Raw genomic sequence first — 84072 nt, 5'->3', positions numbered from 1 at the left:
TTTTGCCGGGTGGCGGCTGCGCCTGACCCGGCCTACGGATTGTGCGTTTCGCCGGGTGGCGGCTACGCCTGACCCGGCCTACGGATTGTGCGTTTCGCCGGGTGGCGGCTGCGGAATTGGGTTTTGTAGGCCCGGTAAGCGCAGCGCCACCGGGCGATCTTACAGAGGCAGGCGCATGGCGCAGCGGGAACCATACGCTAAACCGTGCGCCGTCTCTTCCTCGCGTTTCTGGCGCAGTTCTGGCGTCAGCGTCGTCATCATTTCAAACCCTAATCGCCTGTAGAAGGGCGCATTCCACGGGACATCACGAAACGTCGTTAACGTCAGCGAGTTCAGCCCCAGACTGCGGGCATGCGCGGCGGCACGGGCGATTAACTGGCGTCCAAGACCTCGTCCCTGCCAGTCCAGGTGAACCGACAGTTCCACAATAAACAGCGACGATGGATGAGCTTCGGCGAGAATAAAACCCACGGGCCTGTCGTCAGCCAGCGCCAGCCAGCTTAATCCGCGTCCGGCGTAACCGAGGTGATCTTCAACAGAAATAACCTCATTGTCTGCCAGCCAGGCCAGCTCAGGAACGTCGCGAAACCGCTGCCCCGCCGCGCGTTCAATGGCGGGCAGGGCAGCGACGTTGTCGAGGCGCGTCGGGCGAAGAGTGAACGCCGTCATCAGCCAGCGCTGCTCACAATTTTAATCTCCACCATGCCGATCCCCAGCTTGCGCGGAGCGTGACCGAGAATATTCCCTTCGTTAGTGGACTGCGGATCGGGTGGCACAATGACCAGCGTATTGCTGCGCGTTGGGTTATCGAAGTGCAGCGTGCTGGTGGTGACGTCATTGCTCAGCGTCAGCGTCTGTTCTTCATCACCGACGCGCACCGGTATAGGACGGTTTGCGTTGGGACCAAATGCCCTGGCGGTGATCACCAGATCGAATTTCTCCGGTAGAGGATGGGTATACTCAATTTTCACCTCATCGCCCAACTGCGCGTTAGACCAGCGCCCCCAGGATTCCGGCCGTGAAATACCGCTGAACTGCTTCACCTCTTCCGGCGCGCCGGCAACATTAAAGATGAAGCTGTCTGCTTTATAACGAATGTCGTTGTCGACGATTTTCAGCAGGTCTACGTTGCGCTGATAGCGTGCGGTATCAATAACCGTATCTTTAAACGCGGTTTTTCCCTGCCACTGCGGTTTGTCAACGTGTTGCACGGTCTGCTCGCCGCCGAGTTGCCCCTGAGAGACGCACCAGTCGGTGGACAGCGACAGCTGTTGCGACCAGAGCTGGCCCATTTTGTAGCATTTGTCGACCCAGACGAAATTATCGCGCGGGGCAAATTCCGCCAGCTGGAAGCGCAGTGGCGCGGAGTATTCGCTTTCCGGCAGCGGCTCGACGCGGTTATCCGACACGCGCAGCAGCAGCGGCAGGCGGAAATGGCTGCCGGAGAACGCGATCATTTTTTTATCCTGATCGATGGTGAAGTCTTTCATCTCTTTCGGGAAGTTCCACAGACGAATGATATCCGGCTTCCAGGCGAGGATTTTTTCCTTCATGTTGAGGAAGATTTCCGACAGGGACTGGCCCGACAGCGTACTGCGGCCCAGGCCAATGAAGTTATCGCCACCCAGAATATCCAGCACGGTAGCGCCGTTATCCATCGAGTTACGTTTAGCGGCAATGATCTCCTGCTGCGGTTTATCGCCGCGCAGCACAAAGAACAGGTTGCTGCGATCCAGCTTATTCAGTTCATCCCAGGCGCTGTTTTTCATCGCCAGATGGTCAGATGAGACGACGATGACCGTATTTTTGAAATACGGCGACGCTTTGATTTTCTCGATTAACGCCGCGATATGCTCCTGGCTACAGGTCACGGCGCTGAACGACTTGTTGTTTTTACCGTCAATGTCATAGCCCTGACGTTTACAGGTGCGTGAGACGAAACCATCCGGATGATGCGTGTCAACGGTCAACGCAAACAGCGAGAAGCGTTTACCGGCGCGGGAAAGCTCCTCGAATTTCTTCCAGGTTTCATCCAGAACGGTATCGTCGTAAAAGCCCCAGTCGTTGCGGTAGGCCGGATCGGCCACCGTGGTTTTCAGCTCTTCGGAACCATACAAGTGATCGAAACCGTGGGATTTCAGGAACACATCTTTCCCGGCAAAGCGCAGGTTAGCGCCCTGCATAAAGTAGTTTTCATAGCCCGAGTTTTTCAGGATATCGCCGAGGCAAATGTTCTGCGGGAAGAAGCTCGACATCGAGGCGGAGGCGTTGCCTTCAAACGGGGCAAACAGCGGAATGCCGCACTGGGAGGCCACCATCCCTGCGATGGTGTAATCCGTGCCAGGGAGCTGCATGGTGTGGCTGAAGTCGAGGCCCTGGTTTTTCAGCGCGCCAAGCTCTGGCGTCAGGTTCGGGAAAGCATCGTTATCAAAATAGGTGCGTTCCAGACTTTCGCCGTAGATATAGACCAGGTTGAGTCTGGGATTGTCGATCTTCTTCGAGGGTTCTTTGTAATAGGCCGCAAAGTCCGGATCGCCATCGCGCGATTGGGATTTTACCAGCTCGGTAATTTGATGGAATGCCGGGCTGGCATCCACGGAGGCCAGCGCCAGGCACAGCGCCAGCAGGCTGTAGCCATGATGATGCGGACGGTGACGGCGACGGCGCAGAACCCAGGCCAGCGCGGCGAAGATGCCCACCAGGGCGACCACCAGCCCCAGACCCGGAAGGATGTACTTACCCACACCAGCGCCGGTCAGGCTGTTGGTCAACGTGTAGAGCACCGCGTCGTTAATACCGTCGCCGGTAAAGTAATCGCTGGCATATAACGTAATGTTTAAAACAATAAAAATGCCGAGCACCACCAGGGTGGCCACAAACCACCAGGTGTGACGACCGGCTTTCCAGGCATAAACGCCGATGGAAGCCAGGAAAAGGACAAGGGACATTAACTCTGACAACAGCAGATCCTCATCATGCCGGACGATTAGCCGGCTAATTGCTTATTTTTTGGGTAATACAATGTAATTGCGATGTCGCTTAGCTGCAATTTTAGTGTCACGAAAGTGTGCTGTTGTTAGGATTTGGTTTATAAAATCGGATTTTTGAATACAGTCGCATCGTGGCACACGGAGGCTGAGGTGGTGGCAGGGGGTAAAAAAACGCACTTCACGCCGCGGTGTAAGACTAACGTAATAAACCCGGCGTGTTGTGGCAGAAAATGGGAGGCGATCAGGAGAGGAAATTAACGCCTTGTTTCAGCACCAGATCGCAGGCTTTCGTTTTCACCTGTTTCGCCAGAGATGAATTTCCAAGGGTGCTGAGGTTCAGCTGCTGGCCATTTTGCGCGTTCAGCAGACCCTGAATACCGTCCATATAGTTGGTGTCCGCTTTCTGCTCCTGGGTGTCCAGACCCAGTTTACCAAGCACCTGGTTTTTGATGTTTTCGGTATCGGTAACGGAAGCCAGTTTCTGCTTCGCGCAGTATTCCAGAATGCCCGCCGCGTTGTTCATCGTTCCGGCGCTCAGGCTTTGGGAGCTGTTACTCAGCAGGCCGGTGAGGGACGAGGCTGACAGCCCGCCCTGGGAAGTGCCGCTCTCTTTGGTTAACTCACTTGCTGCGCTGGAGAGCGACTCCTGCCATGATGCGGCCTGCGCTGCGCCAGTCACCAGCAGGGCGCCAGTAAGGATGCTGATAAGAAACTGTTTTTTCATAATGATTTACTCAACAAGGTCCGTTTTGGGCCAAAAGTGGGTTCAGTATATACCTCTGCTCTTCCGGTGCTCCCTGGAAATATCTTAATACTCTTTGCCGGTGACGCGGCTGCGATAGCTGTCCCAGTCGAAGATGACGTACAGGCTGTTACCCAGCTTCATGCGATCCATCACCCGCTCGCCAAGAAGTCGGGTCATCTCGTCGATATTGTGGTTCGTCAGCATACCGGTCGGGCGTTTTGACGACGAACGGCGATCGACAATCTGATTGATGATCACTTTTTCGTAGCGGGACTCCGTCTGGACGCCGATCTCGTCGATGACCAGCAAATCCACGTTACTCAAATCATTCAGCAGCTGTTCTTCGCTGGTTTCGCGGTTACTGAAGGTGTCCTTCATGGCGGACATAATATCGGCCACGGTGATAATCAGCACTGACTTCCCGCGCAGCAGCAGCTCGTTGCAGATAGCGGCCGCAAGGTGATTTTTCCCCGTGCCGGGTTTTCCGCTAAAGATGAAGCTGGCAATGTTGCCGTCAAATTCATCCACGTACTGGCGCGCCTGGTTGAGGGCGTTCATCTGCCCCTGTGACTCGACCTTATAATTCTCGAAGGAACAGTTCTGGTGCAGAGGGCGAATGCCCGAGCGGTTAAAGGTGCGCTGCATTTTCATCGCGCGGTTTTCGCGGGCGAGGGCAGCCGCGCGAATTTTACCTTGCTCTTTTTGCCATGCCAGCAGCTCTTCACCGGTGGTGAAGGCGGGCTTCACGTTGGCGGGCATCATCTTCTGCAAACGTTTCATCAGGTCGCCGACGTTTTTCATTTCGCACCTCGGAATCCATCAGGGATTTTTTTGTCCGGTTCTGAAAAGGCATTGATATCACGTTTTGGCTGGCCATTGTTGCTGGCGCGGTTGATTTGCAGACTGCGCGCGAACTTTTGCTGCCACTGAACATGGTGGAAGACTTTTCCTTCAGCCTGCCAGTAAGCGGTAAAGGCCGCCAGCTCTTCTGGCGTCGCGGGCTGCGCGAGGGCTATTCCCCATAAGGCCGCCTGCCGCTGAAAATCGGCGTCCGGCTGCCAACCGGCGTACATGGGAAATTTCCCCATTGGAACGGCCACCGGGGCGCTGGCGGGTTCGTCAAAAAACTGATTATCCAGCATGACATCGCTCGCCGGACGCGACAGCTTCGCTTCAATTTCCAGAAGCTGCGCCAGACGTTCCGGCGTGACCGCATAAAACGCCGGGGCGTTGTCGGCAAATACCGCGAGCGTGCCGCCTTCGGCGTGCGTCAACACACCGCGAGGATCGCGCATAAAGGCATCAATGCCAGCAATGCTGGTAGTCAGGATTCTGGAGGACATAACACTTTCTCAACTGATTACTACGGACGTGATTGAGGGTTATGGTAGCACAGAGAGAGGGGGAGGAAAGGAGAGGATTTCCCCGGCGGCGTTACGCTTACCGGGGCTAAAATCACAGGCGGCAGTTTACGCGATGATGTTCAGCGTCACGTCGATATTGCCGCGCGTCGCGTTAGAGTACGGACAGACGATATGCGCTGCATCCACCAGTTTTTTGGCTTCCGCTGCGTCCATCCCTTCAACGTGGATGTTCAGCTTCGCTTCGATACCAAAACCGGTTGGCAGCGGGCCAATCCCCACTTCGCCTTCAATAAAGGCGTCTTTTGGCAGAGCGAATTTGTCGCGTGCCGCAACGAACTTCATTGCGCCCAGGAAGCAGGCGGAGTAGCCCGCAGCGAACAGCTGTTCAGGGTTGGTTACTTCACCCCCCATGCCGCCCATCTCTTTTGGCACACCCAGTTTGACATCCAGAACGCCATCGGAAGACGTTGCGCGGCCATCACGGCCTCCGGTTGCTTTGGCTTTGGCAGTGTAGACAACTTTTTCTAAAGACATGGCAGGTTCCTCATCTTACGTTTATATGCACTATTAAATAGCGCGCGATGTATTAAGTTAGAATCAGACGCGTAAAGTATAGCCTTACGCGCGATGAAGCTGTTGGCGCAAAAGTTCGAGCTGTTGCTTGAGCGCCAGCATGGTGTCGGTATCACACTGCGCTGCACAGCCCACGGCGTGGGGTATCGTCACGGCCTGCTGTTGCAGCGCCCGACCCGCGTCGCTCAGGGTGACGGCGACCTGACGCTCATCCTGACGGGAACGCTGGCGGAAGATTAATCCTGCGCTTTCCAGGCGTTTCAGCAGGGGAGTCAGCGTGGCGGAATCCAGGAACAGCCGCTCGCCAATGTCTGACACCGTGATATCATCCTGCTCCCACAGCACCAGCATCACAAGGTATTGCGGGTAGGTCAGGTTAAGCGGCGCCAGCAGTTGCCGGTACAGCTTGTTAAGCGCCAGATTTGCCGAATAGAGGGCAAAACAGAGCTGGTTATCCAGCAGAAGCGCGTTGGTGGTGTCGTTCGTTTTTGCGTCCATGAAATGAATATAGATAGCGCACGATACAATTGCAAGCGATTTTATTATACGCGTGGACGTTTGCGGTAAAGCCATAATCCGGGGATCGACAGGCCGATGGAGAGCGCGCCCACAATCGACGAGGCTTTAAGGAAATTGCTCAGAAGCAGGATCATCTGCGGTTCGCTGTAGCCAAAGTGGCTGATTTTGACGGCGGAGATCATCGCCGTATAGGCTGAAATGCCCGGGAACATAGGAATGACTGCCGCCACGGTGAACACTTTCGGGTGCGCCAGATACCAGCGGGACCACTGAATACCGATGCTGCCGACCAGCATGGAGGCGATAAACGTCGACCATTCGATATTAAAGCCCGAGGTCATCATGATCATACGTGAGCCGTGGCCAATGGCACCCAGCAGCGCACACCAGGGTAATGCACGCTGTGGGACGTTAAACACCATCGCAAAGCCAACGGCGGGAAGGGCTGCCAGGAGCATGTCCTGCGCCAGTGCGAGCAGAAAATCCATCACGCCCATCCGCGTAACCCCCAGAGTGTCATGGCCATTACCACTCCGATACAGGTCGCCAGCGTCAGCAGGCTGGCTATCGCCCAGCGCGCCAGACCGGTGTTGATGTGGCCTTTGAACATATCAGCGACGGCATTGATTAAGGGAAAACCCGGCACCAGCAGCAATACGCTGGCGGCCATCGCAACAGTAGGCGTGCTGGCGAAGTAAGGCTGGCGCAAAAGAAGGCCGGATACGGTTGTCGCCACGAACGCCGTGATGCAGAAGTTAATTTGCGGATGCAGTTGCCTGTGCGTCAACAGCTGGCGGACATACATCGCGATGCTGCTGGCAAAGAAGGTCACGACAGCGCCGTCCCAGCCGCCCGCGTTGAGTTTGCAGAAGCAGGCGCAGGAGAGTCCCACCATCAGCACAACCAGCCAGCGTGGATACCGGAGAGGTTTGATCTGGTTGAAGCGTTTCTCTATCTCCCTCAGATCGAGCAGCTTGTGTTCAGCAAGGATCACGATGTGCTGCACTTCCGTCACGACGTGCATGTTAATGCCGCGGTCATGATTTTTACGGGTGGAGGTCAGGCACTGTCCGTCTTTAATGGTGGTCAGCACAATGGCATTTGACGAGATGGAGCTCTCAACGCTGTCCATCCCCAGCGCCAGCCCAAGGCGTGTGGAAAGTTCTTCCACGAGGGCGCTTTCTGCCCCGTGTTGTAAGAGAAAAAGCCCGCACTGAATACATAGCCGCGTGGTAGCACGTTGCGTAGACCGATCTGCCTGCATGAAACGCCCTGAAGAGAAGAGAGATTGCTTACTTTTAACACAAAGGGCAGGGCCCTTTGCGCTGGGCCAGATCAACATTTGTGCAATCAGTCGCGTGAGCAGGGGGAGAAAACCGCACTTTCTATTTATTTAATGAATATAAAAATATAGATTTATAAAGACAATATATTAAGTATTTCTAATTTCATATTTTCAATCTTTTCACGCAATCTTAATTAAAGTTTTGTGGTCTTTATGCGATATTAAGCCAGTATTGGGCGTTTCTTAACCCATGTGACATTTCTTCTGATTTGCGAGTATTAAGCCGTTTTGTACTGAGGGATGCAAGCGTGTTTAAACTCGTAGGGTTAGTTCGTTCTTAAATAATGAATTCATGACAGGGAGGGTCTATGTTGCCATTGAATGGTAAACACGGAGTGGTGATTAGTAGAGTGCCGGTTATGCAAAATGGGCTAGGTGGCGTCATGACGCGTCATTTTCCTGATTTTGAAATAACGTACTGCCGTTCGATGCAGGAGTTGACGCTACTACAATTGCGTCGCGCTGGGGTCGTTATTGCCGATATTTCAGGTGAGTATCGTAATCCTCGCGGCACGCTTGAGCAGTATTATGGATTAATGAATCAGTATCGGGACATTCACTGGATATTCCTTGTCTCGCGTCCCCTTTATCCACTTGCAGTAGAGCTTCTTATGCGTCCGGAAAGCACGCTGCTTTCGGATATGGAACCGATTGAAGGCGTTATTAACGCTATTCGCGCGGGCAGTGAACGTGCCGAGCGAATAAGCCAGACGTTATTAATACCGGAAACGTCCGATATTGAAGAAGAGAGTGAGCAAATGATTGCGCTCACCCACTCTGAACGCAAGGTGTTGCGTTTATTAGGTAAAGGTTGGGGAATCAACCAAATAGCCACGCTGCTGAATAAAAGTAATAAAACGATCAGTGCACAAAAAAACAGTGCAATGCGCCGCTTATCACTTCGCAGTAATGCCGATATGTACGCGTGGATAAGCAGTACCCAGGGAATGCGAGAACTCAGTTTAATGTCGGCTTATGGAGAGTTTGAGGAATGGAAAAGACCACTGCAACAAGACATATCGCCGTCATCGAAAGCTGCTCAATGAGCGCTGTAGGGCTGAAGCATCTCTTTGCGATGTCCGCCCTGAGCCATTACCATGTGCACCTGTTTAGCAGATTCGCCAGCTTTAAAGCGGCGCTCTCGGATATCTCATTCTATGCGGTTATCTTTTCACTGTCTGATGAGCGTGAAGAGCGGAGAAACTGTCTGGCCTGTTTACGGGATCTCACCTTCACCCACAGCGACGTCCAGCGTATCGTGCTGGCCTCTGACGAAATGGAGGCGAGGCTGGTCAGCCATCTTTCGCCTTCTCGCTTGCATGGGATAATCAGTAAATCGGTTCCGCTAAAGCAGCTAATGGAGGGGCTGGAGACATTACTCAGCGAAACGCATCAGGTGAATGACAACATGTACAATCACTGGTGTGTGAGCCAGAATCGTATGTTAAGCCCAACCGAAAGGGCAATACTGCGTTATATGTCATCGGGTTTTTCAATCCCTGAAATTGCGGCGCAGCTTGAACGCAATATTAAAACCATCCGGGCGCATAAGTTTAACGCAATGGTAAAGCTGGGCGTCAATTCTGACGTGGGATTACTGGATGCGGCGGATATCCTGGCGCATCTCCCTGCCCGGGAAGTGCGTCGTTCAGCTCTCACCGTTCCTTCATTCTCTCAGCGTTAAGTGGTGCGCCAGAGTTCTTCTGGCGCAACGTTTAAATGCAGACATCGACCCATTTTGCTGCGGTCAGCTCCGCCATTCTGTCGGGCGATATACGCACCGCACTGTGGATGGCACCCGCTGCGGGTAACACTTCCGCGTACTGTTTTAATGTGATGTCACAGTAAACAGAGAGCGGATTTTCCAGTCCGAAAGGGCAGACGCCGCCAACAGGATGACCCGTCAGGGTGACTACCTCATCGCTGCTGAGCATGCGGGCTTTTGCGCCGAATGTCTCTTTAAGCTTTTTGTTATCCAGACGCGCATCGCCTTTTGCAACCACCAGAATCACGTCATTTTTAATTTTCAGTGACAGCGTTTTGGCAATTTGGCCGGGTTCAACGTTGTGCGCGGCAGCAGCAAGGGCAACAGTCGCTGTGCTTTGGTTAAGCTCAATGATCTCTATATCCGGAGCGTGTTCGGCAAAAAACTGTTGTACAGACTGCAAACTCATTGATTCCTCCTGACAAATATCCTGCGTAATCTGTCATAAGAATTTAGTCGCTGTAAATATCCCTTAAGTAACAAATATCCGTCAGGGGCGATTTCTGGATCGCCTTCACATTCACAGAAACCGGTTACAGTAACCGGTTGCAGAGCGTGATGCAGAGATTAATACTAAGTGTGTAACTTCCCCTGTATCTAATAATAAGAGCTAATTATGAAACCATTCCGTTTGAGCAGTACCGCAGGTACACGATCCGGCAAGGTTGTGACGCTGATGTATGGAACAACGTGTGACGTGAGAGCGTCCAAAACGAACGTCTGACAGGAGATCTGCTATGTCTGCCAACCACGCTGCATTTAATCTGATTTTCCGCTTCGTTGAAAATTATGTCAGCCCTATTGCCGGGCGCATCTCTTCCCAGCGTCACGTTATGGCTATTCGTGACGGGTTTATCTCAGCGATGCCGTTTATGATTGTAGGCTCGTTTTTATTAGTGTTCGCTTACCCGCCTTTTTCGCCTGATACCACCTGGGGTTTTGCTCGCGCCTGGCTGGATATGGCGAAGCAGTTTGAAGGTCAAATTCTGACGCCGTTTGATATGACAATGGGGGTGATGTCCCTTTATATCTGTGCGGCTATTGCCTACAACCTGGGCAAACATTACGTTAAAACGCATCAGCTGGATCCGTTCATGTGCGCGATGCTGTCGCTGATGGCTTTCCTGCTGGTCGCCGCCCCTAAAACCAAAGGCGCTTTACCGGTGGATAGCCTGGGAGGGACCGGTATTTTCACCGCGATTCTGGTGGCGATCTATTGCGTTGAGATGATGCGTTTCCTGAAAGCACACAATATCGGGATCCGCCTGCCAGACCAGGTTCCACCGATGATCAAAAACTCGTTTGACCTGCTGATCCCGGTGCTGGTGGTGGTGCTCACGCTATACCCGCTGAGCCTGCTGATCCAGTCGCAGTTCGGTATGCTGATCCCACAGGCCATCATGTCGATATTCAAACCGCTGGTCTCTGCGGCTGACTCGCTGCCTGCGATCCTGCTGGCGGTGCTGATTGGCCACCTGCTGTGGTTTGCCGGGATCCACGGCGCGGCGATTGTCTCCGGGATGCTGCAAATGTTCTGGCTGACAAACCTGGGGGCGAACCAGACCGCGCTGGCGGCGAGCCAGCCTTTGCCACACATCTTTATGGAAGCCTTCTGGACGTTCTTTATCGTTATCGGCGGATCGGGGGCGACGATGGGGCTGGTGTTATGCTATCTGCGTAGCCGCTCCGCGCACCTGCGCTCCATTGGACGTCTGAGCGTGGTACCAAGCATTTTCAATATCAATGAACCGGTGATTTTCGGTACGCCGATTGTGATGAACCCGGTGTTCTTTATTCCTTTCCTGCTGGCGCCGATGGTTAATGCCGTGCTGGCATGGGCAGCGATGAAGTTTGATCTGATTGGCCGCGTGATTTCCGTTGTGCCGTGGACGGCACCGGCTCCGGTTGGTGCCGCCTGGGCGCTGGGCTGGGATTTCCGTGCAGCCATTCTGGTGCTGGTTTTGGCCTGCGTTTCCGCCATTATCTATTTCCCGTTCTTCAAGGTGTACGAGAAACAGTTGCTTCAGCAGGAAGCGGAAGAAGCACAGCGTAATGGAGAAGAGGAAAATCAGCAGGTCGCTTAGGTAAAAGCAAAACGGCAACGCAGGTTGCCGTTTTTAATGTTTGTTCCCTCTCTCTGCGGGTTTCAGGCCGGGCCAGACTACTTAAGCGTGCAATCGCCACACTGCTGCACGTCCGGCAGACGGTAGCGCTGACAGCAGGTACGACGTACCAGAAGTCCCTCACGCGGAACCACGGTGCGGTAAAGAGGGTTGTCCCGTCCATCCGACAGCTGTCTGGCAAAGAAACAGCTCTGACGCAGTGCATCCACTTTCTCGTCGCCGAGCAGCGGCTTCATCTCCGTTAAATACCAGTGGATAAGATACCCGGTATTACTCCAGATCAGTTTGCCGTTAATCTCTCCCGTCGCTTCCAGCGCATCAATGACCGGAACCAGCGCTCTTGTGATCAGCCGTTCCATACGCGCCTGCGCTGACAGGTGTCTCGCGCTCGGATCTTCGTGTACATCAATCCAGAAACAGGCAGCGCGCCCGGTTTCATGAAACTCAACATGGAAATGTTCCGACGAGAGATCGAGCATCGTTTCCTGGGTCAACAGGGCCAGCATGACAGGCGGCACCATCAGCCCGATATACCACTGTGCCCAGAGGGATAACAGCGGTTTGTTTTCCCGCGTCAGGGTAGGTTGGTTACGATAAATATGGTCGGAATAGGTTGCCAGCAGTGACCGCAGCTCCGCAGGGCGTTGCCACTCAGTCAGCGTCAGAGCATGATGCGGCGGTGCTTCATCCAGTTTGATGAAATCCAGCAGATGGGCGCGCGTTACGGCAATTTTTTCCCGAATGGCATCCGCAAGCGTCGTTTCCCCGGCGGAGAGTGGAGCTCGCCAGAGCAGGGGCTCAACGATGTGTGCGGTACGAGTCGCCATAGTGTGGATTACAAATCTAAATGATAATGATTGCCAATCCTAACTATAGATAAAACCGAGCGCAAGCGTTTTATCCTGGCGCTGTGAAGGCGGTTTCAGGCGGTATGAAGCTCTTCGCTCAGCAGAATGCTGTTACGTCCCATATGCTTGGCTTCATAGAGGGCTTTATCGGCTTTCGCCAGCGCGCCCTCAACGTCGTCACCTTCGAACATGGCGATGCCGATGCTGATGGTCACGTTAGTGGCGACGCTTTCGTTAAACATATGGGGGATTTTAAGATCGTAAACCTTCTGACGTATGCGTTCAGCCGTCTGTCGCGCTTGCTCCAGCGGGATGTTACTCAACAGCACCATAAATTCTTCCCCGCCAAACCGGGCGACAACATCGCGTGAGCGCACGGCGTCGCGTATCGCAGCCGAGACCCTGATCAAGGCCTGATCGCCCATCATATGGCCATAATGGTCGTTGTAGGCTTTGAAGTGGTCGATATCCATCAGCAGCACGAAGTGCTCGCCAGCGTCAGGCCTGGGAAGATTCTCCAGCCGGCTTTGCAGCCCGCGACGGTTATATAGGCCGGTGAGCGGGTCCATCATGCTGAGATCGGTCAGGGTTTCGCGCTCCTCCAGCAGTTCGGAAAGCAGCTCCTGGGCGAAACGGTCATTGCGCCGCTGAAGAACATGATGGATACCAATGGCGACCACCGGCAGCGCGAAAAAATAGGCCATTCTCAGCCAGTTTTCGGACGGACTAAGCCACAGGCAGGATATAAAAGCGGGAAATGAATGTAACGTAAAGGCTTTAATATTACTTGCGAACGCCAGAGACCCTATAAAAAGCACTGTTAATAGCGCCATCATTAAATAGGTCGCGTGATCGTGCGTGATTAACAGAAATTTAGAGACGATCTGCCAGGCCCATAAAAGACCAAAAATAGCTGAAACAACAGGGATATTTATTTTTCGCGTGCTGTTTTTCCAGTGCCAGATAAGTAAGCCTGTGCTGATAGTCAGTACGGCAAAGAGCGGGACTGATAACACACGCACGGAATAGAGAGGGTTTGTTACCGAGAACAATGCTGATGCGGCGTTCAGAAATAAAAACAAACGTAAAGATAGCTGATATTTCTTGTTGACTAAAGACAGCCAGGATTGTGATGTCATATGCGTGCGTTTTTATTAAAACTCAATTAAAACAATGAGCAAGGTGTTGTTGTGTAATATTGGGCGCTAAAAAATTGAATTTTTATTATCAGAAAAACTTTATCGGAAGTTAACAGGTGGGCAATTTATCACCTTACACATTCTCTGTCATTATGGGAAAGCAATTGCTGGCGCAATTTCTTACGTCGCATGCTGACAAGTGATAATTACTATCATATGATATTGGTTATCATTATCAGTGCGAGAGGTGAAACCATGTTGAGCAAAGCGCTGGGAAGTGGGTGGGGAATATTACTGCCTGGTTCCATTATCGGTGGGCTAATGTTTGCCGATCTCCCCATTGATGTCTGGAAAGCAATGATTGTTTCAGGCTTGCTGGTGACATCCGCAATGATCTGGCACAAACAGTTACGGCATTACGTGCTGCTGCCATCATGCGTTGCGCTAATCAGTGGACTGCTGGTGATTCTGATGAGTTTGAAATAAAAGGGAAAAACAGGAGGCACTGCTGAGGGGATGTAAGATAATTGGTGCGAGGGGGGGGACTTGAACCCCCACGTCCGTAAGGACACTAACACCTGAAGCTAGCGCGTCTACCAATTCCGCCACCTTCGCACAGTCATCTTACTGGTTTGATATCGCCTCGTTGGTGCGAGGGGGGGGACTCGAACCCCCACATCCTAAGGACACTAACACCTGAAGCTAGCGCGTCTACCAATTCCGCCACCTTCGCCCAGTGCGAGCAATATCAACGTGATTTATGGTGCGAGGGGGGGGACTTGAACCCCCACGTCCGTAAGGACACTAACACCTGAAGCTAGCGCGTCTACCAATTCCGCCACCTTCGCATACCATCGACACTGTAAAAGTATCGTAACCACGGAGGCGCATTCTAGATGTTTTCAGCTTTACGTCAACAGAAAATTGCGCACGTTGTTTTGATTGCTGCAAAAATGGGCGATGGCAGCGTCAGCCATCGCCGGACCGGGGGGTTACTTTTTCGCCTGGCGCGTCATCACGGTGCGATAGACCTTAAAGCGGCCCGTCTGGGCGATCACTTCGTGGAAGCCAAAGGTTTCATCCAGCACTTTCGGGTACGCGAGGAAGGCGTTCGCTACGATACGCAGCTCACCGCCGCTGTTGAGGTGACGGGTTGCGCCACGGATCAGCGTTTGCGCCGCTTCAAGGCTGGTCTCCATTCCGTCGTGGAACGGCGGGTTAGAGATGATCATGTCAAAGCGACCGGTCACGTCGGAGAAAACGTTGCTGGCAAACACGTCACCTTCTATGCCATTCGCAGCAAGCGTGGCGCGGCTGGCTTCTACTGCCGGGGCGCTCACGTCACACAGGGTTAAACGCACTTTTGGTGAGTGGCTGGCGAGAACCGTTGACAGCACGCCCGCACCACAGCCGACGTCCAGCACCTTGCCCTTGGTATGAGGCGTCAGGGTGGACAGCAGCAGCTTGCTGCCCGTATCGAGCGCATCACGACTGAACACGCCCGGCAGGGTTTTAATGGTCAGGCCGTCAAGCTGGTACTCGTCCCAGAAGGCGTCGGCATCGAAGGTGGTCTGTTTTTCCAGACGACCATGGTACAGTCCGCAGCGACGGGCGCTGTCGATTTTCGTCAGCGGCGCCCAGGCTTCGAGCATCTGCTCTGCGCTACGCACCCCGCTGCGGTTCTCACCGACAACAAAAATATCGCAGCCGACCGGCAGCAGAGAAAGCAGGTTCATCAGCTGGAACTGGGCTTCCGGCTTGTTTTTCGGCCAGTAGTAAATGAGCGTATCGCAGTCAGCAATATCGCTCTGCTCCGCCGCCAGGCTAAAGCGCGCGCGCTCGCCCATCTGGCGGCTCAGCACCTGCCAGTGGTGATAGTACTGGGTGTGGGCACGGCTTTCAGCACAGTCGAAACGTGCGGGCAGGTCATCCTGCATATCTCCGGCAAACAGAATACGGCTTTCTTCGAAATCATCACTGTGACGCAGCAAGACTTCACTTGCCGGGGTAAATGCAGACATGAATTGTTCCTCAATAAACTCAGGCGGGGATTATAGTAGGTAGATGGCGCAGTTTCGACACATTTGCTATATTTGCGCGCCTGAGAGACAGGAGTTTTCGCTATGACATCCCGACGAGACTGGCAGTTGCAGCAGCTGGGCATTACCCAGTGGGCTTTGCGTCGCCCGACGGCGTTGCGGGGCGAAATAGCCATCTCCATACCTGCGCATGTCCGCCTGGTGATGGTGGCAGAAGCGCCGCCTGCCCTGAACGAGCCCCTGATTGAGGATGTCCTTCGCACCCTGAAGGTGACCCGCGATCAGGTATTACAGCTGGCGCCTGAAAGCGTCGCGATGCTTCCCCCTGACAGCCGCTGTAACAGCTGGCGAATCGGGGCGGTGGACGAGCTACCTCTTGAAGGAAGCCAGATCAGTTCGCCAGCGCTGGACGAACTGAAAGCCAACCCAAAAGCGCGTAGCGCGCTATGGCAACAAATTTGCGAATATGAACACGATTTCTTCCCTCACGACGGCTGACCTGACCACCGCGTTCGCGATTGAAACCCGCGCCCATGCCTTTCCGTGGAGCGAAAAGACGTTTGCCAGCAATCAGGGCGAACGCTATTTAAATCTCCGCCTGGACGTTGACGGTGCGATGGCTGCGTTCGCCATCACGCAGGTCGTTCTGGACGAGGCGACGCTGTTTAATATTGCGGTCGATCCCGCTTACCAGCGCCGCGGGCTGGGCAGGGAACTGCTTGAGCACCTCATTCGTGAGCTGGAAACCCGTGACGTTTTCACCCTGTGGCTGGAGGTGCGCGCGTCCAATGTCGCCGCCATCGCGCTCTATGAAAGCTTAGGCTTCAACGAGGCGACTATCCGCCGTAACTACTACCCCACCGCAGAGGGACGTGAAGACGCCATTATCATGGCTCTGCCGATTGGATAACGAAAATAAGGTTGTAACGATGAAATGGGACTGGATTTTCTTTGATGCCGACGAAACGCTGTTTACGTTTGACTCGTTCGGCGGCCTACAGCGGATGTTTCTCGACTATAGCGTGACGTTCACCGCGGAAGATTTTCAGGACTATCAGGCGGTGAACAAACCGCTGTGGGTGGATTACCAGAACGGAGCCATCACCGCGTTACAGCTTCAGCATCAGCGTTTTGACGTGTGGGCTGAACGGTTAAACGTCAGTCCTGGGGCGCTGAACGAGGCCTTCCTGAATGCGATGGCGGATATCTGCGCGCCGCTGCCCGGCGCCGTTTCTCTGCTGGATTCGCTGAAAGGGAAGGTGAAGCTTGGGATCATTACCAACGGCTTTACCGCGCTTCAGCAGATCCGCCTTGAACGCACCGGCCTGCGCGATCATTTCGACGCGCTGGTGATCTCCGAAGAGGTGGGCGTACCGAAGCCGGATCCGCGTATTTTCGATTATGCGCTGGCGCAAGCGGGCAATCCTGACCGCGATCGCGTGCTGATGGTGGGGGATACGGCAGAATCTGATATTCTGGGAGGTATGAGATCGGGCCTGTCGACCGTCTGGCTGAATGCGCATGGTCGCACGCTGCCGGAAGGCATCGAGCCGACCTGGACCGTTACGTCATTGAACGAACTGGAGCAGCTCCTGTGTAAACAATGATTGCCTGCCCCCTGTTGATGGGTAAAATAGCCGCATTTTTCGTATTCCATGATGCGCGGCCTGCTGCCGCGCTTACCTAAGAAGAATTGATTATGACGTTGTCTCCTTATCTGCAAGAGGTGGCCAAACGCCGCACTTTTGCCATTATCTCGCACCCGGATGCCGGTAAAACGACCATCACCGAGAAGGTGTTGCTGTTCGGACAGGCGATCCAGACCGCGGGTACCGTTAAAGGCCGTGGCTCCAGCCAGCATGCTAAATCCGACTGGATGGAGATGGAAAAGCAGCGTGGTATTTCGATTACCACCTCCGTGATGCAGTTCCCGTATCACGACTGCCTGGTGAACCTGCTGGACACCCCGGGGCACGAAGACTTCTCCGAAGATACCTACCGTACGCTGACGGCGGTGGACTGCTGCCTGATGGTGATCGACGCCGCGAAAGGTGTTGAAGATCGTACCCGCAAGCTGATGGAAGTCACCCGTCTGCGCGATACGCCGATCCTCACCTTCATGAACAAACTCGACCGTGACATCCGTGATCCGATGGAACTGATGGATGAAGTGGAAAACGAGCTGAAGATTGCCTGCGCGCCAATCACCTGGCCGATTGGCTGCGGCAAGCTGTTCAAAGGGGTTTACCACCTCTATAAAGACGAAACCTACCTGTACCAGACCGGTAAGGGCCACACCATTCAGGAAGTCCGCATTGTGAAAGGTCTGGACAACCCGGAGCTGGACGCCGCTGTCGGTGAAGAGCTGGCCGCCCAGCTGCGCGATGAGCTGGAGCTGGTTAAAGGCGCGTCGCATGAGTTCGACAGAGAGCTGTTCCTGAGCGGTGAAATTACCCCGGTCTTCTTCGGTACCGCACTCGGCAACTTCGGCGTTGACCATATGCTCGACGGTCTGGTTGAGTGGGCCCCGCAGCCGATGCCGCGTAAAACCGACACCCGCGAAGTAGAAGCGAAGGAAGAGAAGTTCTCCGGCTTCGTCTTTAAAATTCAGGCCAACATGGACCCGAAACACCGCGACCGCGTCGCCTTTATGCGCGTGGTTTCCGGTAAGTACGAAAAGGGCATGAAGCTGCGTCAGGTCCGTATCGGTAAAGACGTAGTGATCTCCGACGCGCTGACCTTCATGGCGGGTGACCGTTCGCATGTAGAAGAAGCCTATCCGGGTGACATCATTGGTTTACACAACCACGGTACCATTCAGATTGGCGATACCTTCACGCAAGGCGAAATGATGAAGTTCACCGGTATCCCTAACTTCGCGCCAGAACTGTTCCGCCGCATTCGCCTGCGCGATCCGCTGAAGCAGAAGCAGCTGCTGAAAGGCCTGGTCCAGCTTTCCGAAGAGGGCGCGGTACAGGTGTTCCGCCCAATCGCCAACAACGATCTGATCGTGGGCGCGGTGGGTGTGCTCCAGTTCGACGTGGTGGTTGCCCGTCTTAAGAGCGAGTACAACGTGGAAGCGATTTACGAATCGGTGAACGTGGCGACGGCGCGCTGGGTTGAGTGTTCTGACGTGAAGAAATTCGAAGAATTTAAACGTAAGAACGAAGTTCAGCTGGCGCTGGACGGTGGCGATAACCTGACCTATATCGCCCCAACCATGGTAAACCTGAACCTGACGCAGGAACGTTATCCTGATGTTCAGTTCCGCAAAACCCGCGAGCATTAATTTCCTTTCAGAGCACGGCAGCCGCCGTGCTCTTCTTTAATTCCTGTGTTATTAAACCCTTGCGGAATGTTCTTAATTCACCGCAATTTTTCGCTATTCGTTCGTTTTTTCCCCAATTCTGAATGCACCCCTCTGATTGTGATCTATATTTAACTCAGTGTTTAGCACCGGGCGTGGATGAATTAACTGTTCAATGCATGTCCATTGGTTCTCCATTTTGCCCCGGTGTTAATTCGCAATATATAAAACCAAGATTAGGGAAGTATGTCGCCCAAATAATGGGCAAAACACAGGAATAAATCGATGAATATGACAAGACTGAAGATTTCTAAAACTCTGCTGGCCGTAACGTTGGGTAGTGTCCTGGTAAGCGGTTCTGCTCTGGCGGAAACCAGCACCATGGATAAAGCGCAAAATTCCGCCAATACCGCAGGGGAAAAAATCGATAGCTCTATGAATAAAGTCGGTAATTTCATGGATGACAGCTCAATCACAGCAAAAGTGAAAGCCGCACTGGTGGATCACGAATCCATCAAGAGCACCGATATTTCTGTTAAAACCGACAACAAGGTTGTCACCCTGAGCGGTTTCGTTGAAAGCCAGACCCAGGCCGAAGAAGCCGTTAAAGTGGCAAAAGGCGTTGAGGGCGTAAGCTCCGTCAGCGACAAATTGCACGTACGTGACAGCAAAGAATCGTCGGTGAAGGGCTATGCCGGAGATGCAGCAACTACCAGCGAAATCAAAGCTAAACTGTTAGCTGACGACATCGTGCCATCCCGTATGGTGAAAGTTGAAACCACCGATGGTGTGGTCCAGCTGTCCGGTACGGTTGAGAATCAGGCACAAAGCGATCGTGCCGAGTCAATTGCGAAAGCTATTGATGGTGTGAAAAGCGTCAAAAACGATCTGAAAACGAAGTAAAGCAGTACCATTCGCCCGCAGGCTGAAAACCGCGGGCGAAATAAAAACGATTCTGGAAAAGCCGGTGAGTGACCTGAGCGCTCACGTTTAGCGGCCGACATTAACTATGGTAAAGGAGAGGCTTATGTTTCGTTGGGGCATTATATTTCTGGTTATCGCGTTAATTGCCGCCGCATTGGGCTTTGGTGGACTGGCGGGTACCGCGGCATGGGCAGCGAAAATTGTCTTCGTCGTCGGTATTATTCTGTTCCTGGTCAGCCTGTTTACGGGTCGACGTCGCCCGTAGCAAACGCAATATTTATTAAACAAACTCAAGCCAGTCCTCGTGACTGGCTTTTTCTCGTTTGAGAACCACCGGGGAAGTGCGTTACTGTGTCTCATCAAAATAATGAAAACAGGAAGGCAGAGGTGGGGCAACGAATTCCCGTTACGCTCGGCAATATTGCGCCGCTGACGTTAAAACCGTTTCATGCAGGCCAGCTTGCGCTGGTCTGTGAAGGGGGAGGGCAGCGCGGTATCTTTACCGCCGGCGTGCTTGACGAATTTATGCGCGCACAATTCAACCCGTTCGATCTCTATTTCGGCACCTCTGCCGGGGCGCAGAACCTCTCCGCCTATGTCTGCAACCAGCCCGGCTATGCGCGCAAAGTGATTATGCGCTACACCACCTCCAAAGAATTCTTCAATCCGGTACGCTTCGTACGCGGCGGGAACCTGATCGATCTCGACTGGTTACTGGATGCTACCTCCAGCCAGATGCCGCTGGCCATGGATACCGCGTCACGTCTGTTCGATACCGGCAAAGAGTTCTGGATGTGCGCCAGCCGTGGCGATGACTATTCGCCGGGTTACTTTTCGCCACAGAAAGAGAACTGGCTGGATATCATCCGCGCGTCCAGCGCGATCCCGGGATTCTACCGCACCGGCGCCCTGCTGGAGGGGATAAGCTATCTTGACGGCGGTATCAGCGACGCGGTGCCGGTACAGGAGGCGGCGCGGCGCGGGGCAAAAACCATTGTGGTGATCCGCACGGTGCCTTCGCAGATGTATTACACCCCACAGTGGTTTAAGCGGATGGAACGCTGGCTGGGCGACAGCAGCCTGCAACCGCTGGTGAATATCGCGAAGCAGCATGAAACCACCTACGGCGCGATGCAGCGTTTTATTGAAAAACCACCGGGCAAGCTGCGCATCTTTGAAATTTATCCGCCTAAACCGCTGTTGAGCATGGCGCTGGGCAGTCGGCTGCCTGCGTTGCGTATGGATTACAAAACGGGGCGGCTGTGCGGGCGTTACTTCCTGGCGACCGTCGGGAAAATGCTGGCGGAGCAACCGCCTCTTCATCGGCATAAAAGCATCATTTTGCCGCCTGCCGTTGTGGCCAATGACGCGGTGGCGATGCCGCTGGTGGACGCGCCGCAGGCCAACGATGGCTTACTCGATAACGAGGATCTGGCGTGACGCACTGCTTTATCGATACCCATTGCCACTTTGATTTCCCGCCGTTTAGCGGGGAGGAAACATCAAGTATTGCGCGCGCGGCTGAGGCCGGTGTGAGAGCCATTATTGTGCCCGCTATTGAAGCGGCGAGATTCGACAAAGTTCTGGCGCTTGCCCGGGAGCACGATGCGCTGTATGCCGCGCTGGGTCTGCATCCGATCGTTATTGAGCACCATCTTGATGACCATCTCGACAGGCTGGATGCCACGCTGCAAAATGCGGATACGAAGCTGGTTGCCATCGGTGAGATCGGCCTCGATCTCTATCGTGAAGATCCGCAGTTTGAGCGCCAGCAGACGATCCTGGATGCGCAGCTCCGGCTGGCAAAGCGCCACGATCTGCCGGTGATCCTCCACTCCAGACGTACCCATGACAAACTGGCGATGCACCTGAAGCGTATCGACGTGCCGCGCAGGGGCGTGGTCCATGGTTTCGCTGGAAGCCTTCAGCAGGCGCAGCGTTTTATTGAGCTGGGCTATAAGATTGGCGTTGGTGGCACCATTACCTATCCGCGTGCCAGCAAAACCCGTGATGTGATGGCGCAGCTCCCGCTGACCTCGCTCCTGCTGGAAACGGATGCGCCTGACATGCCGCTGAATGGTTTTCAGGGCCAGCCCAACCGCCCGGAGCAGGCGGCGCGCGTTTTTGATGTGCTGTGTGAGCTGCGTCAGGAGCCTGAAGATGTGATTGCCAGCGCGCTGCTGGAAAACACCCGCGCGGTCTTCGGCATCACGCTATAAATAAAGGGCCGGGCGGATCACCGTGATCTGCTGCCGTTCCAGGGCCTGCGCCAGCGGCTCGATGTCCTCCGGCGTGGCGCTCCGCCATCGCGCCGCCTCCCCGTAAACCCCATGAGCATGAAACGCGTTGATCCGCACAGGAACGTTCCCCAACGCGTGGATAAAAGCGGTCAGCGATGGCAGATGGTGCAGATAATCACACCGAGCGGGGATCACCAGCAGGCGCAGCTCCGTCAGGCGATGACGATCGGCCAGCCAGCGGATGCTCTGCTTGATCTGCGTGTTTTCGCGCCCGGTCAGAAAACGGTGATGTTCATTGCCCCAGGCTTTCAGATCCACCATCGCGCCGTCAAACACCGGTAACAGCTTTTGCCAGCCGGTTTCGCTTAACAGGCCGTTGCTGTCCACCAGGCACGTCAGATGGCGCAGGGACGGATCGGCTTTGATCGCGGTGAACAGCGCAACCAAAAACGGCAGCTGCGTGGTGGCCTCACCCCCGCTGACGGTCACGCCCTCAATAAACGGCGCGGACGTGCGAACCCGGGAGAGGATCTCCTCGACGCTATAGCGCTGCGCCATCGGCGTCGCCTGCTGCTGACACAGGTGCAGACAGGTGTCGCACTGCTGACAGTGACTCTCCTGCCACCAGACGCGCCCGGCCTGAATTGCCAGCGCATCATGAGGACAGTGGGGAACACAGTCTCCGCAGTCGTTGCAGCGCCCTATCGTCCACGGGTTGTGGCAGGTTTTGCAGCGCAGGTTACAGCCCTGGAGGAACAACGCCAGGCGGCTGCCCGGCCCGTCCACGCAGGAGAAGGGTATGACCTGACTAACTAAAGCGCATCTGCTGTTCATGACTTATCACGCGCGGCTGACGTTCCAGAATACGGGTATTGCGCGCGGCCTCCTCGCCGAGCCAGGTGGTGTTGGTGCGCGAGCCGGCCTCCCGGTATTTCTCCAGATCGGAGAGCCGCACCATATACCCGGTGACGCGCACCAGGTCGTTTCCGGCTACATTCGCGGTGAACTCACGCATACCGGCGTTGAACGCCCCCAGGCACAGCTGCACCACAGCCTGAGGATTGCGTTTAACCGTTTCCTCCAGGGTGAGAATATCGCTGATCCCCGAATGATAGTGTTTATGGTGCGGCGCCACGGCCAGCAGGTGGCTGACTGGGTCCGGTTCGTCGCCGTACGGCAGACGTGCGCCCGGCGTGGTGCCAGAATCGGAACTGATCCCAGACTGGGCATGCAGCATCGCGCGGTGCTGCCAGCCGTGTTTCACCGGCGTGTTTTCAACAAATGCCGCAAGCTGTTCACTGATGCGGTAGCCCAGCGCATTGGCCTGTTCGTTCTTACCGTAACGTCCCGTAATGCCTGCTTTCTCGCACAGCACATTCACCGCTTCGGCCAGACCGTACATGCCAAACATCGGCACAAAGCGATCGGCATCAATCAGCCCCTCTTTCACCAGGAAGCTATTCTCAAAGAAACCGGATTGTTCATATAGAAAATCGCAGCGCGCATTGATGATCGCGATTTGTTGCTGGCAGTAGTGGGTAAGGGTACGGGTGAAAAAGTCTTCCGGTGAGCGGCTGTGTTCCGCGATCGCTTTCAGGTTAAGGCGCACCAGCGTGCTGCCGCCGCCCGCCAGCGGCAGGGAGTTGTAACAGCTCACCACGCCATAGCGACCTTTTGTGAAAATTTTATCATTCACCGGGCCATTAGAAATATGCGGTTTACTACATTCACAAATGTTTTCCGCCACGCTCAGCAGCAGATCGCCGGGGGTTACATCCGGGTCGTAGATAAAGGTCAGGTTCGGCGCAACCTGCTTCAGTTCGGCTTCCGCGCGAAGGATGGCTCGGGTGACAGGCGTATCCGCCGGGCCGATATTGGCATGCATAAACGCATCGGGCAGGGTTCTGTCCAGGTAACGCCAGAAACGTTTTATTCGGCTATCGATTTCATCCTGTGTTAGAATTTTAACATATGGGCTGAGTATTTCATCGAGCTGGCCCAGATAGACCGGCATCGATGTGACGGACGGAACATGGTGATAAAGGATAGTGAGCAGCGAGAGGGCATCATCCAGATCTTTCGCCCCTTCCAGCTCCAGCCATTCTGATCCGTTAGCCAGAAATTTAGCGTAGTCCGGCAGCACGTAGCGCGGTTTGTAAGGCGCATGGCCTTCGAACATGTCGCAGATGAATCCCTCGTCCAGCGCGGCGCGGGCCGCCTCTGGCAGAGCGGGATAGGGCAGATTGTTCTCCGCTTCCAGCGCCAGAAAATGACGTTTTTGTTCCGGGGTTAACACCGGGCTGGTCACAATGTGCTGGCAACGTTGTTGCAGGGTGTCGGGCATGTTCACTTCCTTGGTTGTTCTGCGGATGGTGAACGAATTGTAGGAAGCCAGCCTGGTGGCGCTTTTGATCAGAACGGGGATATCGCCGATTTAGTCAGCAATTAACGCACTAAAATTTGAAGAAGATCTCATTACAGTAATGCAAATTTGCACACAGTTTTCATTAACTGTGATGAATGTCGAAGTGTGGATGCGGGTGAATGTTAGAATACTCACAGACCCGCAAGGTAAAATTTATACGGCACTGCCGTTGGAGAATGTTATGACCGATTTAACTGCAAGCAGCCTGCGCGCGTTGAAACTGATGGACCTGACCACCCTGAACGATGACGACACCAATGAAAAAGTCATCGCCCTGTGCCATCAGGCGAAAACGCCAGTGGGTAACACCGCCGCCGTCTGTATCTATCCGCGCTTTATCCCGATTGCCCGCAAAACGCTGAAAGAGCAGGGCACGCCGGATGTGCGCATTGCCACCGTAACTAACTTCCCGCACGGCAATGACGATATCGAGATCGCGCTGGCAGAAACCCGCGCGGCGATTGCGTACGGCGCGGACGAAGTTGACGTGGTATTCCCGTACCGCGCGCTGATCGCCGGCAACGAGCAGGTCGGTTTTGACCTGGTGAAAGCCTGTAAAGACGCGTGTGCGGCGGCAAACGTGCTGCTTAAAGTGATCATCGAAACCGGCGAGCTGAAAGAAGAGGCGTTGATTCGTAAGGCGTCTGAAATCTCCATCAAAGCGGGCGCGGATTTCATTAAAACCTCTACCGGTAAAGTGCCGGTCAACGCTACTCCGGAAAGCGCACGCATCATGATGGAAGTCATCCGTGATATGGGCGTGTCCAAAACCGTTGGCTTCAAACCGGCGGGCGGCGTGCGTACCGCGGAAGACGCGCAGCAGTTCCTGGCGATTGCCGACGAGCTGTTCGGCGCCGACTGGGCTGATTCCCGCCACTACCGCTTCGGCGCGTCCAGCCTGCTGGCCAGCCTGCTGAAAGCGCTGGGTCACGGTGACGGTAAGAGCGCAAGCAGCTACTAAGTTGAATTGCCGGGTGGCGCTACGCTAACCCGGCCTACAGGATCGTAGGGCGGGTCAACATATCCGCCGCCATTCACCCGATTCCGCATGGAGGTTACCGTGTTTCTCGCACAAGAAATTATTCGTAAAAAACGTGATGGTCATGCATTAAGCGACGAAGAAATCCGCTTTTTTATCAATGGCATTCGTGATAACACCATCTCTGAAGGGCAGATTGCGGCTCTGGCGATGACCATTTTCTTCCACGATATGTCGATGCCTGAGCGCGTGTCGCTGACCATGGCGATGCGAGATTCAGGAACCGTTCTGGACTGGAAAAGCCTCAACCTCAACGGCCCGATTGTGGACAAACACTCCACCGGCGGCGTGGGCGACGTGACCTCCCTGATGCTTGGCCCGATGGTGGCAGCCTGTGGCGGTTACATCCCGATGATTTCCGGGCGCGGCCTGGGTCATACCGGCGGTACGCTCGACAAACTGGAAGCCATTCCGGGCTTCGATATCTTCCCGGATGACAACCGCTTCCGCGACATTATTAAAGACGTTGGCGTGGCGATTATCGGCCAGACCAGCTCTCTTGCTCCGGCTGACAAGCGTTTCTACGCGACGCGTGACATTACCGCGACCGTAGACTCCATCCCGCTGATCACCGCCTCTATCCTTGCCAAAAAACTGGCGGAAGGTCTGGATGCGCTGGTGATGGATGTGAAAGTGGGCAGCGGCGCGTTTATGCCAACCTATGAACTCTCTGAGGCGCTGGCCGAAGCGATCGTTGGCGTCTCCAACGGCGCGGGTGTGCGCACCACTGCACTGCTGACGGACATGAACCAGGTGCTAGCCTCCAGCGCCGGTAACGCGGTTGAAGTCCGTGAGGCCGTGCAGTTCCTCACAGGCGAATACCGTAACCCGCGCCTGTTCGATGTCACCATGGCGCTGTGCGTTGAGATGTTAATCTCCGGCAAGTTGGCCAAAGACGACGCGGAAGCCCGCGCGAAGCTTCAGGCGGTGCTGGACAACGGCAAAGCGGCGGAGATCTTTGGTCGGATGGTGGCGGCGCAGAAAGGCCCGACCGACTTCGTGGAAAACTACGCGAAATACCTGCCCACCGCGATACTCAGCAAAGCGGTCTATGCGGACAGCGAAGGCTTTGTCTCGGCTATGGATACCCGCGCGCTCGGCATGGCTGTTGTGTCTATGGGCGGCGGTCGTCGTCAGGCATCGGACACCATTGATTACAGCGTCGGCTTTACCGATATGGCCCGTCTGGGCGACAGCGTTGACGGCCAACGTCCGCTGGCGGTGATCCACGCGAAAGATGAAGCCAGCTGGCAGGACGCGGCGAAAGCGGTGAAGGCGGCAATATCTCTTGACGATAAAGCACCGGAAACCACACCGACGGTCTATCGTCGTATCACTGAATAGCGGTATACTGATCTGATCGCATTTTTATGAAGCACTAAGTACGGAGAACAATTATGAAACGTGCATTTATTATGGTGCTGGACTCATTCGGCATCGGCGCAACCGAAGATGCAGAACGATTTGGTGACGTGGGTTCCGATACCCTGGGTCACATCGCGGAAGCCTGTGCAAAAGGCGAAGCGGACAACGGTCGTAAAGGCCCTCTGAACCTGCCAAACCTGACCCGTCTGGGGCTGGTAAAAGCGCATGAAGGCTCTACCGGTAAGATCGCAGCCGGTATGGACGGTAACGCGGAAGTGGTGGGCGCCTACGCGTGGGCGCACGAGCTCTCTTCCGGGAAAGATACTCCGTCCGGCCACTGGGAAATCGCCGGCGTGCCGGTGCTGTTTGACTGGGGCTACTTCTCCGATCACGAGAACAGCTTCCCGCAGGAGCTGCTCGATAAGCTGGTGAAGCGCGCCAACCTGCCGGGCTACCTCGGCAACTGCCACTCCTCCGGTACCGTGATTCTGGATCAGCTCGGCGAAGAGCATATGAAAACCGGCAAGCCGATTTTCTATACCTCTGCTGACTCCGTGTTCCAGATCGCCTGCCATGAAGAGACGTTTGGCCTGGATAAACTGTACGAGCTGTGCGAGATCGCCCGTGAAGAGCTGACCGAAGGCGGCTACAACATTGGCCGCGTTATCGCGCGTCCGTTTATCGGCGACAAAGCGGGTAACTTCCAGCGTACCGGCAACCGTCACGATCTGGCCGTGGAGCCACCGGCGCCGACCGTGCTGCAAAAACTCGTCGACGAGAAAGACGGCCACGTGGTTTCCGTGGGTAAAATCGCGGACATTTACGCCAACTGCGGCATTACCAAAAAGGTCAAAGCGACCGGTCTGGATGCGCTGTTCGACGCCACCATCAAAGAGATGAAAGAAGCGGGCGATAAGACCATTGTCTTCACCAACTTCGTGGACTTCGACTCCTCCTGGGGCCACCGTCGCGACGTCGCCGGGTATGCTGCGGGTCTGGAGCTGTTTGACCGCCGTCTGCCAGAGCTGATGGAGCTGGTGGGGGAAGATGACATTCTGATCCTGACCGCTGACCATGGCTGTGACCCGACCTGGACCGGTACCGACCACACCCGTGAGCATATTCCGGTGCTGGTGTACGGCCCGAAAGTCAAACCGGGCTCGCTGGGTCACCGTGAAACCTTCGCGGACATCGGCCAGACGATTGCGAAATACTTTGGTACGTCTGACATGGAATATGGCAAGGCTATGTTCTAAGCGGATTGGGTGCGGCCTGATGCCCTCACCCCGGCCCTCTCCCACCGGGAGAGGGAGAACAGAATGTAGGCCGGGTAAGGCGTAGCCGCCACCCGGCAAAAACAACAATGTAAAAGGAACTGAAGATGGCAACTCCTCACATTAATGCAGAAATGGGTGATTTCGCTGACGTCGTATTGATGCCGGGCGACCCGCTGCGCGCGAAGCACATTGCAGAAACCTTCCTCGAAGACGTGCGTGAAGTGAACAACGTGCGCGGCATGCTGGGCTTCACCGGCACCTATAAAGGCCGCAAAATCTCCGTGATGGGTCACGGCATGGGTATCCCATCCTGCTCCATCTACACCAAAGAGCTGATCACCGATTTCGGCGTGAAGAAAATCATCCGTGTCGGCTCCTGCGGCGCAGTGCGCATGGACGTTAAGCTGCGTGACGTGGTGATCGGCATGGGCGCGTGCACCGACTCTAAAGTCAACCGCATTCGCTTTAAAGATCATGACTTTGCGGCCATCGCTGACTTTGACATGGTGCGTAACGCAGTTGACGCGGCAAAAGCGCTGGGCGTTGACGCGCGCGTGGGCAACCTGTTCTCTGCCGATCTGTTCTACTCGCCAGAAGGCGACATGTTCGACGTGATGGAAAAATACGGCATTCTGGGCGTGGAAATGGAAGCGGCCGGTATCTACGGCGTGGCGGCTGAATTCGGTGCGAAAGCGCTGACCATCTGCACCGTGTCTGACCACATCCGTACCCACGAGCAGACTACCGCTGCCGAGCGTCAGACCACCTTCAACGACATGATCAAAATCGCGCTGGAATCCGTTCTGCTCGGCGATAAAGAGTAATACCTGTTGTGCCGGGTGGCGGCTTCGCCTGACCCGGCCAGCGGTTTTCCAGGCCCGCTAAGCAGAGCGCCAGCGGGCTTTTTTATTAGCGTACTGCCTGCGCAATCCACGCCGATAACTCCCGCAACTCTTGTTCCTGTTCCGGAAAATCAACACGTAACGCGTCACACTCCTGTTGCAGTATATCTGCCCGATAGAGACAGCCCTGCAAACGTGCAGCCAGCGCTTCTAACGGTGCCGGATTAAGACTATCCGTAAATACCTGGGTACGAGAGATATGGCCTTTCTCGACGTCAAAGTGCAGCTCAACGCCGCCCCAGGTAAATCGCTCATCCAGCAGGTGTGAAAACGCCGGTGCCTGACCGAAATTCCACTCCCAGCTGCTCTGGCGGGCGAAGGTTTCCGCGAAGTTTGGCAGATCCGGGGTTTTATCCGGAGAAATCACCTCGGCTTCTACGCGTTCACCGTAATGCCTGAAAAAGGCCTCGCGGATCGCATCGCAAATGTGTTCATGGGTAATCCCCGGCAGGAGCTCCACCAGATTCGCCACGCGACCGCGCACGGAGGTAATGCCTTTGGCCTGGAGCTTTTTCTTGTCCGGATTCAGATAGTTTGCCAGACGGCTCAGATCGGCATTCAGCAATAATGTGCCGTGGTGGAATCCGCGATCCATCGTTTCGCGGTAGGCTGAGCCTGACACTTTCCGGTCGCCTTCAGGCGTTTTCACGACCAGATCGTTACGTCCCGAGGCTTCAGCCGTCACGCCGAGTGAATTGAGCGCGTTAAGCACAATGGAGGTCGAGATGGTTTTGTCGTATTCCGGCTTGCCCGCCATAAAGGTAAAGCAGGTGTTGCCCAGATCGTGAAACACCGCACCGCCGCCGCTGCTGCGGCGCGCCAGGCGGACGTTGTCCTCTTCCATACGGCGGGTGTTACACTCTTTCCACGGATTTTGCGCGCGACCAATAACGACCGTATCGGCGTTGCGCCAGAGAAACAGGACGCGCTGGGTGGCAGGCATCTGGCGGAAGATGCACTCTTCCACCGCCAGGTTAAACCAGGGATCGTAAGAGTCAGAGATTAGCAGGCGTAACGTCGACATGGCAGATTTCCTTTTCCGAATCATCCGCCTACTTTATCATTATTCTTTCTTCTCGCTCTCTTCCTCTTCGGGAACCGACTTGCTGGCGGTTAACAGGAACGGCGACTGCTGCCAGCGGGTGCGTTTGCCCTGGAGCAGCGTGCGCGCCAGTACCACGCCAATCGCCAGCGAGAGCAGCAGCATCAGGCGCAAAATATTGGTGGTGTTATCCACCTGTTTGGCTTCGGTTGGCAGGGTGTGGGTGTCGAGTGTCAGACGTAAATAGCCGAGCGGACCATTCTTGCCCTGAATGGGTTCGACGATTTGTTGGTTGAAATAACCCCCGGCTTTTTTGCCATCCAGCGCCAGCCTGTCACGCACGTCGACATGCTCACCCGCGCGGGCAATCAGGTCGCCCTGTTCATCGTACACGCCTGCATCCAGAATGCGGCTGTTTTCCGTAAGCTGGCGCAATACCTGGGCTATTCGCTTATCATCCGGCGTTTCGGTGCGCATAGACGGCGCAACGTTGAGCGTCACCTGGCGCGCCAGCGTCCGGGCCAGTTCCTCAAACTGCGGGTTACGCTGTCGTTGGTGATTCTGGCTAAACCAGGATGCCCCCTGCATCAGCGCCACTAATAGTGCGAGACAGATCAGGACAATCACGGCGCGATGAAGCCGGAATTTCAGTTTTGCGCGAGCCATATTCCACCTGCTTAAAATTTACGGCTTAATGTTGCCAGAAGTGATGGTTACAGGGTAGCCTCATGCGTTATTTTCCCTCTGGAACCTTCCGGCGCGAACGAAATTACAGGAGCTTCAATGCCGAACATTACCTGGTGCGACCTGCCAACGGATGTCTCTTTATGGCCAGGATTGCCGCTCTCTTTAAGTGGCGATGAGGTGATGCCTCTCGATTACCACGCTGGCCGTAGCGGCTGGCTGCTGTACGGACGCGGCCTGGATAAGCAACGCCTCACCCAGTATCAAACCAAACTGGGCGCAGCGATGGTCATCGTTGCGGCCTGGTGCGTGGAAGATTATCAGGTTATTCGCCTGGCGGGTTCCCTGACGCAGCGCGCCACGCGTCTGGCGCACGACGCCGGGCTGGACGTTGCCCCCCTCGGCAAAATTCCGCACCTGAAAACGCCCGGCCTGCTGGTAATGGACATGGACTCCACCGCCATTCAGATCGAATGTATTGACGAGATTGCTAAACTGGCGGGCAGCGGCGAGCTGGTGGCGGAAGTCACCGAGCGCGCGATGCGCGGCGAGCTGGATTTCACCGCCAGCCTGAGACAGCGCGTGGCGACCCTGAAGGGGGCCGATGCTAACATTTTGCGTCAGGTGCGCGATGAACTGCCCCTGATGCCTGGGCTGACGCAGCTGGTGCTCAAGCTGGAGACGCTCGGCTGGAAAGTGGCGATTGCCTCCGGCGGGTTCACCTTCTTTGCCGACTACCTGCGTGACAAGCTGCGTCTGACCACCGTGGTGGCAAACGAGCTGGAGATCATGGACGGCAAACTCACCGGACAGGTCATCGGCGACATCGTGGATGCGCAGTACAAAGCCAATACGCTGACGCGTCTGGCGGAGAAATATGCCATTCCGGTCGAGCAGACCGTCGCCATCGGCGATGGCGCGAACGATCTGCCGATGATCAAAGTTGCCGGGCTGGGTATTGCCTACCATGCCAAGCCGAAAGTGAATGAAAAGACGGAAGTCACTATCCGTCATGCTGATCTGATGGGGGTGTTCTGTATTCTCTCCGGCAGCATTAATCAAAAATAGCGGCCTGCTTTTGTAGGCCGGGTAAGCGTCAGCGCCACCCGGCGCGCAGACCGCACAGAAATAACGAGGTAAACCGTGGCGAAAGCTCCAAAACGCGCATTTGTCTGTAATGAATGTGGTGCGGATTATCCGCGCTGGCAGGGGCAATGCAGCGCCTGTCATGCCTGGAACACCATCACCGAAGTGCGTGGTGTGGCGGCTTCTCCGAGCGTGGCCCGCAATGAACGGCTGAGCGGCTATGCGGGCAATGCAGGCGTGTCGAAGGTACAAAAACTTTCGGATATCAGCCTGGAAGCGCTGCCGCGCTTTTCCACCGGATTCAAAGAATTTGACCGCGTGCTCGGCGGTGGCGTAGTGCCGGGCAGCGCCATTCTGATCGGCGGTAACCCGGGCGCGGGTAAATCGACCCTGCTGCTGCAAACGCTCTGCAAGCTAGCCGAACAGATGAAAACCCTGTACGTCACGGGGGAAGAATCACTCCAGCAGGTGGCGATGCGCGCGCACCGCCTCGGCCTGCCGACCGGCAATCTGAATATGCTTTCGGAAACCAGCATCGAGCAGATCTGCATGATCGCCGAAGAAGAGCAGCCGAAGCTGATGGTGATTGACTCCATTCAGGTGATGCATATGGCTGACATTCAGTCGTCACCGGGAAGCGTGGCGCAGGTGCGTGAAACCGCGGCCTACCTGACGCGCTTTGCCAAAACGCGCGGCGTGGCGATTGTGATGGTTGGTCATGTGACCAAAGACGGCTCGCTGGCGGGACCGAAAGTGCTTGAACACTGTATCGACTGCTCGGTGATGCTCGATGGCGATGCGGATTCCCGTTTTCGTACCCTGCGCAGCCATAAAAACCGCTTCGGCGCGGTGAATGAGCTGGGCGTGTTTGCCATGACCGAGCAGGGGCTTCGCGAAGTCAGCAACCCGTCGGCCATCTTCCTGAGCCGTGGCGACGAGATCACGTCCGGTAGTTCGGTGATGGTGCTGTGGGAGGGGACGCGTCCGCTGCTGGTTGAAATTCAGGCGCTGGTGGATCAATCGATGATGGGCAACCCGCGGCGCGTGGCGGTCGGTCTGGAACAGAACCGCCTGGCGATCCTGCTGGCGGTGCTGCACCGTCACGGCGGTCTGCAAATGGCGGATCAGGATGTGTTCGTCAACGTGGTTGGTGGGGTGAAGGTTACGGAAACCAGCGCGGACCTGGCGCTGCTGCTGGCAATGGTCTCCAGCCTGCGCGACAGACCGTTGCCGCAGGATCTGGTGGTATTTGGTGAGGTAGGGTTGGCCGGCGAGATCCGCCCGGTGCCGAGCGGTCAGGAGCGTATCTCCGAAGCGGCAAAACATGGCTTCCGCCGCGCGATTGTTCCGGCCGCCAACGTGCCGAAAAAAATTCCGGAAGGGATGCAGGTTTTTGGCGTTAAAAAACTTGCAGATGCGTTAAATGTCTTTGACGACTTATAATTACGTATTCGATTTTGCAGGAGGCACCGTAATTTATGTCATCATTTGACTACATCAAGACCGCTATCCGCCAGAAGGGCTGCACGTTGCAGCAGGTGGCGGACGCCAGCGGCATGACCAAGGGCTACCTGAGCCAACTGCTGAACGCCAAAATCAAAAGCCCCAGCGCGCAGAAGCTGGAAGCGCTGCACCGTTTTCTGGGGCTTGAATTTCCGCGGATGCAAAAGAACATTGGCGTGGTGTTCGGTAAGTTCTACCCGCTGCATACCGGGCATATCTATCTGATCCAGCGCGCCTGTAGCCAGGTCGACGAACTGCATATCATCATGGGTTATGATGAAACCCGCGATCGCCAGCTGTTTGAAGACAGCGCCATGTCGCAGCAGCCCACCGTGCCGGACCGCCTGCGCTGGCTGCTTCAGACCTTTAAATATCAGAAAAATATTCGTATTCATGCCTTTAACGAAGAGGGCATGGAGCCGTATCCGCACGGCTGGGACGTGTGGAGCAACGGCATCAAAGCGTTTATGGAAGAGAAGGGCATTGCGCCTAACTGGATCTACACCTCTGAAGAGTCCGACGCGCCGCAGTTCCGTGAGCATCTGGGCATTGAGACGGTGCTGATCGATCCTAAACGCACCTTCATGAACATCAGCGGGGCGCAGATCCGCGAGAACCCGTTCCGTTACTGGGACTACATCCCGACCGAGGTGAAGCCGTTCTTCGTGCGTACGGTGGCGATCCTCGGCGGCGAGTCGAGCGGGAAATCGACGCTGGTAAATAAGCTGGCTAACATCTTCAATACCACCAGTGCGTGGGAGTATGGCCGCGATTACGTCTTCTCACACCTTGGCGGCGACGAGATGGCGTTGCAGTATTCCGACTACGATAAAATCGCGCTCGGTCATGCCCAGTACATTGATTTCGCGGTGAAATACGCCAATAAAGTTGCCTTTATTGATACCGATTTCGTCACCACGCAGGCGTTCTGCAAAAAGTACGAAGGGCGCGAGCACCCGTTTGTGCAGGCGCTGATTGACGAATACCGCTTTGACCTGGTGATCCTGCTGGAAAACAACACCCCGTGGGTGGCCGACGGCATGCGCAGCCTGGGCAGCTCGGTGGACAGGAGGGAGTTCCAGACCATGCTGGTAGAGATGCTTAACGAGAACAACGTTGAGTTTGTACATGTGGAAGAGTCGGACTACGACTCCCGCTTCCTGCGCTGCGTCGAGCTGGTGAAGGAGATGATGGGGGAGCAGGGTTAATAACTTCCCCTCTCCCACCAGGAGAGGGGGCTTTAATCGCCCTCTCCCTTTGGGAGAGGGCCGGGGTGAGGGAATCAGTCCACTCAATACTCAACCACCACCTTCCCACGCATATGCCCCTCCAGCACCCTGCGGTGCGCTTCGGTAATGCTTTCCACGCTTAGCCCGTGCAGCGTTTCGCTGAGCGAGCTTTCCACCACGCCGTTATCCACCAGCTTCGCCACCTCATCTAAAATCTCACCCTGACGCGCCATATCCGCAGTCTGGTACATGCTGCGGGTGTACATAAACTCCCAGTGCAGGGCGGCAGATTTGGACTTCAGCTTGTCCTGGTTCAGCGGATGCGCGTTTTCAACGATGGAACAAATGTCTCCCTGAGGGGCAATCAGATCGCTGACCGCATCCCAGTGCCCGTCGGTATCGTTGAGGATAAAAATGTAATCCACAAAGGTGAGCCCCTGTTTCGCCAGTTCTCCCTTCAGGTCGCGGTAATTTACAACAATGTCAGCCCCGCGATCGCGACACCACCGGGCGGAATCTTCTCGTGAAGCGGTTGCGACGATCTTCACCTTGCTGTTGTGCTTCGCAAACGGGATCGCCAGCGATCCGACTCCACCCGCGCCGCCAATTATCAGCAGCGTTTTATCTGCGTCGGCATCCTGAATCTTCAGCCGTTCAAACAGGCCTTCCCACGCGGTGAGCGCCGTCAGCGGCAGTGCAGCCGCGGCGGCCCAGTCAAGGCTTGCAGGCTTGTGCCCGACAATGCGCGCATCGATCAGCTGGTGCGTGGTATTACTGCCCGGACGGGTGATATCCCCCGCGTACCACACTTCGTCACCCGGTTTGAATCCGGTGACGCCAGCCCCAACGGCTTGTACGATACCGCTGGCATCCCACCCGAGAATGCGCGGCTCCTTCAGTCCGCTTTTGGCAATGCCTGCATGTACCTTGGTGTCCACCGGGTTTACGGAGACGGCTTTTACCTCCACCAGCAGATCGTGTTCACCGGGCTGCGGCATCGGCGGAGTGATTTCAACGAAGGTGGACGGATTTTCCGGGTTAACGGCAATGGCTTTCACTGACATGGTGTGCTCCTCAATGGCATGCGTTTTGTTGAGGCTAGTCTATTAAGTGGTCAGCTGCATGATAAGATGGACAATCAAGAACTCAGCGTTCGTACAGGGTGAACAATCATGTTTAAACAGCTTCAGGATATGGCGCTGTTTGCGCTGGTGGCTGAGATGGGCAGCTTTACCGCGGCGGCGCAGAAGGCGGAACTGCCGAAATCCAGCGTCAGCCAGCGGATTAGCCAGCTGGAGCAACAGGTGGGGATCCGTCTGTTGAATCGCACCACGCGCAGAATAAGCCTGACGTTTGCGGGCGAACACTATCTGGTGCACTGTCGTGAAATGCTGGCGGCCAGCGAGCGCGCGGAGTATGCCATTCAGCGGCTGCGCGAAAACCCCAGCGGGCGGCTGCGGATCACCTGTCCGGCGGGAATTGGCGCGACGCTGCTGGCGCATATGAATGCGGAGTTCCAGCTTCGCTATCCGGACGTGTCGCTGGATGTGTCGATCTCAGACGATGTGGTGGATCTGGTCGAGTCTGGCTTTGACGTGGCGCTGCGCACCGGCAAACCGCAGGATTCTTCCCTGATTGGCCGCATGATTGGGCACTGTCCGCGCTACATGCTGGCCTCGCCCCACTACCTGGCGCGTCGGGCGCCGTTAATCCATCCCCGACAGCTGGTGGAGCACCGCTGCATTACGCACCGGGCATGGTCGGAGTGGCTTTTGCGAAGCGAGAATGAGGATTACCGCTACCTGCCGGATAACGCCCATATGACCGATAACCTGGTGTACGCCCGGGAATGCGCCATTGCCGGGGCGGGGATCACGCTGTTACCCGCATTCCTGCTGGAAGATAAGATCGAAAAGGGCGCGCTGGTGAAGGTGCTGCCGGCGTGGAGCGTTGAGGGAAACGATCTCTGGCTGGCCTACCCGAGCCGTAAGCTCAATTCGCCTGCGCTGATGAGCTATATCGACTTTGCGATGCAGTTTGATGAGGTGAAGCGGTATTACGTGGGCAAATAAAAAAGCCGGGTGGCGGCTTCGCCTTACCCGGCCTACACACTGTGCGGCCTGATGCCCTCACCCTGGTCCTCTCCCACGGGGAGAGGGTACAAACATAAAAAACGGCAACCGAAGTTGCCGTTTTGCTTTTATTTCGCAATACGCTTGTACTTAATACGCTTCGGCTCCAGCGCGTCTGCGCCCAGCGTGCGTTTCTTGTACTCTTCGTATTCGGTGAAGTTACCTTCGAAGAACTCCACTTTACCTTCGTCCTGGTAGTCCAGGATGTGGGTTGCGATGCGGTCCAGGAACCAGCGGTCGTGCGAGATAACCATCGCGCAGCCCGGGAACTCCAGCAGGGCGTTTTCCAGCGCGCGCAGGGTTTCGATGTCCAGGTCGTTGGTAGGTTCATCAAGCAGCAGAACGTTGCCGCCAACCTGGAGCAGCTTCGCCAGGTGCAGACGACCGCGCTCACCGCCGGACAGCTCGCCCACGCGTTTGCCCTGGTCAGTGCCCTTAAAGTTAAAGCGGCCAACGTAAGCGCGGCTTGGCATCTCGGTGTTGCCGATACGCATGATATCCAGACCGCCGGAAACCTCTTCCCACACGGTTTTGCTGTTATCCATTGCGTCGCGGAACTGGTCCACGGAAGCCAGCTTCACGGTTTCACCCAGGGTGATAGAGCCGCTGTCAGGCTGTTCCTGACCGGACATCATGCGGAACAGGGTTGATTTACCTGCGCCGTTCGGACCGATAATGCCAACGATAGCGCCTTTCGGCACGGAGAAGGTCAGGTCGTCGATCAGCAGACGGTCGCCGTAGGACTTACGCAGGTTGGTCACTTCAACCACTTTATCCCCCAGACGTGCGCCAGGTGGAATAAACAGTTCGTTGGTTTCGTTACGTTTCTGGTATTCAGTGTTATTTAGCTCTTCGAAGCGTGCCAGACGGGCTTTGCCCTTGGACTGACGGCCTTTCGCGCCCTGACGCACCCACTCCAGCTCTTTCTCGATAGACTTACGACGCGCCGCTTCCTGAGATGCTTCCTGCGCCAGACGCTGATCTTTCTGTTCCAGCCAGGAGGAGTAGTTGCCTTCCCACGGAATACCTTCGCCGCGGTCCAGCTCCAGGATCCAGCCCGCAACGTTGTCGAGGAAGTAACGGTCGTGGGTAATCGCCACCACGGTGCCTTCGAAGTCGTGCAGGAAGCGCTCCAGCCACGCCACGGATTCCGCATCCAGGTGGTTGGTTGGTTCGTCGAGCAGCAGCATGTCTGGTTTTTCCAGCAGCAGGCGGCACAGCGCCACGCGGCGGCGTTCACCACCGGACAGGTTAGCGATTTTCGCATCCCAGTCTGGCAGACGCAGGGCATCGGCCGCGCGCTCCAGCTGCACGTTCAGGTTGTGACCGTCGTGCGCCTGGATAATCTCTTCATATTTGCCCTGCTGAGCGGCCAGTTTGTCGAAGTCCGCATCCGGCTCGGCGTATTTGGCATACACTTCATCCAGACCTTTCAGGGCGTTAACCACCTCGGATACCGCTTCTTCAACGGATTCACGCACGGTGTGTTCCGGGTTCAGCTGAGGTTCCTGCGGCAGGTAGCCGATCTTAATGCCAGGCTGCGGACGGGCTTCACCTTCGATGTCTGTATCGATGCCGGCCATGATGCGCAGCAGGGTGGACTTACCGGCACCGTTGAGACCCAGAACACCGATTTTTGCGCCCGGGAAGAAGCTCAGCGAGATATTTTTAAGAATATGACGTTTCGGCGGGACAACTTTGCCGACACGATGCATGGTATAAACGAATTGAGCCACGTTGGACTTCGCCTCTTTTATCGTGATGAGAATGAATTTCAGCCTCGAAGTGTAGCCTTTTTCACGCCCTAATCCCAGCCAGGAACGTCGGGAGTGTTAAAACGCGCAAGAAAGGTAAAAAAGTGTCCATGACGTGGCGCGTTGTGGGATGCCTGGTTAGCATAAGTTGATGTAACTTTGACGTGGCAAGACGCTGCAACTGACGAAAAACAATGAGGAAGAGCTTGTGGAAAAAGCCAAACGGGTGGTCTGGCGTCTGCTGGCTGCCAGCGTATGCGTAATGGCGGTAAGCCAGGCGGTGCATGCCGATTCACTGGATGAACAACGTAACCGCTATGCCCAGATTAAACAGGCATGGGACAACAAGCAGATGGATACCGTGCAGGCGCTGATGCCGACGCTGAAGGATTATCCGCTGTATCCGTATCTTGAGTATCGTCAGATCACGGACGATCTCATGAATCAACCGACCGTCACCGTGAATAACTTCATTCAGGCGAACCCGACCCTGCCGCCTGCGCGCACCCTGAAGTCCCGGTTTGTGAACGAGCTGGCCCGTCGCGAAGACTGGCGCGGCCTGCTGGCCTTCAGCCCGGATAAACCGGGCGCGACGGAAGCGCAGTGTAATTACTATTATGCGAAATGGGCGACCGGTCAGCAGGAGGAAGCCTGGACCGGCGCGAAAGAGCTGTGGCTGACGGGCAAAAGCCAGCCAAACGCCTGTGACCCGCTGTTCAGCGCCTGGCGCGCCTCGGGCAAGCAGGATCCGCTCTCTTACCTGGAACGTATTCGCCTGGCGATGAAGGCCGGAAACACCCGGCTGGTCACCGTGCTGGCGGGCCAGATGCCCGCAGATTATCAGACTATTGCGTCTGCCGTTATCAGTCTGGCAAACGATCCCAATACCGTGCTGACGTTTGCGCGTACTACCGGCGCGACCGATTTTACCCGCCAGATGGCGGCGGTGGCCTTTGCCAGCGTGGCGCGTGATGATGTGGAAAACGCCCGGCTGATGATCCCGCAGCTGGTGCAGGCCCAGCAGCTTAATGACGATCAAACTCAGGAGCTGCGCGATATCGTGGCATGGCGACTGATGGGGACAGATGTCACCGACGAACAGGCGCGCTGGCGTGACGATGCGGTGATGCGTTCGAACTCTGTCTCGCTGGTGGAGCGTCGCGTGCGCATGGCGCTGGGAACGGGCGATCGTCGTGGCCTCAATACCTGGCTGGCGCGTCTGCCGATGGATGCCAAAGAGAAAGATGAATGGCGTTACTGGCAGGCGGACATGCTGCTGGAACGTGGTCGTGAAGATGAAGCCAAAGAGATCCTCCACTCCCTGATGCAGCAGCGTGGATTCTACCCGATGGCGGCGGCGCAGCGTCTGGGCGAGGAGTACACCCTGAAGATCGACAAAGCGCCAGCCAACGCGAACCCGGCGCTGACGCAGGGGCCGGAAATGGCGCGCGTGCGCGAGCTGATGTACTGGAATCTGGATAATACCGCGCGCAGCGAATGGGCGAATCTGGTCACCAGCCGTACCACCGATGAGAAAGCGCAGCTTGCCCGCTATGCATTTGATAATCGCTGGTGGGATCTGAGCGTGCAGGCGACGATCGCCGGCAAACTGTGGGATCATCTCGAAGAGCGTTTCCCGCTGGCTTATAAGGATCTGTTCGATCGCTACACCAGCGGCAAAGATATTCCGCAAAGCTACGCGATGGCCATTGCCCGTCAGGAGAGCGCCTGGAACCCGAAAGTGCGTTCTCCGGTGGGTGCCAGCGGCCTGATGCAGATTATGCCGGGTACCGCGACGCACACGGTGAAGATGTTTAATATTCCAGGCTACAGCAGCCCGTCCCAGCTGCTGGATCCGGAGACTAACATCAACATCGGTACCAGCTACTTGCAGTACGTCTATCAGCAGTTCGGTAATAACCGTATCTTCGCGTCAGCGGCGTACAATGCCGGGCCTGGCCGCGTGCGGACATGGCTTGGCAACAGCGCAGGGCGCATCGACGCCGTGGCGTTTGTCGAGAGCATTCCGTTCTCGGAAACGCGCGGCTATGTGAAGAATGTGCTGGCTTATGACGCCTACTATCGCTACTTCATGGGGCAGAAAGATACCCTGATGAGCGATGCCGAGTGGCAGAGACGTTACTGATCGGCGCGGGTTGTGTTATGCTGTACTCGCTAATGAGTACAAGAGGCAGCATAACATGACCCAGCATTCCCCGTATTCCTCGGCCATGGCCGAACAGCGTCATCAGGAGTGGCTTCGTTTTGTGGAGTTGCTCCGCCAGTCTTACGACAAAGATCTGCATTTACCGTTGCTACAGCTGATGATGACGCCCGATGAACGCGAAGCGCTGGGCACGCGGGTACGCATTATTGAGGAACTGCTGCGCGGCGAAATGAGCCAGCGCGAGCTGAAAAACGAGCTGGGCGCGGGCATCGCGACCATCACCCGTGGTTCAAACAGCCTGAAGTCGGCGCCGGTTGAACTGCGTCAGTGGCTGGAAGCGGTATTGCTGAAAAACGCCGGATGACGGCTTCGCCTTATCCGGCCTGCAAACTTAACGATAAATCGCGTTATGGAACGGACTTAACGCCAGAATAACGGCCTGGTGGTAAACGCCTGAACGCGTAAGCTTGCCACCCGTAAAGACGCCAATCGCCCCCTCTTTACGACCAATTTCATCAATGCCGGTGTAGTGCGACATTACCGGCCCCAGCGCCTCACCCGCGCGGACTTTCTCCAGTATGACTTCCGGCAGCGGCAGCGTGGCAGAACGCGCTTCGCCGCGCTGCTCACGGCTTTCGATGACAACCCAGCTGAAGGTCGCCCCTTCGTCGATGCCTGCTTCAATCGCGACCCAGAAGTCAGCGTCTGGCGCGGCGGCTTTTGCATTAGCCACGCGATTTCGTGCGCCAGCGCGTGTTTCCTCGCTGCCAAACGGCTGTTCCGGCACACCGCTCTCGACGCCGACGGCGTCAATATGGCAGGATCCTTCGCCGAAGATCTCTTCAAATGCCCTTAGAATTGCCTGAATTTTGGCAGGATTGGTGGTAGCAGAGACAACATGGTGCATAATTAAGCTCGATTTAAAAAATTCATCGCAGTATAACGGAAAAAAAGCATGTTACAGGTATACCTTGTTCGCCACGGTGAAACGCAGTGGAACGCCGAGCGACGTATTCAAGGCCAGTCAGATAGTCCTCTCACCGACAAAGGTGTGCAGCAAGCATGGCAGGTGGCGGAGCGCGCCAGAACGCTGGGTATCACTCACGTCATCTCCAGTGATTTAGGCCGCACGCAGCAGACGGCACGCATCATCGCCGATGCCTGTGGCTGCGACGTGACCCTCGAACCGCGTCTGCGCGAGCTGGATATGGGCGTGCTGGAAAAACGTCCTATCGATACGCTGACGGAAACCGAAGAAGGCTGGCGCCGCACGCTGGTGAACGGCACTGAAGATGGTCGCATCCCTGAAGGGGAATCCATGCAGGAGCTGAGCGTGCGCATGCATGCCGCGCTGGCCGAGTGCCTGAAACTCCCGGCAGGTAGCCGACCGCTGCTGGTGAGCCACGGTATCGCGCTGGGTTGCCTGGTGAGCACCATTCTGGGACTGCCGGCTTACGCCGAACGCCGTTTGCGTCTGCGCAACTGTTCCATTTCCCGTATCGACTATCAGGAAAGTGCCTGGCTGGCATCGGGGTGGGTAGTTGAGATGGCAGGGGACATTTCGCATCTTGATGCCCCTGCTCTGGACGAATTGCAGCGTTAACGACGTACCGGAATCAGGAATTCCATACGCAGATTGATAGGGCCTTCTTCCGGTTTAGCATCTTGCGCCGGATAGTAGCGCTCAATGTCCTGACCTTTACGGCGATTCAGATTCAGCATCGGCATGCAGGTCCCGTAAACGGTCAGGATGAACTCCTGAACGCCCGTTCCTAAACCTTCGTATGAGAACATCACATACTCGCCGCCTTCCAGCACGACAGGCTTCGAGCCATGAATGTAACCGTTCGCCATGTCAGGCGTCAGCGCCGTGGTATAGAACACCTCCTGCTCGTCGTCTTTTTCCTGGCTGGGATGCGTTTCGTTCAGGCCATACAGAATCGGCGGGAGCGCCGGAGCATGGCTTAAAAATTCGCGCCAGAACTGAACGCGCATCTGATGGCGGAACTCGGAGATCTGCTCCAGGGAACAGGAGTAGCTCTGCGTGGTGCCGACCAGGTGCGTTTCCGGCAGGGTGATGATTTCATATTTTGGCATCGCAAACTCGCCCAGACGCAGCGGCGGACGCATACCAAAGGAGCTCCAGTCCGGCGAGCGGCGATAAAGCGCTGGCGTTAACGAGAACTGTTTTTTAAAGGCGCGGGTGAAGGTTTGCTGTGAATCGAAGCGATATTGCAGGGCAATATCCAGGATTGGTCGCGCGGTCAGGCGCAACGCGACAGCAGACTTTGATAAACGACGTGCGCGAATATAGGCACCGATAGCATGACCGGTGACATCCTTGAACATCCTTTGCAGATGCCACTTGGAATAGCCTGCTTTTGCCGCCACATTATCCAGTGACAAAGGCTGGTCGAGATGACCTTCCAGCCAGGTGAGCAGGTCGCGAATAATTCCAGCCTGATCCATATACTATCCTCATCCTTAAAACTGCCGCAGGTGCCTGTTTACAGGTTAGCGGATAATAGCATTTTTTGACGTTTTAGCATTCAGTGTTTTTTTTGCGCATAAATGCTTTTTGTAGTGATTTATGTGCGGATATATTCTAATCCTGTGATCTTGCTACATTTTTATCTAACCTGTTGAATAATCGCTCAGCGTAATTTTTATGAATGGTAACAATATGAAATACAAGGTTTTAGTCTTTACAGCACTGGCGCTGATGGCAGGGCGCGTGGCACAGGCGGAGCAAATTGGCTCCGTGGATACTGTGTTTAAAATGTTTGGGCCGGACCACAAAATTGTGGTGGAAGCCTTTGACGATCCGGACGTTAAAAACGTCACCTGCTATGTCAGCCGGGCAAAGACCGGCGGGATTAAAGGCGGCCTGGGGCTGGCTGAAGACACGTCTGACGCGGCCATCTCCTGCCAGCAGGTTGGCCCGGTGGAATTGAGTGACAAAATCAAAAACGGCAAAGCGCAGGGCGACGTCGTATTCCAGAAACGGACCTCGCTGGTGTTCAAAAAGCTACAGGTGGTCCGTTTTTATGACGCGAAGCGTAACACCCTGGCTTATCTGGCTTATTCCGACAAAGTCGTGGACGGCTCACCGAAAAACGCGATAAGCGCGGTACCGATTATGCCGTGGCATTGATAAAAAAAACGGCGCAAATGCGCCGTTTTTTACTGCGTGACGGGAGAATTACTCCTGGAGGTCACCGCAGAAACGATAGCCTTCACCATGGATCGTGGCGATGATTTCCGGCGTATCCGGCGTAGATTCGAAGTGCTTACGAATACGACGGATGGTTACGTCAACGGTACGATCGTGTGGCTTCAACTCACGACCGGTCATTTTCTTCAGCAGTTCTGCACGGGACTGAATCTTGCCCGGGTTCTCGCAGAAGTGCAGCATCGCGCGGAATTCACTGCGCGGCAGTTTGTACTGCTCACCGTTCGGGCTAATCAGCGAACGGCTATTGATATCAAGTTCCCAGCCGTTGAATTTGTAGCTGTCGACGCTACGACGCTCTTCACTTACCGTACCCAGATTCATGGTGCGGGACAGCAGGTTGCGTGCACGAATGGTTAACTCGCGAGGGTTGAACGGCTTGGTGATGTAGTCATCCGCGCCGATTTCCAGACCAAGAATTTTATCAACCTCGTTGTCACGGCCCGTCAGGAACATCAACGCGACGTTCGCCTGTTCACGCAGTTCGCGCGCCAGAAGAAGCCCGTTTTTGCCCGGCAGGTTGATATCCATAATCACCAGGTTGATATCATTTTCAGAAAGGATCTGATGCATCTCTGCGCCATCGGTCGCTTCAAAGACATCGTAGCCTTCTGCTTCGAAAATGCTCTTTAACGTGTTGCGTGTTACCAACTCGTCTTCAACGATAAGAATGTGCGGGGTCTGCATGTTTGCTACCTAAATTGCCAACTAAATCGAAACAGGAAGTACAAAAGTCCCTGACCTGCCTGATGCATGTCGCAAATTAACATGATCGGCTTAACGTGACTAAAGTACGTAATTGCGTTCTTGATGCACTTTCCATCAACGTCAACAACATCATTAGCTTGGTCGTGGGTACTTTCCCTTTGGACCCGACAGTGTCAAAAACGGCTGTCATCCTAACCATTTTAACAGCAACATAACAGGCTAAGTGACACCGGACACCCAATAAAACTACGCTTCGTTGACATATATCAAGTTCAATTGTAGCACGTTAACAGTTTGATGAAATCATCGTAGCTGAATGCTAGCCTTTGTCACAATTTTTCAATAAACCAACTAGTTGCGGACATTGATTGATAAACGGTACGAATCCAATCAGAAAAGAGTATTCATATGGTCATTATCATTACAAAACATAAGGATAATGGACTTCTGTTAACATTCTAACTGATTGTTCAGCCACAAAATAGTTTAGCTTTTTTTAATTGTTATGAAACGCTATTTCGGTGATTTGTGTTGCAAAATTGTAAATTCGTGCTGCGTAATATGTTGAACTGAATCACATTTTTACCTGCTAACTGATTAAAAAGAGAGCGTAAATGCATCTGTCGATTGTGCTGGTGTCACCAGCAAGAGCTGAAAATATTGGCGCTGCGGCGCGTGCCATGAAGACTATGGGGTTTACCGATTTGCGTATTGTGGACAGCACGGCGCATCTGGAGCCTGCTGCGCGCTGGGTGGCGCACGGTTCGGGTGATATTCTCGATAATATAACCACTTACGCTACGCTCGCCGACGCACTCCACGATATTTCGTTTACCGTCGCGACGACCGCGCGCAGCCGGGCGAAGTTTCACTATTACGCCACGCCTGCTGAACTGGTGCCGATGCTGGAAGAGAAAAGCCAGTGGCTGGAGAAAGCCGCGCTGGTGTTTGGGCGAGAAGATTCCGGGCTGACTAACGAAGAGCTGGAGCTGGCTGACGTGCTGACGGGCGCGCCGATGGTGGCGGATTATCCGTCACTCAATCTGGGGCAGGCGGTGATGGTCTATTGCTATCAATTAGCATCCTTAATACAAATTTCTCAGCCACCGGTGACAGTTTCGGATGAAAACCAGCTGGCGGCACTGCGTGTTCGTGCAGATAACCTTCTTGAGCAGTTGGGCGTCGCTGACGATCAGAAAATGGTGGACTGGTTACAGCAGCGCCTGGGGCGTCTTGAGCAGCGCGACACGGCAATGCTGCACCGATTGCTTAATGATATTGAAAAAAAAATTAGCCGAGTAAAATAGTGTCATAGGTTTTTATTATGGCCGATCCTGCTGATGTCTGGGGTTGCATCTGGGTTATTCCGATGAAAATAAATCTGCCCGCAGCGGGACGTGAGAATGTCCCGAATTGTGATCGAATTAAAAATTCATTGACTTAAGGGGCTCGATCCTTTAACCCTAAAAGAATAGAGCACAGACAGATAATAATGACAGAGTACACAACATCCATGAAACGCATCAGCATCACCACCATTACTACAACCATCATCATTACCACAGGTAACGATGCGGGCTGACGCGTACAGGAAAAACAGAAAAAAGCCCGCACCTGAACAGTGCGGGCTTTTTTTTCGGCTAAAGGAAATGAGGTAGAACCATGCGAGTGTTGAAGTTCGGCGGTACGTCAGTGGCAAATGCAGAACGTTTTCTGCGTGTTGCCGATATCCTGGAAAGCAACGCCAGGCAGGGGCAGGTTGCCACCGTGCTCTCTGCCCCGGCCAAAATCACGAACCACCTGGTGGCGATGATTGAAAAAACCATCGGTGGTCAGGATGCACTACCGAACATCAGCGACGCCGAGCGTATCTTTGCCGATCTGCTTCAGGGGCTGGCCGACGCCCAGCCTGGTTTCCCGCTGGCGCAGCTGAAAAGCACCGTTGAACTTGAATTTGCCCAGATTAAACACGTTCTTCACGGTATCAGCCTGCTTGGTCAGTGTCCGGACAGCATCAACGCGGCGCTGATTTGCCGGGGTGAAAAACTCTCTATCGCCATCATGGCAGGCGTGCTGGAAGCGCGCGGTCACCACGTGACGGTCATCGATCCGGTTGAAAAACTGCTGGCTGTGGGCCACTACCTTGAATCCACCGTCGACATTGCCGAGTCGACACGCCGTATTGCGGCGAGCAAAATCCCGTCTGACCATATGATCCTGATGGCTGGCTTTACTGCCGGTAACGAGAAGGGCGAACTGGTGGTGTTGGGGCGTAACGGCTCTGACTACTCCGCCGCCGTGCTGGCCGCCTGTTTACGCGCAGACTGCTGTGAGATCTGGACTGACGTCGACGGCGTTTATACCTGCGATCCGCGCCAGGTACCGGACGCCAGGCTGCTGAAGTCGATGTCGTACCAGGAAGCGATGGAGCTTTCCTACTTCGGCGCTAAAGTTCTTCACCCGCGTACCATCTCCCCGATTGCCCAGTTCCAAATCCCTTGCCTGATTAAGAATACCGGTAACCCTCAGGCGCCGGGCACGCTGATTGGCGCCAGCGCGGATGAAGATGAACTGCCGGTGAAAGGCATTTCTAACCTCAATAACATGGCGATGTTCAGCGTCTCCGGCCCGGGGATGAAGGGCATGGTCGGCATGGCGGCACGCGTCTTTGCCGCTATGTCCCGCAACGGGATCTCCGTGGTGCTGATCACGCAGTCTTCTTCCGAATACAGCATCAGCTTCTGCGTTCCGCAGGGTGATTGCCTGCGTGCCCGTCGCGCGCTGGAAGAAGAGTTCTATCTGGAGCTGAAAGAAGAGCTGCTGGAGCCGCTGTCGATTCAGGAGCGTCTGGCGATTATCTCTGTGGTCGGCGACGGCATGCGCACCCTGCGCGGTATCTCCGCCAAATTCTTTGCCGCGCTGGCGCGGGCCAATATTAATATCGTGGCGATTGCCCAGGGCTCATCAGAGCGTTCCATTTCCGTTGTCGTGGATAACGATGACGCCACTACCGGCGTGCGCGTGGTGCATCAGATGCTGTTCAACACCGACCAGGTGATTGAGCTGTTCCTGGTGGGCGTCGGTGGTGTCGGTGGCGCGCTGCTGGAGCAGGTGAAGCGCCAGCAGGAGTGGCTTAAGAAGAAACATATCGATTTGCGCGTTTGCGGCATTGCGAACTCGAAAGCGTTGCTGACTAACGTCCACGGTCTGAATCTGGAAAACTGGCAGGCGGAGCTGGAAGAGGCGAAAGAGCCATTTAACCTGGGCCGCCTGATCCGCCTGGTGAAAGAATATCACCTGCTTAACCCGGTGATCGTTGACTGTACCTCCAGCCAGGCGGTGGCCGATCAGTACGCCGACTTCCTGCGCGAAGGGTTCCACGTGGTGACGCCAAACAAAAAGGCCAACACCTCGTCGATGGATTACTATCACCAGCTGCGGCTGGCGGCGAGTAAGTCGCGCCGTAAGTTTCTGTATGACACCAACGTGGGCGCAGGCCTGCCGGTCATCGAGAACCTGCAAAACCTGCTGAACGCGGGCGACGAACTACAGCGTTTCTCCGGCATCCTCTCCGGCTCCCTGTCGTTTATCTTCGGCAAGCTGGACGAAGGGATGAGCTTGTCGGAAGCCACCCGCGCCGCGCGCGAGCTGGGCTACACCGAGCCGGATCCGCGCGACGACCTCTCCGGCATGGACGTGGCGCGTAAGCTGCTGATCCTGGCGCGCGAAACTGGCCGCGAGCTGGAGCTTTCGGATATCGTGATTGAGCCGGTGCTGCCAGCAGAATTTGATGACAGCGGTGACGTCAGCGCCTTTATGGCCAGGTTGCCGCAGCTTGACGACGCCTTTGCCGCACGCGTTGCGAAAGCCCGTGATGAAGGTAAGGTATTGCGCTATGTTGGCAACATTGAAGAAGACGGCGTCTGCCGGGTGAAGATTGCCGAAGTGGATGGCAACGATCCGCTGTACAAGGTGAAAAACGGCGAGAACGCCCTGGCGTTCTACAGCCATTATTATCAGCCACTGCCGCTGGTGCTTCGCGGCTATGGCGCAGGGAATGATGTGACGGCGGCGGGCGTGTTTGCCGATCTGCTGCGTACCCTGTCATGGAAGTTAGGAGTTTAAGATGGTTAAAGTATATGCCCCGGCTTCCAGCGCCAATATGAGCGTCGGATTTGACGTGCTGGGCGCGGCGGTCACGCCGGTGGACGGTTCGCTGCTGGGCGATACGGTTACGGTTGAGGCGGCAGAGCGCTTCAGCCTGAATAACATCGGCCGCTTCGCCAGTAAGCTGCCGTCTGAACCGCGCGAGAATATCGTTTATCAGTGCTGGGAACGCTTCTGTCAGGAGATCGGCAAAAACGTGCCGGTCGCCATGACGCTGGAAAAGAGCATGCCGATTGGTTCGGGGCTGGGCTCGAGCGCCTGCTCGGTGGTCGCTGCGCTGGTGGCGATGAATGAGCATTGCGGCAAGCCGCTGAACAACAGCCGTCTGCTGGCGCTGATGGGCGAGCTGGAAGGGCGCATCTCCGGCAGCATTCATTATGATAACGTGGCGCCGTGCTTCCTTGGCGGCATGCAGCTGATGATTGAAGAAAATGGCATCATCAGCCAGCAGGTGCCAGGGTTTGATGAGTGGCTGTGGGTGCTGGCCTATCCGGGCATTAAAGTGTCTACCGCCGAAGCGCGTGCGATCCTGCCGGCGCAGTATCGTCGTCAGGACTGTATCGCCCACGGGCGGCATCTGGCGGGCTTTATTCACGCCTGCTACACCCGTCAGCCGCAGCTGGCGGCGAAACTGATGAAAGACGTCATTGCCGAGCCGTATCGCACGAAGCTGCTGCCGGGCTTTAACGAAGCGCGACAGGCATCCATGGATATCGGCGCACAGGCGTGCGGCATCTCCGGCTCCGGCCCGACGCTGTTCGCCTTATGCGACAAGCCAGACACCGCGCAGCGCGTGGCGGACTGGCTCTCTAAACACTACCTGCAAAATCAGGAAGGCTTTGTTCATATTTGCCGTCTGGACACGGCTGGCGCACGAGTACTGGGATAACGAATGAAACTCTACAACCTTAAAGATCATAACGAGCAGGTCAGCTTCGCGCAGGCGGTAACGCAGGGGCTTGGCAAAAATCAGGGGCTGTTCTTCCCCCACGACCTGCCGGAATTTCAGCTGACCGAAATCGATGAGCTGCTGAAGCAGGACTTTGTCACCCGCAGCACCAAAATTCTGTCTGCCTTTATCGGCGACGAAATCCCGCAGGAGCTACTCGAAGAACGCGTGCGTGCGGCGTTTGCTTTCCCGGCGCCGGTGAAGCAGGTGGAGCCTGACGTTGGTTGTCTGGAGCTGTTCCACGGTCCGACGCTGGCGTTCAAAGATTTCGGCGGTCGCTTTATGGCGCAGATGCTGACCCACATCAGCGGCGACAAACCGGTGACCATTCTTACCGCGACTTCAGGCGATACCGGAGCGGCGGTGGCCCATGCGTTCTACGGCCTGAAAAACGTCCGCGTGGTGATCCTCTATCCGAAAGGCAAAATCAGCCCGCTTCAGGAAAAACTGTTCTGCACCCTTGGGGGCAACATTGAAACCGTGGCGATCGACGGCGATTTCGATGCCTGTCAGGCGCTAGTGAAGCAGGCCTTCGATGACGAAGAGCTGAAGGCGGCGCTGGGGCTGAACTCTGCCAACTCCATCAACATCAGCCGTCTGCTGGCGCAGATCTGCTACTACTTCGAAGCGGTGGCGCAGCTGCCGCAGGACGCGCGCAATCAGCTGGTGGTTTCCGTGCCAAGTGGGAACTTCGGCGACCTGACGGCAGGCCTGCTGGCGAAATCACTCGGCCTGCCGGTGAAGCGCTTTATCGCCGCCACCAACGCCAACGACACCGTGCCGCGTTTCCTGAAGGACGGAAAATGGGCGCCGAACGCGACTCAGGCCACGCTCTCCAATGCGATGGATGTGTCACAGCCTAACAACTGGCCGCGTGTGGAAGAGCTGTTTCGCCGTAAGGTCTGGCGTCTGGGCGATCTGGGTTACGCAGCGGTGACGGACGAAACCACTAAAGCCACCATGCGCGAGCTGAAAGCGGTGGGCTATACCTCTGAGCCGCACGCGGCGATTGCCTATCGTGCCCTGCGCGATCAGCTTCAACCGGGTGAGTATGGCCTGTTCCTCGGCACCGCCCATCCGGCCAAGTTCAAAGAGAGCGTGGAAGCGATCCTGGGGGAAACGCTGCCGCTGCCAAAAGAGCTGGCCGATCGCGCCGACCTGCCGCTGCTGTCTCATGAGCTGCCCGCAGACTTTGCCGCGCTGCGTAAGCTGATGATGACCCGAGCGTGATTGTGCTGCCCGGTGGCGGCTTCGCCTTACCGGGCCTACAACGGCGAACTCATCGTAGGCCGGGTAAGCGCAGCGCCACCCGGCTTTTTTGTGAAGAAATTAAGGAGAAAAACAGCAGGAAAAAAGCAGAAATTCCCAATAAATGCGGTCACTTAGCGTTTAGGATTGCAGAGAATAACATCCCCCGTCCCCATCACGTACTCTCCTTACATCGGCCCACGTTGGGCAAGAAGAATAAGGAGTCACCTATGTCTACACTGAAACCTGCACTTATCGCGCTTTCACTGATGCTGGTCGCTCCCATGGCGGTGCAGGCAGCTGAGATCACCCTCGTGCCAGCGGTAAAACTGCAAATTGGCGATCGGGATAATAACGGGCACTACTGGGATGGCGGCCGCTGGCGCGACCATGACTGGTGGAAAGCGCACTATGACTGGCGCGATAACCACTGGCGTCCGCACGATGAACATCGCGATCGTGACGATCACCACCGTCATGACGATCGTCGCCCGGGCCCGGACCGGAAGCACCATTAACACAAACCCCGCCAGCTGGCGGGGTTGTCTTTTTATTGCTCGTGACGCTTAAACACCAGCTCGTTTTTTCCTGACGATGCCTCGTCGAAAAAATACCCTTCACTGTTAAAGCCAGTGAGCTGCTCTGGCTTCGTCAGACGGTTTTGAATGATGAAGCGGCTCATCAGACCGCGCGCTTTTTTGGCGTAGAAGCTGATCACTTTAAATTTGCCGTTTTTCTCGTCGAGGAATACCGGCTTGATAATGTCCGCATCCAGCTTCTTCGGCTTCACCGATTTGAAGTACTCATCGGAGGCCAGGTTGATCACCACGTTGTCCCCCTGGGCTTGCAGCGCCGCGTTAAGCTTGTCGGTAATGACATCGCCCCAGAACTGGTACAGATCTTTACCTTTAGCGTTTTCCAGGCGGATACCCATCTCCAGACGATACGGTTGCATCAGATCCAGCGGTCGCAGCACCCCGTACAGGCCGGATAACATGCGCAGATGCAGCTGGGCAAAATCGAAATCGGCTTCGCTAAACGTTTCTGCTTGCAGGCCAGTGTAGACGTCACCTTTGAAGGCCAACAGCGCCTGGCGGGCGTTGGCGGGCGTGAAGTCAGGCTGCCACTCATGAAAACGGGTGGCATTCAGGTCGGCGAGTTTATCGCTGATGCTCATCAGCGAAGCGATTTGCGGAGCCGAAAGCTTACGCGCCTCGTGGATCAGCTGTTGCGAGTAGTCCAGCAATTCCGGCTGGGTATAACGCTCAGTGGCGAGCGGGCTCTGGTAGTCGAGCGTTTTGGCAGGTGAAATCAGAATCAGCATATCCAGTCCTTGCAGGAAATTTAGAGCGACTTTAGCAAAAAATCGCCCTGAATTGATCGATAGCTGTTATTGCCGCGGCAAATCATCCCAGGTGCCAGGGGCAATTTGTGACTCGATTTCGGGATAGCGTGAGGCGTCAAAGACGGGCTGTACGCCGAGCTTGCGCTGACGCAGATAATCGCGCGCGATCAGCGCCACAACCGGTGAAAGCAGCAAAATGGCCGTCAGGTTCGTGATGGCCATCAGCGCCATAATGACGTCCGCTATTTGCCAGATCATCGGCATGCTGAGCAGGCAACCTACAAACACCATCGCCAGCACGCCCGCGCGAAGGATGTTGCGGGCCAGACGCGAGTCAACTTTCAGGAAGATAAGGTTGTTTTCGGCATAGATATAGTTCACCGCAATGGAACTAAAGGCAAAAAGTCCCACGACAAGTGCGACAAGGCCCGCGCCCCAGCCGCCGACGAGGGAGACCAGCGCCTGTTGTACCCAATGAATGCCTGCCGTACTACCGGACGGTTGTTCAGCGGCACCGGCCAGCAGCATTATCATCGCGCTGGCGGAGCAGATAACAATGGTGTCTGTGAAGACGCCAATCATCTGTACAATGCCCTGCGCGGCGGGATGTGGGGGCCAGGATGCGGCCGCTGCGGCGGCATTCGGCGTGGAGCCCATTCCCGCTTCGTTGGAGAACATACCCCGCTGAAAACCCGCAGTGAGTGCCTGGCTAAGGGTGTAACCCAGCGCGCCGGAAGCCGCTTCGCGCCAGCCGAACGCGCTTTGGAAAATGGTGACGATGACGTTCGGCACCTCGTCGATATGTATCGCGCATACCATCAGGCTGGTGGACACCCACAGCAGCGCCATCAGCGGAACCAACCACTGCATCAGGCGGGCAACCCCTTTGAGCCCGGTCACAATGGTCAGCAGGGTGAGAAGGGCAAGCGCGCCGCCCGTCAGCCACTCCGGACAATTGAAGGCAAAGCGCAGCGCGTGGGCGACGGAATTTGCCTGAACGGTATTGAAAATAAGGCCATAGGCAATCAGCAAAAAGATCGAGAACAGAACGCCCATCCAGCGCATTCCCAGCCCGCGAGCCATATACCAGGCGGGACCGCCGCGAAACTGACCTTTGCCGTCTTTTTCTTTGTAGAGTTGCGCAAGCGAGCATTCAGCAAAGGAGGTGGCCATACCGATAATCGCCGTCACCCACATCCAGAATACCGCGCCCGGACCGCCCGCGCCGATCGCCAGCGCGACACCGGCCAGGTTACCGCTGCCGACGCGCGCGGCCAGGCTGGTACAGAGCGCCTGAAACGAGGTCAGGCCGCCCGGCTGTGGGGTGACGCTGTTTTTCAGACTTCTGCCAAATTTGCGGATATAGCGAAACTGAATCAGACCGCTGCGCCACGTAAACCAGATACCTGCTCCTGAAAGCAGGTATATCATGATCGAACCCCAGAGGACTTCGTTGATAAAGAAAAAGAAATCAGGCACTAACGTCCCTCTTGTTGATGCCAAAGTGAATATGTAAGCGCTACCACTGATTGTGCATGCTGTTACTTAGCAGCCTGTTAATATTCTGAGTTTATCATACTCTGCCTAAGCGCACTGTCTGCGGTTGCGCTGCCTCTCACTCGTGTTATCATCAGGGCAGACCGGTTACATCCCCCTAACAAGTAAACCTGTCATTTTTCCGCTGCTGGCAAGCTGTCGGTAGTGTGAATTATCCAGGGCACGTTAAAAGAGAAACACTATCATGACGGATAAATTGACCTCCCTTCGTCAGTTCACCACTGTCGTCGCTGACACCGGAGATATCGCGGCAATGAAGCTGTACCAGCCGCAGGATGCCACAACCAACCCTTCTCTGATCCTTAACGCCGCGCAGATCCCTGAGTATCGCAAACTGATTGACGACGCAGTGACCTGGGCGAAAGCACAGAGCAATGACCGCGCGCAGCAGGTTGTGGATGCCACTGACAAACTGGCAGTGAACATCGGTCTGGAAATCCTGAAGCTCGTTCCTGGCCGTATCTCTACCGAAGTTGATGCTCGCCTGTCCTACGACACCGAAGCGTCTATCGCAAAAGCAAAACGCCTGATCAAACTGTACAACGATGCGGGCATCAGCAATGACCGTATCCTGATCAAACTGGCGTCTACCTGGCAGGGCATCCGCGCTGCTGAGCAGCTGGAAAAAGAAGGCATCAACTGTAACCTGACTCTGCTGTTCTCCTTCGCGCAGGCGCGTGCATGTGCCGAAGCTGGCGTATACCTGATTTCTCCGTTCGTGGGCCGTATTCTGGACTGGTACAAAGCCAACACCGACAAGAAAGAGTACGCGGCGTCTGAAGATCCAGGCGTGATTTCAGTGACTGAAATCTACGAATACTACAAACAGCACGGCTATGAGACCGTAGTGATGGGCGCAAGCTTCCGTAACGTCGGCGAAATCATCGAGCTGGCTGGCTGTGACCGCCTGACCATCGCTCCTGCGCTGCTGAAAGAGCTGGCAGAAAGCGAAGGTGCTATCGAGCGTAAACTGTCCTACACCGGCGAAGTGAAAGCACGCCCTGAGCGCATCACCGAGTCCGAGTTCCTGTGGCAGCACAACCAGGATCCAATGGCCGTAGATAAACTGGCGGACGGTATCCGTAAGTTTGCTATCGACCAGGAAAAACTGGAAAAAATGATCGGCGACCTGCTGTAATCATTCTGCGTGACCGGGTTCCCGGTCACGCGTCTTTCCCCCGCCTCTGTCTGAATTTTCTCTCTGCGTGTATCATTCCCTTTAATCAGTACTTTTTGAATGGAATGGATATGAATACCTTACGCATCGGCTTAGTGTCGATTTCTGACCGCGCCTCCAGCGGTGTTTATCAGGATAAAGGCATCCCTGCTCTGGAAGAGTGGCTGGGCAGCGCGCTCACTACCCCGTTTGAGATCCAGACTCGCCTGATCCCGGACGAGCAACCGATCATCGAGCAAACCCTGTGTGAACTGGTGGATGAGATGAGCTGCCACCTGGTGCTGACGACGGGCGGAACCGGCCCCGCGCGCCGCGATGTAACGCCGGACGCGACGCTGGCTATCGCCGATCGTGAAATGCCGGGCTTCGGTGAGCAGATGCGCCAGATCAGTCTACACTTTGTCCCGACGGCCATTCTTTCCCGTCAGGTCGGGGTGATCCGCAAACAGGCGCTGATCCTGAACCTGCCGGGGCAGCCGAAGTCGATAAAAGAAACGCTGGAAGGGGTAAAAGCCGAGGACGGCAGCGTTATCGTCCACGGTATCTTTGCTAGTGTACCGTATTGTATACAACTGCTTGACGGTCCGTACGTGGAAACTGACGGCAATGTGGTAGCAGCATTTCGCCCTAAAAGCGCTCGCCGCGAAACAATCTCCTGAAATTCTTTAAAATGTGACATTAGCGCCAGCCGCGGTAGCGTGTAAATGGATTTACGATATAGTAATTTTTTCTTTACGATTGCTGTAAAAAATAATCCACAACACATGCACAATGGTTCGCTATGTCACATAACACCCGACCTCTGAATCGACAGGACTACAAAACCCTCACGCTCGCTGCCCTGGGCGGCGCGCTGGAGTTTTACGACTTCATCATCTTTGTCTTCTTCGCCGCCGTTGTGGGGGCGCTGTTTTTCCCGGCGGATATTCCGGAATGGCTGCGTCAGGTACAAACCTTCGGCATTTTCGCTGCCGGCTATCTGGCGCGTCCGCTGGGCGGCATTGTCATGGCGCACTTTGGCGATCTGGTCGGGCGCAAGAAGATGTTTACCCTCAGCATCCTGCTTATGGCCGTGCCGACGCTGGCGATTGGGCTTTTGCCTACCTATGAGTCGATGGGCATTATCGCCCCGTTATTGCTGCTGCTGATGCGTATTCTCCAGGGCGCGGCCATCGGCGGGGAAGTGCCGGGCGCCTGGGTGTTTGTCGCTGAGCACGTCCCGGTGCGCCGCATCGGCATTGCGTGCGGAACGCTGACCGCAGGGCTGACGATCGGGATCCTGCTTGGCTCCGTGGTTGCAACCATCATCAATACCAGCATGACGCAACAGGCCGTTCACGACTGGGGCTGGCGTATACCGTTCCTGCTGGGCGGGGCGTTTGGGCTGGTGGCAATGTACCTGCGACGCTGGTTGCAAGAGACGCCAATATTTCTGGAAATGCAGCAGCGGAAGGCGCTGGCGCAAGAACTGCCGGTGAAAACCGTAGTAGTGCGGCATAAAAAAGCGGTAATGGTGTCGATGCTTCTGACCTGGCTGCTGTCTGCGGGGATCGTGGTGGTCATTTTGATGTCGCCGGTCTGGCTGCAAAAACAGTACGGTTTTGCGCCTGCCGTGACGTTACAGGCGAACAGTATCGCGACAATTATGCTCTGCTTTGGTTGTCTGGCCGCCGGGCTGGCGGCGGATCGTTTCGGCGCAAGCGCGACCTTTATTGTCGGCAGTTTGCTTCTGGCCGCGTCGAGCTGGGCATTTTATCATCTTGCGGGCACCCATCCTGAACAGCTGTTCCTGCTGTACGGTGTCGTCGGGCTGTGCGTGGGCGTCGTTGGCGCCGTACCGTACGTAATGGTCCGCGCCTTCCCGCCGGAGGTACGCTTCACTGGGATCTCTTTCTCTTATAATGTCTCGTATGCCATTTTCGGTGGGCTGACCCCGATTGTGGTGACGGTGTTGATGGGGGTGTCACCCCTTGCACCTTCGTGGTACGTGCTGGCGTTATCGCTGATGGGACTGGTTTTGGGGGTGTGGCTTCGCCAGTCAGAGGGACGTCGTGCCCGCGACGCGGGCACGACAGAGGGATCAGTGTTTTTCACCAATCGGTAGAATGGTGCGGTCGAACTGCTCGTTCAGCACTTCACCCATGGCCAGGTAGATTGCGCTTGCGCCGCAAACCAGACCTACCCAGCCGGCAACGTGAACGATGCCTTCGTTATCCGCCAGGTGACCGATGGCCAGCAGAGCGAACAGTACGGTCAGGCTCAGGAAGACGAATTGCAGTGCGCGGTTCGCCTTAAGGGTACCGAAGAACATGAACAGGGTGAACACGCCCCACAGTCCCAGGTACACGCCCAGGAAATGGGCGTTTGCCGCCTCTGCCAGGCCCATTTTAGGCATCAGCAGAATTGCGACCAGAGTCAGCCAGAAGGAACCGTAAGAGGTAAAGGCGGTTAAGCCGAAGGTGTTGCCTTTCTTATATTCCAGCAGGCCCGCAAAGATCTGTGCGATACCGCCGTAAAAAATGCCCATCGCCAGGATAATGCCGTCCATCGGGAACATCCCGATATTGTGCAGGTTCAGCAGAATGGTGGTCATGCCAAAACCCATCAGGCCCAGCGGAGCCGGATTAGCCAACTTAGTGTTGCCCATAAGTCCTCAAAAAAATCATCATTAATATGGTGAAATGGTTAAACCCGCGCCAGTTCTACCTGACGGGGCGCGGCATCATAATGGGCGGCATCGACGCCGTCTATGATCTCACCGGGGTGAAATTAAAAAATTTTTTATCCTTCCCCCTTGATGGATGCTGTTGTGACCCCATCTTGTAAGCAACCGCAGTGTGTGGACCTGAAAAAAATCAAATCTGGGCAGTTGAAAAAGCACGTTCTGCCCTTATTACAGGTACACAACCACATGTTGACTGAATTTTTAGTGGAGACGTTTAGATGGGTAAAATTATTGGTATCGACCTGGGTACTACCAACTCTTGTGTAGCGATTATGGATGGCACTACTGCACGTGTGCTGGAGAACGCCGAGGGCGATCGCACCACGCCTTCTATCATTGCTTATACCCAGGATGGTGAAACTCTGGTTGGTCAGCCGGCTAAACGTCAGGCCGTGACAAACCCGCAAAACACCCTGTTTGCGATCAAACGCCTGATTGGCCGCCGCTTCCAGGACGAAGAAGTTCAGCGTGACGTTTCCATCATGCCTTACAAAATCATCGCAGCCGATAACGGCGATGCATGGCTTGATGTGAAAGGCACCAAAACGGCACCTCCGCAGATCTCTGCTGAAGTGCTGAAGAAAATGAAGAAAACCGCGGAAGATTACCTGGGTGAGCCGGTAACTGAAGCTGTTATCACCGTACCTGCTTACTTCAACGATGCTCAGCGTCAGGCAACCAAAGATGCTGGCCGTATCGCAGGTCTGGAAGTAAAACGTATCATCAACGAACCAACCGCAGCAGCACTGGCTTACGGTCTGGATAAAGAAGTTGGCAACCGTACTATCGCGGTTTACGACCTGGGTGGTGGTACCTTCGATATCTCTATTATCGAAATCGACGACGTTGACGGCGAAAAAACCTTCGAAGTTCTGGCAACCAATGGTGATACCCACCTGGGTGGTGAAGACTTCGATACCCGTCTGATCAACTACCTCGTTGACGAGTTCAAGAAAGATCAGGGCATTGACCTGCGTAACGACCCGCTGGCCATGCAGCGACTGAAAGAAGCCGCTGAGAAAGCGAAGATCGAGCTGTCTTCCGCTCAGCAGACCGACGTGAACCTGCCGTACATCACCGCAGACGCGACCGGTCCAAAACACATGAACATCAAAGTGACCCGTGCGAAACTGGAAAGCCTGGTAGAAGACTTGGTGAACCGTTCTATCGAGCCACTGAAAGTTGCATTGCAGGACGCTGGCCTGTCCGTGTCTGACATTCAGGACGTTATCCTGGTAGGTGGTCAGACTCGTATGCCAATGGTTCAGAAGAAAGTGGCTGAATTCTTTGGTAAAGAGCCACGTAAAGACGTGAACCCGGACGAAGCGGTTGCTATCGGTGCTGCGGTTCAGGGTGGTGTTCTGACGGGTGAAGTAAAAGACGTACTGCTGCTGGACGTTACCCCGCTGTCTCTGGGTATCGAAACCATGGGTGGCGTGATGACTCCGCTCATCAACAAAAACACCACTATCCCGACGAAACACAGCCAGGTGTTCTCTACCGCTGAAGACAACCAGTCTGCGGTAACCATCCATGTGATTCAGGGTGAGCGTAAGCGCGCGGCGGATAACAAATCTCTGGGTCAGTTCAACCTGGACGGTATTAACCCGGCACCACGCGGCATGCCACAGATCGAAGTCACCTTCGACATCGATGCTGACGGTATCCTGCATGTGTCTGCGAAAGACAAAAATAGCGGTAAAGAGCAGAAGATTACCATCAAGGCATCTTCTGGCCTGAACGAAGCGGAAATCGAAAAAATGGTTCGTGATGCCGAAGCTAACGCGGAATCCGACCGTAAGTTCGAAGAGCTGGTTCAGACCCGTAACCAGGGTGACCATCTGCTGCACAGCACCCGTAAGCAGGTTGAAGAAGCGGGCGATAAACTGCCAGCGGAAGACAAAACTGCGATCGAAACTGCACTGAGCGCGCTGGAAACGTCTCTGAAAGGCGAAGACAAAGCGGACATCGAAGCGAAGATGCAGGAGCTGGCACAGGTTTCTCAGAAGCTGATGGAAATCGCTCAGCAGCAGCACGCACAGCAGCAGGCGGGCGCTGATGCTTCCCAGAACAACGCGAAAGACGACGATGTTGTCGACGCTGAGTTCGAAGAAGTGAAAGACAAAAAATAATCGCCCTGATGCAGGGTAAGTAATCGGCACGGGCGTAGGAGAATTCTCCACGCCCGTGCTCGCATGTTAAGGGGCTTAAAAAAACCAATGGCAAAGCAAGACTATTACGAGATTTTAGGCGTTCCGAAAACTGCGGAAGAGCGTGAAATCAAAAAGGCGTATAAGCGCCTGGCCATGAAATTCCACCCTGACCGTAATCAGGGTGACAAAGAGGCTGAAGCCAAATTTAAAGAGATTAAAGAAGCCTACGAAGTCCTGACCGATGCACAAAAACGTGCGGCCTATGATCAGTACGGTCACGCGGCCTTTGAACAGGGCGGCATGGGCGGCGGTGGATTTGGTGGCGGCGGCTTCGGCGGCGGCGCTGATTTCAGCGATATCTTTGGTGATGTATTTGGCGATATCTTCGGCGGCGGACGTGGTCGTCAGCGCGCGGCGCGCGGCGCAGACCTGCGCTACAACATGGAGCTGACGCTTGAAGAAGCGGTTCGCGGCGTCACCAAAGAGATCCGTATTCCGACGCTGGAAGAGTGTGACGTTTGCCACGGCAGCGGCGCGAAAGCGGGGACTCAGCCACAGACCTGCCCAACCTGTCACGGTTCCGGTCAGGTGCAGATGCGCCAGGGCTTCTTCGCGGTGCAGCAGGCCTGTCCGCACTGTCATGGTCGCGGTACGCTGATTAAAGATCCGTGCACCAAATGCCACGGTCACGGTCGCGTGGAGAAAACCAAAACGCTGTCCGTTAAGATCCCGGCAGGCGTGGATACGGGCGACCGCATCCGTCTGGCAGGTGAGGGTGAAGCTGGCGAGCACGGCGCACCGGCAGGCGATCTGTACGTTCAGGTTCAGGTGAAGCAGCACGCCATCTTCGAGCGTGAAGGTAACAACCTGTACTGTGAAGTGCCGATCAACTTTGCGATGGCGGCGCTGGGTGGCGAAATCGAAGTGCCGACGCTGGACGGTCGCGTTAACCTGAAAATCCCTGGCGAAACCCAGACCGGGAAGCTGTTCCGCATGCGCGGCAAAGGCGTTAAATCCGTTCGCGGTGGCGCGCAGGGTGACCTGTTATGCCGCGTGGTCGTGGAAACGCCGGTCGGCCTGAACGATAAGCAGAAACAGCTGCTGAAAGAGCTTCAGGAAAGCTTTGGCGGCCCGACGGGTGAGAAAAACAGCCCGCGCTCCAAAAGCTTCTTCGATGGCGTCAAAAAATTCTTCGACGATTTAACCCGCTAACCCGCCAGCTGGTTACTATCCTTTAAAGCCCGGAAGCGATTCCGGGCTTTTTGTTTATAGCGTTATTCCTCGGTTAAACTGAATATATACCCAATATTAATCTGTTTTTACCGATCTGTTTGCGCTGATATTATGGTTTTACCGAGGTATTGTTGTAAAAGAGAGTTTAAACGTGAAATTACTACACCGTTTCTTTAGCAGTGAGGCATCCGGCGGCGTCATCCTGATTATTGCTGCTGCGGCCGCCATGCTGCTCGCCAATATGGGCATGACGCGCGATCTCTATCACGCATTTCTGGAAACGCCCGTCGAGCTGAAAGTCGGGGCGCTGGAAATTAACAAGAACATGCTGCTGTGGATCAACGATGCGCTGATGGCGGTGTTCTTCCTGCTGGTGGGTCTGGAGGTTAAACGTGAGCTGGTGATCGGTTCGCTTGCCAGCCGTCAGCGCGCGGCGTTTCCGGTGATCGCGGCGATTGGCGGGATGATCGCTCCGGCGTTGCTCTTTCTCGCGTTTGCGTGGCAGGATCCGGTTGCGCGTGACGGCTGGGCGATCCCGGCTGCAACGGATATCGCGTTTGCGCTCGGGGTCTTAGCCTTGCTCGGTAGCCGCGTCCCGGTAGCACTGAAAATTTTCCTGATGGCGCTGGCGATTATCGATGATCTGGGCGCTATCGTGATTATCGCGCTGTTCTACACCAGCGATCTGTCGGTTCTGTCGCTGAGCGTGGCGGCCGTGGCTATTGTGGTGCTGGCCTTGCTGAACGTCTTCAACGTCCGACGTACGGGTATTTATATTCTGGTGGGCATGGTGCTGTGGACGGCGGTGCTGAAGTCTGGCGTGCATGCCACGCTGGCGGGCGTCATCGTTGGCTTCTTTATTCCGCTGAAGGAGCAGGACGGCAAATCGCCAGCCAGACAGCTGGAGCATGTGCTTCATCCGTGGGTGGGCTTTATGATCCTGCCGCTGTTTGCGTTTGCCAACGCGGGAGTTTCCCTGGCCGGGGTTACCCTGGACGGACTCACCTCCGTGCTGCCGCTGGGTATCATCGCCGGTCTGTTTATCGGTAAGCCGCTGGGTATCAGCCTGTTCTGCTGGCTGGCGCTGAAGCTGAAGCTGGCGTCATTGCCAAACGGGACCACCTTTAGCCAGATTATGGCCGTCGGCGTGCTGTGCGGTATTGGATTCACCATGTCGATCTTTATCTCGACGCTGGCGTTTGGCGCAAACGCGCCTGAGCTTATCGTCTGGGCAAAACTCGGCATTCTCATCGGGTCATTACTGGCCGCAGTCATTGGTTATACCTTGTTGAAGGTGAAATTGTCCGGACAGGCTGTCCAGGCATAACGGAAAACCGGGAGGAGGGGGCTCCTTCTCCCGATACACACTCAGGGAGAGAACACGCGATGTCTCATTTGAATTACAACCATCTTTATTACTTCTGGCACGTTTATAAACAGGGCTCGGTCGTGGGGGCGGCAGAAGCGCTTTACCTGACGCCACAAACCATTACCGGGCAAATCAAAGCCCTGGAAGAGCGGTTACAGGGCAAGTTGTTCAAGCGCAAGGGCCGTGGGATTGAGCCCAGTGAGTTGGGCGAGCTGGTGTTCCGCTATGCGGATAAAATGTTCACCCTGAGTCAGGAGATGCTGGACATCGTCAACTACCGCAAAGAGTCGAACCTGCTTTTTGACGTGGGGGTGGCGGATGCGCTGTCCAAACGGCTGGTGAGTGGCGTGCTGGATGCGGCGGTGGTGGAAGATGAACAGATCCATTTACGCTGCTTTGAGTCCACTCACGAGATGCTGCTGGAACAGCTGAGCCAGCATAAGCTGGATATGATTATTTCGGATTGCCCTATCGATTCCACGCAGCAGGAAGGCTTGTTCTCGGTGAAAATTGGCGAATGCGGCGTCAGTTTCTGGTGCATCAATCCGCCACCGGAAAAACCGTTTCCTGCCTGCCTGGAAGAGCGCCGCTTGCTGGTGCCGGGTCGGAGGTCCATGCTCGGACGGAAGCTGCTGAACTGGTTTAACTCGCAGGGGCTGAACGTAGAAATTCTCGGTGAGTTCGACGATGCGGCGCTGATGAAAGCCTTTGGCGAAGCGCATAACGCTATCTTCGTTGCTCCGACGCTGTACGCGCACGATCTCTATTCAGACGACAAAATAACCGAGATCGGCAGGGTGGATAACGTGATGGAAGAGTATCACGCCATATTCGCCGAAAGGATGATTCAGCACCCGGCGGTGCAGCGAATCTGCAATCGCGACTATTCGGCGCTGTTTACGCCGCCGGTAATCTGAAGACATAAAAAAACCCGCGTTAAGCGGGTTCTTTCAAACAAGCAACAACAAGTGGCGATTAAGCCAGTTTGTTGATCTGCGCGGTCAGGTTTGCTTTATGACGCGCTGCTTTGTTTTTGTGGATCAGACCTTTAGCAGCCTGACGATCCACGATTGGTTGCATTTCGTTAAATGCGTTCTGCGCTGCAGCTTTGTCGCCAGCTTCGATAGCTGCGTATACTTTCTTGATGAAAGTACGCATCATAGAGCGACGGCTTGCATTGTGCTTACGAGCCTTTTCAGACTGAACGGCACGTTTCTTAGCTGATTTGATATTAGCCAAGGTCCAACTCCCAAATATGATCTATGTGGACAATTCAAAGGCCGAGGAATATGCCCTCTATACCTTCTTTTGTCAATGGATTTGTGCAAATAAGCGCCGTTAATGTGGCGACGCTACGTTACGTAGTGATGGCGCAGGATTCTACCAGCTTGTCGTTCGTGAATACAGCTTTTCGGCGTAAAAATCGCAGTTCGCGGACAGATTTTTTTGCTGCGAAAGGTCAGCGTGATGAAATCATACGGCTTTCTGTTTAGCGTGAACAATCGCCGGTTAACCTTAACCGCTGTACAAGGTATACTTTGGCGATTTTCACTGTTTTGAGCCAGTCATGAAGCTGATACGCGGCATACATAATCTCAGTCAAGCCCCGCACGGGTGCGTGCTGACCATTGGTAATTTCGACGGCGTGCATCGTGGGCATCAGGCGCTGTTGCAGGGATTGCGTAAAGAAGGCGAGGCGCGAGGCCTGCCCGTCGTGGTGATGATTTTCGAGCCTCAGCCGCTGGAGCTGTTTGCAGGCGAGAAATCCCCCGCGCGGCTGACGCGTCTGCGTGAGAAGTTACGCTACCTGGCGGAGTCAGGGGTGGACTACGTCCTGTGCGTACGGTTCGACCGTCGTTTTGCCGCGCTGACCGCACAAAATTTTGTCAGCGACCTGTTGGTCAGGCAGCTTGGCGTGCAGTTTCTCGCCGTGGGCGATGATTTCCGCTTTGGCGCTGGTCGTCAGGGCGATTTCTTGTTATTACAGAAGGCTGGCCTGGAGTACGGGTTTGACGTCACCAGCACGATGACCTTCTGTGAGGGCGGCGTGCGCGTCAGCAGCACGGCGGTACGTCAGGCGCTGGCGAACGATGAACTGGACACGGCAGAAACGCTGCTGGGTCACCCGTTCACAATTTCAGGTCGCGTGGTCCATGGCGATGCGCTGGGCCGCACGATAGGTTTCCCGACGGCGAATATACCGCTGCGTCGTCAGGTCTCCCCGGTTAAAGGGGTCTATGCGGTGGAAGTGGCAGGACTGGGCGAGAAGCCTTTCTACGGCGTCGCCAACATTGGCACACGTCCAACGGTTGCCGGTGTGCGTCAACAGTTAGAAGTACACCTGCTGGACGTTGTAATGGACCTGTATGGTCGCCATATAGATGTGATACTGCGTAAAAAAATACGCAATGAACAGCGATTCGCTTCGCTGGACGAACTTAAGGCGCAAATCGCGCGAGATGAATTAACGGCCCGCGAGTTTTTTGGGCTTTAGAACCGGCTTAACTGCCTACGTGATAAATACGGAACCGAGAATCTGATGAGTGATTATAAATCAACCCTGAATTTGCCGGAAACAGGGTTCCCGATGCGCGGCGATCTCGCCAAGCGTGAACCGGGAATGCTGGCGCGTTGGACCGATGATGACCTGTACGGCATCATTCGTGCAGCCAAAAAAGGCAAAAAAACCTTCATTCTGCATGATGGCCCTCCATATGCGAATGGCAGCATTCATATTGGTCACTCTGTAAACAAGATTCTGAAAGACATTATCGTGAAGTCCAAAGGACTCGCGGGATATGACTCGCCTTACGTTCCGGGCTGGGACTGCCATGGTCTGCCGATCGAGCTGAAAGTTGAGCAAGAGTACGGTAAGCCGGGTGAGAAGTTCACCGCCGCAGAATTCCGTGCGAAATGCCGCGAATACGCTGCCACCCAGGTTGACGGTCAGCGCGCTGACTTCATCCGTCTGGGCGTGCTGGGTGACTGGTCGCATCCGTACCTGACCATGGACTTCAAAACCGAAGCCAACATCATCCGAGCGCTGGGTAAAATCATCGGCAACGGTCACCTGCACAAAGGCGCGAAGCCGGTGCACTGGTGCGTCGACTGCCGCTCTGCGCTGGCAGAAGCGGAAGTGGAGTATTACGACAAAACCTCGCCTTCTATCGACGTGGCCTTCGAAGCGGTCGATCAGGATGCGATCAAAGCTAAATTTGGTCTGCCTGGCGTAAGCGGCCCGATCTCTCTGGTGATCTGGACCACCACCCCGTGGACGCTGCCTGCTAACCGCGCGATCTCCCTCTCTGGCGAGTTTGAGTATGCGCTGGTGCAGATTGATGGCCGTGCGGTTATCCTGGCGAAAGACCTGGTCGAAAGCGTGCTGAAACGCGCGAACATCACCGATTACACCGTGCTGGGCACCGTAAAAGGCGACGCGCTGGAACTGATGCGCTTCAAACACCCGTTCCTGGACTTCGACGTTCCGGCGATTCTGGGCGACCACGTCACGCTGGACGCGGGTACCGGTGCGGTGCATACCGCCGGTGGCCACGGTCCTGACGACTACAACATCAGCCTGAAATATGGTCTGGAAATCGCTAACCCGGTTGGTCCGGACGGCTCTTACCTGCCAGGCACGTACCCGGCGCTGGACGGCATCAACGTCTTTAAAGCTAACGACATCATCGTTGATATGCTGCGCACCAGCGGCGCGCTGCTGCACGTTGAGAAAATGCAGCACAGCTATCCGTGCTGCTGGCGTCACAAGACCCCGATCATCTTCCGTGCAACCCCGCAGTGGTTTATCAGCATGGACCAGAAAGGCCTGCGTGCGCAGTCTCTGAAAGAGATCAAAGGCGTGCAGTGGATCCCTGACTGGGGCCAGGCGCGGATCGAATCCATGGTGGCTAACCGTCCTGACTGGTGTATCTCCCGTCAGCGCACCTGGGGCGTGCCGATGTCTCTGTTCGTACATAAAGAGACGCAGGAGCTGCACCCGAACACACTGGAACTGATGGAAGAAGTGGCGAAGCGCGTCGAAGTTGACGGCATTCAGGCGTGGTGGGATCTCGACGCCCGTGACATCCTGGGCGCTGACGCAGACAGCTACGAGAAAGTGCCGGATACCCTGGACGTGTGGTTCGACTCCGGGTCTACCCACTCCTCCGTGGTTGACGTGCGTCCGGAGTTTGCTGGTCACGCTGCCGATATGTATCTGGAAGGGTCTGACCAACACCGCGGCTGGTTCATGTCATCGCTGATGATCTCCACCGCCATGAAGGGTAAAGCACCTTACCGCCAGGTATTGACCCACGGCTTCACCGTGGATGGTCAGGGCCGTAAGATGTCCAAATCTATCGGTAACACCGTTTCTCCGCAGGACGTGATGAACAAACTGGGCGCGGACATTCTGCGTCTGTGGGTGGCCTCTACCGACTACACCGGCGAAATGGCGGTCTCTGATGAGATCCTGAAACGTGCTGCTGACAGCTATCGTCGTATTCGTAACACCGCGCGCTTCCTGCTGGCGAACCTGAACGGGTTCGATCCGGTGAAAGACATGGTGAAGCCGGAAGAGATGGTTGTGCTCGATCGCTGGGCGGTAGGCTGCGCGAAAGCGGCGCAGGAAGATATTCTTAAAGCCTATGAGTCTTACGACTTCCACGAAGTGGTGCAGCGCCTGATGCGCTTCTGCTCCATCGAGATGGGCTCGTTCTACCTCGACATCATCAAAGACCGCCAGTACACCGCGAAAGCGGACAGCGTGGCGCGTCGTAGCTGCCAGACTGCGCTGTTCCACATCGCAGAGGCGCTGGTACGCTGGATGGCGCCGATCATGTCCTTCACCGCGGATGAAATCTGGGGTTACCTGCCGGGCGAACGCGAGAAGTATGTCTTCACCGGCGAGTGGTACGAAGGTCTGTTCGACCTCTCCAGCACTGAAGCAATGAACGATGCCTACTGGGACGAGCTGCTGAAAGTGCGTGGCGAAGTGAATAAGGTTATCGAGCAGGCGCGCGCTGACAAGAAAGTCGGTGGTTCGCTGGAAGCGACCGTGACCCTGTACGCCGAACCGGAGCTGGCGGCCAAACTGACCGCGCTGGGCGATGAATTACGATTTGTCCTGTTGACCTCCGGTGCGAAAGTTGCGGATTATGCCGAAGCTACTGCTGATGCTCAGCAGAGTGAACTGCTCAAAGGACTGAAGGTCGCACTGAGCAAAGCCGACGGTGAGAAATGCCCGCGTTGCTGGCATTACACCACCGATGTTGGCCAGGTGGCGGAACACGCAGACATCTGCGGACGCTGTGTAAGCAACGTCGCCGGTGACGGCGAAAAACGTAAGTTTGCCTGATGAGTAAAACTCTCTGTTCAACAGGACTGCGCTGGCTGTGGCTGGTGGTGGTGGTGCTGATTATTGATTTGGGCAGCAAGTTCCTGATCCTCCAGAATTTCGCTCTGGGGGATACGGTCCCGCTGTTTCCGTCGCTTAACCTGCACTATGCCCGCAACTATGGTGCGGCGTTTAGTTTCCTTGCCGACAGCGGTGGCTGGCAGCGCTGGTTCTTCGCGGGTATCGCTATCGGTATCTGCGTCGTGCTGGCGGTGCTGATGTACCGCTCAAAGGCCACGCAAAAGCTGAATAATATCGCCTACGCGCTGATCATTGGCGGCGCGCTGGGTAACCTGTTTGACCGCCTGTGGCACGGCTTTGTGGTCGATATGATCGATTTCTACGTCGGCGACTGGCATTTCGCGACCTTTAACCTCGCCGATAGCGCAATATGCGTTGGTGCGGCGTTAATCGTGCTGGAAGGCTTCTTGCCTAAACCGGCCGCGAAAGAGCAGGCGTAACAAAACCAGCCGGGTGACGCGTAGCGATCCCGGCCTACAGAATTTGTGGCCCCCGTAGGCCCGGTAAGCGTAGCGCCACCGGGCAACAGGTGACCCAAAATAAGCGAGCAATTTGCATGTCTAAATCCGTACAGAGCAACAGCGCGGTTCTCGTTCATTTCACGCTGAAGCTGGATGACGGCTCCACGGCCGAATCCACCCGCAATAATGGCAAACCGGCGCTGTTTCGTCTGGGTGACACCTCCCTGTCTGAAGGCCTTGAGCAGCAGCTTCTGGGTCTGAAAGAGGGCGAGAAAAAAGCGTTTTCGCTGGAGCCGGATGCGGCATTTGGCGTGCCAAGCCCGGACCTGATCCAGTATTTCTCGCGTCGTGAGTTTATGGATGCGGGTGAACCAGAAATCGGGGCGATTATGCTCTTTACCGCTATGGACGGCAGCGAAATGCCTGGCGTGATCCGAGAAATCAACGGCGATTCTATCACCGTCGATTTCAACCATCCGCTTGCCGGGCGTACCGTTCATTTTGATGTCGAAGTGCTGGAGATCGATCCGGCACTGGAGGAGTAAAATGCAGATCCTGTTGGCTAACCCGCGCGGCTTCTGCGCCGGTGTAGACCGCGCTATCAGCATTGTTGAAAACGCGCTGGAGATTTACGGCGCGCCGATTTACGTGCGTCACGAAGTGGTGCACAACCGTTACGTGGTCGACAGCCTGCGCGAGCGCGGTGCGATTTTTATCGAGCAGATCAGCGAAGTGCCGGACGGCGCAATCCTCATCTTCTCCGCGCACGGCGTCTCTCAGGCGGTACGCAACGAGGCGAAAAGCCGCGATCTGACCGTATTCGATGCCACCTGTCCGTTAGTGACAAAAGTGCATATGGAAGTGGCGCGCGCCAGCCGTCGTGGTGAAGAGTCAATTCTGATTGGTCACGCCGGTCACCCGGAAGTTGAAGGCACCATGGGCCAGTACAGCAACCCGGAAGGGGGCATGTATCTGGTTGAGTCACCGGAAGATGTCTTTACGCTGGACGTGAAAAACGAAGCCCGTCTGTCGTTTATGACCCAGACGACGCTTTCCGTAGACGACACCTCAGACGTGATTGACGCCCTGCGCCAGCGCTTCCCGAAAATTGTCGGGCCGCGCAAAGATGATATCTGCTATGCAACCACCAACCGTCAGGAAGCCGTACGCGCCCTGGCTGAACAGGCGGATGTGGTGCTGGTGGTCGGCTCGAAAAACTCCTCTAACTCCAACCGACTGGCCGAACTGGCGCAGCGTATGGGGAAAGCGGCGTTCCTGATCGACGACGCAACGGACATTCAGGAATCGTGGGTGAAAAACGCGGCCTGCGTCGGTGTTACCGCAGGCGCTTCAGCGCCGGATATCCTGGTTCAAAACGTCATTGCCCGCCTGCAAGAGCTGGGCGGTGGCGAAGCGGTGCCGCTGGAAGGCCGTGAAGAGAACATTGTCTTCGAAGTGCCGAAAGAGCTGCGAATCGACGCCCGCGAAGTGGAATAATGTCCTCTCAATCTTCAAAATGCCGGTGGCGAAAGCCTCCGGCATTTTTGTTTCTGGTTAACTGTGATTCACCATCAATATTGACGCTTTTATCACTAGGTTAATCGTTTAATCTGCCATCATGATATTGCTGTTCTCCTCGGGCCGGAGAGCGATATGAATTCAGACATCTTTTTGCCACCTCAGTTGACGTGGGCTACCGGCGCGCTAGCCGGCGGGCCGCTTATCCGCAAAACGACTCGTCTTGCGGATCTTCCTGGGATCTTCGCAGACGGCGAGGCGTGGAAGTGCGGCAATCCTCAAAAAAGTGTGTATGACGTAGACGTACTGGGCTCGCCCGTAGGGGAAGGGGCACTCTTCGTTGGGGTAACTCACCTGCGTGCGGGTAACGTGGGCGATGAGTTCTTTATGACTCGCGGTCATTTTCATCAGCGCCGCGAACAGGGCGAGGTCTATTTTGGCCTGCGCGGATGTGGCTTGTTGCTGCTGCAAACGGAGGCGGGCGACGCGCGGCTTGAGCAGGTGACGGCTGGCTCCGTGCATATTATTCCTCCTTTTACAGCGCATCGTTTGATTAACACTGGCAACGAGACGCTATCCTCCCTTGCCGTCTGGCCGAGCATTGCGGGACACGACTATGCGGCGCTGGCAGAGGGCTTCACCCTGCGGATCTTTGCCTCTGGGGAAGGTTACGAGGTGCGCCATGGCTAACTATGGCCTTGATATGACCATCACCCGTCAGCCGCTCGGTTTTTGCTACGGAGAGGATGTTACCGGGCCGATGCCGGAGATCAGAACGCTGGATCAGATCCGCCCGTCGCTGCGCAATCCGGACTGCGAAGGGCCTGAACAGGTATATGCCATCGCGATGGACGTGGCGCGTCTGGCGGACAGGCCGGAGCTCGAAAAACGCATGCTGCTTTTTGGTGTGGTCACCTACGCGGCAGGCACGCTTGGCGATGAGCCGGTCCGCAGCCAGGGACATGTTCACCGTATTAGCCAGCACAGCGGATGGTCGCCCCCTGAGCTGTACGAAATCTGGCAGGGTAAAGCGATTATCTACATGCAGGAGTATGTGGACGACGATCCGGGACGTTGTTTTGCGGTACTCGCGGGGCCGGGTGAAAAGGTACTGGTCCCTCCCGGATGGGGCCATGCGACGATTTCGGCCTCGCCCAATGAGCCGCTGACGTTTGGTGCGTGGTGCGATCGGGAATATGGCTTTGAGTATGAGGCCGTTCGTGCGCGAAAAGGTCTGGCCTGGTATCCCTTAGTTCAGGGTAATCATATTGTCTGGCAGCATAACAGTCACTACAGACCAGGGCGCTTGCAGATGATTACGCCGAGAAGTTATCCGGAATTTGGCATTACTGATGCGCCTGTTTATCAGCAGTTTATTGATGACCCCGCACGGTTCCAGTTTATTTCGCGTCCGGATAAAGTCGCAGAACTGTGGAATAACTTCCATCCATAAAGAAGCCGGGGCATTGCCCCGGTTTTCTTATCCTGCAAACAAACCGGACGCCACGCCAAGCGCTGCCAGTATAAGCAGCAATATCATGGCTTTTACCGGCGACACGCCGCGTTTTGCCATCAGATACCAGGTCCCCAGCACCACCGCCAGCGGAAGCAGCTGCGGGAAAATACCGTCCAGCATCTGCTGAACGTGAATGTTAACCCCGTCCCGGGTGATGAACTCCAGCCCGGTGCCGAGCTTCACGTAGCTGGCCGCCACGCCGCCCATGACAAATACGCCCAGTAGCGAGAGCGCTTCCCGTAGCCGGGTAGATTTGCTGCTGACCAGCATCTCCACGGAGCCTGATCCCATCTGGTAGCCTTTGAGAAACAGGAACCAGGAGCCAGGGATAATGATGGCCAGCCAGGCAACGGTATAAAACAGTGGACCGAGGATATTTCCGCCTGCCGCCAGCGCCATCCCAATGCTAAGCAGGATCGGGATCAGCATGCCGGGGATCATCGAATCGCCGATCCCGGCAATTGGCCCCATCAAGCCTACCTTCAGGGTATTTATGGTTTCACCGTCAATCGGCTCGCCGTTGGCTTTTTTCTCCTCCAGCCCCAGCGCCATACCGTTAACGATCGCGCCAATCTGTGGCTCCGTGTTGTAGAACGACGCGTGACGGCGCAGCATCTCGGTACGTTGTACCGGGTCGGGATAGAGCTTTTTTGCGACCGGCAGCATGCTCAGGCAAAAGCCGAAGGATTCAAGGCGTTCAAAGCTCATTGAGGAGAGGTTGTGCATCATCCACGCTCGCCAGCAGCGGCGCAGATCCTTGCGGGTGAGTTTACGTTCTTCCATCAGAATTCATCCTCGTCGTCAGGGACAGGTGCTGAAGCCACGGCCTGCGGTGCCTCGGGTTTATAGTTGTAATGAATCAGTGCCAGCAGGGCGCCCACGATCACCAGCGCGACCATATTGAGTTTCAGGAAAACGATGCAGACGAAGCCCACCAGAAAGTAGATAAGCATGGTATAGCTTTTGATGATCTGCTTAAGCAGGATGGCAATACCGACGGCGGGCAAGATGCCGCCCAGCACATTCATGGTGGAGAGGACGATGTGCGGCAGGCTGTCCATAAACCCGCTAATGTACTGTGCGCCAAAAAAGACGGCGATAAAGGTAGGCACAAAGCGCAGCACAAAATTCATCGCCTGCGGCCAGATGGCGCTGTTGAGGTAGATCCCGTGCTCGTCGCCGTTCTCCAGCGCCACATCCGCACGATGGTTCCAGAAGGAGTTCAGCACCATCATCGCATTGAAGAGAATGGTTCCGGCGATCCCAATAGTCGCCGCCAGCGCGACGGCAACCTCAGGTCCTTTGCCGGAAAGTATTCCCAGCGCAATGGCCGGATAAGCCACAAAGTTTAAATCTGCTGGCATCGAGCCGCCGGGTGTCACCATTGCGATATACACCGCCTGCACCGCTACGCCAATCATAATCCCGGTTTTGATATCGCCCAGGATCAGGCCAACCAGCATCCCGGAAATGAGCGGTCGGGAGATGAGATACCAGCCGCCCGTCAGCCCTAAAAGCCACGGACTACTGAGTGCGCCCAGATAACACAGCAGGCCAATTAAAGCCGCTTCGATAATCATGATCTGCTCCTTATTTCAGCTTTTGTCTGGCATCCTGCCAGGTATAAAAACTGGCATCAGGAACCAGGCGGAATTCAATCGCGTGTCCCTGCCCGGTCAGCCACTCGAACGCCGCCGCTTCATCCTGGGTTACCGATTGATTCGGGCCGATGGTGATCGTGTTAGCCCGGGCGCTCATCGGGCCCACGTTAATTTTTCCATTGCTGTTTTTCAGGCTAATGCCCGCCTGCTCAATGCGCTGTAGCGTGAGTGGAGATTTGCCAATCACGAAATAGCGCTTTTCGCTGGCAATCACTTTTGGCAGTTTTTCGATCGCGGTTGCCGTATCGAACAGCCACACTTTAGTATCTGATACGGCTCCTTTCATGACCGACGATAACAGCGGATCGGCCGCAACGGCATCGTCAATGGCAACGATGCCGTCGCAGGGCAGCTCCCTGGCCCAGCGTGTAATGAGCTGCCCGTGGATCACGCGATCGTCAATGCGTACAAAAGAAATACTCATATGCGGCTCCTTAAAAATCGTCTGTCTGTGCAGTATCTGCCGGTTTCGCCTGTACCAGCGTCGGCAGAGTAAGTTCGATAAGCTGCCCGGCAGCCTGATGAACATCGCGAGCCATCATCACCTCATCGGTTTGCAGCAGCATCGGGAAGTTGACTCCAGCCACCACGGCGACCGGCGGCTGCGTATGTGGGTTAAACGCGGCCTCACAGGCCACGTTCCACGGCGTGCCGCTTTGCATGTCGCACAGCACCAGCACGCCGTCAGCGTTGACGCTTGCCGCTTCCAGTGTGGAGATGAAATCCTGCCGGAAGCCCTCTATTCCCGCCTGTTCGGTCAGACAAATGGCGTGTACGCCGGGGAGCTCGCCGTATACCATCCGGCCGCTCTCCAGCAGCGCGGCGGCTAACGGCCCATGAGTGGCGACAATAAAATGAATCATCGTTAGCTCCTTACCCAGGCTTTGATAGTCGCGAGGGGGTGTCCGGAAGCACGGGCTGAAGGTGAAATGCGATAGTCACCTACGCTTGCCGGAATGATGAAGGTTTCGGCGTAATGGACGGTAAACGGCTCAAATGCACCGGTTGGGCTGTCGACAATTGCTTCGTCGCCCTCTACCAGATTCAGCACGTTCACGCCGCCGCCGGTGTGGTGCAAAACGGGTTCGCTAAACCAGTGGCGGCGGGTTTCGATAAATTCACGCTCGTGCAGGCCAGTACGCTCTTCACGCCAGCCGTTTCCTTCCGCGACAGGTTCGAACTGATTCACCAGATGCTGATGAACCCACTGCGCGTCGCGCTGCCAGTCGATCACCTTTTCACCGTGCTCCAGGTGTACCGGGCGCGGCAGCCCGTCTAGGCCCAGGCGGCCCCAGTCCCACAGTTTGAAGGTGAAAATATACGGCGTAGCGCTGATCTCCAGCACCATGGTTCCCGCGCCGGAGCAGTGCACCGTCCCAGCCGGGATCAGGAAATGATCGTGCTTTTTTGCCGGGATCTGATTAACGAAGCGGTCGTCATCAAACGGTTTTTCACCGCGACCCGCGCGCCTGAGATCGTCCATCATGGCCTCAGGGTCTGTGCCGGTTTTGGTCCCCAGATAGACGACGGCACCCGGCTCCGCTTCCAGAATGTAATAACTCTCATCCTGGGTATAGTGCATCCCAAACTGTTGCTGGATGTACTCGGTAATGGGGTGGACCTGGAAGCTCAGATTCTGGCCACCCATGGTGTCGAGGAAGTCAAAACGGATCGGGAATTCCGCGCCGAAACGTGCGTGAACTTTCTCGCCCAGCAGAGCACGGGGCTCAAGCAAAACCAGATCCTGAGAGGGGATCTCGATCCGCACTGCGCCAAAACGCAGTAACAGGCTGTTCTCCTCGGGCACGCAGTCAAAACACCACGCGTAATTGGGTGCAGAGGGATCGAGATCGAATTGCTGTTTCATCCACTGGCCGCCCCAGACGCCAGGATCGAAAAAGGGCGCCACGCGGAAAGGCTGGGTGGTAGTTTGCTTCAGCCCGGCTCGCAGGGCCTCGCCGCTGACCATCGCGGGCTGGTTCGTCTGGGTTGTATCCAGTAAAAAATCGGTGCGCCTGAGCAGCGGTGTTTTGTGGCGATCGAAGACGCGCCATTCGACAAAAAAGGCGCGCTTGTAGCGACGAAGCATATCTTCCTGCTGATTATCTGCGCCCCAGTTCCCAGTCTCACCCCGGCGCATACGCTGCTGGATCTCCCAGCGCGGCAGATCGGCATACACCAGCACATCACCCGGATGGACAAGCGTCGCACCGGGTCCGTAGATCACAATCAGCCCCCCGGAACACTGGTTCACCTGAACCTGCAACGCCTCCAGACGCGCGGGATCGAAAAACTCTCCAAGCTGGTGGCAGGAGAGAACGCCAAAGACGCGATCGTCTGTGAGGTTGCGTGCCAGCATCTCATGAATGGCACACTCATCCCGTCGCGCCTGTTCAGCATTGATCGCCAGCGTCGGGCGTAGACGCGGCAGCACGTTCTCTTCAAGCTCGGTCATGCGCACGCCCGGATAGCAGTCAATCACCAGCACCGTGCGGCTGCGCTGTTGGGTTTTTGACTCAAGAACGCGGGTTATTGCTTCCCAGCCTTGCCAGGCGCTGTCATCAAAACCCTGTATCGCCACCGTGGGGAATTTGTCGTAGGTTGTCATTGTATCCTCCGTAATCGTTATTTAAGGTTATTCGATTAACCGTATTTGAGAAGAGTGGTTAACGCGATTAACCCGCCATAAATGCGAATCGAATCCAGAACAACAGCGGTAATGTGAAGAGTCTCACAGGGAAAAATGCAAAAAACAGGTTATTCGATTAACCTGTAGTGATGATGAAGGAGACAACATGACGGGAATTACACTGGCCGATGTCGCGAAACGCGCCGGCGTGTCAACGGCGACGGTCTCGATGGTGCTCTGCAACAAAGGCCGCATTTCGCAAAGCACGCGCGAACGTGTGCTTAAGGCGCTGGATGAATCCGGCTATGTCTATAACCAGACGGCAGCCAATTTACGTAACCGCAGCAGTAACCAGGTCGGGCTGCTCTTGCACGATATCACCAACCCTTTTTATAGCGAGATGACGGCAGGGCTAAGTCATGAAATGGAGCGCCACGAGCTGATGCTTTTTCTGGCGAATAGCGAGGAATCGGCAGAGCGACAGCAAAAATTTGTTGATTCACTGATGCGTAATAACGTCGGCGGTATGGTGCTGTGTGCGGCTCGGGAAACGCCCCAGGCCTTTTTTGAGGGTCTGAAGCGGCGCAATATTCCGGCTATCATGGTTGTGCGCCCGCTGAACGATCCGGATTTTGATTTTGTCGGAACGGATAACTTCTTAGGCACGCAGATGGCGACGGAGCATCTGCTCAGAATGGGCCATCGGCACATTGCGTTCATTGGAGGGAGTCAGAATTCGGGCTCTCGGGCGCAGCGTATCGGGGGCTTTACCAGCAAGCTGCTGGAATACGGCGTGACGCCGAATCCTGCCTGGATCAGAACCTCTCACGCCAGCCAAAGCGACGGCGCGCGCGTGGCAGAGGCGTTACTTCTCGAGCATCCACACATCAGTGCGGCAATTTGCTATCAGGATGTTGTGGCGCTGGGGGTGATGCAAAGCTTACGCAAGATGGGCCGTGAGCCGGGATGTGATTTTGCGCTGGTCGGTTTCGATGATATTACCGAAGCGGCTCTGGTGCAGCCCGCATTGACCACCGTATCGGTGGCGGCGAAAGAGATTGGTCGTAAGGCAGGGGAGTTACTTTACAGCCGCATACAGGGCAACGACGAACCCGCCAAACGAATCATTCTGCCGCCTGCGCTGGTGGTGCGGGAATCATGTGGTTTTCGCTGACGATCATGTCTTTCACTGATATCTCACCCTGTTTATCATTAAATTCTAATTATCGGCGTTTTCTGTGGCAGCCTGTGCAAAGGCTGGTTAATCTGAAAACGATTTACATCATTTTAACGTAAGAGAATAACTATGCATGATGCACAGATCCGCGTCGCCATTGCGGGCGCGGGCGGACGTATGGGCCGTCAGCTGATTCAGGCGGCACTACAGATGGATGGCGTGGCGCTTGGCGCGGCGCTGGAGCGTGAAGGTTCATCGCTTTTGGGAGCCGATGCAGGCGAGCTGGCAGGCGCAGGTCAGACGGGCGTTACCGTGCAGAGCAGCCTTGAGGCGGTGAAAGAAGACTTTGACGTGTTTATCGATTTTACCCGCCCTGAAGGCACGTTGGCTCACCTGGCGTTTTGCCGTCAGCACGGTAAAGGGATGGTGATTGGCACCACCGGTTTTGACGAGGTCGGTAAGCAAGCCATTCAGGATGCGTCCACTGAGATTGCGATTGTCTTTGCGGCAAACTTTAGCGTGGGGGTAAACGTCATGCTGAAACTGCTGGAGAAGGCGGCGAAGGTGATGGGCGAATACACCGACATTGAAATCGTCGAAGCGCACCATCGCCACAAAGTCGATGCTCCGTCAGGCACGGCGCTGGCAATGGGCGAAGCGATTGCGTGTGCAATGGATAAAGATTTGAAAGACATCGCGGTCTATTCTCGCGAAGGCCACACTGGCGAGCGCGTGCCTGGCACCATTGGGTTTGCCACCGTTCGCGCGGGTGATATCGTCGGTGAACATACCGCTATGTTCGCCGATATTGGCGAAAGGATCGAAATCACTCATAAAGCATCCAGCCGCATGACATTTGCAAACGGGGCGGTACGTTCGGCATTGTGGCTGAAAGGTAAGCGTAATGGTCTTTTTGATATGCGAGATGTCCTCGAACTCAACAATTTGTAAGCATTATTACCCTTCGTGATGTGGTTATTGCAGTCGTAATTAATTGATTGCATAGGGCAATATTTTATTGCCCTTTTATTTTGTCTGTTTGGGGTGTTTATTGTGTCTAACTGATTTAAAGTAAGTGTTTTCTCGATAATTTCTGTTGTTGAACTGTAAATTTTGACCATTTGGTCCACTTTTTATTCCTGCAAGACGTTTCTTTCTATTAAACTGCATACGCAAGCGGTTTCCACAGTGATTTAGTTGATCTTTTTGCCGCTTAATCTGAGTTCAGACCTCCAGGCTTGCAAAAGAATATACAAAACTCCCGTTTTAAGTTGACTTTTACATGGCAAATCCCCAGAATGCCGCCGTTTGCCAAAAATCCGCTGGCAACACATTTGCATTGATCCATGACATGGTTATGAATTAATATGCAAATAAAGTGAGTGAATATTCTCTGGAGGGTGTTTTGATTAAGTCAGCGCTATTGGTTCTGGAAGACGGAACCCAGTTTATCGGTCGGGCCATAGGGGCAACGGGTTCGGCGGTTGGGGAAGTCGTTTTCAATACTTCAATGACCGGTTATCAAGAAATCCTCACTGATCCTTCCTATTCTCGCCAAATCGTTACTCTTACTTATCCTCATATCGGCAATGTCGGCACCAATGCGGCTGACGAAGAATCCTCTCAGGTACATGCGCAAGGCCTGGTCATTCGCGACCTGCCGCTGATTGCCAGCAACTTCCGCAACACCGAAGACCTCTCTTCTTACCTGAAGCGCCACAACATTGTGGCGATTGCCGATATCGATACCCGTAAGCTGACGCGTCTGCTGCGCGAGAAGGGTGCACAAAACGGTTGTATCATCGCAGGGGATAACCTCGATGCGACGCTGGCGCTGGAAAAAGCGAAAGCCTTCCCGGGACTGAACGGTATGGACCTGGCGAAAGAAGTGACCACCGCTGAAGCCTACAGCTGGACGCAGGGAAGCTGGACGCTGGAAGGCGACCTGCCGGAAGCGAAACCGGAAAGCGAGCTGCCGTTCCACGTGGTGGCCTACGATTTTGGCGCCAAGCGCAACATCCTGCGTATGCTGGTTGACCGTGGCTGCCGCCTGACGGTGGTTCCGGCGAAAACCTCTGCTGAAGATGTTCTGAAGATGAACCCGGACGGCATCTTCCTCTCTAACGGTCCTGGCGACCCGGCGCCGTGCGACTACGCTATCGACGCCATCAAGTCCTTCCTTGAAACCGATATCCCGGTATTCGGCATCTGTCTCGGCCATCAGCTGCTGGCGCTGGCGAGCGGAGCGAACACCGTCAAGATGAAGTTTGGCCACCACGGTGGTAACCACCCGGTGAAAGATATCGACAACAACACGGTGATGATCACCGCGCAGAACCACGGCTTCGCTGTGGATGAAGCGACGATGCCAGCTAACCTGCGCGTGACGCATAAGTCACTGTTCGATGGTACCTTGCAGGGTATCCATCGCACCGATAAGCCTGCGTTCAGCTTCCAGGGCCACCCTGAAGCCAGCCCGGGCCCACACGATGCCGCGCCGCTGTTCGATCACTTCATCGAACTTATCGAGCAATACCGTAAGACCGCTAAATAATCAGGAGCTGAGAAGACCATGCCAAAACGTACAGACATAAAAAGCATCCTGATCCTTGGCGCTGGCCCGATTGTCATCGGCCAGGCCTGCGAATTCGACTACTCCGGCGCGCAGGCGTGTAAAGCCCTGCGTGAAGAGGGTTACCGTGTCATCCTGGTAAACTCTAACCCGGCCACCATCATGACCGACCCGGAAATGGCGGATGCGACCTACATCGAGCCGATTCACTGGGAAGTGGTACGCAAAATTATCGAGAAAGAGCGTCCGGACGCGGTGCTGCCGACCATGGGCGGCCAGACGGCGCTGAACTGTGCGCTGGAGCTGGAGCGTCAGGGCGTGCTGGAAGAGTTCGGCGTGACCATGATCGGTGCGACCGCCGACGCGATTGATAAAGCAGAAGACCGTCGCCGCTTCGACGTGGCAATGAAAAAAATTGGCCTTGATACCGCACGTTCCGGTATCGCGCACAATATGGAAGAAGCGCTGGCCGTTGCGGCTGAAGTGGGTTATCCGTGCATCATCCGTCCTTCCTTCACCATGGGCGGCACCGGCGGCGGTATTGCCTACAACCGCGAAGAGTTTGAAGAAATTTGCGAGCGCGGCCTGGATCTCTCCCCAACCAAAGAGTTGCTGATTGATGAATCGCTGATTGGCTGGAAAGAGTACGAGATGGAAGTGGTGCGTGATAAAAACGACAACTGCATCATCGTCTGCTCCATCGAAAACTTCGACGCGATGGGGATCCACACCGGCGACTCCATCACCGTTGCGCCAGCTCAGACGCTGACCGACAAAGAGTACCAAATCATGCGTAACGCCTCGATGGCGGTACTACGTGAAATCGGCGTGGAAACCGGCGGCTCTAACGTGCAGTTCTCGGTGAACCCGAAAACCGGCCGTCTGATTGTTATCGAAATGAACCCGCGCGTGTCCCGTTCCTCCGCACTGGCCTCCAAAGCCACCGGCTTCCCGATTGCGAAAGTGGCGGCGAAACTGGCGGTGGGTTACACCCTTGACGAGCTGATGAACGATATCACCGGCGGCCGCACGCCAGCGTCCTTCGAACCGTCCATCGACTACGTTGTGACCAAAATTCCACGCTTTAACTTCGAGAAATTCGTCGGTGCCAACGACCGTCTGACTACCCAGATGAAATCCGTTGGTGAAGTCATGGCGATTGGCCGCACGCAGCAGGAATCCCTGCAAAAAGCACTGCGCGGCCTGGAAGTGGGCGCGACCGGCTTTGACCCGAAAGTCAGCCTGGACGACCCGGAAGCGCTGACCAAAATCCGCCGCGAGCTGAAAGACGCGGGCGCAGAGCGTATCTGGTACATCGCCGATGCCTTCCGCGCGGGCCTGTCCGTCGACGGCGTATTTAACCTGACTAACATTGACCGCTGGTTCCTGGTGCAGATTGAAGAGCTGGTGCGCCTGGAAGAGAAAGTGGCGGAGCTGGGCATCAACGGCCTGGACGCAGACTTCCTGCGCATGCTGAAGCGTAAAGGCTTCGCCGATGCGCGTCTGGCTAAGCTGGCGGGCGTGCGTGAAGCGGAAATCCGCAAGCTGCGCGACCAGTACGACCTGCACCCGGTCTACAAGCGCGTGGACACCTGTGCGGCTGAATTCTCGACCGATACCGCATACATGTACTCCACCTATGAAGAGGAGTGCGAAGCGAACCCGTCCGTCGACCGCGACAAGATTATGGTGCTGGGCGGCGGTCCAAACCGTATCGGCCAGGGCATCGAGTTTGACTACTGCTGCGTACACGCCTCACTGGCGCTGCGCGAAGACGGTTACGAGACCATTATGGTCAACTGTAACCCGGAAACCGTCTCGACCGACTACGACACTTCCGACCGCCTCTACTTCGAGCCGGTCACCCTGGAAGACGTGCTGGAAATCGTGCGCATCGAGAAGCCAAAAGGCGTGATCGTGCAGTATGGCGGCCAGACTCCGCTGAAGCTGGCGCGCGCGCTGGAAGCAGCAGGTGTGCCGGTTATCGGCACCAGCCCGGATGCGATTGACCGTGCGGAAGACCGCGAGCGTTTCCAGCAGGCGGTTGACCGTCTCAAACTGAAACAGCCGGCGAACGCCACCGTGACCGCAATTGAAATGGCCGTTGAGAAAGCGAAAGAGATCGGCTACCCGCTGGTGGTGCGTCCATCCTACGTACTGGGCGGCCGCGCGATGGAAATCGTCTACGACGAAGCGGACCTGCGTCGCTACTTCCAGACGGCGGTGAGCGTTTCCAACGATGCGCCAGTGCTGCTCGACCGCTTCCTCGACGACGCGGTTGAAGTCGACGTGGATGCCGTCTGCGACGGCGAAAGGGTGCTGATTGGCGGCATCATGGAGCACATCGAGCAGGCGGGCGTGCACTCCGGTGACTCCGCCTGTTCTCTGCCAGCGTACACCCTGAGCCAGGAGATTCAGGACGTGATGCGCCAGCAGGTGCAGAAGCTGGCCTTCGAACTCCAGGTCCGCGGCCTGATGAACGTTCAGTTCGCGGTAAAAGACAACGAAGTCTATCTGATTGAAGTCAACCCGCGTGCGGCGCGTACCGTACCGTTCGTCTCCAAAGCGACCGGTATTCCGCTGGCGAAAGTGGCGGCGCGCGTGATGGCTGGCCAGACGCTGGCTCAGCAGGGCGTCACGAAAGAAATTATCCCGCCTTACTACTCGGTGAAAGAGGTGGTACTGCCGTTCAACAAATTCCCGGGCGTTGACCCGCTGTTAGGGCCAGAGATGCGCTCTACCGGGGAAGTGATGGGCGTTGGCCGTACCTTCGCAGAAGCGTTTGCGAAAGCGCAGCTGGGCAGTAGCTCCACCATGAGAAAATCTGGCCGTGCGCTGCTCTCCGTTCGCGAAGGCGATAAAGAGCGCGTGGTTGACCTGGCTGCCAAGCTGCTGAAACAGGGCTTCGAGCTGGACGCCACTCACGGTACGGCGATTGTGTTGGGTGAAGCGGGTATCAACCCGCGTCTGGTGAACAAAGTGCATGAAGGTCGTCCGCACATTCAGGACCGCATTAAGAATGGCGAGTACACCTACATCATTAACACCACCGCAGGTCGCCAGGCGATTGAAGACTCCAAACTGATTCGCCGCAGCGCGCTCCAGTACAAAGTGCATTACGACACCACCCTGAACGGCGGTTTCGCGACGGCCATGGCGCTGAATGCGGATGCCACCGAGAAGGTGATTTCGGTGCAGGAAATGCACGCTCAGATTAGCAAGTAACACACATTGCCCGGTGCCATCCGGTTACCGGGCAATTTTCCCATCTTAAGAACCTTCTGGTTTTTCATCCGCTTTCAGTCAGTTAGCCTAAAATAGTTAGGTCGATAACGAAAATTCAACTGAGAGCAAGGGAAAACACCATGCAAAATAAACTACTGATCGCTTCCGTTCTGGCTGCCACCGCAATGTTCACCGTGGTGGGCTGTTCGTCCAATCAGGCCGTAAAAACCACCGATGGCAAAACGATTGTTACTGACGGGAAACCGCAGGTGGATGACGATACCGGTCTGGTATCGTACAAAAACGCCGAAACCGGTCAAACTGAACAGATTAACCGTGACCAGGTTAAATCAATGGGCGAGCTGGATAACTAAAAAAAAGCAGTGGCACATGCCACTGCTTTTTTGCTTCAGGATGATCGATTACCAGCGATGGTTTAACAAAATATGACCGCCGTAGGCGGCATAGCTGTTTTCACCCCACTCGCCGCTGGCACGCAGGGAGATCGTCGTGGTTTCGTTCAGGTTGCCGGTTAAGCCCAACTCTAACTGACCACGATCTTCCGGCGTATCGTTGCTGACGGTCTCGTCGTTGAATGCCAGATCGTTTTGACCAGCACCTTTCAACCAGTTAACCGCAACGTACGGCTGCCAGGCCTTGACGTCCTTCTGCTGGAAGTAGCTAGCTTTAACGCCGAGACGACCAAAGACGCTGTCATTGTCCAGGGTAGTGACGCGTACGCCGTCGCGATCGGTATGATTTTCCTGATCGAGATAGCTGTAGATCACCTGCGCCTGCGGCTCGATCTTCCAGGTGCGTTCATTTTCAGACTGGATTATCCACGCGTGGCCGACTTCAACAGACGCGGCGAAACCTTCACTATCGTAGTCTTCATCGTTGCGATTGCTGGTGACGTTGTTGTTGTACCAGCTGTAAGCGGCCCAGGTATCAACGTAGCTGCCCAGACGTAATTTCTGATCTTCCTGCCAGGTGGCGTACAGCCCAACATTGAAGCCATCAACCTTACCCTGTGCGTCACGTACGTTGTGCTTCGCATCAGAGTGGGTCTTCGCCTGGCCTGCACCGAACATCCCGCCAGCACGCAGGATACCGTTATCCATTGGCTTGCTCATGAAATCGCTGCCGACTTGCAGTACGGTGGTGGTGGTGTCGTAGCTGACTTTATCGCCACCCGCATCGTTCTCGTGATAGCGACCCTTAACGTACATCCAGGTGTTCAGGTCGTCTTCATTGCGGAAGGTGATCTGGTCGCGATCGTCACGCTTATGCAGGAACATGCTCTGTGCGGCAAGGTAGTTACCTAAGTAAGCACCCACTTCAGGTGCCATGACTTCCGGAGCATTGTTACCGCCGTTGTCAGTGTTGCCGCCGTTATCGGTGCTGCCGCCGTTATCGGTGTTGCCGCCGTTGTCGGTGTTGCCGCCGTTATCGGTGTTACCGCCGTTGTCGGTATTGCCGCCGTTGTCGGTGTTGCCGCCGTTGTCGGT

82 protein-coding genes, 3 tRNA genes, 1 pseudogene and 1 other annotated feature are annotated in these 84072 nt (G+C 55.5%); of the genes and pseudogenes, 51 read left to right on the top strand and 35 right to left on the bottom strand.

What is annotated here, in order from left to right:
- Positions 1 to 159: 159 nt before the first annotated feature.
- From SK54_RS20355 to SK54_RS20315, 9 genes are all read right to left on the bottom strand, one after another.
- The gene (locus SK54_RS20355; RefSeq protein WP_015572601.1) at positions 160 to 669 is read right to left on the bottom strand and encodes a GNAT family N-acetyltransferase; all 510 of its coding nucleotides are present in this window, start codon (positions 667 to 669) and stop codon (positions 160 to 162) included.
- On the bottom strand, positions 669 to 2960 hold the full coding sequence (gene opgB / locus SK54_RS20350) for a phosphatidylglycerol--membrane-oligosaccharide glycerophosphotransferase (protein WP_017694557.1): 2292 nt from the start codon (positions 2958 to 2960) through the stop codon (positions 669 to 671). Before opgB ends, SK54_RS20355 begins: the two co-directional genes overlap by 1 nt.
- Positions 2961 to 3231: 271 nt before the next feature.
- Entirely contained in the window at positions 3232 to 3714 is a 483-nt protein-coding gene (locus tag SK54_RS20345) for a YjjA family protein (protein ID WP_015572603.1), read from the bottom strand.
- A gap of 84 nt (positions 3715 to 3798) precedes the next feature.
- Entirely contained in the window at positions 3799 to 4536 is a 738-nt protein-coding gene (dnaC, locus tag SK54_RS20340; RefSeq protein ID WP_003856580.1) for a DNA replication protein DnaC, read from the bottom strand.
- The gene (dnaT, locus tag SK54_RS20335) at positions 4533 to 5078 is read right to left on the bottom strand and encodes a primosomal protein DnaT (RefSeq protein WP_003856579.1); all 546 of its coding nucleotides are present in this window, start codon (positions 5076 to 5078) and stop codon (positions 4533 to 4535) included. The genes dnaC and dnaT overlap by 4 nt, the downstream gene beginning before the upstream one ends.
- Before the next feature lie 126 nt (positions 5079 to 5204).
- Positions 5205 to 5633, bottom strand: a complete 429-nt coding sequence (locus SK54_RS20330; protein WP_003856578.1) for an organic hydroperoxide resistance protein — start codon at positions 5631 to 5633, stop codon at positions 5205 to 5207.
- 84 nt (positions 5634 to 5717) lie between these two features.
- Entirely contained in the window at positions 5718 to 6170 is a 453-nt protein-coding gene (locus tag SK54_RS20325; protein ID WP_015572604.1) for a MarR family winged helix-turn-helix transcriptional regulator, read from the bottom strand.
- A 44-nt stretch (positions 6171 to 6214) separates the two neighbouring features.
- Positions 6215 to 6688 carry a threonine/serine exporter gene (locus SK54_RS20320; protein ID WP_015572605.1) on the bottom strand — a complete coding sequence of 158 codons (474 nt, stop codon included), beginning with the start codon at positions 6686 to 6688 and terminating at the stop codon, positions 6215 to 6217.
- Positions 6679 to 7455, bottom strand: a complete 777-nt coding sequence (locus SK54_RS20315) for a threonine/serine exporter family protein (RefSeq protein ID WP_017383842.1) — start codon at positions 7453 to 7455, stop codon at positions 6679 to 6681. Before SK54_RS20315 ends, SK54_RS20320 begins: the two co-directional genes overlap by 10 nt.
- 389 nt (positions 7456 to 7844) lie before the next feature.
- Between SK54_RS20315 and SK54_RS20310 the strand changes: the two genes are divergently transcribed.
- Positions 7845 to 8582, top strand: coding sequence for a helix-turn-helix transcriptional regulator (locus SK54_RS20310; protein WP_017383841.1), 738 nt, complete (start codon positions 7845 to 7847; stop codon positions 8580 to 8582).
- Positions 8579 to 9220 (top strand): DNA-binding transcriptional activator BglJ, encoded by a 642-nt coding sequence (bglJ, locus tag SK54_RS20305; protein WP_048247842.1) that lies wholly within the window; start codon positions 8579 to 8581, stop codon positions 9218 to 9220. The genes SK54_RS20310 and bglJ overlap by 4 nt, the downstream gene beginning before the upstream one ends.
- Before the next feature lie 31 nt (positions 9221 to 9251).
- Here the strand turns inward: bglJ and SK54_RS20300 are convergent, their stop codons facing one another.
- Positions 9252 to 9710: a YbaK/EbsC family protein gene (locus tag SK54_RS20300; RefSeq protein ID WP_003856572.1), complete on the bottom strand. Its 459-nt coding sequence runs from the start codon at positions 9708 to 9710 to the stop codon at positions 9252 to 9254.
- 328 nt (positions 9711 to 10038) lie between these two features.
- On the opposite strand from SK54_RS20300, the gene SK54_RS20295 reads away from it, so the two are divergent.
- Positions 10039 to 11385, top strand: coding sequence for a PTS sugar transporter subunit IIC (locus SK54_RS20295; RefSeq protein WP_048247840.1), 1347 nt, complete (start codon positions 10039 to 10041; stop codon positions 11383 to 11385).
- A 77-nt stretch (positions 11386 to 11462) separates the two neighbouring features.
- Here the strand turns inward: SK54_RS20295 and fhuF are convergent, their stop codons facing one another.
- Both fhuF and SK54_RS20285 read right to left on the bottom strand, forming a co-directional pair.
- Positions 11463 to 12251, bottom strand: coding sequence for a siderophore-iron reductase FhuF (gene fhuF, locus SK54_RS20290; protein WP_003856570.1), 789 nt, complete (start codon positions 12249 to 12251; stop codon positions 11463 to 11465).
- 95 nt (positions 12252 to 12346) lie between these two features.
- Positions 12347 to 13411: a GGDEF domain-containing protein gene (locus tag SK54_RS20285; protein ID WP_032103055.1), complete on the bottom strand. Its 1065-nt coding sequence runs from the start codon at positions 13409 to 13411 to the stop codon at positions 12347 to 12349.
- Between the two features lie 216 nt (positions 13412 to 13627).
- On the opposite strand from SK54_RS20285, the gene SK54_RS20280 reads away from it, so the two are divergent.
- Entirely contained in the window at positions 13628 to 13897 is a 270-nt protein-coding gene (locus SK54_RS20280; RefSeq protein ID WP_026080652.1) for a DUF1435 domain-containing protein, read from the top strand.
- Positions 13898 to 13939: 42 nt separating this feature from the next.
- Here the strand turns inward: SK54_RS20280 and SK54_RS20275 are convergent.
- From SK54_RS20275 to rsmC, 4 genes are all read right to left on the bottom strand, one after another.
- A tRNA-Leu gene (locus tag SK54_RS20275) sits at positions 13940 to 14026 on the bottom strand.
- Between the two features lie 32 nt (positions 14027 to 14058).
- Positions 14059 to 14144 (bottom strand) — tRNA-Leu (locus tag SK54_RS20270).
- 28 nt (positions 14145 to 14172) lie between these two features.
- A tRNA-Leu gene (locus SK54_RS20265) sits at positions 14173 to 14259 on the bottom strand.
- Between the two features lie 144 nt (positions 14260 to 14403).
- Entirely contained in the window at positions 14404 to 15432 is a 1029-nt protein-coding gene (rsmC, locus tag SK54_RS20260) for a 16S rRNA (guanine(1207)-N(2))-methyltransferase RsmC (protein ID WP_015572609.1), read from the bottom strand.
- Positions 15433 to 15534: 102 nt separating this feature from the next.
- Here rsmC and SK54_RS20255 point away from each other — a divergent pair, with 102 nt between their 5' ends.
- The 8 genes from SK54_RS20255 (at position 15535) to SK54_RS20220 (ending at position 21900) form a co-directional block, all read left to right on the top strand.
- Positions 15535 to 15948, top strand: coding sequence for a DNA polymerase III subunit psi (locus tag SK54_RS20255; protein ID WP_023295888.1), 414 nt, complete (start codon positions 15535 to 15537; stop codon positions 15946 to 15948).
- The gene (gene rimI, locus SK54_RS20250) at positions 15917 to 16360 is read left to right on the top strand and encodes a ribosomal protein S18-alanine N-acetyltransferase (RefSeq protein ID WP_003856565.1); all 444 of its coding nucleotides are present in this window, start codon (positions 15917 to 15919) and stop codon (positions 16358 to 16360) included. Before SK54_RS20255 ends, rimI begins: the two co-directional genes overlap by 32 nt.
- A 19-nt stretch (positions 16361 to 16379) precedes the next feature.
- The gene (yjjG, locus tag SK54_RS20245) at positions 16380 to 17057 is read left to right on the top strand and encodes a pyrimidine 5'-nucleotidase (protein WP_017383835.1); all 678 of its coding nucleotides are present in this window, start codon (positions 16380 to 16382) and stop codon (positions 17055 to 17057) included.
- Between the two features lie 92 nt (positions 17058 to 17149).
- Positions 17150 to 18739, top strand: coding sequence for a peptide chain release factor 3 (gene prfC, locus SK54_RS20240; protein WP_006810210.1), 1590 nt, complete (start codon positions 17150 to 17152; stop codon positions 18737 to 18739).
- Positions 18740 to 19042: 303 nt separating this feature from the next.
- Positions 19043 to 19660, top strand: coding sequence for a molecular chaperone OsmY (gene osmY, locus SK54_RS20235; RefSeq protein ID WP_015572610.1), 618 nt, complete (start codon positions 19043 to 19045; stop codon positions 19658 to 19660).
- Between the two features lie 124 nt (positions 19661 to 19784).
- Positions 19785 to 19946, top strand: coding sequence for a DUF1328 domain-containing protein (locus tag SK54_RS20230; protein ID WP_003856556.1), 162 nt, complete (start codon positions 19785 to 19787; stop codon positions 19944 to 19946).
- Positions 19947 to 20068: 122 nt separating this feature from the next.
- Positions 20069 to 21121: a patatin-like phospholipase family protein gene (locus SK54_RS20225; RefSeq protein WP_003856550.1), complete on the top strand. Its 1053-nt coding sequence runs from the start codon at positions 20069 to 20071 to the stop codon at positions 21119 to 21121.
- Entirely contained in the window at positions 21118 to 21900 is a 783-nt protein-coding gene (locus tag SK54_RS20220; protein ID WP_032652508.1) for a TatD family hydrolase, read from the top strand. Before SK54_RS20225 ends, SK54_RS20220 begins: the two co-directional genes overlap by 4 nt.
- Here SK54_RS20220 and SK54_RS20215 read toward each other — a convergent pair.
- Together SK54_RS20215 and SK54_RS20210 are read right to left on the bottom strand one after the other, a co-directional pair.
- Complete coding sequence (locus SK54_RS20215; protein ID WP_017694551.1) at positions 21895 to 22755, bottom strand: YjjW family glycine radical enzyme activase; 861 nt, start codon at positions 22753 to 22755, stop codon at positions 21895 to 21897. The genes SK54_RS20220 and SK54_RS20215 overlap by 6 nt on opposite strands.
- Complete coding sequence (locus SK54_RS20210; RefSeq protein WP_048247838.1) at positions 22730 to 24265, bottom strand: YjjI family glycine radical enzyme; 1536 nt, start codon at positions 24263 to 24265, stop codon at positions 22730 to 22732. The genes SK54_RS20215 and SK54_RS20210 overlap by 26 nt, the downstream gene beginning before the upstream one ends.
- A gap of 262 nt (positions 24266 to 24527) precedes the next feature.
- Here SK54_RS20210 and deoC point away from each other — a divergent pair, with 262 nt between their 5' ends.
- From deoC to deoD, 4 genes are all read left to right on the top strand, one after another.
- The gene (gene deoC / locus SK54_RS20205; protein WP_003856543.1) at positions 24528 to 25307 is read left to right on the top strand and encodes a deoxyribose-phosphate aldolase; all 780 of its coding nucleotides are present in this window, start codon (positions 24528 to 24530) and stop codon (positions 25305 to 25307) included.
- A gap of 99 nt (positions 25308 to 25406) precedes the next feature.
- Positions 25407 to 26729 (top strand): thymidine phosphorylase, encoded by a 1323-nt coding sequence (gene deoA, locus SK54_RS20200; RefSeq protein ID WP_032103050.1) that lies wholly within the window; start codon positions 25407 to 25409, stop codon positions 26727 to 26729.
- A 53-nt stretch (positions 26730 to 26782) separates the two neighbouring features.
- Complete coding sequence (gene deoB, locus SK54_RS20195; protein WP_003856540.1) at positions 26783 to 28006, top strand: phosphopentomutase; 1224 nt, start codon at positions 26783 to 26785, stop codon at positions 28004 to 28006.
- Positions 28007 to 28131: 125 nt separating this feature from the next.
- On the top strand, positions 28132 to 28851 hold the full coding sequence (deoD, locus tag SK54_RS20190; RefSeq protein ID WP_003856538.1) for a purine-nucleoside phosphorylase: 720 nt from the start codon (positions 28132 to 28134) through the stop codon (positions 28849 to 28851).
- An 85-nt stretch (positions 28852 to 28936) separates the two neighbouring features.
- Here deoD and lplA read toward each other — a convergent pair whose 3' ends face one another.
- Both lplA and SK54_RS20180 read right to left on the bottom strand, forming a co-directional pair.
- A complete protein-coding gene (gene lplA, locus SK54_RS20185; RefSeq protein ID WP_048247836.1) occupies positions 28937 to 29953 on the bottom strand; it encodes a lipoate--protein ligase LplA in 1017 nt (338 codons plus the stop codon).
- Between the two features lie 39 nt (positions 29954 to 29992).
- Positions 29993 to 30637, bottom strand: a complete 645-nt coding sequence (locus SK54_RS20180; RefSeq protein ID WP_015572615.1) for a YtjB family periplasmic protein — start codon at positions 30635 to 30637, stop codon at positions 29993 to 29995.
- A 117-nt stretch (positions 30638 to 30754) separates the two neighbouring features.
- Between SK54_RS20180 and serB the strand changes: the two genes are divergently transcribed.
- The 3 genes from serB to nadR all read left to right on the top strand — a co-directional run bounded on the left by serB (position 30755) and on the right by nadR (position 34452).
- Positions 30755 to 31723: a phosphoserine phosphatase gene (serB, locus tag SK54_RS20175; RefSeq protein ID WP_003856524.1), complete on the top strand. Its 969-nt coding sequence runs from the start codon at positions 30755 to 30757 to the stop codon at positions 31721 to 31723.
- Positions 31724 to 31798: 75 nt separating this feature from the next.
- A complete protein-coding gene (gene radA / locus SK54_RS20170) occupies positions 31799 to 33184 on the top strand; it encodes a DNA repair protein RadA (protein ID WP_017383829.1) in 1386 nt (461 codons plus the stop codon).
- A gap of 35 nt (positions 33185 to 33219) precedes the next feature.
- Positions 33220 to 34452, top strand: coding sequence for a multifunctional transcriptional regulator/nicotinamide-nucleotide adenylyltransferase/ribosylnicotinamide kinase NadR (gene nadR / locus SK54_RS20165; protein ID WP_015572616.1), 1233 nt, complete (start codon positions 33220 to 33222; stop codon positions 34450 to 34452).
- An 83-nt stretch (positions 34453 to 34535) separates the two neighbouring features.
- On the opposite strand, the gene SK54_RS20160 is transcribed toward nadR, so the two are convergent.
- Positions 34536 to 35537: a zinc-binding alcohol dehydrogenase family protein gene (locus SK54_RS20160; RefSeq protein WP_017383828.1), complete on the bottom strand. Its 1002-nt coding sequence runs from the start codon at positions 35535 to 35537 to the stop codon at positions 34536 to 34538.
- A 108-nt stretch (positions 35538 to 35645) separates the two neighbouring features.
- On the opposite strand from SK54_RS20160, the gene SK54_RS20155 reads away from it, so the two are divergent.
- A complete protein-coding gene (locus SK54_RS20155) occupies positions 35646 to 36545 on the top strand; it encodes a LysR family transcriptional regulator (RefSeq protein WP_045339640.1) in 900 nt (299 codons plus the stop codon).
- Positions 36546 to 36673: 128 nt separating this feature from the next.
- Here the strand turns inward: SK54_RS20155 and ettA are convergent, their stop codons facing one another.
- The gene (ettA, locus tag SK54_RS20150) at positions 36674 to 38341 is read right to left on the bottom strand and encodes an energy-dependent translational throttle protein EttA (protein WP_006810191.1); all 1668 of its coding nucleotides are present in this window, start codon (positions 38339 to 38341) and stop codon (positions 36674 to 36676) included.
- A 226-nt stretch (positions 38342 to 38567) separates the two neighbouring features.
- On the opposite strand from ettA, the gene sltY reads away from it, so the two are divergent.
- On the top strand, positions 38568 to 40505 hold the full coding sequence (sltY, locus tag SK54_RS20145; RefSeq protein WP_017694548.1) for a murein transglycosylase: 1938 nt from the start codon (positions 38568 to 38570) through the stop codon (positions 40503 to 40505).
- 55 nt (positions 40506 to 40560) lie between these two features.
- Positions 40561 to 40890 (top strand): trp operon repressor, encoded by a 330-nt coding sequence (trpR, locus tag SK54_RS20140; protein ID WP_032671450.1) that lies wholly within the window; start codon positions 40561 to 40563, stop codon positions 40888 to 40890.
- Positions 40891 to 40917: 27 nt separating this feature from the next.
- On the opposite strand, the gene yjjX is transcribed toward trpR, so the two are convergent.
- The gene (gene yjjX / locus SK54_RS20135; protein ID WP_015572619.1) at positions 40918 to 41433 is read right to left on the bottom strand and encodes an inosine/xanthosine triphosphatase; all 516 of its coding nucleotides are present in this window, start codon (positions 41431 to 41433) and stop codon (positions 40918 to 40920) included.
- A gap of 48 nt (positions 41434 to 41481) precedes the next feature.
- On the opposite strand from yjjX, the gene gpmB reads away from it, so the two are divergent.
- Positions 41482 to 42129: a 2,3-diphosphoglycerate-dependent phosphoglycerate mutase GpmB gene (gene gpmB, locus SK54_RS20130; protein WP_006810187.1), complete on the top strand. Its 648-nt coding sequence runs from the start codon at positions 41482 to 41484 to the stop codon at positions 42127 to 42129.
- Here gpmB and robA read toward each other — a convergent pair.
- Complete coding sequence (gene robA / locus SK54_RS20125; RefSeq protein ID WP_015572620.1) at positions 42126 to 42995, bottom strand: MDR efflux pump AcrAB transcriptional activator RobA; 870 nt, start codon at positions 42993 to 42995, stop codon at positions 42126 to 42128. The two genes, gpmB and robA, sit on opposite strands and share 4 nt — an antisense overlap.
- A gap of 214 nt (positions 42996 to 43209) precedes the next feature.
- Between robA and creA the strand changes: the two genes are divergently transcribed.
- Positions 43210 to 43680 (top strand): protein CreA, encoded by a 471-nt coding sequence (creA, locus tag SK54_RS20120; RefSeq protein WP_032103047.1) that lies wholly within the window; start codon positions 43210 to 43212, stop codon positions 43678 to 43680.
- A gap of 48 nt (positions 43681 to 43728) precedes the next feature.
- Here creA and arcA read toward each other — a convergent pair whose 3' ends face one another.
- Positions 43729 to 44445 (bottom strand): two-component system response regulator ArcA, encoded by a 717-nt coding sequence (arcA, locus tag SK54_RS20115; protein WP_003856501.1) that lies wholly within the window; start codon positions 44443 to 44445, stop codon positions 43729 to 43731.
- 95 nt (positions 44446 to 44540) lie between these two features.
- On the opposite strand from arcA, the gene yjjY reads away from it, so the two are divergent.
- From yjjY to SK54_RS20090, 7 genes are all read left to right on the top strand, one after another.
- Positions 44541 to 44681, top strand: coding sequence for a YjjY family protein (gene yjjY / locus SK54_RS22615; protein WP_001541509.1), 141 nt, complete (start codon positions 44541 to 44543; stop codon positions 44679 to 44681).
- Positions 44682 to 45080: 399 nt separating this feature from the next.
- Positions 45081 to 45773: a tRNA/rRNA methyltransferase gene (locus SK54_RS20110; RefSeq protein WP_048247834.1), complete on the top strand. Its 693-nt coding sequence runs from the start codon at positions 45081 to 45083 to the stop codon at positions 45771 to 45773.
- Between the two features lie 206 nt (positions 45774 to 45979).
- A complete protein-coding gene (thrL, locus tag SK54_RS22255) occupies positions 45980 to 46048 on the top strand; it encodes a thr operon leader peptide (protein WP_015572623.1) in 69 nt (22 codons plus the stop codon).
- Positions 45987 to 46104: a sequence feature (Thr leader region), on the top strand. It overlaps the preceding gene by 62 nt.
- A 24-nt stretch (positions 46105 to 46128) precedes the next feature.
- On the top strand, positions 46129 to 48591 hold the full coding sequence (thrA, locus tag SK54_RS20105; RefSeq protein WP_032647186.1) for a bifunctional aspartate kinase/homoserine dehydrogenase I: 2463 nt from the start codon (positions 46129 to 46131) through the stop codon (positions 48589 to 48591).
- Between the two features lies 1 nt (position 48592).
- Positions 48593 to 49522 (top strand): homoserine kinase, encoded by a 930-nt coding sequence (thrB, locus tag SK54_RS20100; protein WP_022650380.1) that lies wholly within the window; start codon positions 48593 to 48595, stop codon positions 49520 to 49522.
- 3 nt (positions 49523 to 49525) lie between these two features.
- Positions 49526 to 50812, top strand: a complete 1287-nt coding sequence (gene thrC / locus SK54_RS20095) for a threonine synthase (RefSeq protein WP_015572626.1) — start codon at positions 49526 to 49528, stop codon at positions 50810 to 50812.
- Positions 50813 to 51060: 248 nt separating this feature from the next.
- Positions 51061 to 51348: a DUF2502 domain-containing protein gene (locus SK54_RS20090; RefSeq protein ID WP_015572627.1), complete on the top strand. Its 288-nt coding sequence runs from the start codon at positions 51061 to 51063 to the stop codon at positions 51346 to 51348.
- 32 nt (positions 51349 to 51380) lie between these two features.
- Here SK54_RS20090 and yaaA read toward each other — a convergent pair whose 3' ends face one another.
- Both yaaA and SK54_RS20080 read right to left on the bottom strand, forming a co-directional pair.
- Positions 51381 to 52154, bottom strand: a complete 774-nt coding sequence (gene yaaA / locus SK54_RS20085) for a peroxide stress protein YaaA (protein WP_015572628.1) — start codon at positions 52152 to 52154, stop codon at positions 51381 to 51383.
- Positions 52155 to 52220: 66 nt separating this feature from the next.
- Entirely contained in the window at positions 52221 to 53654 is a 1434-nt protein-coding gene (locus SK54_RS20080; RefSeq protein WP_017383821.1) for an alanine/glycine:cation symporter family protein, read from the bottom strand.
- A 262-nt stretch (positions 53655 to 53916) separates the two neighbouring features.
- On the opposite strand from SK54_RS20080, the gene tal reads away from it, so the two are divergent.
- The 3 genes from tal to SK54_RS20065 all read left to right on the top strand — a co-directional run bounded on the left by tal (position 53917) and on the right by SK54_RS20065 (position 57013).
- Positions 53917 to 54870, top strand: a complete 954-nt coding sequence (gene tal / locus SK54_RS20075; RefSeq protein WP_047737176.1) for a transaldolase — start codon at positions 53917 to 53919, stop codon at positions 54868 to 54870.
- A 110-nt stretch (positions 54871 to 54980) separates the two neighbouring features.
- Positions 54981 to 55568: a molybdopterin adenylyltransferase gene (gene mog, locus SK54_RS20070; RefSeq protein ID WP_017383820.1), complete on the top strand. Its 588-nt coding sequence runs from the start codon at positions 54981 to 54983 to the stop codon at positions 55566 to 55568.
- A gap of 122 nt (positions 55569 to 55690) precedes the next feature.
- Positions 55691 to 57013 carry an MFS transporter gene (locus tag SK54_RS20065; RefSeq protein WP_045141628.1) on the top strand — a complete coding sequence of 441 codons (1323 nt, stop codon included), beginning with the start codon at positions 55691 to 55693 and terminating at the stop codon, positions 57011 to 57013.
- Here the strand turns inward: SK54_RS20065 and satP are convergent.
- Complete coding sequence (satP, locus tag SK54_RS20060) at positions 56990 to 57556, bottom strand: acetate uptake transporter (protein WP_003856474.1); 567 nt, start codon at positions 57554 to 57556, stop codon at positions 56990 to 56992. The two genes, SK54_RS20065 and satP, sit on opposite strands and share 24 nt — an antisense overlap.
- A 296-nt stretch (positions 57557 to 57852) precedes the next feature.
- On the opposite strand from satP, the gene dnaK reads away from it, so the two are divergent.
- The 4 genes from dnaK to nhaR all read left to right on the top strand — a co-directional run bounded on the left by dnaK (position 57853) and on the right by nhaR (position 63306).
- Complete coding sequence (gene dnaK, locus SK54_RS20050) at positions 57853 to 59766, top strand: molecular chaperone DnaK (RefSeq protein ID WP_006810169.1); 1914 nt, start codon at positions 57853 to 57855, stop codon at positions 59764 to 59766.
- 87 nt (positions 59767 to 59853) lie between these two features.
- Positions 59854 to 60999, top strand: a complete 1146-nt coding sequence (dnaJ, locus tag SK54_RS20045) for a molecular chaperone DnaJ (RefSeq protein ID WP_014830600.1) — start codon at positions 59854 to 59856, stop codon at positions 60997 to 60999.
- A 172-nt stretch (positions 61000 to 61171) separates the two neighbouring features.
- Positions 61172 to 62347: a Na+/H+ antiporter NhaA gene (gene nhaA / locus SK54_RS20040; RefSeq protein ID WP_045338411.1), complete on the top strand. Its 1176-nt coding sequence runs from the start codon at positions 61172 to 61174 to the stop codon at positions 62345 to 62347.
- A 59-nt stretch (positions 62348 to 62406) separates the two neighbouring features.
- The gene (gene nhaR, locus SK54_RS20035) at positions 62407 to 63306 is read left to right on the top strand and encodes a transcriptional activator NhaR (RefSeq protein WP_017694543.1); all 900 of its coding nucleotides are present in this window, start codon (positions 62407 to 62409) and stop codon (positions 63304 to 63306) included.
- Positions 63307 to 63364: 58 nt separating this feature from the next.
- Here the strand turns inward: nhaR and rpsT are convergent, their stop codons facing one another.
- The gene (gene rpsT, locus SK54_RS20030) at positions 63365 to 63628 is read right to left on the bottom strand and encodes a 30S ribosomal protein S20 (RefSeq protein WP_003856458.1); all 264 of its coding nucleotides are present in this window, start codon (positions 63626 to 63628) and stop codon (positions 63365 to 63367) included.
- Positions 63629 to 63743: 115 nt separating this feature from the next.
- Between rpsT and SK54_RS22785 the strand changes: the two are divergent.
- From SK54_RS22785 to SK54_RS19995, 8 genes and pseudogenes are all read left to right on the top strand, one after another.
- Positions 63744 to 63949: pseudogene (locus SK54_RS22785) on the top strand (DUF2575 domain-containing protein); the annotation flags it as partial.
- Positions 63950 to 63956: 7 nt separating this feature from the next.
- Positions 63957 to 64883 carry a bifunctional riboflavin kinase/FAD synthetase gene (ribF, locus tag SK54_RS20025; protein WP_003856456.1) on the top strand — a complete coding sequence of 309 codons (927 nt, stop codon included), beginning with the start codon at positions 63957 to 63959 and terminating at the stop codon, positions 64881 to 64883.
- Positions 64884 to 64928: 45 nt separating this feature from the next.
- Entirely contained in the window at positions 64929 to 67745 is a 2817-nt protein-coding gene (gene ileS, locus SK54_RS20020; protein ID WP_017383815.1) for an isoleucine--tRNA ligase, read from the top strand.
- The gene (gene lspA, locus SK54_RS20015) at positions 67745 to 68245 is read left to right on the top strand and encodes a signal peptidase II (RefSeq protein WP_003856452.1); all 501 of its coding nucleotides are present in this window, start codon (positions 67745 to 67747) and stop codon (positions 68243 to 68245) included. Before ileS ends, lspA begins: the two co-directional genes overlap by 1 nt.
- Before the next feature lie 116 nt (positions 68246 to 68361).
- Positions 68362 to 68811: an FKBP-type peptidyl-prolyl cis-trans isomerase gene (gene fkpB / locus SK54_RS20010; RefSeq protein ID WP_015572634.1), complete on the top strand. Its 450-nt coding sequence runs from the start codon at positions 68362 to 68364 to the stop codon at positions 68809 to 68811.
- A gap of 1 nt (position 68812) precedes the next feature.
- On the top strand, positions 68813 to 69763 hold the full coding sequence (gene ispH, locus SK54_RS20005) for a 4-hydroxy-3-methylbut-2-enyl diphosphate reductase (protein WP_017694539.1): 951 nt from the start codon (positions 68813 to 68815) through the stop codon (positions 69761 to 69763).
- A gap of 156 nt (positions 69764 to 69919) precedes the next feature.
- On the top strand, positions 69920 to 70474 hold the full coding sequence (locus tag SK54_RS20000) for a glucose-6-phosphate isomerase family protein (protein WP_017383813.1): 555 nt from the start codon (positions 69920 to 69922) through the stop codon (positions 70472 to 70474).
- Positions 70467 to 71237, top strand: coding sequence for a glucose-6-phosphate isomerase family protein (locus tag SK54_RS19995; protein WP_015572636.1), 771 nt, complete (start codon positions 70467 to 70469; stop codon positions 71235 to 71237). Before SK54_RS20000 ends, SK54_RS19995 begins: the two co-directional genes overlap by 8 nt.
- Positions 71238 to 71264: 27 nt before the next feature.
- Here the strand turns inward: SK54_RS19995 and SK54_RS19990 are convergent, their stop codons facing one another.
- Genes SK54_RS19990 through SK54_RS19970 form a run of 5 tightly spaced genes read right to left on the bottom strand, consistent with a single transcriptional unit; the run spans position 71265 to position 75569 of the window.
- Complete coding sequence (locus SK54_RS19990; RefSeq protein WP_015572637.1) at positions 71265 to 72083, bottom strand: PTS system mannose/fructose/sorbose family transporter subunit IID; 819 nt, start codon at positions 72081 to 72083, stop codon at positions 71265 to 71267.
- A complete protein-coding gene (locus tag SK54_RS19985; protein ID WP_032620888.1) occupies positions 72083 to 72880 on the bottom strand; it encodes a PTS mannose/fructose/sorbose/N-acetylgalactosamine transporter subunit IIC in 798 nt (265 codons plus the stop codon). The genes SK54_RS19990 and SK54_RS19985 overlap by 1 nt, the downstream gene beginning before the upstream one ends.
- A gap of 10 nt (positions 72881 to 72890) precedes the next feature.
- Positions 72891 to 73385, bottom strand: coding sequence for a PTS sugar transporter subunit IIB (locus SK54_RS19980; protein ID WP_015572639.1), 495 nt, complete (start codon positions 73383 to 73385; stop codon positions 72891 to 72893).
- Between the two features lie 10 nt (positions 73386 to 73395).
- Complete coding sequence (locus SK54_RS19975) at positions 73396 to 73824, bottom strand: PTS sugar transporter subunit IIA (RefSeq protein WP_017383812.1); 429 nt, start codon at positions 73822 to 73824, stop codon at positions 73396 to 73398.
- A gap of 2 nt (positions 73825 to 73826) precedes the next feature.
- Positions 73827 to 75569 carry a class I mannose-6-phosphate isomerase gene (locus SK54_RS19970; RefSeq protein ID WP_017383811.1) on the bottom strand — a complete coding sequence of 581 codons (1743 nt, stop codon included), beginning with the start codon at positions 75567 to 75569 and terminating at the stop codon, positions 73827 to 73829.
- A gap of 187 nt (positions 75570 to 75756) precedes the next feature.
- On the opposite strand from SK54_RS19970, the gene SK54_RS19965 reads away from it, so the two are divergent.
- The 5 genes from SK54_RS19965 (at position 75757) to SK54_RS19945 (ending at position 82938) form a co-directional block, all read left to right on the top strand.
- Positions 75757 to 76764 (top strand): LacI family DNA-binding transcriptional regulator, encoded by a 1008-nt coding sequence (locus SK54_RS19965; protein ID WP_017694536.1) that lies wholly within the window; start codon positions 75757 to 75759, stop codon positions 76762 to 76764.
- Positions 76765 to 76896: 132 nt separating this feature from the next.
- The gene (gene dapB / locus SK54_RS19960; protein WP_015572643.1) at positions 76897 to 77718 is read left to right on the top strand and encodes a 4-hydroxy-tetrahydrodipicolinate reductase; all 822 of its coding nucleotides are present in this window, start codon (positions 76897 to 76899) and stop codon (positions 77716 to 77718) included.
- Between the two features lie 454 nt (positions 77719 to 78172).
- Positions 78173 to 79321, top strand: coding sequence for a glutamine-hydrolyzing carbamoyl-phosphate synthase small subunit (gene carA, locus SK54_RS19955; protein WP_023295905.1), 1149 nt, complete (start codon positions 78173 to 78175; stop codon positions 79319 to 79321).
- A gap of 18 nt (positions 79322 to 79339) precedes the next feature.
- Positions 79340 to 82564 carry a carbamoyl-phosphate synthase large subunit gene (gene carB, locus SK54_RS19950; protein WP_045333725.1) on the top strand — a complete coding sequence of 1075 codons (3225 nt, stop codon included), beginning with the start codon at positions 79340 to 79342 and terminating at the stop codon, positions 82562 to 82564.
- Between the two features lie 140 nt (positions 82565 to 82704).
- Positions 82705 to 82938: a YgdI/YgdR family lipoprotein gene (locus SK54_RS19945; RefSeq protein WP_015572646.1), complete on the top strand. Its 234-nt coding sequence runs from the start codon at positions 82705 to 82707 to the stop codon at positions 82936 to 82938.
- A 48-nt stretch (positions 82939 to 82986) separates the two neighbouring features.
- Here SK54_RS19945 and SK54_RS22780 read toward each other — a convergent pair.
- A partial coding sequence (locus SK54_RS22780; RefSeq protein WP_048247981.1) for an autotransporter family protein occupies positions 82987 to 84072 on the bottom strand: 1086 nt, incomplete at its 5' end.

The organism is Enterobacter sp. MGH120 (genome assembly GCF_001037725.1).
Taxonomy (GTDB): Bacteria; Pseudomonadota; Gammaproteobacteria; order Enterobacterales; family Enterobacteriaceae; genus Enterobacter; species Enterobacter hormaechei_C.
This window is presented reverse-complemented; position numbering and strand designations above follow the sequence as displayed.

Excerpts from the sequence above, each read along its gene's own strand:
- SK54_RS20355 (WP_015572601.1), bottom strand. The coding sequence starts at position 669 with ATGACGGCGTTCACTCTTCGCCCGACGCGCCTCGACAACGTCGCTGCC.
- SK54_RS20345 (WP_015572603.1), bottom strand. The coding sequence starts at position 3,714 with ATGAAAAAACAGTTTCTTATCAGCATCCTTACTGGCGCCCTGCTGGTG.
- dnaC (WP_003856580.1), bottom strand. The coding sequence starts at position 4,536 with ATGAAAAACGTCGGCGACCTGATGAAACGTTTGCAGAAGATGATGCCC.
- dnaT (WP_003856579.1), bottom strand. The coding sequence starts at position 5,078 with ATGTCCTCCAGAATCCTGACTACCAGCATTGCTGGCATTGATGCCTTT.
- SK54_RS20330 (WP_003856578.1), bottom strand. The coding sequence starts at position 5,633 with ATGTCTTTAGAAAAAGTTGTCTACACTGCCAAAGCCAAAGCAACCGGA.
- SK54_RS20325 (WP_015572604.1), bottom strand. The coding sequence starts at position 6,170 with ATGGACGCAAAAACGAACGACACCACCAACGCGCTTCTGCTGGATAAC.
- SK54_RS20320 (WP_015572605.1), bottom strand. The coding sequence starts at position 6,688 with ATGGGCGTGATGGATTTTCTGCTCGCACTGGCGCAGGACATGCTCCTG.
- SK54_RS20315 (WP_017383842.1), bottom strand. The coding sequence starts at position 7,455 with ATGCAGGCAGATCGGTCTACGCAACGTGCTACCACGCGGCTATGTATT.
- SK54_RS20310 (WP_017383841.1), top strand. The coding sequence starts at position 7,845 with ATGTTGCCATTGAATGGTAAACACGGAGTGGTGATTAGTAGAGTGCCG.
- bglJ (WP_048247842.1), top strand. The coding sequence starts at position 8,579 with ATGAGCGCTGTAGGGCTGAAGCATCTCTTTGCGATGTCCGCCCTGAGC.
- SK54_RS20300 (WP_003856572.1), bottom strand. The coding sequence starts at position 9,710 with ATGAGTTTGCAGTCTGTACAACAGTTTTTTGCCGAACACGCTCCGGAT.
- SK54_RS20295 (WP_048247840.1), top strand. The coding sequence starts at position 10,039 with ATGTCTGCCAACCACGCTGCATTTAATCTGATTTTCCGCTTCGTTGAA.
- fhuF (WP_003856570.1), bottom strand. The coding sequence starts at position 12,251 with ATGGCGACTCGTACCGCACACATCGTTGAGCCCCTGCTCTGGCGAGCT.
- SK54_RS20285 (WP_032103055.1), bottom strand. The coding sequence starts at position 13,411 with ATGACATCACAATCCTGGCTGTCTTTAGTCAACAAGAAATATCAGCTA.
- SK54_RS20280 (WP_026080652.1), top strand. The coding sequence starts at position 13,628 with ATGATATTGGTTATCATTATCAGTGCGAGAGGTGAAACCATGTTGAGC.
- rsmC (WP_015572609.1), bottom strand. The coding sequence starts at position 15,432 with ATGTCTGCATTTACCCCGGCAAGTGAAGTCTTGCTGCGTCACAGTGAT.
- SK54_RS20255 (WP_023295888.1), top strand. The coding sequence starts at position 15,535 with ATGACATCCCGACGAGACTGGCAGTTGCAGCAGCTGGGCATTACCCAG.
- rimI (WP_003856565.1), top strand. The coding sequence starts at position 15,917 with ATGAACACGATTTCTTCCCTCACGACGGCTGACCTGACCACCGCGTTC.
- yjjG (WP_017383835.1), top strand. The coding sequence starts at position 16,380 with ATGAAATGGGACTGGATTTTCTTTGATGCCGACGAAACGCTGTTTACG.
- prfC (WP_006810210.1), top strand. The coding sequence starts at position 17,150 with ATGACGTTGTCTCCTTATCTGCAAGAGGTGGCCAAACGCCGCACTTTT.
- osmY (WP_015572610.1), top strand. The coding sequence starts at position 19,043 with ATGAATATGACAAGACTGAAGATTTCTAAAACTCTGCTGGCCGTAACG.
- SK54_RS20230 (WP_003856556.1), top strand. The coding sequence starts at position 19,785 with ATGTTTCGTTGGGGCATTATATTTCTGGTTATCGCGTTAATTGCCGCC.
- SK54_RS20215 (WP_017694551.1), bottom strand. The coding sequence starts at position 22,755 with ATGAACAGCAGATGCGCTTTAGTTAGTCAGGTCATACCCTTCTCCTGC.
- SK54_RS20210 (WP_048247838.1), bottom strand. The coding sequence starts at position 24,265 with ATGCCCGACACCCTGCAACAACGTTGCCAGCACATTGTGACCAGCCCG.
- deoC (WP_003856543.1), top strand. The coding sequence starts at position 24,528 with ATGACCGATTTAACTGCAAGCAGCCTGCGCGCGTTGAAACTGATGGAC.
- deoB (WP_003856540.1), top strand. The coding sequence starts at position 26,783 with ATGAAACGTGCATTTATTATGGTGCTGGACTCATTCGGCATCGGCGCA.
- deoD (WP_003856538.1), top strand. The coding sequence starts at position 28,132 with ATGGCAACTCCTCACATTAATGCAGAAATGGGTGATTTCGCTGACGTC.
- lplA (WP_048247836.1), bottom strand. The coding sequence starts at position 29,953 with ATGTCGACGTTACGCCTGCTAATCTCTGACTCTTACGATCCCTGGTTT.
- SK54_RS20180 (WP_015572615.1), bottom strand. The coding sequence starts at position 30,637 with ATGGCTCGCGCAAAACTGAAATTCCGGCTTCATCGCGCCGTGATTGTC.
- serB (WP_003856524.1), top strand. The coding sequence starts at position 30,755 with ATGCCGAACATTACCTGGTGCGACCTGCCAACGGATGTCTCTTTATGG.
- nadR (WP_015572616.1), top strand. The coding sequence starts at position 33,220 with ATGTCATCATTTGACTACATCAAGACCGCTATCCGCCAGAAGGGCTGC.
- SK54_RS20160 (WP_017383828.1), bottom strand. The coding sequence starts at position 35,537 with ATGTCAGTGAAAGCCATTGCCGTTAACCCGGAAAATCCGTCCACCTTC.
- SK54_RS20155 (WP_045339640.1), top strand. The coding sequence starts at position 35,646 with ATGTTTAAACAGCTTCAGGATATGGCGCTGTTTGCGCTGGTGGCTGAG.
- trpR (WP_032671450.1), top strand. The coding sequence starts at position 40,561 with ATGACCCAGCATTCCCCGTATTCCTCGGCCATGGCCGAACAGCGTCAT.
- yjjX (WP_015572619.1), bottom strand. The coding sequence starts at position 41,433 with ATGCACCATGTTGTCTCTGCTACCACCAATCCTGCCAAAATTCAGGCA.
- gpmB (WP_006810187.1), top strand. The coding sequence starts at position 41,482 with ATGTTACAGGTATACCTTGTTCGCCACGGTGAAACGCAGTGGAACGCC.
- robA (WP_015572620.1), bottom strand. The coding sequence starts at position 42,995 with ATGGATCAGGCTGGAATTATTCGCGACCTGCTCACCTGGCTGGAAGGT.
- creA (WP_032103047.1), top strand. The coding sequence starts at position 43,210 with ATGAAATACAAGGTTTTAGTCTTTACAGCACTGGCGCTGATGGCAGGG.
- arcA (WP_003856501.1), bottom strand. The coding sequence starts at position 44,445 with ATGCAGACCCCGCACATTCTTATCGTTGAAGACGAGTTGGTAACACGC.
- SK54_RS20110 (WP_048247834.1), top strand. The coding sequence starts at position 45,081 with ATGCATCTGTCGATTGTGCTGGTGTCACCAGCAAGAGCTGAAAATATT.
- thrA (WP_032647186.1), top strand. The coding sequence starts at position 46,129 with ATGCGAGTGTTGAAGTTCGGCGGTACGTCAGTGGCAAATGCAGAACGT.
- thrB (WP_022650380.1), top strand. The coding sequence starts at position 48,593 with ATGGTTAAAGTATATGCCCCGGCTTCCAGCGCCAATATGAGCGTCGGA.
- thrC (WP_015572626.1), top strand. The coding sequence starts at position 49,526 with ATGAAACTCTACAACCTTAAAGATCATAACGAGCAGGTCAGCTTCGCG.
- SK54_RS20090 (WP_015572627.1), top strand. The coding sequence starts at position 51,061 with ATGTCTACACTGAAACCTGCACTTATCGCGCTTTCACTGATGCTGGTC.
- yaaA (WP_015572628.1), bottom strand. The coding sequence starts at position 52,154 with ATGCTGATTCTGATTTCACCTGCCAAAACGCTCGACTACCAGAGCCCG.
- tal (WP_047737176.1), top strand. The coding sequence starts at position 53,917 with ATGACGGATAAATTGACCTCCCTTCGTCAGTTCACCACTGTCGTCGCT.
- mog (WP_017383820.1), top strand. The coding sequence starts at position 54,981 with ATGAATACCTTACGCATCGGCTTAGTGTCGATTTCTGACCGCGCCTCC.
- SK54_RS20065 (WP_045141628.1), top strand. The coding sequence starts at position 55,691 with ATGTCACATAACACCCGACCTCTGAATCGACAGGACTACAAAACCCTC.
- satP (WP_003856474.1), bottom strand. The coding sequence starts at position 57,556 with ATGGGCAACACTAAGTTGGCTAATCCGGCTCCGCTGGGCCTGATGGGT.
- dnaK (WP_006810169.1), top strand. The coding sequence starts at position 57,853 with ATGGGTAAAATTATTGGTATCGACCTGGGTACTACCAACTCTTGTGTA.
- dnaJ (WP_014830600.1), top strand. The coding sequence starts at position 59,854 with ATGGCAAAGCAAGACTATTACGAGATTTTAGGCGTTCCGAAAACTGCG.
- nhaR (WP_017694543.1), top strand. The coding sequence starts at position 62,407 with ATGTCTCATTTGAATTACAACCATCTTTATTACTTCTGGCACGTTTAT.
- ribF (WP_003856456.1), top strand. The coding sequence starts at position 63,957 with ATGAAGCTGATACGCGGCATACATAATCTCAGTCAAGCCCCGCACGGG.
- ileS (WP_017383815.1), top strand. The coding sequence starts at position 64,929 with ATGAGTGATTATAAATCAACCCTGAATTTGCCGGAAACAGGGTTCCCG.
- lspA (WP_003856452.1), top strand. The coding sequence starts at position 67,745 with ATGAGTAAAACTCTCTGTTCAACAGGACTGCGCTGGCTGTGGCTGGTG.
- fkpB (WP_015572634.1), top strand. The coding sequence starts at position 68,362 with ATGTCTAAATCCGTACAGAGCAACAGCGCGGTTCTCGTTCATTTCACG.
- ispH (WP_017694539.1), top strand. The coding sequence starts at position 68,813 with ATGCAGATCCTGTTGGCTAACCCGCGCGGCTTCTGCGCCGGTGTAGAC.
- SK54_RS20000 (WP_017383813.1), top strand. The coding sequence starts at position 69,920 with ATGAATTCAGACATCTTTTTGCCACCTCAGTTGACGTGGGCTACCGGC.
- SK54_RS19995 (WP_015572636.1), top strand. The coding sequence starts at position 70,467 with ATGGCTAACTATGGCCTTGATATGACCATCACCCGTCAGCCGCTCGGT.
- SK54_RS19990 (WP_015572637.1), bottom strand. The coding sequence starts at position 72,083 with ATGGAAGAACGTAAACTCACCCGCAAGGATCTGCGCCGCTGCTGGCGA.
- SK54_RS19985 (WP_032620888.1), bottom strand. The coding sequence starts at position 72,880 with ATGATTATCGAAGCGGCTTTAATTGGCCTGCTGTGTTATCTGGGCGCA.
- SK54_RS19980 (WP_015572639.1), bottom strand. The coding sequence starts at position 73,385 with ATGAGTATTTCTTTTGTACGCATTGACGATCGCGTGATCCACGGGCAG.
- SK54_RS19975 (WP_017383812.1), bottom strand. The coding sequence starts at position 73,824 with ATGATTCATTTTATTGTCGCCACTCATGGGCCGTTAGCCGCCGCGCTG.
- SK54_RS19970 (WP_017383811.1), bottom strand. The coding sequence starts at position 75,569 with ATGACAACCTACGACAAATTCCCCACGGTGGCGATACAGGGTTTTGAT.
- SK54_RS19965 (WP_017694536.1), top strand. The coding sequence starts at position 75,757 with ATGACGGGAATTACACTGGCCGATGTCGCGAAACGCGCCGGCGTGTCA.
- dapB (WP_015572643.1), top strand. The coding sequence starts at position 76,897 with ATGCATGATGCACAGATCCGCGTCGCCATTGCGGGCGCGGGCGGACGT.
- carB (WP_045333725.1), top strand. The coding sequence starts at position 79,340 with ATGCCAAAACGTACAGACATAAAAAGCATCCTGATCCTTGGCGCTGGC.
- SK54_RS19945 (WP_015572646.1), top strand. The coding sequence starts at position 82,705 with ATGCAAAATAAACTACTGATCGCTTCCGTTCTGGCTGCCACCGCAATG.